We start from the raw sequence: 83,722 nt of genomic DNA, 5'->3' as shown, positions 1-83,722 counted from the left end.
AAGTACGCATGGCTGCCACTGAGTGCATACCTCTCGTTTGACCGCCTCTGTGATGAGGTACACCGGCTGCTCAGTGACTATGGCACTGAGTGCGCGATTAATTTTGAATAAGCACTTAGCTGATAGCAGACAATCAGTCTTCGACACGCACGAGCCAGGATTCCACTGTCTCGGCACCGAACTCATCCTTCCATGCCTTGAGGGTTTTCTGGTTACCGCCGCGAGTCTCCACCACTTCACCGGTGTTGGGGTTCTTGTAGATCTTCAACTTGCGCTTGCGACGACCATTGCTGGAGGCACTGGCAGCCTTGGTAGTGGCAGGAGCCGCCGCCGGCTTGGGATCGAGCAGCTCGATGACATCGGCCGCGCTCTTGCCGAATTCGGCCATTAGTGACTGGAGCTTGTCCTTGAATTCCAGCTCGGCCTTGAGGCGTTCATCATTTTCGAGCTTTTCGAGTTCAGCCTGCAGTTGCTTAAGCTGCTCTTCCTTCTGCATGTAGTTGCTTAGCAGTGAGGACATGGGAGTATTCCTTGATTTGAGAAATGGGGACGCTACGAGACACACAATATTATCGTGATTACCACGCTGGAAGCAACTCCATTATTAAACCAGGAAACTAGAGCCGAGATTAAAAAGCCGACAAGTTATATGACAATTTTATATCAACATAAACTTATATAAGAACCATGCCATTAACTAGATATCTAAGCTGAGACCCTGGTGAGTTTCTGGGTAACTGTCGGCAAATGACTACAGGCGAACCACTTCAATAAAAAACACCGCCCCATGAGGGGCGGTGTCGAGATCAAGCTTGGCGCTGACCAGTGTAACGGATCAGTCCTGACCCATCTGCTGCTTGATGAGGTCACCGATGGTGGTGGGACCGTCGCCCTCAGCGGCACCGTCCTGCTCACGCAGCTTGCTCATGTTGCGGCGCGTATCATCCTGATCCTTGGCTTTGACGGACAGGTTGATCTGACGGTTCTTGCGATCGACACCGACGATGCGCGCTTCCACGCTGTCGCCTTCGTTCAGGGCGTTGCGTGCGTCCTCGACACGATCCGCACTGATCTCGGAAGCCTTGAGAACGGCCACAACGTCAGTTGCCAGCTCGACATGAGCTTCTTTGGCGTCAACCTCGACGACACGACCGGTCACGATGGAGCCCTTGTCATTGACGGCCAAGAACTCGGCAACCGGGTCGGTATCGAGCTGCTTGATGCCCAGCGAGATACGCTCACGCTCGGGATCGATGGACAGGATGACGGCTTCGGCTTCGTCGCCCTTCTTGAAGTTGCGCACGGCTTCTTCGCCGGTGTCTGTCCAGGAAATGTCGGACAGGTGCACCAGGCCATCGATGCCGCCTTCGAGACCGATGAAGATACCGAAATCGGTGATCGATTTGATGGTGCCGGAAACACGATCGCCCTTGTTGTACTGGGCGTTGAAGGTTTCCCAGGGATTCGCAGTGCACTGCTTGATACCCAGAGAAATACGACGACGCTCTTCGTCGATATCCAGCACCATGACATCCACGTCGTCGCCGACCTGAACGACCTTGGACGGATGGATATTCTTGTTGGTCCAGTCCATCTCGGAAACGTGGACCAGGCCTTCGACACCCTCTTCCAGCTCGGCAAAGCAACCATAGTCGGTGAGGTTGGTGACCGTGGCATGCACCTTGGTGCCTTCCGGATAACGTTCCTTGATACGCACCCAGGGATCCTCGCCCAGCTGCTTCAGACCGAGGGAGACGCGATTGCGCTCGCGATCGAACTTCAGCACCTTGACATTGACTTCGTCACCGACGGAGACGATCTCGCTCGGATGCTTGATGCGCTTCCAGGCCATGTCGGTGATGTGCAACAGACCATCAACGCCACCCAGATCGACGAATGCGCCGTAATCGGTCAGGTTCTTGACGATACCGATAATCTGCTGACCTTCCTGCAGGGTTGCCAGCAGTGCTTCACGCTCGGCGCTGTTTTCCGCCTCGAGCACGGCACGGCGGGAGACCACCACGTTGTTGCGCTTCGGGTCGAGCTTGATGACCTTGAAGTCCAGCTCTTTGTGCTCGAGATGCGTGGTGTCGCGCACCGGACGCACATCTACGAGAGAGCCCGGCAGGAAGGCGCGGATGGAATCCACGTCGACGGTGAAGCCGCCCTTGACCTTGCCGTTGATCACGCCCTTGACGATCTCTTCCTTTTCGAAGGCTGCTTCCAGAACCTTCCACGCCTCGGCGCGTTTCGCTTTCTCGCGAGACAGGCGGGTCTCGCCGAAACCGTCTTCGACGGCTTCCAGAGCGACGTGGACTTCGTCGCCAACGGCGATGGTCAGCTCGCCATTATCGTCGCGGAACTGTGCCGCGGGAATCTGACCTTCGGATTTCAGGCCAGCATTGACGGTGACCCAGTCACCTTCGATGTCGACAACAGCAGCCGGGACGATGGCGCCCGGTTCCATGTTGATGTCCTGGAGAGACTGTTCAAACAGTTCAGCAAAGCTTTCGCTCATGATGTTCCTACGTGATCAACGTGAATGCGACCGTAGTCGCTTCCTCCGCACCACCAGCGAGTGCGGGCCATTTCAGACTACCTTCGGGGATGTTGGCGCTGGTTCGACCTGGACAGGCTCACGGGAATCAATGCCCATCCACGTCATCACATCTTGCCGAAGGCGCCGCAAGGGAGCTCAGGCATCCGACGTCAGGCCCTCGCGGGCCAGCAGTGCCATCAGCCTATCCACCACTTCCGGTATCGTCAGGCTCGTGGTGTCCAGAGTGACGGCATCATCGGCCGGCACAAGGGGCGCCACGCTGCGCTGCATATCTCGCGCATCGCGTGCCTGAATCTCCTTTAGAAGACTAGATAGATTAGCATCCACCCCCGCCTCTCGCAACTGTCGATAGCGCCGCTGGGCGCGCTCCTCGGCCGACGCCGTGAGAAATATCTTCAGCGGAGCATCCGGAAAGACCACGGTCCCCATGTCTCGTCCATCGGCCACCAGACCCGGGGCATGGCGAAAGGCCTGCTGGCGTTGCGACAGGGCGGTGCGGACCGCGGGGAAGGCGGCCACCCGCGAGGCGGCATTCCCGACCTGTTCGGTGCGAATATCGGCACTGACATCCTGGCCCTCGAGCAGAATACGACCTTCTCCGCCCGCTGCCAGAAAGACCACATCCAGCTCGCCGGCCACCCTAGCCAGCCCCGCTTCATCGTCCTGGGCCACGCCCTGACGGATTGCCGCCAGCGCCGTCAGTCGATACAGGGCACCGCTATCCAGCAGATGCCAGCCGAGGCGCTCGGCGACCAACCGGCTGATGGTGCCTTTGCCGGCTCCGCCCGGTCCGTCAATGGTCAACACTGCCGTATTGTCGATCATGTGCCCTCCTGCTTCTCCTGGATGATCAGACCGATTCGCCGAGCCAGCTCGATAAAGCCGGGAAAGGAGGTAGCTACGTTGGCGCAGTCGTCGATCAGGATAGAGTCATTCGCGCGCAAGGCGGCAATGGCGAAGGCCATGGCGATGCGATGATCGCCCAGGCTATCGACCACTCCGCCCTGGTAGTTGGGTCCTTCGCTGTTATGGCCCATGATATCGATGCCCTTATCATACAGAGTGTGCTCGATACCCAGCCGCGCAAAGCCATCCGCCATGGCCTGCAGGCGGTCGGACTCCTTGACGCGAAGTTCGCCGGCATCGCGCAGTCGCGTCACGCCCTCGGCATTGGCCGCCGCCACGAACAGCGCCGGGAATTCGTCGATCGCCAGGGGCACCTGATCCGCGGGAATATCGATTCCCTTGAGCGGTGCATAGCGGATGCGCAGGTCGGCGACGGGCTCACCCCCGACTTCATGCTCGTTCTCGAGTCGCAGATCGGCGCCCATCAGACGCAGGATGTTGATCACCCCGATGCGGGTTGGGTTGACGCCGACGTGCTCCAGCACCAGATCTGCGCCCGGGGTGATGGCCGCCGCCACCAGGAAAAAGGTAGCCGAGGAAATATCCGAGGGCACATCGATGGGGGCAGCGACAAGCTCACCACCGCCCTGCAGCCAGCAGGTATCGCCCTCACGCTTCACATCATAGCCAAAGCCACCCAGCATCCGCTCGGTGTGATCACGCGTCGGCGCCGGCTCGCGAACCCGCGTCTCGCCCTTGGCATACAAGCCGGCCAGCAACAGGCAGGACTTGACCTGAGCACTGGCCATCGGCATATCGTAATGAATACCCTGCAGCACCTGACCGCCGCGAATCCACAGCGGCGGACGACCGCCTTCGGCGGTCTCGATCACGGCGCCCATGGTGCGCAGCGGATCCGCCACCCGCCCCATGGGACGCCGGGTAAGAGAGCTGTCACCCGTCAGCTCGGTGTCGAAGTTCTGTCCCGCCAGCAAGCCGGCAAACAGGCGCATGGCCGTGCCGGCGTTGCCGACATAGAGCGGGCCCGCCGGCGCCTGAAGACCATGCAGGCCAACGCCGTGAACCGTCACACGCCCCTTGTGCGGTCCCTCGATCGCCACCCCCATCTCGCGAAACGCCTGCAGGGTTGCCAGGCTGTCCTCTCCCTCGAGAAATCCCGAAATCTCGGTGACACCCTGTGCCAGGGCGCCCATCATGATGGCGCGATGCGAGACTGACTTGTCGCCGGGCACTCGAATGCGCCCCTTGACGCGGCCACCAGGTTCCGCCTGGTAGCGCACTCTGTTGTCTTCCTGCATGTGATACTCCGCCTGGTAACTGCGCTGGTTCAGTAAAGAGTCAAAGTAGCGTCGCGCGTGGCTGGCCCGGTCAAGCGTTGACAGCATTGCATCAACATCCCCGGTTTCGACCGCCTGACGGAGCCGCGCCAGGCCGGTCTCGAACTCATCCAGGGCATCAAGTACCGCGGCTTGATTGGCCGCAAAGATGTCGCGCCACATGACCGGATCGCTGCCGGCGATACGGGTAAAGTCACGAAAGCCCCCGGCGGCATAGCGAAATATCTCCAGACGCTCATCCTGCCGCGCCAGAGTGTCCACCAGAGAGAAAGCCAGAAGATGTGGAAGATGGCTGGTTCTAGCCAGTACAGAGTCGTGGCGCTCAACTTTCATTTCCAGCACTTCGGCACCGACGGCCTGCCACATGCCACGCACTCTGTTCAGGGCATCGCGACAGGTTTCGGGCTCCGGGGTGAGAATGACCTTGTGATCCTGATACAGAGCCGCATTGACCGCTGACAGACCGCTCTTTTCCGAACCGGCGATGGGATGCCCGAGCACCATCCTGGCCGGCAGCTCACCGAAAGCGGCGACGGCCGACTCGCGAATGGCGGTCTTGGTACTGCCCACATCGGTGATCACCAGATCGCGGGCTGCGCGCTCCTGCGCCTGAGCCAGCTCGCTCATCACCTCACGCATGGCCAATACCGGCACCGCCAGCACAACCATGCTGACCTCCTCGAGCATGGCCGAAAGCCGGGTGTCACCCCAGTCGATCAGCCCCATCTCCCGGGCACGCGCCAGTTCATCGGCATGCGGGTCACAGGCCAGGATCTCGCCACATATCCCCGCCTGACGAAGCCCGGCCGCCAGAGAGCTGCCGATCAGGCCAAGGCCCACAATGAGGATGCGAGGCTCATGCAAGGGAACTGGCATTGTCAGAGAACGCCCATCGGGTAGGAACCCAGCACCTTGACCTCGGCGGCCCGCAGGCTGACCTCCTCAAGCATGGCCGCCACTCGCGGTTCTGCGTGATGGCCCTTGAAATCGATGAAGAACACATAATTCCACACCCCGGTGCGCGAAGGGCGTGTCTCGAGGCGGGTCAGGTCGATGTGATGACGATGAAAAGGTTCCAGCAGGTCATGCAACGCCCCCGGCTGGTTGCGCATGGCGACCACAATGGAGGTCTTGTCGTCGCCCGACATGGGCACATCCTGATTGCCGATGATCAGAAAACGCGTCGAATTATCCGGACGGTCCTCGATCTTCTCGGCCTGACGCATCAGGTCATACAGCTTGGCGGCCATGTCGCCGGCGATGGCGGCACTGTGCCATTCGGTCCTGACCAGCTTGGCCGCTTCCGCATTGGACGACACCGGCACACGTTCGGCATGGGGATAGTGGGCATCCAGCCACTTGCGGCACTGAGCGAAGGATTGAGGATGCGAGTAGATCCTCGACACCTTGTCGCGCCGGGTGTTTTCCGAGACCAGAAGATGATGATGAATGCGTAGCACGACCTCGCCACAGATTCGCATCCCGGAATCCATGAAGGAATCCAGGGTGTGATTGATCACCCCTTCGGTGGAGTTCTCGACCGGCACGACGCCATAATTGACGGCACCGGCCTCCACCTCACGGAACACCTCGTCGATGGCCGCCATCGGCAGACTGACGGCACTCTCGCCGAAGTGCTTGAGGGCCGCCTGTTGCGTGAAGGTGCCTTCGGGTCCCAGGTAGGCGACCTTGACCGGCTGTTCCAGAGCGAGGCACGCCGACATAATTTCACGAAACAGACGCGCCATTTCCTCGCTGTCCAGCGGGCCATCGTTGAGCTCCATGATACGGCGCAGCACCTGAGCTTCACGCTCGGGTCGATAGAACACCGCCTTGGAATCCTCCTGGGTCTTGATGGCAGCCACATGGCGCGCGCAGTCTGCACGCTGACTGATCAAGCGCATGATGTCGGTATCGAGCTGGTCGATACGCTGACGCAGCTCGTCGAGATGATGGGGCGTATCAGTCATGGGGTTCCCCTGATTATCAAATTATCAAGCCGCGAGCATCGAGCCACGAGATTCAAAGGGCACCCCCAAGGCAGCGTCGCTCATATCTCGTACCTCGAAGCTCGTATCTCGTACCTCGAAGCTCGAAGCTCGAAGCTCGAAGCTCGAAGCTCAGCTTACAGCTCCCGGCGTAGCCGAGCCGCTCAGCCATTACGCCGCTCGAAATCGGCCATGAAATCGACCAGCGCATCCACGGCCGCTTCCGGCACCGCGTTGTAAAGGCTGGCCCGCATGCCGCCGACACTGCGATGCCCCTTGAGATTGAGCAGTCCAGCCTCTGCGCTTTCCGCCAGGAAGCGCTCGTCGAGCCGGGCATCGGCGAGGACAAAGGGAACATTCATGCGCGACCGGTTGAGCTCGGCAATCGGATTGGAAAAGAAGTCACTATTATCGATGGCCGCATAGAGCTTGCGGGCCTTGCTATCATTGATCTGCTGCATGGCATCGAGCCCGCCGATATCGTGGCGAAGCCACTGGAAGACCAGCCCCGCCAGATACCAGCTATAGGTCGCTGGCGTATTGACCATCGACCCCGCCTCGGCCAGGGCGCGGTAGCTGAACAGACTGGGCATGTCGGCCCGCGCTCGATCCAGCAGGTCTTCACGAACTATCACCACGACCAGGCCAGCGGGACCGATATTCTTCTGCGCACCGGCATAGATGATCCCGAACCGAGATACATCCACTGGCCGCGACAGGATCGAGGACGACATGTCACAGACCACGGGCACTTCCTCCCCATCCGCCCGTGAAAGGTTGCCGCGCCCATTGCCGGGAAGGTAGTCGAACTCGAGGCCTCCGATGGTCTCGTTGGCCGTATAGTGCAGATAGGCCGCATCCGTGGACAACCGGATATCATCGACACGAGGTACCGAAGTGTGACCATTGGCCTGGCTGCTGGCTGCCACTGCGGCGCGGCCGAAGAGATGCTCGGCCTCCTTGATGGCCTTGCTGCCCCAGATACCGGTGTGCACGAAGTTGGCCGTGCCGCCCTGCCCCAGCAGGTTATACGGCAAGGCGGCGAACTGCTGGGTTGCACCGCCCTGGGTGAAGAGCACGCGATAATTGTCGGGAATGGACAACAGGTCGCGCAGGTCGTGCTCGGCCTGCTCGGCAATCGCCATGTAGTCACTGGAGCGATGGCTCATCTCCATGACCGAGAGGCCCCGTCCCTGGTAGTCCAGCATCTCCTGCCGGGCCCGCTCCAATACCGGCGCCGGCATGGCAGCCGGGCCAGCGCAGAAATTGTGATGGCGTGTCATCGACTCAAGGTATCCTTGCCGCGTTACAGGTCATCCGGGGTCTCGGGCTGGTCGCCATCCGACGCTGGCGAGCCGCCACCGTCTGCTTTGTCGCCAACACCGGCCTCACCGACCGGTGAATCACCCGCAAGCGACGACTCCTCTTCCGCCACCAGGGGCTCTTCGGGCTCATCCACTCGCACCGTCTTGACCAGTGACTCACTCTCGCCAAGGCGAATGAGCATCACTCCCTGAGTATTCCGAGAGGAAATCGACACCTCGCCGACCCGTGTGCGCACCAAGGTGCCGCGATCGGTGATCAGCATCATTTCATCCGATGCGTATACCTGCATTGCTGCCACCAGAGGACCATTTCGCGAGCTGGTCTGCATGGCGATGACCCCCTGTCCACCCCGGCCGCGCAGCGGAAACTCTTCCAGGCGCGTGCGCTTGCCATAGCCATTCTCGGACGCCGTCAGAATATAGATCTGACCATCATCCTGTGGCTCCGCAGTCGTCGCCTCACCGACTTCTTCCTCGGCATCGATGAGCTGGCTGCGCGGAATGATCAGGCTGATCACTTCGGCCCCATCCAGCAGCCGCATGCCGCGCACGCCTCGGGCCGTGCGCCCCATGGCCCGCACGTCCGTTTCGTTGAAACGAATCGCCTTGCCATTGGATGACAACAGCATGGCATGGTCGTTACCACTGGTAATGGCCGCGCCAACCAGTCGGTCGCCTTCTTCCAGATCAATGGCAATCAGCCCGACGCTGCGCGGACGCGAAAACTGTTCCAGACTGGTACGCTTGACGGTGCCCTTGGCCGTGGCAAACAGGATGTAGCACTCCGGGTCATACTCATGCACCGGCAGGATTGCATTGATGGCCTCATCCTCCGCCAGCGGCAGGAGGTTGACCAACGGCTTGCCGCGCGACCCGCGACTCGCCACCGGCATCTCGTAGACCTTGAGCCAGTAGACCTTGCCGCGGTTGGAGAACAGCAGAATGGTATCGTGAGTCGAGGCCACCAGCAGGTGCTCGATGACATCCTCATCCTTCATGGAGGTCGCCGACTTGCCGCGACCGCCTCGGCGCTGGGACTGATAGTCGGAGAGCGGCTGGGTCTTGGCGTATCCCGAGCGGGACACCGTCACCACCATGTCTTCCTCGGCGATTAGGTCTTCCATCGAGAGGTCGAGGTGGCTAGCCTGAATCTCGGTACGACGCTGCTCACCGAACTGATCGCGAACGGCCAACAGCTCCTCGCGAATCACCTCCAGCAGGCGGTCCGCGGAGGCCAGAATCTCGGTCAACTCGGCAATCTTCTGAAGGATGTTCAGGTATTCGTCGAGCAGCTTCTCGGTTTCCAGGCCGGTCAGGCGGTGCAGTCGCAGCTCGAGAATGGCCTGCGCCTGACCCGGCGACAAGCGATAGCGGCTGCTCGCCTCATCGAGGCCGAAACCGTCCTCGAGGTCCTCCGGCTTGCAGGAGTGGGCACCGGCACGTTCCAGCATGTCGGTCACCTGGCCCGGCGCCCAGTCGCGCTCAAGCAGCTTTTCCTTGGCTTCGTTCGCCGAAGGCGAGGCCTTGATCAATTCGATGACTTCATCGATGTTGGAAATGGCCACCGTCAGGCCTTCCAGAATGTGGCCACGCTCCCGCGCCTTGCGCAGCTCGTAGAGGGTACGACGGGTCACGACCTCCCGACGGTGCCTGATAAAGGCTTCCAGCGCCTCCTTCAAGTTGAGGGTGCGTGGCTCTCCCCCTTCCAGCGCCACCATGTTGATGCCGAACACATTCTGCAACTGGGTCTGGGCAAAGAGGTTGTTGACCACGACCTCGCCGGATTCGCCCCGCTTGACCTCGATGACAACGCGCAGACCTTCTTTGTCGGACTCATCGCGCAGCTCGGCAATGCCCTCGACACGCTTGTCCTTGACCAGTTCGGCGATCTTCTCGATCAGCCGCGCCTTGTTCACCTGGTAGGGCAGCTCGGTGATGATGATATGATCGCGGCCGGTCTTGTCGTCGTGCTCGATAGTGTGGCGAGCCCGCACATAGATGCGCCCGCGGCCGGTGCGGTAGGCATCCAAAATGCCGGCACGGCCATTGATGATGCCTCCGGTGGGGAAATCCGGCCCGGGGATGTAATCAATGAGATCGTCAACGCTCAGGGTGTAGTCATCGATCAGGGCGAGACAGCCGTTTACCACCTCCACCATGTTATGCGGCGGAATATTGGTCGCCATGCCCACCGCAATACCCGAGGAACCATTGATCAACAGGTTGGGAAGCCGGGTCGGCAGGACTTCCGGAATGCGCTCAGTGCCATCGTAGTTGTCGACCCAGTCGACCGTGTCCTTTTCCAGGTCGGCCAGCAGCTCGTGGGCCAGGCGCGCCATGCGCACTTCGGTGTAACGCATGGCCGCGGCATTATCGCCATCGATGGAACCAAAGTTGCCCTGGCCGTCGACCAGCACATGGCGCATGGAAAAGTCCTGTGCCATGCGGACGATGGTGTCGTAAACCGCACTGTCGCCATGGGGGTGATATTTACCAATCACGTCACCGACGACACGTGCCGATTTCTTGTAAGCCTTGTTCCAGTCATTGCCCAGCTCGTGCATGGCATAGAGCACACGCCGATGCACGGGCTTGAGGCCATCGCGCACGTCGGGCAATGCACGGCCGATGATCACGCTCATCGCGTAATCGAGGTACGACTGCTTGAGCTCGTCCTCGATATTGACTGGCAGAATCTCTCTGGCGATGTCACCCATGGGTCGTCGAATCCTTTGCACTACAACAGGTAAGCGCGTCACGAGACCGTGAAATCAGGGCCACCACCATCGACGACAACAGACTCAAGAGCAAAACGACGGAGCCGACCTGAGTGATCCAGGCCGCCCAGATTCGCCTTGTTCGCCCGTCGAGCCCATGGCAACTCCCTGGCGCGTCAAATCAGCGGAGGATTATACCATCCCGAGCGAAGCAAAGCAGCGACCTGCGATCAAAGCCGGACTATTCAACGACCAGCCGCTCCATGACATCGCGCAACTCGCCTTCGATGGGCACGGCCTTGTCATGTCGGGTGTCCAGCAGCACGAAGGTAAGGTCGGCGCTGGACACCAGCTTGTCATCCCGGACGCGACGCACTTCCTGATGCATCCGCGCACTGCGTGTACCGACATCGGCCAGAGCGGTGATCACCCTGAGGTCCTCTCCCGCGACTGCGGCACGCCGATAGTCGATGTTCAGGTTGACGGCCACAAAGGCCACGCTACCGCCGTGCAGTATCCCCGCCAGCTCGGCATGCTCGTCGAAATAGGCCCACCGCCCCTCTTCGAGGAACTCCAGGTAGCGAGCGTTATTGACGTGGCCATAACCATCGAGATGATATCCGCGCACGCGTAACGTAATGATCGACTGCTGCGAAGCCATGTGAACACCTTCTAGTGGATGAGCGGGTGGCAACGGGACCAGGCATTGCCACAGCCGCCATGTGTGCAAGGGTCGGGCCGCCAGCCCAGTGCCATCGGCATTCTATCCATGCGGCACGGACATGATCAAACAGTTGTTTGACAGCCGGCAAGGCATGTCGCTGGTGGCACCCGCGCTCAGCTTTCGACATAATAACCGCCCTTTACATGCAGGAAAGCTTCCATGTGGTTCAAGCACTTGCACCTCTATCGACTCCATGACGCACCGGAGATCCCGGCTACAGATCTGGAAGCGGCCCTGGAAGCGCAGGCCTTCCGCCCGCTTGATGGCGCCGAAGCCCGGCGCCTGGGCTGGACGACGCCTGCCGGCCGCTCGGGCCCTCAGTATCTGCACGAACTGCAGGGGCACAGACTGATGACAGCGCTCAGCCAGGAACGCATTCTACCCGCGGCGGTGGTCAAGGAAGAGCTGGAAGAGCGCGTCGAGCACCAGGAGGCCGCCGAGGGCCGCAAGCTCAGACGCCAGGAGAAACTGGCCCTGAAGGAACAGATCTATGAAGAGCTGCTGCCGCGGGCCTTCGTGCGTAGCCAGAAGGTCGACCTCTGGTGGGACAGTCGCAACCGCTTGATCGGCATCAACACCAGCAGCCGCAAGCGCGCCGAAGAGGTTCTTGACCTGCTTAGGGAGACCCTGGGCAGCCTAAAGGTCACGCCCCTGGCGACCCAGACACTCCCCATGCGCGCCATGACCACCTGGCTGGGCGATGCCGCCTCCCGTCCAGCCGACATGCAGCTCGGCGACCAGGTGGAACTCAAGGCCAAGGGCGACGATGGTGTACTGCGCGCTCGCCAGGTCGACCTCGAAAGCGCAGAGATCCAGCAACTGCTGGAGGGAGACCGCCAGGCCAGCAAGTTGGCGCTGGGCATCGAGGGCCAGTTGACCTTCGTGCTGCATGACGACCTGGCGATCAAGAGCCTGAGTTTTGATGATGCCCTGATCGACGAAGCGGCCCAGACCGAGGATGGAGACGACAGCCTGGTTCGTCTGGAAACCGATTTTCTGTTGATGACCAAAGCCCTCGCCGAGGGCATCGAGCGCCTGATAGCTTGGCTGGGTGGTGAATCCACGACGACCAGCGACACCTCTACTGCATGATCGACAACGACCACGGCCGCCACGAATGAACAACAGCGAAGCGACAAGTGCACAGGACCCATGGGCCGAGATTCGTCCCTATCAGGATGAGGAAGTGGCCGATGTACTGGCCCGCCTGGCCAAGGACCCCGAACTGCTGGATGCCCTGACTCGTTTCCGGCTGCCCCGCCTCGCCCTCTACATGCCTCGACTGTCACGCGCCATCGCCAGTTTCGCGGTTCGCCGGGAAGTGCGCGGTGTCAGCGACGTCAAGACGTTCCAGGACCGCATCGCTGGCTACATGCTGCGCATGATTCGCAACTCGACCACAGACTTCCGAGCCGATGGCCTCGACAAGCTGCAGCCGAACACGGCCTACCTGTTCATCGGCAATCACCGCGACATCTCGCTGGATCCGGCCTTCGTAAATTACGCGCTTTACCTGGCAAAACGCGACACCGTGCGCATCGCCATCGGCGACAACCTGCTGCAAAAGCCCTACGTTAATGACCTGATGCGCCTCAACAAGAGCTTCATCGTGCCGCGCAGTGCTCGCGGCAAGCGCGCCATGCTGGCCGCCTATCAGAAGCTGTCGGCCTACATCCGGCATTCGATCACCCAGGACAATCATTCAATCTGGATGGCCCAGCGCGAAGGTCGTGCCAAGAATGGTATCGATCGCACCGACCCGGCCATCATCAAGATGCTGACCATGGCCAGGCGCGGCGCCGAACGCCGGGCCGGCACCGGCGAAGCCATTGCCGAACTCCGCCTGGTGCCCGTGTCGATCAGTTACGAATATGACCCCTGCGATGTGCAGAAGGCACGTGAGCTGCATGCCGTCAATGAAAGTGGAAATTATGCCAAGAGTGAGTTCGAGGATATTCACTCCATCGTGTCCGGCATCACCGGACAGAAGGGACGGGTTCATCTGCGCTTCGGCACCCCGCTCGGGGCAGAATTTGAGACTCCCGAGGCCGTGGCAGAGGAAATCGACCGCCAGGTCATCGCCGGCTATCACCTCTTTCCCAGCCACCATCTGGCACTCGAGGCCCTCGGGGAGTCTCCCGAGCTGGTCGATCTCAGCGAGGTGACGGACGCTGATCGAGCGCGCTTCCAGAGTCGACTCGCCGAGGTGCCCGAGGAGCTACAGGACTGGTGGCTGAGACAATACGCCAATCCGGTGAAAAATCGCGCCGCCAGGGGGTAATGCCCGGATGAGCCAGAGCCAGACTCGATCCGCACAGGCCAGTCAGGCCAACCGAGTCACCCTGATCGGGGCCATCATCGACCTAATCGTGGGCCTGGCCAAGGTGGTGGCCGGTTGGCTGGTGGGCTCGGCCGCCCTGATCGCCGACGGTATCCATTCCTTCTCGGATATTGTCACCGATATTTTCGTGATGGCCGCCACACACTTTGGTCGCCAGGCGCCTGACAGCGACCACCCCTATGGGCATGGCCGTATCGAGACCCTGGCGACCCTGTGGCTAGGGAGCATGCTGATCTTCATTGCCGGCGGCATTGCCTGGTCGAGCCTGTCGCGCTTGCTGGATGGCGAGATCGCCAGCGCCCCCGGCCTTTGGGCGATCTGCGTGGCAACCGTCGCCCTACTCGCCAAGGAGTGGATCTTCCGTTACACCCTGACGGTGGCGAGACGCGTCAACTCGCGACTCCTTGAAGCCAACGCCTGGCACTCACGATCCGATGCCCTGTCCACCCTCGTTGTCCTGATCGGGCTGCTGGCGTCTCAGTTCGGATATGGCTGGGTGGATGCCGCGGCGGCGATCGTCGTGGGTATCATGGTGGGCCAGGTCGGTGGGCGCTTGCTTTGGGAGTCCGGCCAAGAACTGGTCGATACGGCATTGCCCAGGGCACAGCAGATGACCCTCTACCAAACGGCCATGACGGTGCCCGGCGTCCAGGGAATACATGACCTGCGCACTCGCCGCATTGGCGGCGAAGTACTCCTCGACCTGCATATTGTCGTGGCACCCCGGGTCACCGTCTCCGAAGCCCATGAAATAGGCAATGCCGTGAGTCGCCAGCTGCGCGATGCGCACCCTGACCTTTTCGACGTGACCTTTCATATCGACCCCCATGACGATGCCGGTGAGACCGAGCACAGCCTCAGGCCAGCCCTCCCCCTGCGCGAGGATGTCGAGCAGCTGCTCGATGACGTCTGGCATGACCTGCCACTCTGGAAGGAACGGCTTGCCCTGAACCTGCATTACATCGATGAACACATCGATGTATCCATCTATATAGATGGCCTGCCCGACGACAGGAATCTGGACGACGCCGCCCACGAGTTGCGCGATGCGGCCAGCGCCCTCACCTGGCTGGGGCGTTTGAGGATCTGGCAAGGCCCCGGCAAGGCATGAGCGTGATCCAGCCGCACGTCGACGTAAGGCACGCTTCTTCCTCCTCGTGATGGGCCGAGGTCATTGTCTGCTTTTCAGATTCAGTAGAAAGCAACGAGGCGTCGCCCTGCCACGGGGGGCATCCGTGTCAATGATCTAAACAGCAATACAGCGATACGACACGAAAACTTGAGATCAGTCACTCAGCGTTTCCAACCGGCCCGGGAGGCCCACCACACCCTTTGTCGAACGGGCAATCATGGTATGGTGGAAGACCTCTGCAACCATCCGTACAAGGAGAATCATCATGTCCTCATCGGAGATTCAGAAAACCCGCATTATCAATGAGTTGCGCGAGTTCATTAAAAAGCTGTTGCAGGACCCCCATATACTGGGACAATCCCTGGAGGTCGCCAGGCAAGAGCTTTCCCGGGGAGACTCGAACGACGCCATGGTGCGAATCGCCAACCAGATATCGGATACCACCAGCGTTCACATACCGGAAGACCCCGAAGAACACTCGGAAGCCGACAAGCTCTTTCTGGAACTCCTCAAGGAGGTCGTGAACGAGGATCAGGCGATGTACTGAGCACCTCCCCGACCCCATTCAGCGCAGGGCGATTGAGGGCTGGAGCCGGCCATGTAAAGCCCCCGACCACACAACGTTTGGGGGCTGGCGGCTGCGGGGGCCTGTGCTTCAGAGCCCTCACTGATAGAATGGCGGATTAACTTCGTATTCGCCGTGCCGTATGACCTACCTGATCAAGATCTACCCCGAGATCACCATCAAATCACGCTCGGTGCGACAGCAAATGACGCGCTGCCTGAGCTCCAATATACGCAACACACTGCGCCCGCTTGATGGCAAGGTTCGGGTACGTCGGCGCTGGGACGCCATTCAAGTCAAGCTTTCCGGCAACCTCAGCGACGAACGAGTGAAAGAGATCGAAGGCGCCCTGAGCCGAATCACCGGCATCGACCAGGTACTGCTGGCCGATGAGGTCACGGCCAGCGACATGACCACCATCGCCGACCGGGTGGTGCCAATCTGGGCGCCGCTCATCGAGGGGCGAACATTTCGTATCAAGGCCAAGCGACGTGGTCGACATGACTTCACTTCCATGGATCTCGAACGATACGTCGGTGGACGCCTGCTTCAATCTGCCGAGGATGCCCGGGTCGACCTCAAGCATCCGGAGGTCAGCGTACCGGTCGAGATCACCGACGATCGCCTGCTGCTGATTCGTGCCAAGTGGGATGGCATGGGCGGTTTCCCGATGGGCATTCCGGGCCAGGTCTTGACCTTGATGTCCGGTGGTTTCGACTCTCCGGTCGCAGCCTGGCGAATGATGCGCCGTGGTATCAAATCGCACTATATCTTCTTCAACCTAGGAGGGCCGGCCCATGAAGCCGGGGTGCGAGACGTCACCGGGCAACTATGGCAGCAATACAGTGCCTCCCATCGCGTCAACTTCATGTCGGTACCCTTTGATGCGGTGATGGGTGAAATCCTGCGCACCATCCCCGATGGCCTGATGGGTGTCGTGCTCAAGCGCATGATGGTTCGCGCCGCCAGTCGCATTGCCGAGCGCCATGCCATTCCGGCATTGGTGACCGGAGATGCCATCGCCCAGGTCGCCAGCCAGACGCTCAACAACCTCGGCCTCATGGATGCGGCAAGCTCGCTGCCGATACTGCGCCCCCTGCTGACCGACGACAAGCAAACCATCGTCGATCAGGCCAGGCAGATCGGCACGGCCCATCACGCCGAGTCCATGCCCGAATATTGCGGTGTCATTTCCCGTCGTCCGGACGTCAAGGCCCAGGCGAGCAAGATCGAACAGGCCGAACAGGCGTTCGACTTCCGAGTGCTGGATGCGGCCATCGAGGACGCCTCCATCACGCGCAGTGACGAGCTGGCCACAGAACGGGGTCAGCTCAGCGACGCAGCACTGATGATCATCGACTCCGAGTCGGCGCTCGACGAGGTCGAGAACGCCTGTGTCATCGATATCCGCGCCCCCCACGAGCGAGAGGATGCCCCCTTGACGCTGCAACAGGCACCACTCCTGCCGATTCCTTTCTACGAGCTGCAGGAGCGCGCCGCCTCGCTCAGCAATGACCGTCACTATCTATTGTTCTGCGACCAGGGGGTCATGAGTCGCATGCAGGCATTGCACCTTCACGACCAGGGGCTGACCCACTTTGGCGTCTACCGCGGCCATTGAATGCGGGCCAGTGCAGCCAGCAGCGAAAATGATACAATCGGCAACTGATTTCACGGACATTAATGGTGGCGATCAGCACTCCTTGATTGGCGAGTCGTCACCTCACGCTTCACGGGAAACCCTACGTCGCCATGCCGAACACAGATCCGCGCCAGATACTGGTCACCAGCGCCCTCCCCTATGCCAACGGCGCCATTCACCTCGGCCACCTGCTGGAATACATTCAGACCGACATCTGGGTGCGCTTCCAGAAAAGCCGGGGGCATGAGTGTCACTATGTATGCGCCGATGATGCTCACGGTACCGCCATCATGCTGCGCGCCGAGCAGGAGGGCATCAGCCCGGAAGCGCTGATCGACCGGGTTTCTCAGGACCACCAGGCCGACTTTGCTCGCTTCGGTGTCGGCTTCGACAATTACCACTCCACGCATTCCGAGGAAAACCGGTATTTCAGCGAGCTGATCTATACCCGGTTGCGCGACAAGGGCCATATTGCCACCCGTGACATCGAGCAGATGTACGATCCGCAAAAGGGGCTCTTCCTGGCGGACCGCTTCATCAAGGGAACCTGCCCCAAGTGCCATACCGCCGACCAGTATGGCGACAACTGCGAGGCCTGTGGTGCGACCTACACCCCGGCCGAACTGATTGATCCGGTATCTGCCATCTCCGGCGCCACTCCGGAAGTCCGCAGCTCGACGCACTATTTCTTCAAGCTGCCGGATTTCGCCGACTTCATGCATGAGTGGATTCACGACGGTCATGTGCAGCCGCAGATTCGCAACAAACTGCAGGAATGGTTTGACTCGGGTTTCAACGAGTGGGACATATCCCGGGATGCGCCCTATTTCGGTTTCGAGATTCCCGATGCGCCGGGCAAGTACTTCTACGTCTGGCTTGACGCTCCGATCGGCTACCTGGCCAGCTTCAAGAACCTCTGCGAGCGTCAGGGGCTTGACTTCGATGCCTACTGGCGACGCGACTCCAGCGCCGAGGTCTACCACTTCATCGGCAAGGACATCGTCTACTTTCACGCCCTGTTCTGGCCGGCCATGCTGCATGGGGCAGAATTCCGGACGCCCACGGCCGTCAACTGCCATGGCTTCGTGACCGTCAACGGCGCCAAGATGTCCAAGTCGCGTGGCACCTTCATCAAGGCCGCGACCTTCGCCGAGCACCTGAATCCCGAATACCTGCGCTACTACTTCGCCGCCAAGCTGACCCCCGGCGTCGACGACCTGGACCTCAACCTCGAGGACTTCGCCCAGCGCGTCAACAGCGATCTGGTGGGCAAGGTCGTCAACATTGCCAGTCGCTGCGCCGGCTTCATCCGTAAACTCGGCAATGGTCAGCTCGCCACACAGTGTGTGGAGCCGGCACTGCTCCAGCGCTTTATCGATGCCGGCGAGGAAATCGCCGCGCATTACGAGACTCGCGAGTTCGGTCGCGCCATGCGCCGGATCATGGAGCTGGCCGACGACGCCAACACCTACATTGCCGAGGCGGAGCCCTGGGTAGTGGCCAAGCAGGAAGGCCGCGAACAGGACGTTCTGGACATCTGTACGGTCGGCATCCAGTTATTCCATCAGTTGATGGTCTATCTGGCGCCGGTCGTGCCCAGCATGGCCCAGGATGCACAACGCTTCCTGCAGCTCGACAGCCTCGACTGGCAGAGCCGAACGCACGGACTCGAGGGCCACACCATCGCCAAATTCAAGCCCCTGATGACCCGCGTCGAAACCGATCGCATCGATGCCATGATCGAATCATCAAAGGAGGATCTGGTGGAAGAACAGAAGCTCAAGGACAGCGCCAAGGGCCCGCTGGCCAATAACCCGATTGCCGACGAAATCAGCTTCGATGACTTCGCCGGAGTCGACCTGCGCATCGCCCGCATCGCCAAGGCCGAATACGTTGAAGGCGCCGACAAGCTGCTCAAGCTGACACTGGATCTGGGTGGCGAGACGCGCAATGTCTTCGCCGGCATCCGCAAGGCCTATGCCCCCGAAGCACTGGAGGGTCACCTGACGGTCATGGTCGCCAACCTGGCGCCCCGCAAGATGCGCTTCGGCGTCTCGGAAGGCATGGTACTGGCCGCCGGTGATGACGAGGGCATCTACCTGCTGGAACCGCATTCCGGGGCCAAGCCCGGCCAGCGGGTAAGCTGAAGGCCTCATGGAAACCGCCGAGCTAATCGAGGCAATCGATGCCACCCTACCGCAGACGCAATGCGGCAAGTGTGGCCATGATGGCTGTCGCCCCTATGCCGAAGCCATTGCCGGGGGCGAAGCCATCAACCGCTGTCCGCCCGGCGGCGACGAGACCCTCAATCAATTGGCCGAGCTCACCGGGCAACCGGCCACTCCCCTGGAGCAACCGGCCCAGTCTCCGCTGGTCGCGCGTATTCGCGAAGACGAGTGCATCGGTTGCACCAAGTGCATTCAGGCCTGTCCGGTGGACGCCATCCTGGGTGCCGCCAAGCAGATGCACAGCGTGATCGAGAGCGAATGCACCGGCTGCGAGCTATGTGTCGCGCCCTGCCCGGTGGATTGCATCGACCTCTTGCCCCACCCCGAATGGCAGGCCGCCGAGAATGAGCAGGAACAGCAGGCATATCTGGCAAAACGCGCTCGCCTCGGCCGCCAGCGCCACCAGGCGCGCTTGCAGCGCCTGGCCCGCGAGGCAGAAGAGAAGCGTCAGCGCCGGCTGGCAAGGCAGGCCCGGCGCACCCCACCGAACCAGCAGGACGGTTCCCCAACCTCATCAGCGAGCCATCTGCGCACTACCCGTGTCAGCCTGGTCGCAAGCCTCAAGAAAATCGACCGACAGCGCCATGATGAGAGCCTCAGCGCGGACGCCCGCCAGGAGCTTGATCAACGTGCCACCGAGCTACGCTCACGTATCGACGACATCGACGAGCGACTCAAGACCTCGGCCAGCGCATCGAACTCGGATACCCACGAGCGCCAGCAACGGTTTGCCGTCAATGCGGCGGAACAGTCCTGCCGTCGGGCCAGGCAGCAGATTGCCCATGCGAAACGCCACGGCAACGCTGCCGATGTCCAGGCAGCCAGGGAGCAGCTCCAGCGCGCCGAACAGGTGCTTGAGGAAGCCCGACACGCCATCTCATCCTCGTCTCATTGACGCCTAACCCACTCTAGAGCCTCCCGGAGCCAATCTGTCATGAACGCTCAGAAACGCCACGAGATCTTTGTCAGATTGCGCGAGCACAACCCCGAGCCGACCACCGAGCTGGTCTGGCAGACGCCGTTCGAGTTGCTGGCCGCGGTGCTGCTCTCGGCTCAGGCAACCGACGTGGGCGTCAACAAGGCCACTGCACGGCTGTTTCCGGTTGCCAACACCCCGGGCACCATTATCGAGCTGGGTCTGGAGGGGCTCAAGGAACATATCAAGACCATCGGCCTCTACAACACCAAGGCCGAGAACCTGATGAAAACCTGTCGCATCCTGGAATACCGGCATGGCGGCGAAGTTCCACGTTCACGCACCGCTCTTGAAGCCCTGCCCGGCGTCGGTCGCAAGACCGCCAACGTGATTCTCAATACGGCCTACGGCGAACCCACCATTGCGGTGGATACCCATATCTTTCGCGTTTCCAACCGCACCGGCCTGGCCAGGGGCAAGAATGTCAACGACGTCGAGCAGAAGCTGCTGCGCCATGTACCGCGGGAATTTCGCAAGGACGCCCACCACTGGCTGATCCTCCACGGTCGCTATACCTGCCTGGCCCGCAAGCCGCGTTGTGGCAGTTGCGTCATCGAGGATCTCTGCGAGTTCCCCGACAAAGTCGAGCCTTGACGAGCCTTGAACCGGGCGTCAATCGGCATTCAGCACTTGCCGATACGCCGGCTGCAATGATGGCCAGGTCCAGCCATCGGTAACGGGGGGATGCGGCCGGCTTCCCGGCGAGGTCAGCCAGGACTCGAGACGCTCGATCATCGCTTGGTCATCGGCATAACGGAATGACGCCTCATACAGCTCCGGGTAACACAGACGATCGGGCACAAGAGGCACACAGCCACGCTGCACCGCCTCCATGACCGCCAGGCCCTGGAACTCATGATCCGCCGTGGATACCACCATCGCGCCCTGATCCAGCCAGTCATGATAGGCCTCGGCTGATTGCGGCCCCCAGCACACCAGCTGCTGGCTCAGGCGCTGCCTGGCCTCATCGAAGATCCTCGGCCAGTCAGCGAAACGTTGCCCCATGACGGCCAGGCGAAAGGCCACGCCTCGCTCGGCCAGCTCGAAGAGTCCCGTGAAGAAGGATTCAGGGTTCTTGTCATATTCCCAGCGGTGATTCCAGACGATGAGGTCCGGCATCGCCGGACGCCGGCGGTTTGCCTTCGCAATGGGCACCGGCAGAACCCGAGCGCGCTGTCTCAGGGCCTCCAGGGGTGCATGAGCGGGCAGATTCTCGGGCATGCGCTTGAGCATGGCGCGCGCGCCATCGATGAAGGTGTCCCGATTGTAAGCCGTGTTGAAGATCACCTCATCGGCCGCCAGAGCCGTATAAAGGTTCACCATCTGCGGCCCGACCCGAGAGCCCTGCGCGGGCGAGGCTGGATAGGCGAACTGGTTTTCGTGGAAATAGACCACCTTGCGGGCGCTAGCCAGATGCGGATGCAGCCCCAGCAGCGTCGCCAGATCCACCATGGAGGTCGCCAGAATGACATCATAATGGCGTGACAGTGCCTCGCCCTCCCGCAGCATCCAGGAGAGTGGATTACCACGAATCCGCCAGGCAAAGTGCCGGGCCGGCAACGACAAGACCTGCCAGTCGATATCATCCAGCCACTCGCGAATCCCCTCGGCCCAATGCTTGTGGCTGGTCGCGGCGTAAGCGGAAAGCAGGAGTCCACGCATCAGGCCCGCCTCATATGGCCGAGAACTCGCCACCCTTGGCGATGGCTCGCTGGTAGGCCTCACGCGCTCGGCAGCGCGTCAGGAAGCTCTGCAGATGGGGAAGCTGATCCAGGCCATCCCGACCTTCAATGGCCAGTATCGGGAAGCTCATCTGAATATCCGCGGCGGAGAATTCATCTCCGGCGAACCAGGGCGAATCGGCCAACGCCGCGTTCCAGAAGGTCGTCAACTCCTGTATACGGGGCCCCAGAAAGCTGCGCTCGACGCCCATGGCGAATTGCCGCCCCAATGGCCGCACCAGCCAGGGAACGGGCGGCTTGTCGAGTCGCGAGAATACCAGACGCATCACCTGGGGCGGCATGGCCGACCCTTCAGCATGGTGCAGCCAGAAGCGATAGCGTTGACGCGCCGGCGTTCCCGGCTCGGGCAGCAGTTGCCCGCGCGCTTCAGGATGCTCGACCAGATATTCGAGAATCGCGCCGGACTCGGCAATGGCCTCGTCGAGTCGCTCTTCCTCGGTGATGACCGGCGACTTGCCCAGAGGGTGGACCTGTTTGAGCGATGCCGGTGCCAGCATGGTCTGCGGGTCACGCTGGTAGGTCACCAGTTCATAGTCCATGCCGAGCTCTTCGAGACACCAGATCACCCGCTGCGAACGCGAGTTCTCGAGGTGGTGCAACTGAATCATGGCAATCTCCTTGGTGGATGCGGCACCCAGTCTACCGAACGAGCGGGACAACCACGAACTATCCTGGCGCATCATCTTGCTCCAGGGTCGTCCCGATCCGCTAAAATGAGTCCATGCCGATAGCGCCTCGACCCGACACGACAAGCCACCTGCCCGCCCCGGATGCACACCGCACCCGTCCGCAGGTGCCAAGGCTCGAGGCGCCGATCATCCACACTGGCAAGGCATTGCTCTGACCGGTATGGGCATGAGTCGCTTCACTTCTGAGGTAGCCAATGAACACAAGGTCGGCAGGAATGCCACATCGACAACGTCTGACCGGACACTGGCTGCTGCTGAGTGCGGTGGCCCTGCTCGGCGGCATCAGCTTTGCTGCCTGGCTGAACCATCGCTACCAGCCCGATGGCCTCACCCAGTGGATGCTCTGGCTGGGCTGTCTGTCCGGCGGCACGACACTGATGCTGGCGGGCCTGATACTGGAGCTCAAGGTATTCAGGCCCCTGCGCCAACTCCATGCACAACTGGCCAGGCTGGTGGCCAATCCGGATGCCGATGCCGCCGAAGCCCCCGGTGGCTGGCTGGACAGTCTGACGCCGGACCTGGCCCGAATACACGCTGCCTGGCGCCATGACCGCCGCCAACTCGCCGACGCACATGCAGCCGGCGCAAGTGAGAGTGCGAGGATCCTCGGGCGCTTCGAGACACTGCTGCAGACGCTCAATGCGCCCGTATTGCTGTGCGACCGCCATCAACGTCTGCTGTTGTTCAACCGAGCAGCGGAGCGACTCTTGTCACCCGAACCGGCACTCGCCCTGGGCAAGCCGTTGCACAAACTGCTGCCCGACCGAATGCTCAACGATGGTCTGGCCCAGCTTCCCGAGGATGGAACCACCCTCGAACTCCTGATACCCCACGGAGACCTCTGGCTGCGCGTGGATATCTGCCGTATCGACCAGCAACAGATTCTGGTCACACTTAGTGATGCCGGGCCTCAGCGTTCGCAAGGCGCGGGCAGCATGGCACTGCGACCCACCCCGGAAGACGCGATTCCGCCTCGCCCCGAGTTCCACGATTTTGCCATCGCCGATCTCCCGCCACCGGATGCGGAACTGGGGCACTGCCCTCTGCACGCACTCGAGATTGTCGCCTTCGATACCGAAACCACCGGGCTGGCCTTGCGCGAAGGGGACGGCGTGATCAGCCTGGGGGCCTGTCGTATCGTCAATGGGCGAATCCGCGAAGATGGCACCTTCGACCAGTTGATCGACCCGGAGCGGCCGATACCCGCTTCCAGCACCGCGATTCATGGCCTGACCCAAACGGACCTGGCCGGCCAGCCCAGGGCAAGTGAGGTGCTCCCCCGTTTTCACGCCTATGTGGGTGATGCCGTCCTGATCGCCCACAACGCCTCCTTCGACATGCTGGCGATTCAGCCTCATCGAGAGGGGCCTGCCTTCGACATGCCGGTTCTCGACACCCTGCTGCTGTCTCGGGCTCTGGACCCTGGCCTGGAGGGGCATGGTCTTGACCGGCTTGCCAAGCGCTATGGGCTCTTCGTTCCCCAGGGAGCACGCCATACGGCCCTGGGCGATGCACGGGTGACGGCGCAGCTATGGCTCGCTCTGCTGCCGAGGCTCGAGGCCCGGGGGATTGGCAGCCTGGAAGAAGCATTGAGCTTTCAGCGCCGGGGACAAAGCCGCGATGACGCTTATGCCTCATGAATGGCCGGACCTGAAAACGGCGCCACGATGGCGCCGTTTTCAGGTCCGGAGTGCCCTTTCCTGCAGCGTCGCAGGGCTAACGCGATGGCTCGAACATGGCATCGCCCAGCTCATCGATGAAACGCTGTGCCTTACTGACCATCAGCGCATCACAGGCATCTCGGCCCGGTACCACATCGGAGCGCTCAAAGCGGTGCTCCAGCGGCTCGCCACCTTCGGGATCCGGCTTGCGAATCCAGCCGCTCACCCGGAATTGGCCTCCCATGTCTTCCGACTGCGGCACGATGATGTAACCATGATACTCGACCATATCACCCTCGCGTGCCGTTGAACCCGCATCACCTTGTCCCTGGCCGAGCAGGCCGGATAGCAACTTTTTCAGCATGATGCTTCCTCCATCAAGTGTTCATCCCATGCCACCACAAGGGGTGGCAAAGAACCTGCCACCAGCCTGCGCGGCAGAACCTCAGTCCTGCTGACGCCCCTTGCCGGCGGCTGTGCGCAAACGCAGCGCATTGAGCTTGATAAAGCCCTCGGCATCCTTCTGGTCATAGGCGCCGGCATCGTCCTCGAAGGTCGCGATGGATTCATCGAACAGCGAGGCATCGGACTTGCGACCCGCCACCGTGGCGCTGCCCTTGTAGAGCTTGACACGCACCACGCCAGACACATTGGTCTGCGTCTCGTCGATGGCCGCCTGCAGGGCTCGGCGCTCGGGGCTCCACCAATAGCCGTTGTAGATCACTTCAGCGTACTTGGGCATCAGCTCATCCTTGAGATGCGCCTCTTCGCGATCCAGGGTCAGCGACTCGATGGCGCGATGCGCCTTGAGCATGATGGTCCCGCCGGGCGTTTCGTAGCAGCCGCGTGACTTCATGCCGACATAGCGGTTCTCGACGATATCGAGGCGGCCGATGCCATTATCACCGCCCATCTGGTTGAGCTTGGAGAGGACATCATGCGGTCGCATGGGGACCCCGTCGATGGCCACGATATCGCCCTTGTCGAACGTCAGCTCGACATAGGTCGGCTTGTCCGGCGCCTCTTCCGGCGAGACACTCCAGCGCCACATGTCTTCCTCGGCCTCGACCCACGGATCCTCGAGGTTGCCGCCTTCATAGGAAATATGCAGCAGGTTGGCATCCATGGAGTAAGGCGATTTTTTCTTCTGGGTCGAGAAGTCCACCGGGATAGCGTGCTGCTCGCAATACGCCATCAGCTTCTCGCGGGAGTTGAGATCCCACTCACGCCACGGCGCAATCACCTTGACGCCGGGCTTGAGAGCATAGGCCCCGAGCTCGAAACGCACCTGGTCATTGCCCTTGCCGGTGGCACCGTGCGAAATGGCATCGGCACCGGTCTGGTTGGCAATCTCGATGAGACGCTTGGCAATCAGCGGACGCGCGATCGACGTACCCAGCAGGTACTCGCCTTCGTAGATGGTATTCGCGCGGAACATCGGATAGACATAGTCGCGCACGAACTCCTCACGCAGGTCCTCGATATAGATTTCCTTGACCCCCAGAGCCTCCGCCTTGGCACGCGCGGGCTCGACTTCCTCGCCCTGCCCGATGTCGGCGGTGAACGTCACCACCTCGCAGTCGTATTCTTCCTGTAACCACTTGACGATCACAGATGTATCCAGGCCGCCGGAATAGGCGAGCACGACCTTCTTGACATCGGACATGCGGGGCTCCTTGAAATTGATGATGGCTATCCTGAGATGACGGACTTCGACAATTCCCGTCGAAACCTTGATTATAGCGCGGCACTGCAGTCGCGAATACCAGCAGGGGACGATGCCTGTCTGAAATGCTAAACTGGGCCGCTTCGGGACAACCCCTGCCCCAGCTATTTCATGCCACATTAAGGAGAGGCGCATGACCGAGGCGGTCACCCGCGAACTCATGGCACAACGGTTTCGCAGCTATCTGCCGGTTGTCGTGGATCTCGAGACCGGCGGCTTCAACGCCCAGGGCGACGCCATCCTGGAAATTGCCGCCGTCACGCTGACCATGGACCCGGAGGGCAACCTGATGCCTGACACCACCAGCGCCTACCACGTCACCCCCTTCGAAGGGGCCAATGTCGAACAGTCGGCGCTGGATTTCACCGGCATCCGCCTGGACGACCCACTGCGCCAGCAGGTGGCAGTCAGCGAGGCCGAAGCGCTGGGAGAGCTCTTTCGCCCTATCCGCAAATCCATCAAGGCACATGGTTGCACCCGCGCCATCCTGGTCGGACACAACGCGGCCTTCGATCACGGCTTTCTGAACGCCGCCGTGGAACGTTGCGGGATCAAACGCAGCCCCTTCCACCCCTTTTCCAGTTTTGACACCGCCTCACTGGCCGGCCTGGTCTACGGCCAGACCGTTCTGGCCCGAGCCTGCCGTGCCGCCGGCATCGAGTTCGACAACAACGCCGCCCACTCGGCCCGTTACGATACCGAACGCACCGCCGAACTGTTCTGCGCCATGGTCAATCGCTATAAGGACCTCGGCGGCTGGCAACTCGCCCAACGCGAGCAAGGGGTCGAGGAGCTGTAAGCGGGGAGAGAAAAGAATGAAGAGCGCCGCTTCGCGGCTGGAAGAAGGAAGAAAGCCGTAAGCCGTAAGCCGTAAGCCGTAAGCCGTAAGCCGTAAGCCGTAAGCCGTAAAACAGGATATCGCTGCGAGCTAACGAAACACCCCCACAGCCAGGCTGCGGGGGTGTTCTTATAGCTTAGCGCTTATGGCTTACAGCTCCGGACGAAGTCCGGTCAGCCTTCCGCTTGCTCGTCGTCCTGATGCTTGGCAGCGGTTTCCTTGACCAGGGTTTCCAGCTCACCGTTTTCATACATCTCGACCACGATGTCGCAGCCGCCAACCAGCTCGCCTTCGACCCACAGCTGCGGGAAGGTCGGCCAGTTGGCGACCTTGGGCAGCTCGGCGCGGATGTCCGGGTTATCCAGCACATTAACAAAGGCGAAACGCTCGCCACAGGACATCAAGGCCTGCACGGTCTGGGCGGAGAAGCCGCATTGCGGCAGCTGGGGCGTGCCCTTCATATAGATCAGTATGGGGTTTTCGCTGATCTGCCGCTGAATGTTCTCGACAGTAGTACTCATGTTCGTTACCTCTGGATCGCGGTGTGGACCCGTCGCCACGGAAATACCGAGCATACGGGTCGGCCTTGTCATACAGCCATTCTACTGATGCAAGTCGCATTGCGCATCCCCCGAGGGCTGGCTAGGATGGGCGTCTTTGCGTGGAGCGACACCATGGCCACTCGCCATTTCCTGACCCTGCTCGACCTGAATCCGGAGGAGTCCCGCTATCTGATTCAGCGGGCCATCTCGATCAAGAACAGCCTGAGAGCCCAGGGGCCGACCTATACGCCCTTTGCCAACCGCACCCTGGCCATGATCTTCGAGAAATCCTCGACGCGCACCCGTGTCTCCCTCGAGACGGCCATGGCGCAGTTCGGCGGACACGCCCTGTTTCTCTCGCCGCGTGATACCCAGCTCGGCCGTGGCGAACCCATCGGCGATACCGCCCGGGTACTCTCCGAGATGGTCGATATCGTGATGATTCGCACCTTCTCCCACCAGGGACTCGAGGAATACGCTGCCGCCAGTCAGGTGCCGGTCATCAATGCCCTGACCGATGACTATCACCCCTGCCAGTTGCTGGCCGATGTCATGACCTGGACCGAACAGCGCGGCAGCGTTCGCGGCCGCACGGCGGTGTGGATCGGCGACGGCAACAACATGTGCCACTCCTGGATCAATGCCGCACGGCAATTCGATTTCCAGTTGCGCGTGGTCTGCCCCGAGGGGTACGAACCGCGGGCGAACATTCTCGAGGCCGCCGGAGATCGTGTGACCATTCACCGCGATCCGATGAGCGCCGTGGAAGGTGCCGACCTGGTGACCACCGATGTCTGGGCGTCCATGGGTCAGGAAGAAGAGCAGGTCAGGCGCGAGGCGGACTTCGCCGGCTTCCAGGTCAGCGAGAGCATGCTCGACAGGGCCGCCGAGGATGTGCTCTTCCTCCACTGCCTGCCCGCCCACCGTGGCGAGGAAATCAGCGAAACCCTGCTCGATGACCCGCGTGCCGTGGTCTGGCAGGAAGCCGGCAACCGACTCCACGCCCAGAAGGCCCTGATCGAATTCCTGTTGCTGGGGCGTGTCGCCGAGTAGCTCGGCGCTGTCGTCCGCCCCGGCCCTGCCGGGGCGCGCCAGCACGCAGACCTGCCCTTGCATTACAGCCGCGACGGTCAATCTCGACACCGCGGCGCTTAACGTCAAGTTTTGGTCGTTTTGTGTCGACAAGCCAACGCCACCCTCCCGGACACTCCTTATAGATTCACACAGGAGGTCCAGCCATGAACCGCAACGTCATCCTGACCTGCGCCGTCACCGGCGCCGGCGACACCACCGCCAAGAACCCCAATGTCCCGGTCACCCCCAGGCAGATCGCCGACAGCTGCATCGAAGCCGCACGCGCCGGTGCCAGCATCGCCCATATCCATGTGCGCGATCCGCAGACCGGCGGCATCAGCCATTCCCTGGATCACTTCCGTGAAGTGATGGAACGCGTGCGCGAGTCCGACACCGATATCGTCATGAACATCACCGCCGGTGGCGGTGGCGACTGGATTCCCGACACCGAGGACCCCACCCGCGGCGGCCCGGGCACCGACATCCAGACACCGACGCAGCGTCATGAGCCGGTCGGCGAGCTGCTGCCGGAGCTGTGCACTCTGGACTGCGGTAGCCTCAACTTCAGTGACATGGTCTACATCAACACCGCTGACTGGCTGCGCGAACATGCCCGTCTGGTACAGGCCGCCGGGGTCAAGCCCGAGCTCGAGTGCTTCGATCTCGGCCATATCTGGTTCGCCCGCCAGCTCCAGCAGGAAGGACTGATCGATGGCGACCCGCTCTACCAGCTGTGCCTGGGCATTCCCTGGGGCGCCGAGGCCGATACCGAAACCATGCTGGCCATGCGCAACAAGTTGCCGGCAGACGCCAACTGGGCCGCCTTCGGCATCGGCCGCCAGCAGATGCCGATGGTCGCGCAGGCCGCGCTGCTCGGCGGCCATGCCCGCGTCGGCCTGGAAGACAATTTGATGCTGAAGAAAGGCGTCCTGGCCACCAACGGCGAACTCGTCGACAAAGCCTCCGGTATCATCGATGGCCTGGGAGGACGCATCATGACGCCGGCCGAGACCCGCGCCCAACTCGGGTTGCGCGACCCCGACACCGGTCGGATCGCCGGAGGTGACACATGAGCCAGCAACTCACCGTGATCGGTACCGGCGTCATCGGCAACGGCTGGATCGCCCGCGCTCTGGCCAATGGCTGGGATGTCGTCGCCTTCGATCCCGCCGAGGGCGCGGAGGAACGTACCCGCGCCTTCGTCAACAACGCCTGGCACTCCCTCGAGAAGGATGGCCTGGCCGAAGGCGCCTCGGCGGACCGCCTGCGCTTCATGCCGAGTCTGGAAGAAGCCGTTGCCGGTGCCGATCTGATCCAGGAAAACGTTCCGGAGCGCCTGCCGCTCAAGCAGGAGATCCTGGCCGCCATTGATGCTGCTGCCGACGCACAAGTTGTTATCGGCTCTTCCACTTCGGGCTTCAAGCCAACCGATTTGCAGCAGAAATGCCAAAAAGCGCCAGGCCGTGTCATCGTCGCCCATCCCTTCAACCCGGTCTACCTGCTGCCGCTGGTGGAACTGGTAGGTGGCGAAGCGACCGAAGCCGACCACACTGCCAAGGGCCAGGCACTCTACCAGGCGCTGAACATGCGCCCGCTGGTCGTGCACCGCGAGATTGAAGGCCACATCGCCGACCGCTTGATGGAAGCGCTGTGGCGTGAGGCCCTGCACCTGGTCAATGATGGCGTGGCCACCACCGAGGAAATCGACGCCGCCGTGGTCTATGGCTGCGGCCTGCGCTGGTCGTTGATGGGTACCTTCTTGACCTTCCACCTGGCCGGCGGCGAACAGGGCATGCGCCACATGCTCGAGCAGTTCGGCCCAGCACTGAAGCTGCCCTGGACAAAGCTGGAAGCACCGGAGCTGACAAATGAACTGATCGACAGGGTCGTCGAGGGCTGCGAACATCAAGCGGCAGGCCGTCCGGTGGCCGAACTCGACCGGCGGCGCGACGACTTCCTGGTGGAGCTGCTGGCCCTGACCCGCAAGTACTGGCCGGAGGCCGAAGGCCTCGAAGGACGCATATGATGAAACTGCTGGACCTCCAGGTCCCCCACGACTGGGTCGACTACAACGGCCACATGAACGACGCCGAATACGCCCGGGTATTCTCCCTGGGCGTGGAGACACTAATGGACGCCATCGGCCTTGACGAGGCCGGCCGGCGTCAGCATGGCTATACGGTTTACACCCTGGAGACGCACCTCTGCTATCGTCGCGAAGCTCACGAAGGTCAGCCGCTGTCCGTTGAGGTAACGGTGCTGGAGCGTGATGCCAAGCGCCTGCATGTGTTCTTCAAAATGTGCGACGCCGAAGGCACGCTGCTGGCCACCAGCGAGCAGATGCTAATGGGTATCGACGTCGAAGCCGGTCGACCAGTGCCCTTTCCGTCCCCCATCGACGCCGCCATCGGGGCACTGCCGAGTGCCGAGCCCGAGGCCTGGCCGGAACAGGCAGGGCGTCGCATCGGCTTGCCAACGGCCAAGCGTTGAGCCCGGACATCACGGCCCCAACTGCCAGAACGGCCGACCCCATGATGCAGTGTGACAGCTTTCGCCGCCGCTTCGAGCTCGGCCTCGACGCCCTTGCCGGGCTGCCGATGGAGGCGGCCCGGAAGCGCTACGATGCACTCTGCGTGAGCTTTGCGCCCGTCGACCCCAACGGCATGACGTTTCGCGACGAGCACATCGCCGCTGTCGGCCTACGACGCTTCCACCCTGCCCGCGTTGCCGAGGCTTCCCCCATCCTCTATGCCCACGGCGGCGGCTGAAACCTCGGTTCACCGCGCAGTCATCACGGCATCGCCGCCGACCTGGCCGAACGGCTGGGCCGCGAAGTGATCAGCGTCGACTACCGATTGGCACCGGAAGCCGGCTACGCCGAAGCACTCGACGACTGTCGTCGCGTCGCCGAGGCCTGCTCGCCCACAGCCCTGGTCGGCGACAGTGCCGGCGGGCGACTGGTCATGGATGTCTCACGGCAGTCCCACTTCCACGGCGTACTGGGGCTGATCTACCCTCCAGTGGGTCGCCCGACAGCGGCCAGCCTGGGGCCGGACGCCCCGCTGCTGACGCGGGACGATATCCTGGCGCTGTGGGAGAGCATCGCCGACGAGGTACCGATGCCGGACGCCACCTCGGCTCCCGGCGAGTTCATCGAAGTGCTGGCCGCGGAACATGATCCCCTCACCGCCCCCCTGGAGCGCGCCGTGGCGGACTGGCGTCGCGACGGCGCCGACATCGGCTACCGCTGTGCGCCAGGCATGCTGCATGGTGCCCTGCATGCTTATGCACGTCTCGACGCAATGCAGGCCGCCTGGCAGGACTTCTGCCGCGCCCTGTCGCAACGACTGGGTTGAACAAAACCTGACGGTTCAGGCCTTGGGAAGCGCTGAATAAATCGCCGAGCATAGTGAACCGCAAGGCGCACGGAACGCAGAAAGCGAGACATAACAATTAGTTAGACGAGCTTTCGATTACCGCGCAACGCCGCGATTTGCATGCGCAGGCATTTAAGCAGTGTTTCCCTTGCGCAGCTGCCGCGGCGATTGACCATACCGAGCACGAAACGCCCGCGAGAAACTCGAACTCGACCCGAAGCCACACGCCAGCGCTACCGCCAACACATCGAGGTCGGTCTCCTCGAGCAGGTAGCGAGCGCGCTCCAGCCGCAATCCCAGGTACCAGTCTCGCGGCGACTGCCCCAGCTCGCGTTCGAAGAGTCGCTGCAGCTGTCGCAGCGAGACGCCACTGAGTCGCGCCACTTCTGTCAGGCTCAATGGAAATTCGAGGTGCTGCTCCATCGCATCGACCGCCTCGACGAGATGGCGACGATGCGTGCCGAGCCGACGGGCTAACGTCATGCGCTGCTGGTCATGGCGGGTACGGATGCGCTCATGCACAAGCTGTTCCGAGACATCGATGGCCAGCTGGTTGCCATGGCGCCGGGCGATCACGTCCAGCGCCATGTCCATGGCTGCCGCGCCCCCGGCACAGGAGAAGCGCCGACGCCCGAGCTCGAACAACTCGTCCGAGGTTTGGATGGCCGGAAAGCGTTCCTGAAAGGCCGGCAGACTCTCCCAATGGAGGGTGACGCACTCGCTCTCCAGCAAGCCGGCCGCAGCGAGCACAAAGCAACCGGTGTCGAGACCGCCCAGCACGCAGCCCGACTCGTTGAGCCGATGCAACCAGCGCATCAGGGCTCGACTCAGACAGGACTCGGGGTCGAAACCGCTGCACACTGCGAGTGAAGGGAGGTGATGGACCGCCTCGATGGACTGGTCAGCCAGCAGCGTCATGCCGTTGGAGGCCGTCACCGGCTCGCCATCCTGACTGAGCAGTGTCCAGTCAAAGAGTGGCTGGCCACTGATGCGATTGGCAATCCGCAGTGGTTCGACCGCGGAAAAGAAGGCCATCATCGAAAAACGTGGCAGCAACAGAAAGCCGACAAGCTCCGGCGCGGGTCCGTTGTAATCGAGGCGCATGACGGCAAGCCAAGGATGCGAAGAGGCCGATCATGATGACCGGCCGGCCACTGTCGGGCAAGCTTGCCTCAGTCGAACTGCGCCTCAACCGCCTCGATGGCGGGACGCCCGTCACGCGCCTCGACACCCTCGAGCCAGGCCGCCACGGTATCCTGGTTGGCCGCGATCCACTCGCTGGCCACCTCATCGGCGGGCCGCTCCTCGTGACTGTAGGCATGCACCCAGTCGTTCTGATCGACAGTGTCCACCACGTATTGGGTCATGAAACGATGCACATCGGCATCCCGGTCCTTCAGGTCGTCCGGCACCACGGTCCAGACCGTGCTCTCGATCTCCGCCACACCGGCGTCATCGGCATCCTCGAGATAGACGAGATCGAAGCTGACGTTCATCCAGTGCGGTTCCCAGCCAACGAAGGTCACCCACTCGTCGTTGCGCATCTTCTGCTCGGCCTGGGCCAGCATCGCCGCCGTGGAGCTCTCGCGCAGGTTCCAGTCGCCGAGACCGGCGAGATCCTCATCGATGGCCTCACCGATGGCGGTATTGATTCCCGTGCCGGCCTCGATACCCAGAATGGTGCCGTCGAAACGCTCGCGGTGCTCATTCAGGTCCGCCACCGTCTCGATGCCCGCCTCGTGCACATAGCGCGGCACCACCAGGCCCGAGATGGCGCCCTGGATGTTGGCGACGGCTTTTTCCACCTTGCCGTCGGCCACCAGTGGCTCGACCATCTCGGTCTGCACCGGGTACCAGCCGCCCAGGTAGGCTTCCAGATCGCCCTCGGCCACGCCATTGAGGATCACGCTTACCGCCAGGTCATTCTGCCGGGTCTCGTAGCCCATGGCCTCCAGCAACTGGGCGGCGATTTCGGATTTGACGGTAACCCCCGGCCAGGGCGGTACACCGAAGCGGACTTCATCGAGATCGGCCTGGGCCATGGGCGCGGCCAGGGAAGTCAGCGCCAGGGTGGCGCCCAGCAGGTGGCAGCGGTAATGCGACATCGGCATAGTGATCTCCTTTAGCCTGAGAAACCATGCCAGTGTGACGCAATTGGCCGGCCAAACTTTTCATAAGTCGACAGCTGGTCAACACAAGACGACAACCCACCGTACTTGCCCGGTTGCCCCGTCACTTCACTGCAGCCTTCGGCCAGCCGCTACCACGCGTGCGCGCCGCCGAAGAATCCTTCGGCAATATCGTCACCGGCCTGGTCATGTCGTCATACTTCATCGGCTTCCTGGCGGGCTCGACCCTGACGCCCCGCAAACTTCGGGGAGCTCGGCCATATCCGGGTATTCGCAGTGCTTGCCTCGATCACCTCGGTGGCCATCCTGGTGCACCTGCTGTTTATCGACCCCTGGGTGTAGGCGGCCATGCGCCTGATTACCGGTTTAGCCTATGCCGGGCTTTATGTGGTCACCGAAAGCTGGTTGAACGGCCACGCCGCCAATCAGCTGAGGGATCGGCTCCTGGCGTTCTACATGGTCATCAGCTATCGGTGCATGGGAGGCGGTCAGTTGCTGCTTAATGTCGCCGACCCGGGCGGCATGGTGCTGTTCCTGATTGTCTCGATCCTGATGTCGGTCGCGCTGATTCCGATCCTACTGAGCTACACGCCTCAGCCTGAATCACGCCAAACAGGCAGGCAATAAGTGACGGGAATGGCAGCTGCCATTCCCGTCAGGGGTTCCGCCCCTCAAGGTTTCCAGAAGCGGACTCCCCATGCCGAACCGGGCATGGGGGTAGGCGATCAGTACTCGCCCAGCTCGGCTTCGAGCTTGAACATGCTGGCCGAGAGTTCGCCCGGTGTCATGGCCGGTGTCTCCGGCGCCACGGCGGAGGGCCAGGCCTTGAGGGTATCCTCATAGGCAGCAAGCAGGGTGCCGTAGGTCTCATTGTCGTACAGCCCCTTGTGCTGCTCGAGAACCGACTTGGCTACCTGAACGAAGCCACGGCTGTCCTGATACTCGACGACGTTGACGAATTCGCCATCCTCGATGGCCGCCTGATATTCATTCATGGCCTTCTTCAGCAGGGCCAGCTGAACGCGGCTCTGGAAGATCACATCGTCGCGGATTTCGCTATCCACGTCCTGCATGGCCGCCTTGATGGCCTCCTGGGCCCCCTGGTAGGCGTCAGCATGCTGATCCCAGTCGCCACCCTCGCGGGTGCTGTCCACCAGGCCTTGCAGGGCGTCATCCAGGCTATCGATCCCCCGGGTTTCCAGAGCGGAAGCCAGCGGCTCATAGTGTTCATTCAGCGGGTGGCCGAAGTGCGGCTGGGCGGCGGTCTGCTCATCGGCCTGGTAAAGGTCGCGCGCCACGGCAAGATACCCCTGCATCATGGCCAGGCTGGCCGTGAAGACACCCGGATTGCTGGCGTTGACGGTATGGCCGCCTTCACCGCCTTCACCACCTTCTCCGCCTTCGGATTGGTGACCGGCTTCGCCGCCTTCGCCACTTTCTCCACCTTCGGATTGATGACCGGCTTCGCCGCCTTCGCCACCTTCACCGCCTTCGGATTGATGACCGGCTTCGCCGCCTTCGCCACCTTCACCGCCTTCGGATTGATGGCCGGCTTCGCCGCCTTCACCACCTTCTCCGCCTTCACCACCCTCTCCGCCGGAGCTGGCATTCAAGTAGGCAAAGACCGCATAGGGGTCAGTGGCGCTGGCTGAACCACCTTCACCACCTTCACTACCTTCGCCACCTTCTCCGCCTTCGGATTGGTGACCGGCTTCACCGCCTTCGCCACCTTCTACCTGCACGGCTTCCTGGCCCTGGGCGGATTCACTGGAGGCATCGGCATCCTGACTTTCTGCCCACACTGAAGTGCTGGCGCCCAGCAGTACCGAGGCACCAACGCCCATCCAGAGTCGAGTTCGGGTGCTGTGTGTCATGACGCTTCCCTTTAATTGATCAACAAGTCTGTCAATACAACACTCACCGGGTGGCGAGACTGTCGATTGCTGGTATAGTCTGCCGCGACTTGTCTCATCAACGCAAATCATTCACATTATACTTTGTAAACATTGGCCTGGAGGTTCAGCACCATGATTCTCTGTATCGAGCAAGCCATATCCGCTGACTTGCTCAAGGACGTACACGCCACGCTGAGTGACACCTCCTTTCAGGATGGCCGCAAAACGGCGGGCTGGCATGCCCAGACGGTCAAGAACAATCAGCAGGCCGACGGCAAGGATGGCCGAATCGCCAGGCTGCGTGAGTCCATCACCGGTGAGCTGAACCGCCACCCCCTGTTCCAGATGGCCGCCCGTCCGCGACGCCTGAAGCCGCTGATGTTCAGTCGCTATCAGTCCGGCATGAACTACGGCAACCATGTGGATGATGCCATCATGCCCACGCCTGACGGCCCCATGCGCACCGACCTGTCCTTCACGCTGTTTCTCGAAAGCCCCGACGCCTATGAGGGTGGCGAGCTGCTCATCGACACGACCGCCGGCGAGCAGACCTACAAGCTGCCAGCCGGTGCCTTGATTCTCTACCCGTCATCCACCCTGCATCGCGTCGAACCGGTCACCCGGGGGCAGCGACTGGCGGCGGTCGGCTGGGTACAGAGTCAGGTGCGAGACCCACAGCAACGCGAGATACTGTTTGACCTGGATCGGACACGCCGCCAGATGTTCGAACAAAATGGCAAGTCACAGGACTTCGATATCATTTCCAAAAACCTGACCAACCTGCTGCGCATGTGGGCCGAGGTATAAGGTCGGCCGCCCTCACGATCACGCAGCGGCGGTTTTTCTTCGCTGGCTTACTGGCCCGCCCAGCATACCACTGCCGATCAGGGCACCGCCGCAGATCAGCAACGCGGCGACCAGCAGACTGGGGCTGGGCGTCGCCAGGTCAAAGGCGATCAACACCAGGATCGAGCACAACGGCGTGGCATAGAACAGCAGTCCCAGCAGGCGCACCCGGCCACGCTTCATGCCGATGTCCCAGGTAAACACGCTTCATGCCGATGTCCCAGGTAAAGAAGGCACTGCCCACTGGCCCCAGCCCCAGCCCCAGGGCCAGAATGGCCCACAGATTTGCCCCTTGCGGCCAGCCCATCGGCTCCCAGATCAGATGGCAGATCAGGGCGAGGATGGCCGCTCCCAGACAGTTCCAGGCCACCGCAGTGGTCGGAATGCGCGCCAGCAGGCGTGACGCCACCGAATAACCGCTCCAGATGAAGGCCGCCAGCAGCGCCACCAGAATGCCGGCGCGCCGATCAGACTGGCCAGCAGGGCCTGACCGCTCCGGCTCTGGAGATCCGACAACGGCAGACGCAGAAAATGAATGTGCTCGAAGCAGGCGTCCAGCGCCGCATCCCCGGTGGCCAGGTCGAGCACTCGGCAACGGTTGGCAGCTTCGATGCCCAGATAATGATGGGTCGCCCCGGCCGGGATCACGCAGGCCCCACCGGGAACCACGGCCGACCCACGCCCCTCGACCTCGACATCGACGCGCCCGGCAAGCCCCACCAGCAACTGATGAAACCCGTGGGTATCGCTCAGGCATTCCAGGGGATAAGAACGTTCTTCACCCCTTGCTTTCAGCATGTTTCGCCCCCATTGAAAACGTCGTACGGCGCGACAAACGGCAAACCCCAGCCGGCACGTAGACGGCGGATCATTGTGCCTGGGGCCAAGCGCAATCCGATTCCACTTGCCGAATTATTTTGCCGTACGCCGCCAACCACCACCAATCCTCAGGAGCGCAGGATGTTCGATAAACTCATGGCCGCCGTCGGCATCGGCAACGCCCGCATCGACACCATGCTGGATACTGATACCGCCGAAGCCGGCAGCGTCCTCAAGGGCGAGATTCACATCGTCGGCGGGGAAGTCAGCCAGGAACTCGATGCTCTGGTACTGGATCTGGCCAGCGAGGCCATTCAGGAAGTCGACGACGAGAAGGTCAAGGTTCCCCACGCCTGGGCGACGCTGCGTATTGCGGAACCCATGACCATTCAGCCGGGCGAGGAACGCACCCTGCCCTTCGAGATGACGCTGCCCCTGCTGTCTCCGCTGTCCGTCGGACGCGAACACCCCAAGACCTGGGTAGCGACTCGCGCCGATATCGCCATGGCTATCGACCCGCGCGACAAGGATCCGCTGCGCATCCTGCCCGGCGAGCTGCAGCGCAATGTCTTCGAGGCCATGGATCAGCTCGGTTTCACCATGACCTCGGCACCACTGGAGCTGTCGCGCAAGAACCCGGCGACCGGCTGCCTCCAGGAATTCGAGTTCAAGCCCACCACAGGAAGCCGCTTCCGCCATCTAGACGAAGCCGAGATCGCCTTTCTACCCTCTAACCAGACCGGTGAGGGACTGGACCTGCTGGTTCAGCGCGATACGCGCGCCACCGGTCTGGGCTCGCTGCTCTCCGAAATGGCGGGGACCGACGAGCAGTTCACGCGGATTTCGCTGGCGGGCAACGAGACCACCGAGACACTGCGTAAGCAGCTGGAAAGCGTGCTGACCTGATAGCGCCAGCGGGCCGCCAGATCGATCAACGCCGGGTCACACTGGGTTCTTCCAGTCCCGGCGTGGATACCCGCAGCGAGAGCAGACTGCCCGCCAGCGGATAACGCTGCAATGCCGCCTGGTCCATTTCCTGGCGGGCGGTGGTAATGAATAACGTCTTCAGATCGACGCCACCGAAGGCCACCATGGTCGGGTTCGAGCATGGCACCGGATACTCGGCCAACAGCTGTCCATCGGGGTCGAAGCGTGCGATCCGGGCACCGCCGTATAGCGCGCTCCAATAGTGACCTTCCTTATCGACCGCGGCGCCATCCGGCACGCCGGGCAGGTCATGCGCATCCAGGTCGATCCAGACCTTGCCCTCCCCCAGCTCGCCACTCTCGGGATCGAAGGCATGGCGCAGCACCCGGCGTGACGGCGAATCGGTGTGATACAGCCACCGCGCATCCGGGCTGAACGCCAGGCCATTGGCGATCCGCAGCTCGCGCTTGGCCGCCACCAGGTGTCCTTCACGCCAGGAGTACAGCGAGGCACCGCCGTCCTCGGGGTTCAAGGTACCGACCCAGAAGCGCCCCGCCGGGTCGCAGCGGCCATCATTGAAGCGATTGCCTCCATCAACCTCCCATTCGGGATTGACCGCGTTCGTCGGCCAGCGCTCTCCGGATCGTGGATCCAGCCAGACTAAAGCCGGCGCCTCGGCAACCAGGAGTCCCTGTTCACTCAGCGCCAGGCACCCCACGCTATGCGCGAAGTCATGCTCATTTGGAGCGGCGTCACCGGATGCCCAGGCGAAGACCCGCCCTCGATTGATATCCACCCAGTAAAGCGTCTGATCCGCCACCGACCAGACCGGACTTTCCCCGAGATCCATATCGAGCGGCAGGGCCACTTCAACGGCATTCGCACGTGCTGTCATGTTCTTTCCCTGGTTGCGGCATCGTCATGGGTGTGGGGTGCCAGGGTGGCCCTTTCATCATGAAAGGGCGCGGTTGAGTGGCGGTGCCCCAGCATCATCGCATCCGCCACGTGGCGCAGCGGCACGACATCCACATCACGCCGGCCACTGGCCAGCAGTGACTGGAAATGAGCATACAGCCCCGGATACTCCCGCTCCGCCTGGTCGATCACCACGTCCCCGTCCACTGACATGCGACATCCGCCACCGCTCAGTTCGAGGCGTCCCCGGTCGGTGGTCAGTGTCATCTTCCAGCAAGGCGGGTCCTCGTGACGGAAATCGAAGTCCGCCTCCAGTGGCACACCTGCGGCATCACGCATTTTCAGCTGAGCGGCAATCGGTGTCTGACAGTTCTCGGGCACCTCGAGCCTGGCCTGCTTGAGGAAAAACGACTGATCCACCAGCCGGGTCACGATCGACAAGGCATTGATCCCTGGATCGAACACACCCATGCCACCGGCTTCCCAGAGCCAGGCCTGCCCCGGATGCCAGACCCTGACATCCTCGTGCCAGGTGATCTCGATGGCACGGAGGCGACGCCCGCGCAACCATTCACGCGCGGGTTCGATAGCCGGAGCAAAACGCGAATGCCAGGCCGCGAACAGCACGAGGTCGCGCTGCTCGGCCAACGTCTTGAGGTCCTCGACCTCGGCCAGGGTGGCACCGGGTGGTTTTTCCAGTAGCACCGCCTTTCCGGCCTCGAGCGCCTGGCGGGCCAGTGCATGGCGCAGATGCGACGGCGTACAGATCGCCACAGCATTTAGCTCAGGCTCGGCGGCCAGCATGGCTTCCAGTGATGGATAGCAGGGAATGCCTTCCAGCCCGGCATGGGGGTCAGCCACGGCGACGAGCTCCAGCCCCGCTGTAGCCTGAATGGCGGCGAGATGCTGGTCACGAACGATCTTGCCGGCCCCGACCAGCCCCAGACGAAATGACGACATGGAAGCTCCTGTGGAGATAGGTCACGTCAGGGTACGCGAACGGCCTGATGACTCAACACTCCCGGGTACTGACCAGCATTGGCTACCCGGCAATCAAGGGGAACTGCACCGTAGTCGCATTGCGCGATCAGGGTGCGTTCACGCCACGGACAGAAGCATGGCCGCCAAACCCGGCTCATTATTGTTCACACGGCACGGCACAAAAAAGCCGCCAAACGCATTGCGTTTGACGGCTTAATTTCCAAAACTCTGGTGGAGCCTAGCGGGATCGAACCGCTGACCTCAACACTGCCAGTGTTGCGCTCTCCCAGCTGAGCTAAGGCCCCAAGACTCTCGCCTTGCGAGAACGAGGCATAGTCTAGACACAAACTCAGGCCTTGTCAACAGAAAAAACCAATGCACCCAATCAGCACCATGGTGCGGCCATCGTAATATTGCTTAACTTCATGAAAAGCTTGATGATGAGCAATTTTACAAGAAGTATAACAACCGCCAACAACCCACTGCGACGCCGCCCCGTTTCGCGAACCAGCCCCCTCGCAGTAGGAGCTTGACCTTGATAAGAGTTCTAATCGCCGATGACCATCACCTGGTGAGGACCAGCATCGCCCATCTATTGAATGAAGAGCCGGACATGGGCGTCGTGGGTGAAGCCGCAGATGGCGAAGAGGCGGTTCAACAGACACGCCAACTGAAACCCGACGTCATCCTGATGGATATTCGCATGCCGGGCATCAGTGGTCTTGAGGCTACACGCAAGATTCATCGCCTGACCACGGACGTGCGCATCCTCGTGCTGACCGCCTTTGTCGAGGAGACATTCGCCCAGCGTCTGCTGGAAGCCGGCGCGCATGGATTCATCAGCAAGGGCTCGCAACACGATGAAATGGTTCAGGCCATTCGCAGCATCTTCAATGGCAAGCGCTACATCAGCCCCGAGATTGCCCAACGCCTGGTGCTGTTTCGCATCGACGACAATGAGAACCCGTTCGACCAGCTTTCCCAGCGCGAGCTTCAGGTTGCCATGATGATCGTCAATTGTCGCAAGGTCGCCGATATCGCTGACCACATGTTCCTCAGCCCCAAGACGGTCAATACCTACCGCTATCGCATCTTCGAGAAGCTGGGCGTCAACTCAGATGTGGAACTGACCCACATGGGACTGCGCTACGGCTTGGTGGACGGATTCAGCGAAAGCGAATGACCCGGCTGGTGACGGGTCTGATAGAGTAGGCAGTGTTTAATCCGTTATCGGCACTTCGATGAGCTTCGATTCACGCCAGTTTCTCACTACCGTCACCGAATCCCCCGGGGTCTATCGCATGCTCGACGAGCATGGCGAGACGCTCTACGTTGGCAAGGCCCGCCGGCTCAAGCCGCGCCTGGCCAGTTATTTTCGCGGCGCCCTGAATGCCAAGACCCAGGCCCTAGTCGCGCGAATCGCCGATGTGCAGATCACAGTCACCAATAGCGAGACGGAAGCCCTGCTTCTTGAGCAGACGCTAATCAAAGAGAAGCGCCCGCCGTACAACATCCTGCTGCGTGATGACAAATCCTACCCCTTTGTTTTCGTCAGCGACCGGCACCCCTTTCCGGCCCTGGAATACAAGCGGGTGCGTACCCGGCACAATGATGGCCGCTACCTGGGCCCCTACCCGAGCAGCCATGCCGTACGCGAAACACTCTCGCTGATGCAGAAGATTTTTCGCATTCGCAACTGCGAGGATACAGTGTTCGCCCATCGCAGCCGCCCTTGCCTGCAATATCAGATCGGTCGTTGCACCGCGCCTTGCGTGGGCTACATCAGTGAAGCGGATTACCGGCGCGACGTCGATCATGCCGTGCAGTGCCTGGAAGGCAAGAGCGAAGCGGTCACCCAAGAGTTGACCCGGGACATGGAGGCGGCCAGCGAAGCACTGGCGTTCGAGGAGGCCGCCCGCCTGCGCGACCAGATCCAGCAACTGCGACAGCTCCAGCAGCGCCAGTTCGTCGATACCGGCAATGGCGATGCGGATGCCTTTGCCCTGGCCAGCCGGCCGGGGGCATTGTGCATTTCCGTTCTCTCGGTGCGCGGCGGCCGGCTGCTTGGCGCGCAGCACCATACCCCAGCCAATGGCCTGGACCTCACACCCGACACCCTGCTCGGCGATTTCATCAGCCAGTATTATCTGGGCCAGGCCAGGGAGATTCCTGCCGAGGTGCTTTCCAGCCATGAGCTCACCGACACGGACATCATCGCTGGTGCATTGGAAAACCAGGCCGGCAAGCGGGTCAGGCTGACGGCAAGCGTCCGTGGACACCGCGCGCAATGGCTCGAGCTGGCCCGCACCAATGCGGAACAACAGCTGGAAAGCCAGCTGGCCAGTCAGACGCAATTGGCCAAGCGATTCGAATCCCTGCGCGATGCGCTCGATCTCGAGGAGGTGCCTGCCCGCCTTGAATGTTTCGACATCAGCCACAGCCAGGGTGAGGCCACCGTGGCCTCCTGTGTGGTGTTCGATGCCAATGGCCCGCGCAAATCGGACTACCGACGCTTCAATATCCAGAACATCGAGCCCGGCGACGACTATGCCGCCATGCGCCAGGCACTCACTCGGCGCTTCAAGCGCCTGGAGAAGGGAGAGGGTGAGCCACCAGACCTGCTGATCGTGGACGGCGGCAAGGGGCAGCTGAACATGGCCAGGGAGGTATTCAATGAACTCGGTGTACAGGGTGTCGGCCTGATCGGCGTAGCCAAGGGCACGACCCGCAAGGCGGGACTCGAGACCCTGTTTATCGAGACCCCGCAGCGAAGCATGGATCTCGATACCTCGTGCCCTGCACTGCATCTGCTGCAGCACATCCGCGACGAATCACACCGTTTCGCTATCACCGGCCATCGAACCCGACGCGACAAGGCCAGACGCACTTCGACCCTGCAGGAAATCCCCGGCGTCGGCCCACGCCGACGTCGTGAACTGTTACGCTTTTTTGGCGGCCTTCAGGGCGTCAAGAACGCCAATCGCGAGGAGCTCGCGCGGGTGCCCGGCATCAGTGTTTCGCTTGCCGAGTCGATTTACCGCGCCCTTCATGGATGAAGGCCGGCAAGGCAGATAGAATGTAGCGACCCGACCGGTCTCACCCTTCACAGCAAGGACCTCAGTTTCGATGAACATACCCAATATCCTGACATTGGCCAGAATCATCTTCATCCCGCTGTTGGTCATTTTCTTCTATCTACCCTATGGGTGGAGCCTTCCGCTGGCCGCCGGGCTCTTTGCTCTGGCATCGGTAACCGACTGGCTGGACGGGTATCTAGCACGACGCTGGGATCAATCCACTCCCTTTGGCGCCTTTCTCGACCCGGTGGCCGATAAACTCATGGTGGCAGTGGCGCTGGCCCTGCTGATCGAGCGTTATGATGCGGTCTGGCTGACGCTGCCGGCGCTGGTGATCATCGGCCGCGAGATCGTGATCTCGGCACTGCGCGAGTGGATGGCGGAAATGGGCAAGCGAGGCACCGTGGCCGTATCGTGGATCGGTAAACTCAAGACGACACTGCAGATGATTGCGCTGCTGCTTCTGCTGGCCTTTACGCCCGGTGCTTTAATGGCCCAGATAGGCGTCGTGACACTCTACGTATCGGCACTACTGACCCTCTGGTCGATGATTCAGTATCTGCGAGCAGCTTGGCCACACCTGAGTCGCGCCATGTGATATCGACATAAAAAGCGTTTGACAGACACCGACTTATCCGTATAATACATCCTCGAGTCGAGCGGGAATAGCTCAGTGGTAGAGCATCGCCTTGCCAAGGCGAGGGTCGCGAGTTCGAATCTCGTTTCCCGCTCCATTCCCTATGAATGGCACGACTCAATGAGGCTGGATGGCAGAGTGGTTATGCAGCGGACTGCAACTCCGTCGACGCCGGTTCGATTCCGACTCCAGCCTCCACTTTCCCCCGCATGGTGATGCCCGAGCCAACCCGCCCGGATGGCGAAATTGGTAGACGCAAGGGACTTAAAATCCCTCGGAGCTGACGCTCCGTGTCGGTTCGAGTCCGACTCCGGGCACCAGCATGAACGCAACCGCTTCTCACCCCCCTCGAGAACGACCACTGGTTGAGACCACGGCATGATTCTGGCGCGACTGCGCGACCCTTACTTCACGCATCGCCACCGCCGGCCCCTTCATGTTCTGCGCGTCATCCTGGCGCTTTGCATCACCTTCGGTGTCATTCAGATCTTCCCGATACCGCATGGCGGCTGGGCCCTGGTGAGCACCGTCATGGTCATGGGTAACCTGCCGCATATCGGTGGCGTGCTCGACAAGGGGCGCCAACGCCTTTTCGGCACCGTCCTCGGCGCTATCTGGGGCCTGCTGCTGATTCTGACGCCTAAGACCATCCCGCTGCTCCTCCCGCTCGGCAGTCTGCTGGGCATTGCATGGGTGACCTGGCTCAGTTTTGGCAAGCGCTATGGCTACGGTGGGCTGATGTTTGCCATCACCCTGCTGCTAGTTGTCGGCGACGGCTCCCGGGACTTCGAGCTCGCCCTTTGGCGAAGCTTCGACGTAGTGCTTGGCACGCTCATCGGTATCGCCGTCACCATCCTGGTACTGCCCCACAAGGCCACCGACATGCTGCGCTTCATGCTGGCCGACAACGTTGATCGCATGGCACAACTCTTCCATGCTCACACCTCGGCCACTTCGGCGCCTGATATGGATACCCGAGAGCTACTGAAGCGCTGTACCGGCCTACTCATCAAGCAGCGCAACCTGGTCGACGCCATTCATCGCGAACGCCGCCTGCATCGTACCGAGCTCGACGACCTGATCTCTCTGCAGCGGCGCATGCTGTCCACCATTGAACTTCTGCTTGAAACCCATTGGAATACTCGCGAGGGGCACGAACAGATCGAAGCCATGCTGGGCCTGCGTGAGCAACAGCACAACCTGGCCCACAATCTTGCTGCCGTGGCGTATCAAGTGAGGACCGGACAGCCGATCGACGTCGAGATTCCGCCGTTTGCGCTGGAGCGTCACGCTGATCTGGCAACAGGAGCCCAAGCCCAGGATGGTCGCCAACTGTTCAGTCCCAGCGGCTACCTGTGGCTCAATCGTGAGCTGGCCCGCTTGAGCCGCGATCTGATCCACCATCTGGGCAGGCTCGAACGTCTGCCCAGCCACCGACTGCGCAAGCGTGCGCTGCGTCATGGTCTGAGAGCACCCGCCCGGACCCACACAGGCCAGCCCCCAGAAGGAGAGCCGGATGTCCAGAAGCCATCATGACGTGCTAATCATCGGCGGCGGTGTCGCCGGACTGGCCATGGCGCTGGAAGTCGCCTCGAGCCGCTCGGTGACACTCTTGCAACCAAGGCCGGATGACCGTGGCGCCAGCCGCTGGGCGCAGGGGGGCATCGCCGCCGTCCTTTCACCACAGGACGACGCCGACACCCACGTGACTGACACTCTGGTGGCCGGAGACGGACTCTGCGATGAGGCCGCCGTGCGCTTCACCGTCGAGCAAGGGCCCGCCGCCATCGAGTGGCTGCTGTCATTGGGCGTCCCCTTTACCGCCGACACGGCTCCCGAGGCCGACTTCCCCTACCATCTGACCCGTGAGGGTGGACACAGTGCACGTCGCATCATCCACGCGGACGATGCCACCGGGCGCGCGCTTATTGAAACCCTCGAACAGCATGTCGCCCAGCACCCGGCGATTCGGGTGGAGCACGAGCTCACGGCGCTCGACCTGCTCCGCGACCGGGCCGGACACTGCCGGGGAGCGTACTGCATCGACGAGTCGGGACGCGCACATGAACTCCTGGCAACCGACACGGTGCTTGCCACCGGCGGTGCAAGCGGCCTCTACCGTCATACCACCAGCCCGTGCCCCGCCAGTGGAGAAGGCATGATGATGGCCGCCGAGCTCGGCGCCGAGCTCATGAACCTCGAGTTTCAGCAATTCCACCCGACCTGCCTGTATGACCCGAAGGGCAGCCCCTTCCTGATCAGCGAGGCGGTACGCGGCGAAGGGGGGCACCTGCTGGGAGCCGAGGGCCAGCGCTTCATGCTGGAGCTGGATCACAGAGCCGAACTGGCGCCTCGTGACATCGTCGCGCGGGCCATCGACAGTGAAATGCAACGCAGCGGGCTTGACCATGTATGGCTGGATATATGCCACCTGGGCGAAGCGCGGATTCGTCAGCACTTCCCTACCATCCACGCCCATTGCGCCTCGCGAGGCCTGGATATCGCCCGGTCTCCGATCCCGGTAGTACCGGCCGCCCACTACAGCTGCGGCGGCATACGCACCGACCTGAAGGGCGCGTCGAGGGTGCCGCACCTTTATGCCATCGGCGAGGTCGCCTGTACCGGCCTGCATGGCGCCAACCGCATGGCCAGCAACTCACTTCTGGAGTGTCTGGCATTTGCCCATGGCTGCGCCTACCACCTGGCCACTCGCCCGCCCCCCAGCCAGGCCCCACTGGTCGAGCCTGTCACCGGCCGTCAGGACGTCGATGTGACAAAACTGCGCGAACTGCGGGACAACGTGCGCGACATCATGAGCTCGCGTGTGGCCATCGTTCGTCATGACCAGGGGCTCGGCGAGGCCGCGAGCGCTCTATCGGAGCTTGAGACCCGCTGCATGGCACATTGCCATGACACCCGCGCCCACCCCGAAGCAAGTAGCCTGCGTCATGCCATTCGACTGGCGCGATTGACAGTCGCCTGTGCGCGTCAGCGTCGCGAATCACGCGGGCTGCATCACAACCAGGACTACGCTGTGCACGCCGAAAGCCAAGCGGCGCCCAGCCTTATCGATACCAGTGCCATCACAAAGACCGGCAGCTGACCAGGGCCAGGACGTGCGCTGACAGCCGGGCACCCCAATGGGACAGGCTGGCCGCGCTGCCAACCGCGCGGATACAGGAGCTCGCCCTCATCCTCGCCCGGCCTCCCGGAGCAGCACTCGGCGAAGCGATCTGAGGCGAGCCGGGTCGGTACAGTCCGGCCATAGCCAGAGGCGGTGACCCTCACCCTTCAAACCGATCAGCCAAGGGCCCAGATGATCACAGTACAAGCGCCGGGACTGCCACTCATGCCCAGCCTGGGCTCGCCAGCGCCAGTTTGCCCCGTTCGTTTCGTTGGCGCTTTCACCCACAACCAACTGCCATTCCCCGCTCGGCGCCTGGCGCACCAGATGGACCAGCCAGGCTGACAGTACCACCAGCGCCGCCAGGGCCAGCCAGCCACTGGTGATCCATGCCAGCCAGGCCACTGTGGCGATGGCAAGACCGCCATGCAGCAGAGTCGACAGCCTAGAGACCTTGATAGGCAGAGTTATCGGTGTTTTCGGCATGATCGACAATCATCTTGACGATACGGCGACGTTCAGGCTCTTGCGGAAAATCGCGGCGCATCAGCCAGAAGAACAGATCCTGATCCTCCTCCTGAATCAAGGCCTGGAAAGCCTGCTGATCGGCTGTCTCCAGCTTGTCGTAGCACTGGTCGAGAAAGGGGACCAGCATCAGATCCAGTTCCCACATGCCCCGGCGGGAGTGCCAATAAAGACGCTTGCGCAGGGCGCTTGCAGCGGACGCATCATCGTTCACGATCGACCTCGTCACTTTGAAGGAATGTACCAGCAGTATACCCGACACGCCTTGCGGCCAGCAGTCTTGTCGAAACGGGAATCTTCGGGCCCCCAGCGGGAGGGTCGGTAGCGACCCGACTGGTGAACGGAGCCGCTTCTGACTAAGCTTGTAGTGCGTTGTTTTCTCGACACTTGCGCAGTATGCTGATGAGCACAATTCACTCGGCCAGGACGACCCCGCCGGGCATCACGGAGAGAGCCGATGACCAAGTCCGAATTGATCGAGCAGATTGCCATGCGTCAACCTGACATCTCCGTCAAGGATGTCGAAGCCTCGGTGCGCCTGATACTAGATGACATCACCGACACCCTGTCGGCCGGTGGTCGCGTCGAGATCCGCGGCTTCGGCAGTTTTTCGCTGCATTATCGTGAGCCCCGCACCGGCCGCAACCCCAAGACGGGCGATCCGGTCGCACTGGATGGTAAATTCGTGCCACACTTCAAGCCCGGCAAGGAACTGCGCGAACAGGTCGATGCAAGTCGCGCCCTGGGCTATTGAGTGCCGGTCATGACCGGTTGAACACCTATCAATCACATCACACGGGAACAAGCACATGCGTTGGCTCAAAGGCCTCATCCTGGCCATTATTCTGCTGGCGGTGTTGCTGGTCGGCATCCTATTTGCCGTCAACAACCAGCAGGCCCTACCTCTCAACCTGATCTGGATGGAACTTCCGGCAGCATCCCTCTCCGTCTGGTTGCTCGCCTCGCTAGCCTGCGGTGTCCTTCTGGGAATGCTCGCCATGAGCGGCGTCTATCTGCGCCTGCGCACTCTACTGACTCGTGCACAACGTCATAACCAGCAGCAACGCAAGGAACTCGACCGACTCCGCATCCAGGAGATGAAGGAACTCCCCTGACATGCCCGACCTCCTGCTGCTGGCCCTGTTGTTGGCAGCGGTCGCCATAGGATGGTGGCTCGGCCGTCGCGAGAAGTGGGTCGCCCGCGAGCCGCCAGCGACCACGCCACTGGCCCGCGAATATTTCGTGGGATTGAACTACCTGCTCAATGATCAGCAGGATCGGGCCATCGAAACCTTCATCGGGGCACTGGAGGTCAATAGCGACACCATTGAAACCCACCTTGCACTCGGCAACCTGTTTCGCCAGCGCGGCGAAGCCGATCGCGCCGTCAAGGTGCACCAGAACCTGCTCGCACGCCCGGCCATGACCCAAGACCAGAGCGAAAGAGTGCAGCTCGAACTCGCTCGGGACTTTCTCCACCTGGGCCTGCTGGACAGGGCCGAGCGCCTCCTCCAGGGCTTGATCAAGGAGGCTCACAATGGCGAGCTGCGAATAACCGCCAAACGCTCACTGGTCGACCTACTGGAACGCGAGGGTGAATGGCAGGCAGCCGTGAACATTGCCCTGCCGGGACTGGTTCGCGAACACGAGGACATTCGGCGGGCCGCCTCCCACTGGCTCTGTGAACTGGCCGAACACGAACGGCATTCAGCCAGCCCGGTGCTGGCCAGGCGCCACCTGAAACAAGCCCTTGCCACGGATCCACGCTGTGTCCGCGCCAACCTGATGCTGGCCGACATGTCGATGCACACAGGGCATTACCGGCAAGCCATCAAGCTGCTCGACCGCATTCCCGAGCAGGACCCAGCCTTCATCCCCACCCTGCTGGCCCCCCTCGCCCGCGCCTATCGGCTGCTCGACGATGAGGCCGGCCTGATCCGCCACCTGCAAGGGCTACTCGACAAGGGCACTTTCACCAGCGTGGTCGTCATGCTGGCCGACAGCCTGTGTCGTCATCACGGCAACACACAGGCCGCCTTGTCATTGATCGTCCATCAACTGGACCAGACCCCGAGTCTGGGAGGCCTGGATTACCTGTTGCGCCTCTACCAGCAAGACGAGGGGCCCGAAGACCAGCGCATGAACCAGCTGCAGCAACTTACCGGCAAACTGCTGCAGGCACTCCCGCGTCACCGCTGTCGTCGCTGTGGCTTCAGCGGCGAGCTACTGCACTGGCAATGCCCCAGGTGCCGCAAATGGGGCACGACCAAGCCCCTCAGCGGTGTCGAGAGCGAATAGCCCCTCGACTCCACACACCGCTTATCCCGTCAGTTCCTGCTCGATACTAGCCAGTGCCTGCATGGGGTCACTGGCCTGGGTCACGGGCCGGCCCACTACCAGGTGAGTACTGCCTGCTGCCATAGCCGCAGAGGGCGTCATGATGCGCCGCTGATCACCGGCTTCAGCGAATGCGGGCCGGATGCCCGGAGTGACCTTGAGAAAGCCCCCACCAAGGTGCTCCTTCAAGCGCCGGGCTTCATGGGAAGAGCACACCACACCGTCCAGACCGCAGTCACGGGTCAACTCGGCCAGGCGCATGACCTGTTCATCCATGCTGGCAGCAACTCCGACCTCGGCGAGGTCCTGCTCCTGCATGCTGGTCAGCACGGTGACCGCGATCAACCGGGTCGAGAGACCATGCTGGTCGAGACGTTCTCGGGCCGCCTCCATCATGCGCCGCCCCCCGGAGGCATGGAGGTTGACCATCCACACTCCCTGTTCTGCCGCCGCCTGAACGGCACCCGCCACGGTGTTAGGAATATCGTGAAACTTGAGGTCCAGGAAAACCTCGAAGCCACGCCCATGGAGCGCCTCGAGCACTGCCGGACCACTGCGCGTAAACAGCTCCTTGCCGACCTTGAGGCGACAGCGGGCGGGATCCAGGCGATCCGCCATGCACAAGGCGGCGTCGCGAGAGGTGTAGTCGAGGGCAACGATCAGGGGTGAGGCAATGGACACGAACAGACTCCTGACAACGAAAAGGGACGACACAGTATATCAGTCATGACTTTCAGCCCGAGTGGCTAAAATCCTGCAACCTGTGTGCCCGATCTCAGCGCCGCCACTCAGTCCTCGCCTACGCCGTGGCTCGCCGGTGATCACTAGCTTGACACATGTGGGCACGCATTCCCGGCCACGCTGATATCGCGGCACAGCGAGCGGGGCCCACCCAGCGCAGGCCAGATCAGGAATTGGCCAACACAGGCACCCAATGAGGACACTCGCATGCTGACACCCATCAAAGGACTGACCGTAAGCCTTGGACTCGCACTGCTGCTCGGCGTCAGCCTGCCCGGTCAGGCGCAGGAGCAAAGCGAAACCTCCAGCAGCTCCGACAACAGTGCGCAACTCGCACCGATCAATATCAACAGCGCGGATGCGGCGATGCTCACCGAGCTGCCGGGCATCGGCGAGGTCAAGGCCGCCTCAATCGTCGACAACCGCGAGGCCAACGGCCCCTTCACCAGCGCCTCCGAGCTGACACGGGTATCGGGCATTGGCGAAGCCACTGTGGAAGGGCTCGAGGACCAGGTGAGTTTTTGAGGCAAGGCCACGGAGACGTCACAATCCGTAAAGAATGCCACCGCCGCGAGCGGTGGCATTGTTCATTCCGCCCGGGTGCTCGCGCAGCCGATCAGAGCCTCAAGCCACCGTCACATTCAATCAGACGCCCGGTGAAGTAATCGTTCTCGATGATGAAGGCCACGCTGGCAGCAATATCCTCGGGCTGGCCGAGTCGCTTCAACGGCACCCCGGCGGTAATCCGCGCCAGCATGTCCTCGCGCATTGATGTCGTCATTTCCGTCTCGATGAACCCGGGTGCCACGCCACCGACCCGAATGCCGTGCCGAGCCAGCTCCCCGGCCCAGGTCACTGTCAGGGCGGCCACACCGGCCTTGGCAGCCGAGTAGTTGCTCTGTCCCAGATTGCCGGCGCGGGAAATGCTCGAGATATTGACGATGACACCCTCGCGCCCGGCACGGATCATGCGCGAGGCGGCCTCCCGCCCGCACAGGAAGACCCCGGTGAGATTGACGTCCATGACCCTCTGCCAGTCCTCCAGCGACATCATCGACTCGACCTGGCCGTCGCGGGCCTTGACCAGCAGGCCATCGCGCAGAATACCAGCATTGTTGATCAACCCATCCAGGCCTCCGAAGGCTTCTTCAACGCCCGCGAAGCCCGCCTGAACCGAGGTCTCATCGGCCACATCAACCTCGAAACCGCGCGCCCGAATACCCGCTTGCGAAAGCGCATGACAGGCCTGGTCGAGGGATTCGACATCACGATCGAGCAGCGCCAGAACGGCACCCTGCTGGCCGAGATGCTGAGCCATGGCAAGCCCCAGGCCCTGAGCGCCACCGGTAATGGCAATGATCTTGTTATCCAGCTGCATACCTGTCTCCTCGAGACAACGATTGAATACCATGCTGGAGTTTACGTGGACGCCAGCGTCAAGACACCCCCGTTAGGGCCGAATCCTTGATTTCCGCGACCCTACCCCCCATGTTCCCAACATCCTCAAGAATGGAGTCATCATGCCGTTTCTGCTTCTTTTCACCGTCTTTGCGCTGCTCGACTTCGTCGTCCTGTTTTCAGTGGGCAGCCATATCGGCCTGGTCACCACGCTTCTTCTCGTCCTCGGCACCGGTTTCGTGGGCCTGCACCTCATTCGTCGCGAAGGCATGGCGACCTTCGCCCGCGCCCAGGAGCGGCTGCGCCAGGGCGAAATGCCATCCAGTGAATTGCTCACCGGAGCCGCACTGATCTTTGGTGGCGCTCTGCTGATGGCGCCCGGCTTTATCTCCGACACGCTGGGCTTCATGTGCCTGATCCCCGATGCCCGGCGCTTGATGGGCAAGCTGCTGGGCCGCCTGGGAGGCCGTATGGGCAATATCCATGTTCAGGGAGGCATCTTCGGCGCCGGTCCGAGCGCCGATCACGACTGGCACCAGACCAGGGACCGACAACAGGCCAACGATTTCCGGGACACCGGCCGCGCATCACACCAGCAGGATGACGGCCCTCTGGAGGGCGACTTCATCGGTCGCGACGAAAGCCACCGTCATTGAATTTTTTTTATCAGCGGGGCTTGAAAGGCGCGCAGATAGCCCCACTTACCCAGCAGCATTCAATTTCGACCTCGTTTTCGGGGTCCAGCCAACAGAAGGCGGCCTCGCCTTCAGCCCGCCACGCAATGGCGGAATATTGATGTCCATCGCCGCGGCGGCCACGCCCGGCACAGCAACCATCAGGAGAACGTGAGCAATGAACATCCGTCCCTTGCACGATCGCGTCGTCATCCGTCGCGTCGAAGAAGAGCAGAAAACCGCAGGCGGCATCGTGCTCCCGGGCAGCGCCCAGGAAAAGCCGACTCGGGGCGAAGTGCTCGCCATCGGTAACGGCCGGATTCTGGATAGCGGCGAAACCCGCCCGCTCGACGTCAAGGTCGGCGATACCGTGATTTTCAAGGATGGCTTTGGCGTCGAAAAACAGAAGGTCGACGGCGAAGAAGTCCTGATCATGAGCGAATCCGACGTACTGGCTGTCGTCGAGGGTTAACACTCAGCGATAGCCCCCCGAATTCTGACGTTCACGAACTCACAGGAAGCATACGAAAATGACAGCGAAACAAGTCAAGTTCTCCAGTGATGCACGCACTCGCATGGCGAAAGGCGTCGACACCCTGGCCAATGCCGTCAAGGCAACCCTCGGCCCGAAAGGCCGCAACGTGGTGCTCGAAAAATCCTTTGGCGCGCCGACCGTCACCAAGGACGGCGTCTCAGTGGCCAAGGAAATCGAACTGAAGGACAAGTTCGAGAACATGGGCGCCCAGATGGTCAAGGAAGTCGCGTCCAAGACTTCCGATGTGGCCGGTGACGGTACCACCACCGCCACCGTGTTAGCACAGTCCATCGTCACCGAGGGCCTCAAGGGCGTCATCGCCGGCATGAACCCGATGGACCTCAAGCGCGGCATCGACCAGGCCGTCGACGCTGCCGTCAAGGAAGTCGGTGAACTGTCCGTGCCCTGCACCGACTCCAACGCCATCGCCCAGGTCGGCACCATTTCCGCCAACGGCGACAAGCGCATCGGCAAGATCATCGCCGACGCCATGCAGAAAGTCGGCAAGGAAGGCGTCATCACCGTCGATGAAGGCCGTGGCTTCGAAGACGAGCTGGATGTCGTCGAAGGCATGCAGTTCGATCGCGGCTACCTCTCGCCGTACTTCGTGACCAATCAGGAATCGATGTCCGTCGAGCATGAAGATCCGTTCATCCTGCTGGTGGACAAGAAGATCTCCAACATCCGCGAGCTGCTGCCGACACTGGAAGCCGTCGCCAAGGCCGGCAAGCCGCTGATCATCATCGCCGAAGACATCGAGGGCGAAGCCCTGGCGACCCTGGTGGTCAACAACATGCGTGGCATCGTCAAGGTCGCGGCCGCCAAGGCGCCCGGCTTCGGCGACCGTCGCAAGGCCATGCTGCAGGACATCGCCATCCTCACCGGTGGCACCGTGATCTCCGAAGAAGTCGGCCTCGACCTCGAGCAGGTCACCCTGGACCATCTGGGCACCGCCAAGCGCGTGACCATGTCCAAGGAAAACACCACCATCATCGATGGTTCCGGCAAGGACGCGGACATTGAAGGTCGCGTCAACCAGATCCGAGCCCAGATCGAGGAGACCTCTTCCGATTACGATCGTGAGAAGCTCCAAGAGCGCGTTGCCAAGCTGGCCGGCGGCGTGGCCGTGATCCGCGTCGGTGCCGCGACCGAAGTCGAGATGAAGGAGAAGAAGGCTCGCGTCGAAGACGCCCTGCACTCCACTCGCGCCGCGGTCGAGGAAGGCGTGGTGCCCGGTGGCGGCACTGCCCTGGTCCGCGTACTGACACGCATCGCCGGCCTCAAGGGCGAGAACGAAGACCAGACCCACGGCATCGCCATCGCCGTGCGTGCCATGGAAGCCCCGCTGCGTCAGATCGTTGCCAACGCCGGCCAGGAGCCCTCGGTCATCCTGAACCGCGTCAAGGACGGTGAAGGCAACTTCGGCTACAACGCCCAGACCGGTGAATTCGGCGACATGTTCGAGATGGGCGTGCTGGACCCGGCCAAGGTCACACGCAGCGCCGTGCAGTCCGCTGGCTCCATCGCCGGCCTGATGATCACCACCGAGTGCATGATCGCCGACGACCCGGACGAGGAAGATGCCTCCGGTGGCGGCGACATGGGTGGCATGGGCGGAATGGGAGGCATGGGCGGCATGATGTAAGCCGACCCGTCCTCTCGGTTCACCCTGAGACAGACCCCCGCCGGGTAACCGGTGGGGGTTTTTTCGTTCAAGACGGAAGAAGGAAGAAGTAAGGCGATAGACCATGTAGAATCGCGGATCATCTGAACCTTCGTACCCGTGTTTTTCTTCCCTCTTCTTTCTTACCTCATCTATCTATGCTGTCGAACATCCGCATCGTTCTGGTCCAGACGTATCACCCCGGCAACATCGGCGCCTCGGCGCGGGCGATGAAGACCATGGGGCTAACCGATCTGGTTCTGGTCAATCCGCGCTGTTACCCGGATCCAGAGGCTTCGCGACTCGCGGCGGGTGCCGAGGATGTCGTGGATCAGGCCCGCGTATTCGCTTCGCTGACCGAGGCCGTCAGTGACTGCACCCAGGTGGTGGGTGCCAGTGCACGCCTGCGCAGCTACCCCTTGCCCCACTATGACGAACCCGCCGAGATGGCGGCCGACCTTGTCGCCAATGCCCGCCAGGGGCCAGTGGCACTGGTCTTCGGCCGCGAGCGCTTCGGTCTGGTCAACGAAGAGATCCGCGACTGCAGCCACCAGGTCAGCATTCCCGCCAACCCGGATTATGGTGTCCTCAACCTGTCCCAGGCCGTACAGGTGCTGGCCTACGAAACCTTCAGCGCCTGGCGCCGACAGCCCGACAGTGACTACCAGGCGCCCGCACATGCCTCAGTGCCACTGCCCACGCGCCAGCAGCTGCATCACTTCCACGACCACCTGTCGCGTATCATGCACGCCAGCGGCTTCATCACCCAGCCCCATGCGCGTACCGAGGAACAACTGCGCGCCCTCTTCGATCGCGCTCAACCCACGCGACGGGATATCTCCCTGCTGCGCGGTCTGCTGAGTTCGCTCGAGGAGAGTATGCAGGGCGACGACCGCTGAATCTCACCGTCATGACACTGTCATCTCCCGCCGCCATCATGACGTTTCCCGGGTTGTCGGGATGCAAGGGACACTGACACTTCCACGACACGGATGCCAGGGTGCAGGGAGCCCCTGAAGGAGATCGGCATCAGGACGCTGCCCAGGGAGGGCGACTCGATGCGCCACGGTGCTCAACACCGTGGCGTGTTTTGTTCGTGGTGCTGATCCACGGCGTGACCTGCTGGCTGGTCTCCCGCAAGCAGTAATTACCGGGCCGACGTCAGCCAGTTGGCGTAGGCGGTCAGATCGTCCTGCAGATCGCCACGGGTCACCCTGTGGTAAAGAGCTTGAATATGCGCCGTGAAGGAATCACCGGCCACGGGCTGATCAGGGGCCAGGGCTCCCTTGAGGGCGCCAATGTGGCGGCCGTCGAGTTCGCGCAACGGCAGGATCTCGGCCGCCGTACCGGTGACGAAGGCTTCATCGGCGGTATACAGCTCATCGCGGGTGATGCGGCGCTCCACCACTTCGGTATCCAGTACCTCCCGTGCCAGGTGCATCACGCTATCCCGGGTAATGCCCTGCAGGCAGGAAGTAGTCGGCGGTGTGTGCAGCACCCCATCGCGCAACATGAAGACGTTGGCCGCCGAAGCCTCGGCCACGTAACCCTCGGTATCCAGCATCAAGGTTTCGTCGAAACCGGCCTTGACCGCGCTGTTGAGCGCCATGATCGAGTTCACGTAATTGCCATTGGTCTTGGCGCGACAGGCCGTGACATTGACATGGTGGCGCGACCAGGAGGCGGTGATGGCGCGCAGCCCCACCGAGGCCGCTTCCGGTGTGATGTAGGCGCCGAGATCCCAGGCCGCCACCATCACATGTGTGGTCAGCCCCTTGGCTCGCAAGCCCAGGCCCTCGGCGCCCAGAAAGATGGTCGGCTTCAGGTAGGCATCCTTGAGCTCATTGCGCACCAGGCACTGGCGCTGGGCCTCGATCAGCGCTTCGCTGTTAAAGGACAATGGAATATCGAGGATGTGAGCACTTTCCACCAGGCGGCGCGTATGAGCCTCGGCGCGAAACAATTGGGTACCCGAAGCCCCCGAATAAGCCCGCACGCCCTCGAAGCACCCCATCCCATAATGCAGGCTGTGCGTCAGCAGGTGGGTCATAGCATCTCGCCACGGCAGCCATTCACCGTCCAGCCAGATCCAGCCATCACGATCATACAGGGGTGTCATGTGTCTCTCCCGAGCTCTTGAATAGTCCAAACCAGCGATGCCGCCAGTCATCCACCAGGTCACGCTGATGGGCCTGCAGGCTCTGATACCCCCAGGCAGCGATCTCGTCGTTCTGTGGATCCGGCACCTCGATGTCACTCTCGCTCAAGGCCTGAATCACGGCATGGCCGCAGAACGGCACATAGCCTTCCGAATAGCCCCCCTCATGGATGAATACCAGCCGCCCCGCGCACAGTGACGTTGTCAGCTCGCGCAGCGCCCGGGTCATCTCGCCGAATGCACGGCTGTTGAGCATCATCTTGCCCAGCGGATCCTTGGCACAGGCATCATAGCCGGCCGCCACGATCACCATGTCCGGCGCAAAGGCCTCGATCGCCGGCAGGATCAGCCGCTGCATGGCATAATCATAGGCGCCGATACCGCAGCCCGGCGGCAGGGGCAGGTTGAGATTGGCTCCCCGACCCGGCCCACGTCCGACTTCCTCGAAAGCGCCCGTGTCCAGCGGATAATTGCCGTCCTGATGGATTGAGATGGTCAGCACGCCCGGCTCGTCATAGAACGCGCTCTGATGACCATTGCCATGATGCACATCCCAGTCGAGGACCACCACGCGGCCGACCAGCCCCTCGGCCCGCGCCTTCATTACCGCCACAGGGATATTGCCCAGCAGGCAAAAGCCGCGCCCCTGGTCCGCTTCGGCGTGATGACCGGGAGGCCGGCACAGGGCATAGGCATTTTGCAGCTCGCCCCGCGCCACCGCCGTCACGGCCCCAATGGCCAGGCCGACCGACTGACGGGCGGCGTCCAGGCTACCGGGCTGATAGGGCGCACAATCGCCCGCGTCCCCTCCCCGGTCGCTGTCACCCGTCTGCAGGCGAGACAGGTAATCGGCAGCATGAAAGCGACGCAGATCCGCATCCTCGGCCGGTGCAGGCTTGATGACCTGCAGCTCATCGATCAGCCCGGAGACCTCCAGCAGGTTCTTGAGGCGCCGCTTGCTTTCGGGGCTTTCCGACGCCGGCTGGGGCTGACGATACGCCCCGGCGGACGCAAAGACCCCGATGGCCCCGGGGTCATGCCAGAAACAGCGTTCATGCCAGAAAAAACCAGTACTCACTCGGCGTCGCTCCGGGCTTCCCAGACCTCGATGGCCGCCGCCAGATCCTCCAGGGAGGCCCCCACCGACTTGAACACCGTGATCGCCTCGGAGCCACTGCGTCCCGGTCGGGTGCCGGATACCAGCTCACCCAGTTCCGCTTTCATGTCCTCGAAGCGGAAGGCCCCCTCGTCGATGGCCTGGTGGATATCACCGGCTTCGCCACGCGCACCGGCGTAGGTATCCACGAACACCTCCCCCCGTTTCAGGCACTCGCCATTCGTCTCGCGCATGCTCGGCCGAAAGGCACCGATCAGGTCCAGATGGGTGCCGGGCGACAGCCACTCGCCTCGCACCAGCGGTTCGGTGGAGAGCGTCACGCAACTGATCAGATCCGCTTCGCCGCAGGCAGCCTGCAGATCGGTCGCCGCCTGTGTCTCGAATCGGTCGGCATAGGCCGCGGCGATCCTTTCGGCTTTTTCCGGCTGGCGCCCCCAGACCATCACCCGCTTGATCGAGCGCACCGAGGCATGCGCCTCGATGACCATCGGCGCCAGCTTGCCGGTACCCACCACCAGCAGGGTCTCGGCATCGTCTCGCGCCAGCTCGCGGCTCGCCAGTGCCGACGCCGCCGCGGTGCGCCGGCGTGTCAACTCACTGCCATCGATGCATGCCAGGGGGCGACCATGCGCCCCCTCGCTGAGGAAGTAGACTCCCGAAATGGCGGGAAGCCCGTGCTGCGCATTCTGCGGGAAGACATTGACCATCTTGACGCCGATGTAGCCGTCCTTCTCCCAGGCCGGCATCAGCAGCATGGTGGCTTCACCATCAGGACGGTGCATGGCGTGATGGTGGCGCGGTGGCGACTCCACGCCCTGACGAAAGGTATCGTCCAGACGCTGCACCAGCGCCGGCCAGGCCAGGCTGGAAGCGACTTGTTCGGCGTCGATGATGCGCATATCAGCCCTCCGGCAGTGCTGCCACAACCATGATTTCGACCTTCCACTCGGGCTTGGCGAGCTGGGCCTCGACGGCGGCACGCACCGGCGGGCGACCCGGTGTCACCCAGGCATCCCAGGCTTCGTTCATCTCGGCAAACTCGGCCATGCTGTTGACCCAGATCTGCGCGGAAATCAGTTGATCCTTGGATGTTCCCGCCTGCTCGAGCAGATGGTCGATGCGCGCCAGGACCTGTTCGGTCTGGGTTTTCATGCCGGCACTGCCATCGCTGGGCACCTGGCCGGCCAGATAGACCGTGCCGTTGTGAATGGCGATCTGGCTCATGCGGGCATTGCTGTCGTGAAGGGTAAGGCTCATGTCTCGTCTCTCGGGTTGATGTTGCCAGGGTGCCATCAGGCACTGGTGAAGCCGTCCATGAAGGCGGCAAGATTGTGACTCAGTTGATCGGTGGGATACCCGCCTTCCTGCACCAGCACGGTGGGCAGGCCAAGCCGGGCGAGCCGGCGCCCCACGGCGACGAAGTCCTCGCGCTCGAGGGCCAGACCGGCCAGCGGGTCATCCTTGTGGGCATCCAGGCCAAGCGCCACGATAACGGCCTCGGGCTCGAACTCAGCCATCCTGCCCAGCAGGGTGTCGAGTGTCTCATTAAAGGCCGCACCATCGCTGCCGAGGGCAAGCGGCAGATTGACATTGCAGCCCTCGCCCGGCCCGCCTCCGGTTTCATCGGCGCCACCCCAGAAGAACGGATAGAACTCCGCGGTATCGGCATGCAGCGAGCCGGTCCAGACATCACCACGGTCGTAGAAGATGTCCTGAGTGCCATTGCCGTGATGCAGGTCCACATCGACGATGGCCACACGTGCAAAGCGCTCGCGCAGCACCGTGGCCGCCAGAGCCGAATTGTTGAGGAAGCAGAAGCCACCCGCGCGCTCGGGCCCGGCATGATGCCCCGGCGGACGACACAACGCATAGGCCTGGCGCTCCCCTCCGGTGACCGCCTCGGCCGCTGCCTGGGCCGTCGCCGCACTGGCCAGAATGCCGGCAAAGCTGTCCGCCGTCATCGGACAGGCCATGTCATGCAGATGCCAGCCCGCCTGCCCGACCGGATGGCGCGGATAATGATAACCGCCACCACAGGGATGCACATTGGGCGCGACGATATCGGCGGCATCCGGCATGGCCTGCCAGCGGCCGTGGATGGTCTCGAGAAACTCCAGGTAGCGCGGCGTGTGGATCCGTGTCAGACGTTCCCGCAACAGAGGACTGTCGACCGCGCCCGGAGGAGTCAGCGACAGGCCGACCCGGGCCAGGCCCTGGGCCAGCAGTTCGGCGCGCACCGGCCCCTCGGGGGATGGCGCCGGCCGGCCACGCAACAGAAAGTTTTCCGGTGCGTGGCGCTCCTGATCTGGATGATAGAAAAGCCTCATGTATATGTTCCTTGCGTCACCCCTGCCTCAGCCCAGCAAGGAGGGAATCCAGGTAGAGAAGAACGGAAAGGCCGCCAGCAGCATGACCACCGCGATGAAGGCACAATAGAACGGCAGAGACGCCATGATCGCCCGCTCGTAAGGCACCTCCGCGATTCGCGCCGCCGTCATCAACGTCATGCCCACCGGTGGCGTGACATTGGCAATGTTGAGCGTCACGATCATCACGATCGCGAAGTGCAGCGGATCAAAGCCCAGCGACACCATCGCCGGCACAACGACCGGACCGATCACCACCAGCGCCGGCAGCACGTCCATGACAGTCCCCAGTATGATCAGCAGCAGACACACCAGCATGATCTGAATGAAGGGCACATCGCTGAGGGTGGTAATGATCTCGGCGGCCTCACGGGCAATACCGGAACGCGTCACGAACCAGCCGAGCACCGCCGAGGTGGCCAGCAGGAAGAACACCACGCCGGAGAACTTCACCGTGGTGACCAGAGCCTTCCAGATCTTCTTGAGCGTCAGGTTGCGATAGAAGGCCACGCCGATGAAGATCGCGTAGACCGCGGCAAAGCCCGATGCCTCGGTGATGGTGGTCATGCCAGAGAGAATGCCGCCCAGAATGATCAAGGGTACCAGCATCGCCGGTAACGCCGTGAGAAAGGCCATGAAGGCCATGCGCATGGGCGTGGCGGCCTGCTTGGGGTAACCGCGCATCCACGCCAGCGCAATGCTGGTAATCAGCAGCGCCCCGGTCATCATGACACCCGGCAGAATGCCCCCGGCGAACAGATCGATGACCGAGGTGTCGCGCAGCAGGGTGGCATACACCACCATGACCACACTCGGCGGAATAATCGGCCCGATGATCGAGGAGCAGGCCGTGATCGCCGCGGCGTACTCGGCGTCATAACCCTGCTTTTTCATCTCGGGGATCATGATCTTGCCGATCGCCACGGTGTCGGTAATGGCCGCCCCGGTCAGGCCGGCAAAGAACAACGACACCGTGACGTTGACGTGGGACAGCGACCCGCGAACCCGGCCGAAGAGCGCATTGTTGAAGGCGATCAGCTTCTGGGTCAGCCCGCCCTGGTTCATCAGTTCGGCAGTGAAGATAAAATACGGCACGGCGATCAGCATGTACCCCGAGACACCGGAAAACATGCGATCGGCAATGATACCCACCAGGCGCTCACCACCCAGCGAGTAGACGCCGGCAACACCCGAGATAGCCATGACGACGGCTACGGGCGCGCCGATCAACAACACAACGACAAAAGCAATGATGGCAGGCGTCATGAGCGCGATTCCTTGTCCTGAGCCGTGGAGCCCGGCTCCACGTTATCGTCACTGTGCAGTGCTTCCTCGATCACTTCCGTCTCATCGGTGAAGTGTTCCAGCAGACTGAAGCCGTGCACCAGGTGCAGCAGGAAGATCACGCCGGCAACCGGTACCGCGATGGCGGTCCACTTGCGTGAAATCTGAATGGTGTCCGACACCATGTAGATCTGCGAGGCATTCTGGAAAAAGCCCCAGCCATACCAGATCACCAGCACGGCGAAGAAGCCGATGACCAGCAGGGTCAACGCCGCCGCCACCTTGACCAGGGATTCGGGCAAGAGCCGCATCAACAGGGTCATGGCCACGTGCTCACCGGCATGCAGCGCGATGGTCGAGGAGAGCATGCCGATCCACGGCAGGAAGAGTCGGGCCAGCGAATAGGTCCAGCTGAGCGCGCCCCCCGTGAACAGGGTATACAGAAAGCCTGTAAAGGAAATCGCCAGCATGCCGAGAATACAGGTCACGCAAATGACGATCGCGACCTGGTTGACGGCATCGCTGAGGCGACGGGCCTGAGTCAATAAAGCCATGGACGATACCCGAAGCTAGGTGCGAGAAAAGCGGCAACGGCAAGCCGGAGACTCGCCGTTACCGCCCCGGTGAGGGTCAGCCAATCAGGGAGTTATTGGCCGTAACGCTGGAAGGTCTCTTCCGGCTGCGACTGACGCAGTTCGTCGACCTTGCCGAGCATGTCCTCGACCAGTTGTTCATCGGCGCCGAAGTCATTGACGATCCAGTCCTTCCAGGCCGGACGAGCGATTTCGGCCATGCGCTGACGCTCATCGGTCGGCATGATGTAGCACTCTTCAAAGAGCTCGCAGGATTCCTGCCAGCTGGCCGTGGCCAGCATCGCCGACGCACCATGGCTGAGCTGCACGGCTTCACGCGCGGCGCTGGTGACAATGCGCTGATAGTCCTCGGGAAGCTCCTGATACCAGGTCTCGCTGACCATCCAGGAGGCACTGTTGTAGACGTGGCCGGTCAGGGTGGTGTAATCGGTGACTTCGTCCAGACCATAGGTGGTGTTGATCACCGGTGCATTGAACTGGCCGTCGGCCAGGCCGGTTTCCAGCGCGGTAATCAGCTCGCCCCAGGGCAGGGGGGTGGCGGAAGCGCCCAGGGCCTTCATGGTCGCCACGTGCGCTGGGTTTTCCTCGGTGCGAATGTTCAGACCCTCGAGATCCTCGACGGTCTTGATCAGACGCTCGTTGTTGGTGAAGGCAACAAAACCGCCGCCATCATCGAAGGTGCCCAGGTAACGCATGTCGGCGGCTTCAATGGTGCCGGACATGAAGTCGGCGAACCACTCGCTGTCGAAGAAGGCCCAGGCCTGACGCCAGTTGTCGAACAGGAAGGGAGCGGTCACGATCTGGTAGTCATCAAAGAAGGATGACATGGCACCGGACGTCAGCACCGTGGACTGCAGGGCACGGCCACCGGCCTGGACCTGCGAGCCGGTCTCGACCTCGGAGCCCATCTGGCCGCCGCCGAAGATGCTGACCTTCAGATCGCCGTCGGTGCGGGTCTCGACCTGTTCCTTGAAGTGCACCAGGGCCGGATAGATGCTGTTGTTCTTGAGGTTCTCGGGGATCAGCGTCGAGATAGCCATCTCGTAGGACTGAGCCTGTGCCTGGGTGCTGGCGATCGCCAGGGGCAAGGCCGCCAGCGCTGCCCAACGAGCCATGGAAGTCTTTTGCATGATGATATCCTCGCGTCTTCACTGTTGTTGTTGTTCGCCGGAAAGTCCCGAAGCGAACCGCTACCTAGCAATGTAGAAAGCGAGGCGACATCCTGCCTGCCTGTAAATAAGAAGTTCTTGCCCCAGACTCGCGCAGCTCACCCTCGGGCAAGTGCCTCATGCAACCGGCGCTCGCTGGAAGGCGACACCTCAAAGGCGCGCCGATAGGCCCGCGAGAAGCTGCCCTGATCGCGAAAACCGACCAGTGCGGCGATCTGACCGAGACTCAAGCCACTGTGATTGACCAGGGTCCGCGCATGATTGAGGCGGCGCTGCTGCACATAGGCCAGCGGCGTCATGCCCATGCGATCGCGAAAGCAGGCATGAAAGTGGCCGACACTCAGGGCGCACTGGGTCGCGAGACTCTCGACCCGGATTTCCTCGGCCAGATGCCGGTCGATCCAGGCATCCAGGCTTGGCATGTCGAGCCGCCCATCACGCCCGGCAGCATAGGCAGCTCCCTGCTCCGAGAGCGGCTGGGACTCGAGGTGCAGGTACAGAGCCCGCAGCAGCAGCGCTGCAATTTCGCTGTGCAGCGCCGGACACTGCTCGAGCTGCTGCATCAGGCTGTCCGCCAGGCGGTTCAGCTCCGGCGGTACACCAAAGAAGCGGGGCTTGTCGAAGAGCCGTTCCATCTCGCTGGCATCGCGCAGGGAAGGCAGGCTGGCCACCGGAATATCCAGCACGAAGGTCCGATTGTTGCCATCGCCCAGGTACTCATGGTGATGGGAACAGGGAATCAGACAGCCGCGACTGCCGGTCACCCGTTCACCGCTTCCCTCGATGGAGAGCTCGGTCGCCCCTCGCGTCGCCAGAATCAATTGATGGTGGCCATGAGCGTGGGCCACGTATTCGCGCGCCAGGTTGGTGGCGCGTAGATCAATCAGGGACATGGCGCAGACCCCAGCAATGAGAATTAGTTCTTTTCACCATGCGCTCGATTGGCCTGCCACTTCAAGCGAGTTCGACAACCCCGTGTCAACGCTGTGCATCGGGCAAAAAAATCTCGCCACCAGGACACGAAATCGGAAAAAAACAGCACTGGTCACAGACCAAGGGTTTGCTATTGTCAGCGGTTTGCCGACCGAATCGCGCATCGGTCAGGCTCTGCCAACCCCGATCTGCCGATTACAAGGAGTACGCCGATGGGTTCACGCCCCCAGCCCGATACGGTTCCCGCCCAGATGGCCGCCATGCTGCTCACCGGCCATGGCGACATCGACACCCTGGTCTACCGCCAGGATGTCAGCACGCCACAGCCCGCGGCTGGCGAGGTACTGGTCAAGGTGACGGCCACCGCCAAGAACAACACCGACCGCAAGGCACGCGAAGGGCTCTACCCGACCAAGGACAAGGGCGAGGTGGCTTCCTTTGCCATGGGCGACTCGCCGACCCTGACCTTCCCGCGCATCCAGGGCGCCGACATCGTCGGCCGGGTCGTGGCCGTGGGCGACGGCGTTGACTCAGGGCGCGTGGGACAGCGGGGGCTGCTGGATTTCAACCTGTATGCCGATGCCCGGCGGGATATCAACCTGACGCCCGACTATTATGGCCATGGCGCGGATGGCGGTTACGCGGAGTACGTCGCCGTGCCCGCCGACCAGTTTCACCACATTGCCAACCCCGAACTCAGCGACGCCCAACTGGCCTCGCTGGGCATGTGCTCCTATCAGACCGCCTATCACATGCTGACGTCTGCCGGCATCAAGGCCGGGGAGCGGGTGCTGGTCACAGGCGCCAGCGGTGGCGTGGGGACCGCCCTGATTCAGCTGTGCCGTATTCTCGGCGCTCGGCCCTATGCCCTGAGCCAGCCGGACAAGGCCTCGGCCCTGCGCGAACTGGGGGCCGAAGCGGTATTCGACCGCAGCGACATGAGCCACTTCACTGAACAGGTCAAGGCGGTGACCGGCGGGGCGCCCATCGACGCCGTCATGGACCTGGTGGGCGGCGAGATGACCGACCGCTTCATCGACACCATGATCTTCGACATGCAGGCCCGTGCCAGCTATCCACGCCTTTCGATCGCCGGCGCCAGTGGCGGTAACATCAGCGAGATCATGTGGACGCGTATCTACCTCTACCAGGTGCAAATCTTCGGTGTGTCCCACGGCACCCGCGAGGAAGCCGAGCAGCTCATCGACTGGATCCGTGGCGGCCAGCTCAAGCCGGTGCTGCACGCCGCCTTCAGGCTCTCCGCGCTGCACAAGGCAGAGCGCTACTTCGTCAAGCGCGGCAGCCAGTATCTGGGCAAGATCGTCATCGTGCCCGACAGCGAATGGGCGACCCATGGCGCCCCCCATGCCCTGGAGGAAATCGCATGAGCTACCGCCCGCCTTCCCAGGCCAGAAGCCTGCGGCTACTCGACACCCATGCCGGCGGCGATGTCAGTCGTATTGTGCTCGGTGGTATCGCGCCCCTGCCGGGTGACAGCGTGCGTGCCCAGATGGAATACCTGCGCGACGACGCCGACGGCCTGCGTCGCCTGCTCCTGGAGGAGCCCTACGGAATTCCGGAGATGTCGGTGGACCTCATCGTCCCGGCCACCGACCCTCAGGCCGTGGCCGGCTATATCATCATGGAGGTCATGGGCTACCCCATCTACTCCGGCTCGAACACCATCTGCACCGCCACCGCCGTGCTCGAAGCCGGGCTGGTCGAGAAGCGAGAGGGCCACCAGCGCTTCATGCTCGAAGCACCGGCCGGCCTGGTGCAGATCGATGCCCGGGTCAAGGACGGTGTGGTGGAGTCCATCACCTGCGAGGGGCTGCCCAGCTACATCGACACCTACCGCGCCAGCATCCATGTACCGGAAGTTGGCGATGTCACCTATAGCGTGGCCTACAGCGGCGGTTTCTATGCCCTGGTCGATGCCACCGAGCTCGGCTTCAAGCTGATCAAGGAAGAGGAACGCCAGCTCGCCGAGTGCGCCCACCGCATTGTCGAGGCCATTCAGGCCGAGCGCGGCTTCTCGCATTATACCCTGGGCGATGTCGGCCCCCTGCCCTTCCTGCACTTCATGGGGCCGGTCCAGCAGGTGGCCGATGACTTCTACCGCTCACGCTCGGCCACCTATGTACACCCTGGCGTGATCTGTCGCAGCACGACCGGCACCGGCACCTCAGCGCGCCTGGCCCTGATGAATCATGAAGGTCGCATCCAGCCCGGCGACAAGCTGGAAACGGTATCGCTGCGCGAGACCGGCTTCATCGGCGAATTCACCGGCACCCACCAGGCCGGCCCTCATCAGGTCGTCGACAACACCATCACCGGCAAGAGCTACGTGCTGGCCGACTCGGCCATCATCGTCAATCCGGAGGATCAGATGGTGAAGGACTGGAGCTTTTATCATATCCTCGCATCCGACGACGCCGCCAACTGAACCCGGCGGGAGAAGCCGGCGCATCCCGGCCGGACGGTCTGCGGGCCGCTCGGCATCCAACGAGTACCCTCTATGCAGCGCGCCCTGATCCTTCTCGATGTCCAGAACCTCTACTACACCAGCCGTCACGCTTACCAGCGCAATGTCGACTACAACGCCTTCTGGGCCCAGGCCACCCAGGGGCGTCATGTCTCGCGCGCCATTGCCTATGCGATTGACCGCGGCGACAGCAAGCAGCGCCAGTTTCAGAACATTCTGCGGGCCATCGGCTTCGAGGTGCGACTCAAGCCGTTTATCCAGCGTGCCGATGGTTCCGCCAAGGGCGACTGGGATGTGGGCATCACCCTGGATGCCATCAAGCATGCGGGCGAGGTGGAAGTCGTAATACTGGCCTCGGGAGACGGAGATTTCGCCCTGCTGGCTGACACCCTGCGCCAGGAGCACGACGTCGAGGTCGAGGTCTATGGCGTGCCGAGCCTGACCGCAGAGGCGCTTGTACGATCGGCATCGCGCTTCATTCCCATCGAGGGGCGCTTGTTGCTCGGCCCAACCCGCTGACAGCCACGATTCTTGACAATAAAAAACACTGTTTTCTCTGCCCGTATGAGGCCAATGGCATACCATGCGCAGCCTGACGGCAAGGGATCCTGTCACCCCCCTCCCTTCCCCATGAATTCGCACGTTACAAGCAACAAGCAGGATGCTTTTCAGCAAAGCCTCGGGCTATCTGGCAGGCATCTTCATCACCACCGCGCTGCTTCGCGGTGTGCTGCAGTTTCTGGCCCAGCACGTCATTGTCGGACAGAGCACACTCAACAACCCACAGCCGCTGGTCCCCCTTGGCTGGCTGTCGATCGCTCTGGCCCTGTTGCTGAACATGCTTAGCCTGGTTGGCTGGAGCCTGGTTGGCTGGAGCATCGAGCGCCTGCGCGCGGATCGCCTGGCCGGCGATTGAGGCATCTCACCATCCCTTAAGGCCGAGTCGTCCTGCCAGCCGATGCAGATTGCCGGCATCCATGCCAAGCGCCCGGGCCGTGGCAGCCCAGTTGTGCGCATGCTCGGCCAGGCGCTGCTCTATGAGCTGCCGCTGGAACGCGTCGGTCGCCTCGCGTAGCGAGGCCTCCGGCATGGGCGCGGCCGGCGTGCCGAGCCGGCCCTCGGACATGGCCTCGCCCGAAGGCCGGTCAGGCAGGTCGAGATGCGCCGCCGAGACCCTCAGAGTGGTGCGTCGCCTGTCGGGCTGCGCCCCATGAGCGCTGTCGCCCAGGGCACGCAGGGCCGCTCGGGCCAGCGTATGCTCCAGCTCGCGCACATTGCCGGGCCAGTGCCACGCCATCAGGGCAGTCTGGGCCTCATCCTCCAGGCGCAGGTTGCCAAGTCCCAGGCGAATACGGTTGGCTTCCAGAAAGTGTCCGGCCAGCAGGGCAATATCCTCGACGCGCTCGCGCAGGGGCGGCACTCTCACCGGGAAGACGCTCAGCCGATGATAGAGGTCGGCCCTAAAGCGGCCTGCCGCCACCTCGACCTCCAGATCCCGATTGGTGACGGCCACCACCCGCGCATCGACCCTGCGTGACGACTCCGCACCCAGGGGCTGAATCTCGCCCTCCTGCAACGCCCGCAGCAGCTTGGGTTGCAGGGCCAGTGGCAGCTCGCCGATCTCATCCAGCATCAGGGTACCGCCATCGGCCATCTCGAAATGACCGCGGCGATGCTCGGTGGCCCCCGAAAAGGCCCCGCGACGATGGCCGAACAGCTCACTTTCGACCAGGCCCTCCGACATGGCCGCACAGTTGACCTGCACCAGCGGCCCGTCGTGACGCCGCGAGTGACGATGCAGAGCCTGCACCACCCGCTCCTTGCCGACACCGGTCTCACCGTGCAGCAGCACACTCATTTCGGTGGGCGCGACCATCTCGATGGCATCATCCAGGCGACGCATGGCCGGGCTGTTCCATTGCCAATCCTCGCCTGCCGGTGGCGGGTGTGACAGCACCTCGTTGAGCCGGGTGCGGGTCGCCCGTAGCCGCTCGGCCAGGCGCAGACAGGTACCCAGCAGACGAGCGGTACTGAGCAGCCGCTCATCATCCAGCGCCTGGAAGCTGCCCGGCTCAAGGGCATCCAGTGTCAGCACACCGATCAACCGCTGCTCGTCGCGCAGTGCCACGCCCAGGCAATCGTGCACATCATTGAGGTCGTCGTCGAGCAGGCCATCAAAGGGATCCGGCAACGGACAATCCTGAGGAAAACGACACACATCGGGATGATTGGCGATCGCCGCCAGACGGGGATGCGCGGCCAGGGTGAAGCGCCGCCCCCTCACCTCATCGCCCAAGCCCATGAGGGCCACCGGGCATAGCGCGTCACCATCCATCACCATCAGAGTGCTGGCATCCGCCGCCAGATCACCGACCATGGCTTCCAGCAGCCGACGCCAGTGGCTTTGTGCTGCCTCATGTTCGGCCAGTTGCGCCAGCAGGTCGCGCAGGGCCTGTAGAAAGGTCGTCATGTCCCGCTTGCTCCGGTAATGAAGGAGTACCATGGCGGCAGCTTCGCGCCACCCTGATAGTCATAATGACAGCCTATTGTCATTTAGACGACTGTCATTTTGACCATAGTAGGCCCGAATCAAGCATTGGCGGTCCCCAGCGCCATCCGGCCAGGCGGAGTCACCATCGCCCATCCAGCCCCACCAAGCGGCCTGGCGAGCGCCCATGCGGCAGGCTGTCGCAGCCCCGGCCGGATGGCATGCCAATTGCTTCTGACAGAGTGCCACATGAGCCCGAAGGCTCGCCGCTGATCTCGATCGGTCAGCGATCACATCGAGATATTCAGGAGACACCATGCTCACCCAGACCCAGGAAACCCTCATTGCCCAAACCGCGCCAGTGGTGGCGGAGCACCTCAACACCATCACGGCGCACTTTTACCCGCTGATGTTCGAGCGCTACCCCGAGGTGAAGCCCCTCTTCAATCAGGCTCACCAGGCCAACGGCGGGCAGCCCCGCGCGCTTGCCAGCTCGGTGCTGGCCTATGTGCAGTTGCGTCAGGACCCTGCGCGGGCACGTGAGGTGCTGGAAGGCGTGGTCAACAAGCACGTCTCCCTCAATATTCGCCCTGACCAGTACCCGATCGTCGGCGAGTGCCTGATGGCCGCCATCGGCGACGTCCTGGGAGATGCCGTGACGCCCGAGATCGCGGATGCCTGGGGCGCCCTCTATCAGGAACTGGCGGACCTGCTGATCGAGCTCGAGGGGCAGCGGTATCAAGCCTTCGCCGAGACGCCCGGTGGCTGGCGGGGCGAGCGGCGTTTTCGCATTGCCAGCACTCGCCAGGAGAGCGCCGTGATCCGCTCCTTCGTACTGGAACCGGAAGATGGTCAGCCGGTGGCCGATTTTCAGCCGGGCCAGTTCATCGGGGTACGGCTGATGATCGGCGACACCCCGGTGTACCGCCACTACAGCCTCTCGGGCTCGCCCAATGGCCACAGCTACCGGATTTCCATCAAGCGTGAAACGGATGGCCTGGCCAGCGGCCACTTTCATGAATGCCTCGGGGTCGGCGATGTTATCGAGCTGCTGCCACCCGCGGGGGACCTGACGCTGCCGGCGGCCCCTGACAGCCCCATCATGCTGCTGAGTGGCGGCGTCGGCCAGACACCGATGCTGTCGCTGCTCCGCCAGGCGCTGCAGGAGGGACGACGCGTGACCTATCTGCACGCCGCCCAGGACGAGGCGCACCATGCGTTCCGCGAGGAGGTGAATGCCTGCCTGAGCGAACATCCGGATCAACTGACGGTGGTCACCCTTCACGAGAACGCCGCATCGAACCCACCATCAGCTCCGGCCGGACGCGTCACCCAAGCACTGCTGGCCCAATACCTGCCGGATGACACCACCCACTGCTACTTCGTCGGGCCACAGGGCTTTATGGAAGCCGTGAATGGCTACCTTAAGGCCCTGGGCGTGCCAGAAGGCCAGCGCCACTTCGAGCACTTCGGCCCGGCTCGCGAGCTGGCCGCTGCCTGAGGCGTTACCCGGCAGCGGCCATTCGTCGGTCTGGTCAGGGCAACTGTAGGGCACGTTCTTCCTGGCGGTGCTTCAAGGGGGTGTTACCGAAACAGCGCTTATAGTCGCGACTGAACTGCGAGACGCTGCGGTAGCCCACGGCCTCGGCGGCCTGATTGACGTTGCAGGCCTCCTGCACAAGGAGCTGCTGGGCCTTGATCAGTCGTAGCCGTTTCAGATACTGCAGCGGCGAGGCCTGTGTCACCTGCTTGAAGTGCTGATGAAAGGTGGAAAGGCTCATGCTGGCCTGAGCGGCCAGAGCGTCGACGGAGACATCCGCGGCATAATGCTCGTGCAGCCAGGACAGCACCTCGACAATACGCGAGTAGTGTCCGTCATGATGAACCAGGGCGCGCATTGCGGCGCCCTGCTCGCCCTTGAGGGCCTCGAAGACCACATCGCGGACCCGCGCCTCACCCATGGCGGTCGTCTCGGCCGAGTCATGCAAGGTGCGAAGCAAGCGTTCCACGGCGGCCTGCATGCCGGGAGACATCGAAACCGAATCCATGGGCACCGGTGCCACTTCGGCAGTGGCGGGCTCGCCCATGGCCGCCACCAGCTCGCCGAGCAGTGCCGGGTCGAAGCGTACCGCCACGCCCAGCAATGGGGCCTCTTCGGAAGCCTGCGTCTCGCATTCGAACGGCAGCGGCAGGGTCTGCACCAGATACTGACCGGGGCCGTAATGGATCTCCCGATCCCCCAGATGACCGACCTTGTGCCCTTGGGCGACGATGATCAGGCTGGGGTCATAGATCAGTGGCGTACGCGGCACCGGACGCCGCGAAGCCATCAAGGTGACGGATGGCAGAGAGGTCGAAATATAGCCGTCACGCTCGACCAGCGGGGTGATCAGTTCGATCAGCGGACAGGTGGACGGGGCGGACACGGTCATGCAACTCCTTGACGGCTTCAGGCAAACGAATGAGACAATTTTACTCCCCTGAATAGCGCCGCGTCGCCGATGAATGGAGGAATTGACAAAAATCCCGGAGAAACCTCGGTCTTTTCCGGCGCCATTCGGCGCCATAATGCCGGGGTACATCAACCTGATGGTATCAACAGGAGAGTCCCCATGAGTGCCACTCGTGCCTATGCCGCTCAGTCAAGCGACCAGCCCCTGGCCCCCTTCAACTTCGAACGTCGCCAACCTCGCCCGGACGATGTCGCGATCGAGATCCTCTACTGCGGCGTCTGCCATTCCGACCTGCACTTCGCCCGCAACGACTGGGGCTTCAGCCAGTATCCGCTGGTGCCGGGCCACGAAATCGTCGGCCGGGTGACGGCCGTGGGCGATGACGTCAGCCAGTTCAAGGTCGGCGACATGGTCGGCGTGGGTTGCATGGTCGACTCCTGCCGTCACTGCCAGGCCTGTGCCGATGGCGTCGAGCAGTACTGCCTGGAAGGCATGACCATGACCTATGGCAGCCCGGACCGCCAGGACGGCACCATGACCCAGGGCGGCTACTCCGACAGCGTGGTGGTCAGCGAGCACTTCGTGCTGCGCATGCCCGAGGGCCTCGACCCGGCCGCCGCCGCGCCGATCCTGTGCGCCGGCATCACCACCTATTCGCCGCTGGTCCACCATGGCGTCAAGCCCGGCCACAAGGTCGGCGTCATCGGCATGGGCGGCCTGGGCCACATGGGTGTCAAGCTGGCCAAGGCGCTGGGCGCCGAGGTCACCGTATTCACACGCACCGAGGCAAAGGTCGAGGAAGCTCGTCGCCAGGGCGCGGATCACGTCGTGGTCTCCGGCGATGATGCCCAGATGGAAGCCGTGGCAGAAACCTACGACTTCATGCTCGACACCGTGCCGGTTCAGCACGACCTGAACCCCTACCTGGCCACGCTCAAGTACGACGGCATCCATATCATGGTCGGCCTGGTCGAGCCCATCGAACCGGCGATTCAGGGCGCCAACCTGGTCTTCAAGCGGCGCGTGCTGGCCGGCTCGCTGATCGGCGGCATTCCCGAGACCCAGGAGCTGCTCGACTTCTGCGCCGAGCACAACATCACCTGCGATATCGAGACCATCAACATCCAGGACATCAATACCGCCTACGAGCGCATGGAGAAGGGTGACGTGCGCTACCGCTTCGTCATCGACATGGCATCGCTCAAGGACTGAGCGGCCAAGCCGCACAGCTCGCTTCATGCCACCGGCCGCCTCCAGGGGCGGCCGGTCGTACTGCTTCATTCGTTGCCCCGCTCCCAGAGGAGAACCTGCATGCAGTCACGCTTTTTCACCCTCACCGATCACCCTCAGGGCACCCCGGCTCGCGAGCTTTTTGCGCTGCGCGAAGCCGAACTCGGCGAGCTCGCCGACGGCGAGGTCCGGGTGCGCAACACCTGGTTGTCCGTCGACCCCTATATGCGCGGCCGGATGACCGGTGTCACCACCTATATCGAGCCCTTCGAGCTGGGCGCACCGCTCGAGGGGGCGGCTATCGGTGACGTCATAGAATCCCGTTCACCCGACTTTCCGGTGGGCACCAAGGTCCGCCACATGCAGGGCTGGCGCGATATCGCCCAGCTGCCGGCCAGCCACCTTGAGCCCCTGCCGGGGCATGACGTCCCCGAGCAGGCCTATCTAGGCGTGCTGGGCATGCCGGGCATGACCGCCTGGGCCGGGCTCAACCGCATTGCCGAAATGAAGCAGGGTGACAACGTCCTGGTCAGCGGCGCGGCCGGTGCCGTGGGCTCGCTGGCGGTGCAACTGGCCAAGGCCAGGGGCGGCACCGTGGTCGGCATCGCCGGCTCCCAGGCCAAGCTCGACTGGCTCGAATCCCTGGGCGTCAAGGCGGTCAGCTACAAGGACCGCGACGCCGGCGAATTGACCGCCGCCCTGCTGGACGCCTGCCCCGAGGGCTTCGACGTCTATTACGAGAACGTCGGCGGCGTCTGCCTCGAAGCGGCACTCAACACCCTGCGCGTCGGGGCGCGCATCGCCGTGTGCGGCCTGATAGCCGGCTACAACGACACCGCCCCGGCCCCCGGGCCCAGCAACCTGGCCATGGTGCTGATCCGCCGCGCACGCATGGAAGGCTTCATCGTCTTCGACCACTGGGCGCACTACCCGACCTTCCTCGAGGAAATCGGCCCTCAGGTAGCCCGCGGCGACCTCGAACACGATGAAACTGTCATCGACGGCCTCGAACAAACCCCCGAAGCCTTCCTGAAACTCTTCGAAGGCGCCAATCGCGGCAAGATGCTGGTGAGACTCTGAACCCTTCCGGGCAGGCCGTGCCCCCACGGCCTGCCCAACCCCAAACCCCCAACACCCCGGCTCCTGTCTCCCAGCCCCCGCCTCTCGCCTTTCGCCTTTCGCTTTTCGCCTTTCGCTTTTCGCCTTTCGCCTTTCGCCTTTCGCCCCTCGCCTCTTGCCTCTCTACTCTCTCATCCCTCATCCCTCATCCCTCATCCCTCATCCCTCTTTTTATCTTCCCTCTGCCTTCAGCTTTTGCTACCCGCCCGCGGCTTGCTTCCAACCGCTCGTTTCTCGTCGCTCGCGACTCGCTTCCTGCACCACGCCACTTCCAGCTTCCGGCTTCCGGCTTCCAGCTCTTCCCTCTTTCCTCTTCCTTCTGGTTCCCCCATCAACCTTGGTCTAACTCTGAACTTGTTACCTTTACGTTAACGTAAAGCTGTCTTAGACTTTTTGCATCGCTGATAAACCCTTGTCGCGCCCCAGGCGCCAAACACGACCCGTGGAGTTCGCCATGTATTCGCCCTATCAGCCTCTCGACTTCGGGCTCCCCGATGAGCTGAACATGCTGCGCGACCAGGTCAACGCCTTTGCGCGTGACGAGATCGCCCCCCGCGCCGCGGAGATCGATGCGCAAAACGAATTTCCGGCCGATCTCTGGAAAAAGTTTGGCGACATGGGGTTGCTGGGTATTACCGTGGCCGAGGAAGACGGCGGTAGCGGCATGGGCTACCTGGCTCACTGCATCGCCATGGAAGAGATCTCGCGGGCCAGCGCCTCGGTGGCGCTCTCCTACGGCGCCCACTCCAACCTCTGCGTCAACCAGATCAAGCTCAACGCCAATGCCGAGCAGAAGGCCAGATTCCTGCCCGGCCTGATCAGCGGCGACCAGGTCGGCGCCCTGGCCATGTCCGAGCCGGGCGCCGGCTCCGATGTGGTCTCCATGAAGCTCAAGGCCGAGAAGCGCGGCGATCACTATGTGCTCAACGGCAACAAGATGTGGATCACCAACGGCCCCGACGCCGATGTACTGGTGGTCTACGCCAAGACCGATCCGGACGCCGACTCGAAGGGAATTACCGCCTTCATCATCGAGAAAGGCATGGAGGGCTTCTCCACCGCTCAGAAGCTCGACAAGCTCGGCATGCGCGGCTCCAACACCTGCGAGCTGGTCTTCACGGACTGCCAGGTGCCCGCCGAGAATGTCCTCGGCGAGGTTAACAAGGGCGCGCGGGTGCTGATGAGCGGCCTGGACTTCGAGCGTACCGTGCTGGCCGCCGGCCCCATCGGCATCATGCAGGCCGCCATGGACGTGGTGGTGCCCTACCTCCACGAGCGCGAGCAGTTCGGCCAGGCCATCGGTGAATTCCAGCTGGTACAGGGCAAGGTCGCCGACATGCTGACCACCCTGAACGCCTGCCGTGCCTACCTGTATGCCGTCGCCGGCGCCTGCGACCGCGGCCACACCTCGCGCAAGGACGCCGCCGGCGCCATCCTCTACTGCGCCGAAAAGGCCACCCAGGTCGCCCTCGACGCCATCCAGCTGCTCGGCGGCAACGGCTACATCAACGAATACCCCACCGGCCGACTGCTCCGCGACGCCAAACTCTACGAAATCGGCGCCGGCACCAGCGAAATCCGCCGCATGCTGATCGGGCGGGAAGTGTTTAATGAATCGGCGTAAACGCAGAAGGAAGAAGGAAGAAGGAAGTCTAGTGCCAGAGTGTGACTTCAAGGGTTTTCTTCCCTCTTCAAGGCACGAAGTGCCGCCTTCCCTCTTTCAACTTTGCCGACGCCGGAAGCTCGCGTACCAAACCACGCAAGCCAGTTCAGGAAACAAAACATGTCCATTCTGACTACCCAAATCAACCCTCGCAGCGAGGGGTTTCAGGCGAACGAGGCGGCGATGCGGGCGGAGGTGAGCCGCTTGCGGTCGTTGACGGCGGCGGTTCATCAGGGCGGCGGCGAGAAGGCGCGGGCGCGTCATGAGTCGCGGGGCAAGCTGTTCGTGCGTGACCGTATCGACCATCTGCTGGACGAGGGGTCGCCGTTTCTGGAGCTTTCCGCGCTGGCGGCGCACGAGGTCTACGACGACCCGGTGCCGAGCGCCGGGGTGGTGACCGGCATAGGCCGAGTGTCCGGGGTGGAGTGCGTGATCGTTGCCAACGATGCCACGGTCAAGGGCGGCACCTACTTCCCGCTGACCGTCAAGAAGCACCTGCGCGCCCAGGAAGTGGCGCGCAAGCATCGTCTGCCGTGCCTGTATCTGGTGGATTCCGGCGGCGCCTACCTGCCCTGCCAGGACGAGGTCTTCCCGGACCGCGACCACTTCGGCCGCATCTTCTACAACCAGGCCACCCTCTCCGCCGAGGGCATCCCGCAGATCGCCGTGGTCATGGGCTCATGCACCGCCGGCGGCGCCTATGTGCCGGCCATGGCCGATGAGTCGATCATCGTGCGCGAACAGGGCACCATCTTTCTCGGTGGGCCGCCGCTGGTGAAGGCGGCCACCGGCGAGTCGATCAGTGCCGAGGACCTGGGCGGTGCCGATGTTCATGCCAAGGTGAGTGGCGTGGCCGATCATTACGCCGAGAACGACGCCCATGCCCTACAACTGGCGCGGCGCTGCGTGGCACACCTCAACTGGCAGAAACGCGGCCAGCTCGCCATGCAGGCGCCCAAGGCACCACGGCTCGACCCTCAGGAGCTGTACGGCATCGTCGGCACCGACCTGCGCAAGCCCTTCGAGGTGCGCGAAGTGATCGGGCGCATCGTCGACGACTCGGCCTTCGATGAATTCAAGCGCACCTACGGCGACACCCTGGTCACCGGCTTCGCGCATATTCATGGCCATCCGGTGGGCATTCTCGCCAATAACGGCGTGCTCTTCTCGGAGAGCGCGGTCAAGGGCGCCCACTTCATCGAGCTGTGCACCCAGCGCGGCATCCCGCTGGTCTTTCTGCAGAACATCACCGGCTTCATGGTCGGCTCGAAATACGAGCACGAAGGCATCGCCAAGCACGGCGCCAAGCTGGTCACCGCCGTGGCCTGCGCCCGGGTACCCAAGTTCACCGTGCTCATCGGCGGCAGCTTTGGCGCCGGCAACTACGGCATGTGCGGCCGCGCCTATGACCCCAACCTGCTGTTCATGTGGCCCAACGCGCGCATCTCGGTGATGGGCGGCGAACAGGCCGCCGGCGTACTCGCCCAGGTCAAGCGCGAACAGCTCGAGCGCGAAGGCCGCGAATGGAGCGACGCGGAGGAAGCCGCCTTCAAGCAGCCGACCCGCGAGCAGTACGAGCACCAGGGCCACCCCTACTACGCCAGCGCCCGCCTCTGGGACGACGGCGTCATTGACCCGGCGCAGACCCGCGACGTCCTCGGCCTCTCGCTCGCCGCCGCCATGAACGCCGAGATCGAAGATACGAAGTACGGGGTGTTCAGGATGTAAGGCGCTACGCGCCAGAAACGAGCTGCGAGAAACGAGATACGAGCGGCTGGAAGAAGGAAGAAGGAAGAAGGAAGAAGGAAGAAGGAAGAAGGAAGAAGGAAGAAGGAAGAAGGAAGAAGGAAGAAGGAAGAAGGAAGAAGGCAGGCTGATGCCAGGATATGTGGTGTCAAGGGATTTCTGCGAGCCGCGTTCTTCACTCTTCCAGGCGCGCAGCGCCGTTCTTCCCTCTTCACACTTGTCGAGGGGTTCCCCATGCCACACACAAACTACTCAAGACTCGAGACCGACGACCGCTGCGTCGCGTGGCTGACGCTGGATCGGCCGGAGGTGCTGAATGCCTTTGATGATGCCTTGATCGCGGAGTTGAATGCGCATCTGACGGCGGTGGCCGAGGCGGCGGAACGCGGGGAGGTTCGGCTGCTGGTGCTGGGTTCGGCGGGTCGGCATTTTTCTGCCGGGGCGGATCTGGGCTGGATGCAGCGCATGGTCGAGTATGACGTCGAGGACAACCTGGCCGACTCGCGGGAGCTGGCGAGCATGATGCAGCGGCTCGATAGCCTGCCCTGCCCGACCCTGTGCCGGGTGCAGGGGGCGGCCTACGGCGGAGCCGTGGGGCTGGCGGCCTGCTGCGATATCGTCATCGCTTCCGAGAAAGCCCGCTTCTGCCTCTCCGAAGTGAAGATCGGCCTCTCGCCGGCGGTCATCAGCCCCTACGTGCAGAACGCCATCGGACGACGCCAGATGCGTCGCTATGCACTCAGTGCGGAGGTCATGGACGCCACCACAGCCGAGGCGCTGGGGCTGGTGCACCGGGTCGTCGAGCCGGCGGCGCTCGACACGGCGCTGGAAACGATGATCGAGACCCTGCTGGCTACCTCGCCACAGGCCAGTCGCGCCACCAAGGCCTTGCTGGCCGAGGTGGCCCGGGAGCCGGACACTGCCGCCACGCGTGAGCACACCTGCCAGGTCATCGCCCGCCTGCGCGTCAGCGATGAAGGCCAGGAAGGCCTGAACAGCTTCTTCGAGAAACGCCGGCCCGTCTGGGCGCCGGCCCCCTCATCCACCACGGAGCGCTGAACATGAGCCCTGCCTTCGACACCCTGCTGGTGGCCAACCGCGGCGAGATCGCCTGCCGCGTGATGCGCACCGCCCGCCACATGGGCCTGCGCACCGTGGCCGTATATTCCGATGCGGATGCCGATGCCCGCCATGTGCGCGAGGCCGATGAGGCCGTGCGCATCGGACCGGCCGCCGCTCAATCCAGCTACTTGGATATCCACGCCGTGATCGCCGCCGCCCAGCGCACCGGTGCCGGGGCCGTGCATCCCGGCTACGGCTTCCTTTCCGAGAACGGCGACTTCGTCGCGGCACTGGCGGAGGCCGGCATAACCTTCGTCGGCCCGCCCGCCTCGGCGATTGCCGCCATGGGCAACAAGTCCGCCGCCAAGGCCCGCATGCATGACGCCGGCGTGCCCCTGGTGCCCGGCTATCACGACGCCGACCAGAACGACGCCCTACTCGAGCGCGAAGCCGAACGCATCGGCTACCCGGTGCTGCTCAAGGCCAGCGCCGGTGGCGGCGGCAAGGGCATGCGCGTGGTCGAGTCCGCCGAGGACTTCCAGGCAGCACTCGACGGCTGCCGCCGTGAATCCCGCGCCGCCTTCGGCGATGACCGCATGCTGATCGAGAAATACCTGACCCAGCCACGCCATGTGGAGGTTCAGGTGTTCTGCGACACCCAGGGTCAGGGCGTCTACCTCTTCGAACGCGACTGCAGTGTGCAGCGTCGCCACCAGAAGGTGCTCGAGGAAGCCCCCGCCCCCGGCATGACCGATTCGCTGCGCCGCGAGATGGGCGAAGCCGCAGTACGCGCCGCCCGTGAGATCGGCTATGTAGGCGCCGGCACGGTGGAGTTTCTGCTGGATGCCGACGGGTCCTTCTACTTCATGGAGATGAACACCCGCCTGCAGGTGGAGCATCCGGTCACCGAGATGATCACCGGGCAGGACCTGGTCGAATGGCAACTGCTCGTGGCCATGGGCGAGCCCCTGCCGTTGGCTCAGCAAGACCTGAATATCAGCGGACACAGTTTCGAAGCCCGCCTCTACGCCGAAGACCCGGCCCAAGACTTCCTGCCGGCCACCGGCACCCTGCATCGTTTCGCACTCGACCTGGACGGCGCCGGGCTCGCGACCACTCAGGTGCGTCTGGACAGCGGCGTGGCCAGCGGCGACCGCGTCTCCATGCACTATGACCCCATGCTCGCCAAGCTGATCGTGCACGGCGACGAACGCCAGCAGGCCCTGGCCACCCTGAATCGTGCCCTCGCGGCGCTGGATATCCAGGGCGTGACCACCAACCGCGACTTCCTGCAGCGGCTGGCCACCCATCCGGCCTTTGCCGCCGCCGAGCTGGATACCCGCTTCATCGAGCACCACCACGCCGACCTGTTCGCGCCGCGCCACTACACCGCCGAGGACTATGCCACCGCCGCCCTGGTGAGCCTGCATCAGCTCGGCCGCGAGCAGCAGAGCCACTCTCCCTGGGATCGCCATGACGGCTTTCGGCTCAACAGCGACAACACCATTCGCATCGCTTTGAGCGACCCGACACGCCGGGATGACGACGACGCCCTGGTCACGATGGAAGGCCGCCAGAGCGCCCCCGGCGAGGCCTGGCAACTGCACGTTGGCGACACCACTCTGGCAGGCAGCCTGCACCCCATCGAAGGCGACGCCGTGGCTGTCACCCTGGACGGCCACCGCCGACGCCTGCAGGCACGGCTGGTGGATGGCGGCGAGATCGTCATGGTCGACCCACGGCGCGAAACACGGCTATTCTGGCGACGCCTGGACGCCATCGACCACGGCCGCCAGGAAGCTGAATCCACCCTCACCGCCCCCATGCACGGCACCGTGGTGACCCTGCTGGTGGCGCCCGGCGAGCGGGTGGAAAAAGGCATGGCGCTAATGGTCATGGAAGCCATGAAGATGGAACATACCCTGACCGCCCCCGCCGACGGCCAGGTGGAGAGCTTCCACTTCCAGGCCGGCGACACCGTCGGCCAGGGCGACGTGCTGCTGGAATTCGCAGCCGTTGGGAACAGCGGTGAATAACACCGAGCAAGCGGCGCCGGGGACAGCTCACAGAGGGGGTCCGATGCCATGGATGGCATCGGTAGCGTACAGGGAAGTATTCACAGCGCCCCCTCTGAGAGCTGTCACCGGGCAAGCCGCGATCAAGAGCTCTAGCGCCAACTGGTCTTAGTACAAGGCAGGAGATTATCCGTGGGATTCCCCAAGCAAGTCCGCCTGGTCGACGTCGCCCCCCGCGATGGGCTACAGAACGAGCCCGACGCCATCGCCACCGACACCAAGCTCGAGTTGATCGACCGCCTCGCCAATGCCGGCCTGCGCCATATCGAAGCGGCCAGCTTCGTCTCGCCCAAGTGGGTACCGCAGATGGCCGACCACCGCGAAGTAATGACGCGATTGCAGCGTCGACCCGGCGTCACCTACTCTGCCCTCACCCCCAATCTCAAAGGGCTCGAAAACGCCCTGGAATGCGGCGTGGAGGAAGTCGCGGTTTTCGGCGCCGCCAGCGAAGCCTTCTCGCAGAAGAACATCAACTGCTCCATCAACGAATCACTGCAACGCTTCGCCCCGGTGCTGGAACGCGCCCGCCAGGCCAATGTACCCGTACGCGGCTACGTCTCCTGCGTGCTCGGCTGCCCCTATGAAGGCGAGATTGAACCGGATCAGGTGGCCCGGGTCGCCAGAGCTCTGTTTGATATGGGCTGCTTCGAAGTCTCGCTCGGCGACACCATCGGCACCGGCACCCCGCTCACCGCCAAACACATGCTGGAAGCCGTGACCCGCGACATCCCCATGGACAAGCTCGCCGCCCACTTCCACGACACCTACGGCCAGGCCATCGCCAATCTCTACGCCGTGCTCGAGGAAGGTATCAGCGTCATCGACAGCGCCGTCGCTGGCCTCGGCGGCTGCCCCTATGCCAAGGGCGCCGCCGGCAACGTCGCCAGCGAAGACGTGGTCTACCTGTTGAACGGCCTCGGCACCGAACACGGGATCGACCTCGACACCCTCGCCGCCACCGGTGACTGGATCACCCGCACCATCGGCCGGCCCAATCGGTCGAAAGTTGGGGTGTCAATCACTAGGAGTTAACGTTAAGCTAACGGGCGCCAACGGAGCAGCGCGTAGTTGGCGTCCCGTTGAGCGCCTGGTTAGATTTTTACTTCCCCAATGCCAACAAATTCACTAAGGATCGAAAGGCGCTCCTTGATATTCGATGCATCGTTTGTTCCTTGTTGTGTTAACCTGTCATATTCCAAAAGGTCAAAAGATGAATTTTCATAATCCTCAATTGCCGTAAGGCGATTGGCCTTTAGCTTTTCATTAAAGTCAATTAACTTGCGACGAGTGATCTCACTATCAAGACCACGTTCAACTGCATACCTAAAAATCAGGAAATATACTGTCATATTTCCTTGCGCCCTCAAAAGCTCATCGCTACTGGTGAAAACGTCATACATTTTATCAACTACGCGCTTGGCAGCTTCTAGCATTTCGTTTACACGATCTGACTGCCCCGAATAGTAATTCCTAGCCATTGCATCCAGATAGACTTTCTTTGTATCCATTAAAGTTTTTTCAAACCTTAAATTTTCTTCCAACAAAAGAAAACGAGCTGCTACTTCTCTATGCTGGTACCGTTTATTGCTAAACTTGACCTTCTCTTTGAAGAGGTCGTGCTCAGCTAAGTCTCTAATGGCATGAACCATTTCACCGCCAATTGCATTTCTTTTTTCAGCTGCGTTCAACGGTACAGCTTCATTTAGCCGATAAAACATATCCTCTATAAGATCTTCGTCATCCGTATCGACAGCGATGACTGGTAGAACAAAAGAGTCAAACTTTATCTTTATCCTAGGGTACTCTTTTGCGATGTCGTCATAACTCAAACCTGAAAGATCAATCCCCGGATCCCTCTGATATTCAAAGTCATCAGAAAGTGTGAAGTCTCCATCAATAAATCCCCATATAGTCTCCAGTCTTTGACGCCCATCAATCACCGCATAACTAATTCCGGTAAGAGAGGATTGCTCTCGGCTATATGTATGAAAATATATTTTAGGGAGGTCATAATCATTTAGTATAGAGTCAATTAGAAGTTGTTTCTTTTCCTTTGTCCAAACACCACCCATTCTTTGATAAGGAGGATCCAGCTTTATCTCAGAACGCTCAGAGTAAAGAAGCATTATGGTGCTATTTTTAATTGGAGATGTTTCTATATAGCTCACAGCAAACTCCCTTTAATTATATGACCAATACTCGCAAGCTCAGGAAAAAGCTGGAACCTTGTATAACCAAGCAATGACAATTGCTTAAGAATACTGTACTTACTATCATATGGAATGACGTACTTTATTACATGACTCCTGTCACCAACTTCTTCTATCGGTATTTTTTCGTGGTGATGTATTGTGAAAACGCCATGCTGAGCCTGAATTCTTGCATTATTTCTAGTTGCAATGGTAGCCAAAGGCCTTAACTGGGTTCTCTGATTTTGCGCAAGGCTTGGCCGCAAATTCTGAGTGCAACACCTGACCAAACCGGTAAGGTGTTGACCCCATGTCATA

The 83,722-nt window shown here is 62.2% G+C and carries 80 protein-coding genes, 4 tRNA genes and 3 pseudogenes; 48 read left to right on the top strand and 39 right to left on the bottom strand.

The window, feature by feature from the left end:
* A pseudogene (locus QWY74_RS10280) lies at positions 1-111 on the top strand (IS630-like element ISHsp2 family transposase); the annotation flags it as partial.
* Between the two features lie 22 nt (positions 112-133).
* On the opposite strand, the gene QWY74_RS10275 reads toward QWY74_RS10280, so the two are convergent.
* The 8 genes from QWY74_RS10275 to QWY74_RS10240 form a co-directional block, all read right to left on the bottom strand.
* A complete protein-coding gene (locus QWY74_RS10275) occupies positions 134-520 on the bottom strand; it encodes a histone-like nucleoid-structuring protein, MvaT/MvaU family (protein WP_264827384.1) in 387 nt (128 codons plus the stop codon).
* A 315-nt stretch (positions 521-835) separates the two neighbouring features.
* The gene (gene rpsA, locus QWY74_RS10270; RefSeq protein WP_264827382.1) at positions 836-2,518 is read right to left on the bottom strand and encodes a 30S ribosomal protein S1; all 1,683 of its coding nucleotides are present in this window, start codon (positions 2,516-2,518) and stop codon (positions 836-838) included.
* A 177-nt stretch (positions 2,519-2,695) separates the two neighbouring features.
* Complete coding sequence (gene cmk, locus QWY74_RS10265; protein WP_264827380.1) at positions 2,696-3,385, bottom strand: (d)CMP kinase; 690 nt, start codon at positions 3,383-3,385, stop codon at positions 2,696-2,698.
* Positions 3,382-5,640: a bifunctional prephenate dehydrogenase/3-phosphoshikimate 1-carboxyvinyltransferase gene (locus tag QWY74_RS10260; protein ID WP_290314259.1), complete on the bottom strand. Its 2,259-nt coding sequence runs from the start codon at positions 5,638-5,640 to the stop codon at positions 3,382-3,384. The genes cmk and QWY74_RS10260 overlap by 4 nt, the downstream gene beginning before the upstream one ends.
* 2 nt (positions 5,641-5,642) lie before the next feature.
* On the bottom strand, positions 5,643-6,734 hold the full coding sequence (gene pheA, locus QWY74_RS10255) for a prephenate dehydratase (protein ID WP_264827376.1): 1,092 nt from the start codon (positions 6,732-6,734) through the stop codon (positions 5,643-5,645).
* A gap of 182 nt (positions 6,735-6,916) precedes the next feature.
* On the bottom strand, positions 6,917-8,035 hold the full coding sequence (serC, locus tag QWY74_RS10250) for a 3-phosphoserine/phosphohydroxythreonine transaminase (protein ID WP_264827375.1): 1,119 nt from the start codon (positions 8,033-8,035) through the stop codon (positions 6,917-6,919).
* 23 nt (positions 8,036-8,058) lie between these two features.
* Complete coding sequence (gene gyrA / locus QWY74_RS10245; RefSeq protein ID WP_264827374.1) at positions 8,059-10,794, bottom strand: DNA gyrase subunit A; 2,736 nt, start codon at positions 10,792-10,794, stop codon at positions 8,059-8,061.
* A gap of 241 nt (positions 10,795-11,035) precedes the next feature.
* Complete coding sequence (locus tag QWY74_RS10240; RefSeq protein ID WP_264827372.1) at positions 11,036-11,455, bottom strand: acyl-CoA thioesterase; 420 nt, start codon at positions 11,453-11,455, stop codon at positions 11,036-11,038.
* Positions 11,456-11,677: 222 nt separating this feature from the next.
* On the opposite strand from QWY74_RS10240, the gene QWY74_RS10235 reads away from it, so the two are divergent.
* From QWY74_RS10235 to nth, 8 genes are all read left to right on the top strand, one after another.
* The gene (locus QWY74_RS10235; protein WP_264827371.1) at positions 11,678-12,610 is read left to right on the top strand and encodes a recombination-associated protein RdgC; all 933 of its coding nucleotides are present in this window, start codon (positions 11,678-11,680) and stop codon (positions 12,608-12,610) included.
* A 25-nt stretch (positions 12,611-12,635) separates the two neighbouring features.
* The gene (locus QWY74_RS10230) at positions 12,636-13,799 is read left to right on the top strand and encodes a 1-acyl-sn-glycerol-3-phosphate acyltransferase (RefSeq protein WP_290314258.1); all 1,164 of its coding nucleotides are present in this window, start codon (positions 12,636-12,638) and stop codon (positions 13,797-13,799) included.
* A gap of 7 nt (positions 13,800-13,806) precedes the next feature.
* Positions 13,807-14,970, top strand: a complete 1,164-nt coding sequence (locus QWY74_RS10225) for a cation diffusion facilitator family transporter (protein WP_290314257.1) — start codon at positions 13,807-13,809, stop codon at positions 14,968-14,970.
* 286 nt (positions 14,971-15,256) lie between these two features.
* The gene (locus QWY74_RS10220; RefSeq protein ID WP_264827367.1) at positions 15,257-15,538 is read left to right on the top strand and encodes a hypothetical protein; all 282 of its coding nucleotides are present in this window, start codon (positions 15,257-15,259) and stop codon (positions 15,536-15,538) included.
* A gap of 160 nt (positions 15,539-15,698) precedes the next feature.
* On the top strand, positions 15,699-17,177 hold the full coding sequence (gene thiI, locus QWY74_RS10215) for a tRNA uracil 4-sulfurtransferase ThiI (RefSeq protein ID WP_290314255.1): 1,479 nt from the start codon (positions 15,699-15,701) through the stop codon (positions 17,175-17,177).
* A gap of 131 nt (positions 17,178-17,308) precedes the next feature.
* On the top strand, positions 17,309-19,345 hold the full coding sequence (gene metG / locus QWY74_RS10210) for a methionine--tRNA ligase (RefSeq protein ID WP_264827365.1): 2,037 nt from the start codon (positions 17,309-17,311) through the stop codon (positions 19,343-19,345).
* Between the two features lie 7 nt (positions 19,346-19,352).
* Positions 19,353-20,321 carry an RnfABCDGE type electron transport complex subunit B gene (locus tag QWY74_RS10205; RefSeq protein WP_264827363.1) on the top strand — a complete coding sequence of 323 codons (969 nt, stop codon included), beginning with the start codon at positions 19,353-19,355 and terminating at the stop codon, positions 20,319-20,321.
* A gap of 39 nt (positions 20,322-20,360) precedes the next feature.
* Positions 20,361-20,996 (top strand): endonuclease III, encoded by a 636-nt coding sequence (gene nth / locus QWY74_RS10200; RefSeq protein WP_264827362.1) that lies wholly within the window; start codon positions 20,361-20,363, stop codon positions 20,994-20,996.
* Positions 20,997-21,014: 18 nt separating this feature from the next.
* Here nth and QWY74_RS10195 read toward each other — a convergent pair whose 3' ends face one another.
* Together QWY74_RS10195 and QWY74_RS10190 are read right to left on the bottom strand one after the other, a co-directional pair.
* On the bottom strand, positions 21,015-22,064 hold the full coding sequence (locus tag QWY74_RS10195) for a tRNA-queuosine alpha-mannosyltransferase domain-containing protein (protein WP_264827361.1): 1,050 nt from the start codon (positions 22,062-22,064) through the stop codon (positions 21,015-21,017).
* Positions 22,065-22,074: 10 nt separating this feature from the next.
* Positions 22,075-22,752 carry a glutathione S-transferase family protein gene (locus QWY74_RS10190; RefSeq protein ID WP_264827360.1) on the bottom strand — a complete coding sequence of 226 codons (678 nt, stop codon included), beginning with the start codon at positions 22,750-22,752 and terminating at the stop codon, positions 22,075-22,077.
* A gap of 296 nt (positions 22,753-23,048) precedes the next feature.
* Between QWY74_RS10190 and QWY74_RS10185 the strand changes: the two genes are divergently transcribed.
* Positions 23,049-24,473: a 3'-5' exonuclease gene (locus QWY74_RS10185; protein ID WP_264827359.1), complete on the top strand. Its 1,425-nt coding sequence runs from the start codon at positions 23,049-23,051 to the stop codon at positions 24,471-24,473.
* Positions 24,474-24,549: 76 nt separating this feature from the next.
* Here the strand turns inward: QWY74_RS10185 and QWY74_RS10180 are convergent, their stop codons facing one another.
* Positions 24,550-24,858 carry an HlyU family transcriptional regulator gene (locus QWY74_RS10180; protein ID WP_264827358.1) on the bottom strand — a complete coding sequence of 103 codons (309 nt, stop codon included), beginning with the start codon at positions 24,856-24,858 and terminating at the stop codon, positions 24,550-24,552.
* An 81-nt stretch (positions 24,859-24,939) separates the two neighbouring features.
* Positions 24,940-26,160 carry an argininosuccinate synthase gene (locus tag QWY74_RS10175; protein WP_264827357.1) on the bottom strand — a complete coding sequence of 407 codons (1,221 nt, stop codon included), beginning with the start codon at positions 26,158-26,160 and terminating at the stop codon, positions 24,940-24,942.
* A gap of 193 nt (positions 26,161-26,353) precedes the next feature.
* Between QWY74_RS10175 and rnt the strand changes: the two genes are divergently transcribed.
* Complete coding sequence (rnt, locus tag QWY74_RS10170; RefSeq protein WP_264827355.1) at positions 26,354-27,019, top strand: ribonuclease T; 666 nt, start codon at positions 26,354-26,356, stop codon at positions 27,017-27,019.
* 212 nt (positions 27,020-27,231) lie between these two features.
* Here rnt and QWY74_RS10165 read toward each other — a convergent pair whose 3' ends face one another.
* Complete coding sequence (locus tag QWY74_RS10165) at positions 27,232-27,579, bottom strand: Grx4 family monothiol glutaredoxin (protein ID WP_264827354.1); 348 nt, start codon at positions 27,577-27,579, stop codon at positions 27,232-27,234.
* Positions 27,580-27,732: 153 nt separating this feature from the next.
* Between QWY74_RS10165 and argF the strand changes: the two genes are divergently transcribed.
* From argF to QWY74_RS10135, 6 genes and pseudogenes are all read left to right on the top strand, one after another.
* Positions 27,733-28,653, top strand: coding sequence for an ornithine carbamoyltransferase (argF, locus tag QWY74_RS10160; RefSeq protein ID WP_264827353.1), 921 nt, complete (start codon positions 27,733-27,735; stop codon positions 28,651-28,653).
* Between the two features lie 185 nt (positions 28,654-28,838).
* Positions 28,839-29,747 (top strand): beta-keto acid cleavage family enzyme, encoded by a 909-nt coding sequence (locus QWY74_RS10155; protein WP_264827352.1) that lies wholly within the window; start codon positions 28,839-28,841, stop codon positions 29,745-29,747.
* Positions 29,744-30,700, top strand: coding sequence for an L-carnitine dehydrogenase (locus QWY74_RS10150; protein ID WP_264827350.1), 957 nt, complete (start codon positions 29,744-29,746; stop codon positions 30,698-30,700). Before QWY74_RS10155 ends, QWY74_RS10150 begins: the two co-directional genes overlap by 4 nt.
* Positions 30,700-31,164, top strand: a complete 465-nt coding sequence (locus QWY74_RS10145) for a thioesterase family protein (protein WP_264827348.1) — start codon at positions 30,700-30,702, stop codon at positions 31,162-31,164. Before QWY74_RS10150 ends, QWY74_RS10145 begins: the two co-directional genes overlap by 1 nt.
* A 41-nt stretch (positions 31,165-31,205) precedes the next feature.
* Positions 31,206-31,442 (top strand): hypothetical protein, encoded by a 237-nt coding sequence (locus QWY74_RS10140; protein WP_264827347.1) that lies wholly within the window; start codon positions 31,206-31,208, stop codon positions 31,440-31,442.
* A gap of 15 nt (positions 31,443-31,457) precedes the next feature.
* A pseudogene (locus QWY74_RS10135) lies at positions 31,458-32,030 on the top strand (alpha/beta hydrolase fold domain-containing protein); the annotation flags it as partial.
* A 153-nt stretch (positions 32,031-32,183) separates the two neighbouring features.
* Here QWY74_RS10135 and QWY74_RS10130 read toward each other — a convergent pair.
* Both QWY74_RS10130 and QWY74_RS10125 read right to left on the bottom strand, forming a co-directional pair.
* Complete coding sequence (locus tag QWY74_RS10130; RefSeq protein ID WP_264827346.1) at positions 32,184-33,155, bottom strand: GlxA family transcriptional regulator; 972 nt, start codon at positions 33,153-33,155, stop codon at positions 32,184-32,186.
* A gap of 68 nt (positions 33,156-33,223) precedes the next feature.
* Positions 33,224-34,162 (bottom strand): ABC transporter substrate-binding protein, encoded by a 939-nt coding sequence (locus QWY74_RS10125; RefSeq protein ID WP_264827345.1) that lies wholly within the window; start codon positions 34,160-34,162, stop codon positions 33,224-33,226.
* A gap of 366 nt (positions 34,163-34,528) precedes the next feature.
* Here QWY74_RS10125 and QWY74_RS10120 point away from each other — a divergent pair, with 366 nt between their 5' ends.
* Positions 34,529-34,807 carry an MFS transporter gene (locus QWY74_RS10120; protein ID WP_264827344.1) on the top strand — a complete coding sequence of 93 codons (279 nt, stop codon included), beginning with the start codon at positions 34,529-34,531 and terminating at the stop codon, positions 34,805-34,807.
* A 98-nt stretch (positions 34,808-34,905) separates the two neighbouring features.
* On the opposite strand, the gene QWY74_RS10115 is transcribed toward QWY74_RS10120, so the two are convergent.
* Positions 34,906-36,054, bottom strand: coding sequence for a 4-helix bundle domain-containing protein (locus tag QWY74_RS10115; RefSeq protein WP_264827343.1), 1,149 nt, complete (start codon positions 36,052-36,054; stop codon positions 34,906-34,908).
* A 153-nt stretch (positions 36,055-36,207) separates the two neighbouring features.
* On the opposite strand from QWY74_RS10115, the gene QWY74_RS10110 reads away from it, so the two are divergent.
* On the top strand, positions 36,208-36,882 hold the full coding sequence (locus QWY74_RS10110; RefSeq protein WP_264827342.1) for a Fe2+-dependent dioxygenase: 675 nt from the start codon (positions 36,208-36,210) through the stop codon (positions 36,880-36,882).
* Between the two features lie 18 nt (positions 36,883-36,900).
* Here QWY74_RS10110 and QWY74_RS10105 read toward each other — a convergent pair whose 3' ends face one another.
* Genes QWY74_RS10105 through QWY74_RS10095 form a run of 3 tightly spaced genes read right to left on the bottom strand, consistent with a single transcriptional unit; the run spans position 36,901 to position 37,719 of the window.
* Positions 36,901-37,125: a hypothetical protein gene (locus QWY74_RS10105; protein WP_264827385.1), complete on the bottom strand. Its 225-nt coding sequence runs from the start codon at positions 37,123-37,125 to the stop codon at positions 36,901-36,903.
* The gene (locus QWY74_RS10100) at positions 37,022-37,330 is read right to left on the bottom strand and encodes a hypothetical protein (RefSeq protein WP_264827340.1); all 309 of its coding nucleotides are present in this window, start codon (positions 37,328-37,330) and stop codon (positions 37,022-37,024) included. Before QWY74_RS10100 ends, QWY74_RS10105 begins: the two co-directional genes overlap by 104 nt.
* Complete coding sequence (locus tag QWY74_RS10095; protein WP_264827338.1) at positions 37,252-37,719, bottom strand: cupin domain-containing protein; 468 nt, start codon at positions 37,717-37,719, stop codon at positions 37,252-37,254. Before QWY74_RS10095 ends, QWY74_RS10100 begins: the two co-directional genes overlap by 79 nt.
* Before the next feature lie 162 nt (positions 37,720-37,881).
* Here QWY74_RS10095 and QWY74_RS10090 point away from each other — a divergent pair, with 162 nt between their 5' ends.
* Positions 37,882-38,646, top strand: a complete 765-nt coding sequence (locus tag QWY74_RS10090) for a sporulation protein (RefSeq protein ID WP_264827337.1) — start codon at positions 37,882-37,884, stop codon at positions 38,644-38,646.
* A gap of 25 nt (positions 38,647-38,671) precedes the next feature.
* On the opposite strand, the gene QWY74_RS10085 is transcribed toward QWY74_RS10090, so the two are convergent.
* The 3 genes from QWY74_RS10085 to QWY74_RS10075 all read right to left on the bottom strand — a co-directional run bounded on the left by QWY74_RS10085 (position 38,672) and on the right by QWY74_RS10075 (position 40,868).
* Positions 38,672-39,562, bottom strand: a complete 891-nt coding sequence (locus QWY74_RS10085) for an SMP-30/gluconolactonase/LRE family protein (RefSeq protein ID WP_264827336.1) — start codon at positions 39,560-39,562, stop codon at positions 38,672-38,674.
* Positions 39,559-40,542: a Gfo/Idh/MocA family protein gene (locus QWY74_RS10080; RefSeq protein ID WP_264827335.1), complete on the bottom strand. Its 984-nt coding sequence runs from the start codon at positions 40,540-40,542 to the stop codon at positions 39,559-39,561. The genes QWY74_RS10085 and QWY74_RS10080 overlap by 4 nt, the downstream gene beginning before the upstream one ends.
* 250 nt (positions 40,543-40,792) lie before the next feature.
* Positions 40,793-40,868: transfer RNA gene (locus QWY74_RS10075), tRNA-Ala, on the bottom strand.
* A gap of 230 nt (positions 40,869-41,098) precedes the next feature.
* Here QWY74_RS10075 and QWY74_RS10070 point away from each other — a divergent pair.
* The 8 genes from QWY74_RS10070 to nadB all read left to right on the top strand — a co-directional run bounded on the left by QWY74_RS10070 (position 41,099) and on the right by nadB (position 47,380).
* Positions 41,099-41,746 (top strand): response regulator, encoded by a 648-nt coding sequence (locus tag QWY74_RS10070; RefSeq protein ID WP_264827334.1) that lies wholly within the window; start codon positions 41,099-41,101, stop codon positions 41,744-41,746.
* Positions 41,747-41,804: 58 nt separating this feature from the next.
* A complete protein-coding gene (uvrC, locus tag QWY74_RS10065; protein WP_264827333.1) occupies positions 41,805-43,619 on the top strand; it encodes an excinuclease ABC subunit UvrC in 1,815 nt (604 codons plus the stop codon).
* A gap of 70 nt (positions 43,620-43,689) precedes the next feature.
* Entirely contained in the window at positions 43,690-44,238 is a 549-nt protein-coding gene (gene pgsA / locus QWY74_RS10060; RefSeq protein WP_264827332.1) for a CDP-diacylglycerol--glycerol-3-phosphate 3-phosphatidyltransferase, read from the top strand.
* 61 nt (positions 44,239-44,299) lie between these two features.
* Positions 44,300-44,374: transfer RNA gene (locus QWY74_RS10055), tRNA-Gly, on the top strand.
* A gap of 27 nt (positions 44,375-44,401) precedes the next feature.
* Positions 44,402-44,475: transfer RNA gene (locus QWY74_RS10050), tRNA-Cys, on the top strand.
* Positions 44,476-44,508: 33 nt separating this feature from the next.
* A tRNA-Leu gene (locus QWY74_RS10045) sits at positions 44,509-44,597 on the top strand.
* A 58-nt stretch (positions 44,598-44,655) separates the two neighbouring features.
* The gene (locus QWY74_RS10040) at positions 44,656-45,813 is read left to right on the top strand and encodes an FUSC family protein (RefSeq protein WP_290314250.1); all 1,158 of its coding nucleotides are present in this window, start codon (positions 44,656-44,658) and stop codon (positions 45,811-45,813) included.
* On the top strand, positions 45,794-47,380 hold the full coding sequence (nadB, locus tag QWY74_RS10035; RefSeq protein WP_264827329.1) for an L-aspartate oxidase: 1,587 nt from the start codon (positions 45,794-45,796) through the stop codon (positions 47,378-47,380). Before QWY74_RS10040 ends, nadB begins: the two co-directional genes overlap by 20 nt.
* Before the next feature lie 87 nt (positions 47,381-47,467).
* Here nadB and QWY74_RS10030 read toward each other — a convergent pair whose 3' ends face one another.
* Both QWY74_RS10030 and QWY74_RS10025 read right to left on the bottom strand, forming a co-directional pair.
* Positions 47,468-47,887, bottom strand: coding sequence for a protein YgfX (locus QWY74_RS10030; protein ID WP_290314249.1), 420 nt, complete (start codon positions 47,885-47,887; stop codon positions 47,468-47,470).
* On the bottom strand, positions 47,847-48,140 hold the full coding sequence (locus tag QWY74_RS10025) for an FAD assembly factor SdhE (protein ID WP_264827327.1): 294 nt from the start codon (positions 48,138-48,140) through the stop codon (positions 47,847-47,849). The genes QWY74_RS10030 and QWY74_RS10025 overlap by 41 nt, the downstream gene beginning before the upstream one ends.
* A gap of 240 nt (positions 48,141-48,380) precedes the next feature.
* Here QWY74_RS10025 and QWY74_RS10020 point away from each other — a divergent pair.
* The 3 genes and pseudogenes from QWY74_RS10020 to lapB all read left to right on the top strand — a co-directional run.
* Positions 48,381-48,680, top strand: a pseudogene (locus QWY74_RS10020) (integration host factor subunit beta); the annotation flags it as partial.
* A 55-nt stretch (positions 48,681-48,735) separates the two neighbouring features.
* A complete protein-coding gene (locus QWY74_RS10015; protein WP_264827326.1) occupies positions 48,736-49,041 on the top strand; it encodes a LapA family protein in 306 nt (101 codons plus the stop codon).
* Between the two features lies 1 nt (position 49,042).
* Positions 49,043-50,224, top strand: coding sequence for a lipopolysaccharide assembly protein LapB (gene lapB, locus QWY74_RS10010; RefSeq protein ID WP_264827325.1), 1,182 nt, complete (start codon positions 49,043-49,045; stop codon positions 50,222-50,224).
* Positions 50,225-50,245: 21 nt separating this feature from the next.
* Here lapB and pyrF read toward each other — a convergent pair whose 3' ends face one another.
* A complete protein-coding gene (gene pyrF / locus QWY74_RS10005; protein ID WP_264827324.1) occupies positions 50,246-50,944 on the bottom strand; it encodes an orotidine-5'-phosphate decarboxylase in 699 nt (232 codons plus the stop codon).
* A gap of 267 nt (positions 50,945-51,211) precedes the next feature.
* On the opposite strand from pyrF, the gene QWY74_RS10000 reads away from it, so the two are divergent.
* The gene (locus QWY74_RS10000) at positions 51,212-51,529 is read left to right on the top strand and encodes a ComEA family DNA-binding protein (protein ID WP_264827323.1); all 318 of its coding nucleotides are present in this window, start codon (positions 51,212-51,214) and stop codon (positions 51,527-51,529) included.
* Positions 51,530-51,620: 91 nt separating this feature from the next.
* Here QWY74_RS10000 and QWY74_RS09995 read toward each other — a convergent pair whose 3' ends face one another.
* Positions 51,621-52,382, bottom strand: a complete 762-nt coding sequence (locus QWY74_RS09995; RefSeq protein WP_264827321.1) for an SDR family oxidoreductase — start codon at positions 52,380-52,382, stop codon at positions 51,621-51,623.
* Between the two features lie 142 nt (positions 52,383-52,524).
* On the opposite strand from QWY74_RS09995, the gene QWY74_RS09990 reads away from it, so the two are divergent.
* The 4 genes from QWY74_RS09990 to QWY74_RS09975 all read left to right on the top strand — a co-directional run bounded on the left by QWY74_RS09990 (position 52,525) and on the right by QWY74_RS09975 (position 56,173).
* A complete protein-coding gene (locus QWY74_RS09990) occupies positions 52,525-53,058 on the top strand; it encodes an FxsA family protein (protein WP_290314247.1) in 534 nt (177 codons plus the stop codon).
* A gap of 196 nt (positions 53,059-53,254) precedes the next feature.
* Entirely contained in the window at positions 53,255-53,548 is a 294-nt protein-coding gene (locus QWY74_RS09985; protein ID WP_264827318.1) for a co-chaperone GroES, read from the top strand.
* Between the two features lie 58 nt (positions 53,549-53,606).
* Positions 53,607-55,256: a chaperonin GroEL gene (gene groL, locus QWY74_RS09980; RefSeq protein WP_264827316.1), complete on the top strand. Its 1,650-nt coding sequence runs from the start codon at positions 53,607-53,609 to the stop codon at positions 55,254-55,256.
* Positions 55,257-55,432: 176 nt separating this feature from the next.
* Complete coding sequence (locus QWY74_RS09975; protein ID WP_290314246.1) at positions 55,433-56,173, top strand: RNA methyltransferase; 741 nt, start codon at positions 55,433-55,435, stop codon at positions 56,171-56,173.
* Positions 56,174-56,421: 248 nt separating this feature from the next.
* On the opposite strand, the gene QWY74_RS09970 is transcribed toward QWY74_RS09975, so the two are convergent.
* From QWY74_RS09970 to QWY74_RS09930, 9 genes are all read right to left on the bottom strand, one after another.
* Complete coding sequence (locus QWY74_RS09970) at positions 56,422-57,393, bottom strand: branched-chain amino acid transaminase (protein ID WP_290314245.1); 972 nt, start codon at positions 57,391-57,393, stop codon at positions 56,422-56,424.
* Positions 57,377-58,510, bottom strand: coding sequence for a class II histone deacetylase (locus QWY74_RS09965; protein ID WP_264827312.1), 1,134 nt, complete (start codon positions 58,508-58,510; stop codon positions 57,377-57,379). Before QWY74_RS09965 ends, QWY74_RS09970 begins: the two co-directional genes overlap by 17 nt.
* On the bottom strand, positions 58,507-59,448 hold the full coding sequence (gene lhpI / locus QWY74_RS09960; protein ID WP_290314244.1) for a bifunctional Delta(1)-pyrroline-2-carboxylate/Delta(1)-piperideine-2-carboxylate reductase: 942 nt from the start codon (positions 59,446-59,448) through the stop codon (positions 58,507-58,509). Before lhpI ends, QWY74_RS09965 begins: the two co-directional genes overlap by 4 nt.
* Position 59,449: 1 nt before the next feature.
* A complete protein-coding gene (locus tag QWY74_RS09955; RefSeq protein ID WP_264827309.1) occupies positions 59,450-59,806 on the bottom strand; it encodes a RidA family protein in 357 nt (118 codons plus the stop codon).
* 35 nt (positions 59,807-59,841) lie between these two features.
* Positions 59,842-60,876, bottom strand: coding sequence for a histone deacetylase family protein (locus tag QWY74_RS09950; RefSeq protein ID WP_264827307.1), 1,035 nt, complete (start codon positions 60,874-60,876; stop codon positions 59,842-59,844).
* A 27-nt stretch (positions 60,877-60,903) separates the two neighbouring features.
* Positions 60,904-62,181 carry a TRAP transporter large permease gene (locus QWY74_RS09945; protein WP_264827306.1) on the bottom strand — a complete coding sequence of 426 codons (1,278 nt, stop codon included), beginning with the start codon at positions 62,179-62,181 and terminating at the stop codon, positions 60,904-60,906.
* Complete coding sequence (locus tag QWY74_RS09940; RefSeq protein ID WP_264827305.1) at positions 62,178-62,753, bottom strand: TRAP transporter small permease; 576 nt, start codon at positions 62,751-62,753, stop codon at positions 62,178-62,180. Before QWY74_RS09940 ends, QWY74_RS09945 begins: the two co-directional genes overlap by 4 nt.
* Positions 62,754-62,845: 92 nt before the next feature.
* Entirely contained in the window at positions 62,846-63,922 is a 1,077-nt protein-coding gene (locus QWY74_RS09935) for a TRAP transporter substrate-binding protein (protein ID WP_264827303.1), read from the bottom strand.
* 137 nt (positions 63,923-64,059) lie between these two features.
* Positions 64,060-64,854 carry an AraC family transcriptional regulator gene (locus QWY74_RS09930; RefSeq protein WP_264827301.1) on the bottom strand — a complete coding sequence of 265 codons (795 nt, stop codon included), beginning with the start codon at positions 64,852-64,854 and terminating at the stop codon, positions 64,060-64,062.
* A 252-nt stretch (positions 64,855-65,106) separates the two neighbouring features.
* Here QWY74_RS09930 and QWY74_RS09925 point away from each other — a divergent pair, with 252 nt between their 5' ends.
* From QWY74_RS09925 to QWY74_RS09910, 4 genes are all read left to right on the top strand, one after another.
* Positions 65,107-66,282, top strand: coding sequence for a zinc-binding dehydrogenase (locus QWY74_RS09925; RefSeq protein ID WP_264827299.1), 1,176 nt, complete (start codon positions 65,107-65,109; stop codon positions 66,280-66,282).
* Positions 66,279-67,340, top strand: a complete 1,062-nt coding sequence (locus QWY74_RS09920; RefSeq protein WP_264827297.1) for a proline racemase family protein — start codon at positions 66,279-66,281, stop codon at positions 67,338-67,340. Before QWY74_RS09925 ends, QWY74_RS09920 begins: the two co-directional genes overlap by 4 nt.
* A gap of 72 nt (positions 67,341-67,412) precedes the next feature.
* Positions 67,413-67,898 carry a LabA-like NYN domain-containing protein gene (locus tag QWY74_RS09915; RefSeq protein ID WP_264827296.1) on the top strand — a complete coding sequence of 162 codons (486 nt, stop codon included), beginning with the start codon at positions 67,413-67,415 and terminating at the stop codon, positions 67,896-67,898.
* A 142-nt stretch (positions 67,899-68,040) separates the two neighbouring features.
* Entirely contained in the window at positions 68,041-68,295 is a 255-nt protein-coding gene (locus QWY74_RS09910; protein ID WP_264827295.1) for a hypothetical protein, read from the top strand.
* Positions 68,296-68,301: 6 nt separating this feature from the next.
* Here the strand turns inward: QWY74_RS09910 and norR are convergent, their stop codons facing one another.
* On the bottom strand, positions 68,302-69,849 hold the full coding sequence (gene norR, locus QWY74_RS09905) for a nitric oxide reductase transcriptional regulator NorR (RefSeq protein WP_264827294.1): 1,548 nt from the start codon (positions 69,847-69,849) through the stop codon (positions 68,302-68,304).
* Between the two features lie 334 nt (positions 69,850-70,183).
* Between norR and hmpA the strand changes: the two genes are divergently transcribed.
* Positions 70,184-71,368 (top strand): NO-inducible flavohemoprotein, encoded by a 1,185-nt coding sequence (gene hmpA / locus QWY74_RS09900; RefSeq protein ID WP_264827293.1) that lies wholly within the window; start codon positions 70,184-70,186, stop codon positions 71,366-71,368.
* Positions 71,369-71,402: 34 nt separating this feature from the next.
* Here hmpA and QWY74_RS09895 read toward each other — a convergent pair whose 3' ends face one another.
* Positions 71,403-72,299 (bottom strand): AraC family transcriptional regulator, encoded by an 897-nt coding sequence (locus tag QWY74_RS09895; protein ID WP_264827292.1) that lies wholly within the window; start codon positions 72,297-72,299, stop codon positions 71,403-71,405.
* Between the two features lie 180 nt (positions 72,300-72,479).
* On the opposite strand from QWY74_RS09895, the gene QWY74_RS09890 reads away from it, so the two are divergent.
* The 7 genes from QWY74_RS09890 (at position 72,480) to QWY74_RS09860 (ending at position 82,247) form a co-directional block, all read left to right on the top strand.
* Positions 72,480-73,532 (top strand): NAD(P)-dependent alcohol dehydrogenase, encoded by a 1,053-nt coding sequence (locus QWY74_RS09890; RefSeq protein ID WP_264827291.1) that lies wholly within the window; start codon positions 72,480-72,482, stop codon positions 73,530-73,532.
* A 99-nt stretch (positions 73,533-73,631) separates the two neighbouring features.
* Positions 73,632-74,630, top strand: coding sequence for an NADP-dependent oxidoreductase (locus tag QWY74_RS09885; RefSeq protein ID WP_264827289.1), 999 nt, complete (start codon positions 73,632-73,634; stop codon positions 74,628-74,630).
* Positions 74,631-75,123: 493 nt separating this feature from the next.
* Positions 75,124-76,293 (top strand): isovaleryl-CoA dehydrogenase, encoded by a 1,170-nt coding sequence (locus tag QWY74_RS09880; RefSeq protein ID WP_264827287.1) that lies wholly within the window; start codon positions 75,124-75,126, stop codon positions 76,291-76,293.
* A gap of 159 nt (positions 76,294-76,452) precedes the next feature.
* The gene (locus tag QWY74_RS09875) at positions 76,453-78,060 is read left to right on the top strand and encodes a carboxyl transferase domain-containing protein (RefSeq protein WP_290314240.1); all 1,608 of its coding nucleotides are present in this window, start codon (positions 76,453-76,455) and stop codon (positions 78,058-78,060) included.
* A 252-nt stretch (positions 78,061-78,312) separates the two neighbouring features.
* The gene (locus QWY74_RS09870; protein ID WP_264827283.1) at positions 78,313-79,137 is read left to right on the top strand and encodes an enoyl-CoA hydratase-related protein; all 825 of its coding nucleotides are present in this window, start codon (positions 78,313-78,315) and stop codon (positions 79,135-79,137) included.
* A 2-nt stretch (positions 79,138-79,139) separates the two neighbouring features.
* Positions 79,140-81,176, top strand: a complete 2,037-nt coding sequence (locus QWY74_RS09865; protein WP_290314239.1) for an acetyl/propionyl/methylcrotonyl-CoA carboxylase subunit alpha — start codon at positions 79,140-79,142, stop codon at positions 81,174-81,176.
* A gap of 171 nt (positions 81,177-81,347) precedes the next feature.
* A complete protein-coding gene (locus QWY74_RS09860; protein ID WP_290314237.1) occupies positions 81,348-82,247 on the top strand; it encodes a hydroxymethylglutaryl-CoA lyase in 900 nt (299 codons plus the stop codon).
* 59 nt (positions 82,248-82,306) lie between these two features.
* Here the strand turns inward: QWY74_RS09860 and QWY74_RS09855 are convergent, their stop codons facing one another.
* Positions 82,307-83,383 carry a DUF262 domain-containing protein gene (locus QWY74_RS09855; protein WP_290314236.1) on the bottom strand — a complete coding sequence of 359 codons (1,077 nt, stop codon included), beginning with the start codon at positions 83,381-83,383 and terminating at the stop codon, positions 82,307-82,309.
* Positions 83,380-83,722: hypothetical protein (locus QWY74_RS09850; protein ID WP_290314235.1), on the bottom strand; the 343-nt coding region annotated here is incomplete at its 5' end. The genes QWY74_RS09850 and QWY74_RS09855, both read right to left, overlap by 4 nt.

It is taken from the genome of Halomonas almeriensis (assembly GCF_030409235.1).
Classification (GTDB): Bacteria; Pseudomonadota; Gammaproteobacteria; order Pseudomonadales; family Halomonadaceae; genus Halomonas; species Halomonas almeriensis.
This window is presented reverse-complemented; position numbering and strand designations above follow the sequence as displayed.

Bases quoted from the DNA above. Each gene is read 5' to 3' on its own strand.
- QWY74_RS10275 (WP_264827384.1), bottom strand. From the start codon at position 520: ATGTCCTCACTGCTAAGCAACTACATGCAGAAGGAAGAGCAGCTTAAG.
- rpsA (WP_264827382.1), bottom strand. From the start codon at position 2,518: ATGAGCGAAAGCTTTGCTGAACTGTTTGAACAGTCTCTCCAGGACATC.
- cmk (WP_264827380.1), bottom strand. From the start codon at position 3,385: ATGATCGACAATACGGCAGTGTTGACCATTGACGGACCGGGCGGAGCC.
- QWY74_RS10260 (WP_290314259.1), bottom strand. From the start codon at position 5,640: ATGCCAGTTCCCTTGCATGAGCCTCGCATCCTCATTGTGGGCCTTGGC.
- pheA (WP_264827376.1), bottom strand. From the start codon at position 6,734: ATGACTGATACGCCCCATCATCTCGACGAGCTGCGTCAGCGTATCGAC.
- serC (WP_264827375.1), bottom strand. From the start codon at position 8,035: ATGACACGCCATCACAATTTCTGCGCTGGCCCGGCTGCCATGCCGGCG.
- gyrA (WP_264827374.1), bottom strand. From the start codon at position 10,794: ATGGGTGACATCGCCAGAGAGATTCTGCCAGTCAATATCGAGGACGAG.
- QWY74_RS10240 (WP_264827372.1), bottom strand. From the start codon at position 11,455: ATGGCTTCGCAGCAGTCGATCATTACGTTACGCGTGCGCGGATATCAT.
- QWY74_RS10235 (WP_264827371.1), top strand. From the start codon at position 11,678: ATGTGGTTCAAGCACTTGCACCTCTATCGACTCCATGACGCACCGGAG.
- QWY74_RS10230 (WP_290314258.1), top strand. From the start codon at position 12,636: ATGAACAACAGCGAAGCGACAAGTGCACAGGACCCATGGGCCGAGATT.
- QWY74_RS10225 (WP_290314257.1), top strand. From the start codon at position 13,807: ATGAGCCAGAGCCAGACTCGATCCGCACAGGCCAGTCAGGCCAACCGA.
- QWY74_RS10220 (WP_264827367.1), top strand. From the start codon at position 15,257: ATGTCCTCATCGGAGATTCAGAAAACCCGCATTATCAATGAGTTGCGC.
- thiI (WP_290314255.1), top strand. From the start codon at position 15,699: ATGACCTACCTGATCAAGATCTACCCCGAGATCACCATCAAATCACGC.
- metG (WP_264827365.1), top strand. From the start codon at position 17,309: ATGCCGAACACAGATCCGCGCCAGATACTGGTCACCAGCGCCCTCCCC.
- QWY74_RS10205 (WP_264827363.1), top strand. From the start codon at position 19,353: ATGGAAACCGCCGAGCTAATCGAGGCAATCGATGCCACCCTACCGCAG.
- nth (WP_264827362.1), top strand. From the start codon at position 20,361: ATGAACGCTCAGAAACGCCACGAGATCTTTGTCAGATTGCGCGAGCAC.
- QWY74_RS10195 (WP_264827361.1), bottom strand. From the start codon at position 22,064: ATGCGTGGACTCCTGCTTTCCGCTTACGCCGCGACCAGCCACAAGCAT.
- QWY74_RS10190 (WP_264827360.1), bottom strand. From the start codon at position 22,752: ATGATTCAGTTGCACCACCTCGAGAACTCGCGTTCGCAGCGGGTGATC.
- QWY74_RS10185 (WP_264827359.1), top strand. From the start codon at position 23,049: ATGCCACATCGACAACGTCTGACCGGACACTGGCTGCTGCTGAGTGCG.
- QWY74_RS10180 (WP_264827358.1), bottom strand. From the start codon at position 24,858: ATGCTGAAAAAGTTGCTATCCGGCCTGCTCGGCCAGGGACAAGGTGAT.
- QWY74_RS10175 (WP_264827357.1), bottom strand. From the start codon at position 26,160: ATGTCCGATGTCAAGAAGGTCGTGCTCGCCTATTCCGGCGGCCTGGAT.
- rnt (WP_264827355.1), top strand. From the start codon at position 26,354: ATGACCGAGGCGGTCACCCGCGAACTCATGGCACAACGGTTTCGCAGC.
- QWY74_RS10165 (WP_264827354.1), bottom strand. From the start codon at position 27,579: ATGAGTACTACTGTCGAGAACATTCAGCGGCAGATCAGCGAAAACCCC.
- argF (WP_264827353.1), top strand. From the start codon at position 27,733: ATGGCCACTCGCCATTTCCTGACCCTGCTCGACCTGAATCCGGAGGAG.
- QWY74_RS10155 (WP_264827352.1), top strand. From the start codon at position 28,839: ATGAACCGCAACGTCATCCTGACCTGCGCCGTCACCGGCGCCGGCGAC.
- QWY74_RS10150 (WP_264827350.1), top strand. From the start codon at position 29,744: ATGAGCCAGCAACTCACCGTGATCGGTACCGGCGTCATCGGCAACGGC.
- QWY74_RS10145 (WP_264827348.1), top strand. From the start codon at position 30,700: ATGAAACTGCTGGACCTCCAGGTCCCCCACGACTGGGTCGACTACAAC.
- QWY74_RS10140 (WP_264827347.1), top strand. From the start codon at position 31,206: ATGATGCAGTGTGACAGCTTTCGCCGCCGCTTCGAGCTCGGCCTCGAC.
- QWY74_RS10130 (WP_264827346.1), bottom strand. From the start codon at position 33,155: ATGCGCCTCGATTACAACGGACCCGCGCCGGAGCTTGTCGGCTTTCTG.
- QWY74_RS10125 (WP_264827345.1), bottom strand. From the start codon at position 34,162: ATGCCGATGTCGCATTACCGCTGCCACCTGCTGGGCGCCACCCTGGCG.
- QWY74_RS10120 (WP_264827344.1), top strand. From the start codon at position 34,529: ATGCGCCTGATTACCGGTTTAGCCTATGCCGGGCTTTATGTGGTCACC.
- QWY74_RS10115 (WP_264827343.1), bottom strand. From the start codon at position 36,054: ATGACACACAGCACCCGAACTCGACTCTGGATGGGCGTTGGTGCCTCG.
- QWY74_RS10110 (WP_264827342.1), top strand. From the start codon at position 36,208: ATGATTCTCTGTATCGAGCAAGCCATATCCGCTGACTTGCTCAAGGAC.
- QWY74_RS10095 (WP_264827338.1), bottom strand. From the start codon at position 37,719: ATGCTGAAAGCAAGGGGTGAAGAACGTTCTTATCCCCTGGAATGCCTG.
- QWY74_RS10090 (WP_264827337.1), top strand. From the start codon at position 37,882: ATGTTCGATAAACTCATGGCCGCCGTCGGCATCGGCAACGCCCGCATC.
- QWY74_RS10085 (WP_264827336.1), bottom strand. From the start codon at position 39,562: ATGACAGCACGTGCGAATGCCGTTGAAGTGGCCCTGCCGCTCGATATG.
- QWY74_RS10080 (WP_264827335.1), bottom strand. From the start codon at position 40,542: ATGTCGTCATTTCGTCTGGGGCTGGTCGGGGCCGGCAAGATCGTTCGT.
- uvrC (WP_264827333.1), top strand. From the start codon at position 41,805: ATGAGCTTCGATTCACGCCAGTTTCTCACTACCGTCACCGAATCCCCC.
- pgsA (WP_264827332.1), top strand. From the start codon at position 43,690: ATGAACATACCCAATATCCTGACATTGGCCAGAATCATCTTCATCCCG.
- QWY74_RS10040 (WP_290314250.1), top strand. From the start codon at position 44,656: ATGATTCTGGCGCGACTGCGCGACCCTTACTTCACGCATCGCCACCGC.
- nadB (WP_264827329.1), top strand. From the start codon at position 45,794: ATGTCCAGAAGCCATCATGACGTGCTAATCATCGGCGGCGGTGTCGCC.
- QWY74_RS10030 (WP_290314249.1), bottom strand. From the start codon at position 47,887: ATGCCGAAAACACCGATAACTCTGCCTATCAAGGTCTCTAGGCTGTCG.
- QWY74_RS10015 (WP_264827326.1), top strand. From the start codon at position 48,736: ATGCGTTGGCTCAAAGGCCTCATCCTGGCCATTATTCTGCTGGCGGTG.
- lapB (WP_264827325.1), top strand. From the start codon at position 49,043: ATGCCCGACCTCCTGCTGCTGGCCCTGTTGTTGGCAGCGGTCGCCATA.
- QWY74_RS10000 (WP_264827323.1), top strand. From the start codon at position 51,212: ATGCTGACACCCATCAAAGGACTGACCGTAAGCCTTGGACTCGCACTG.
- QWY74_RS09995 (WP_264827321.1), bottom strand. From the start codon at position 52,382: ATGCAGCTGGATAACAAGATCATTGCCATTACCGGTGGCGCTCAGGGC.
- QWY74_RS09990 (WP_290314247.1), top strand. From the start codon at position 52,525: ATGCCGTTTCTGCTTCTTTTCACCGTCTTTGCGCTGCTCGACTTCGTC.
- QWY74_RS09985 (WP_264827318.1), top strand. From the start codon at position 53,255: ATGAACATCCGTCCCTTGCACGATCGCGTCGTCATCCGTCGCGTCGAA.
- groL (WP_264827316.1), top strand. From the start codon at position 53,607: ATGACAGCGAAACAAGTCAAGTTCTCCAGTGATGCACGCACTCGCATG.
- QWY74_RS09975 (WP_290314246.1), top strand. From the start codon at position 55,433: ATGCTGTCGAACATCCGCATCGTTCTGGTCCAGACGTATCACCCCGGC.
- QWY74_RS09970 (WP_290314245.1), bottom strand. From the start codon at position 57,393: ATGACACCCCTGTATGATCGTGATGGCTGGATCTGGCTGGACGGTGAA.
- lhpI (WP_290314244.1), bottom strand. From the start codon at position 59,448: ATGCGCATCATCGACGCCGAACAAGTCGCTTCCAGCCTGGCCTGGCCG.
- QWY74_RS09955 (WP_264827309.1), bottom strand. From the start codon at position 59,806: ATGAGCCTTACCCTTCACGACAGCAATGCCCGCATGAGCCAGATCGCC.
- QWY74_RS09950 (WP_264827307.1), bottom strand. From the start codon at position 60,876: ATGAGGCTTTTCTATCATCCAGATCAGGAGCGCCACGCACCGGAAAAC.
- QWY74_RS09945 (WP_264827306.1), bottom strand. From the start codon at position 62,181: ATGACGCCTGCCATCATTGCTTTTGTCGTTGTGTTGTTGATCGGCGCG.
- QWY74_RS09940 (WP_264827305.1), bottom strand. From the start codon at position 62,753: ATGGCTTTATTGACTCAGGCCCGTCGCCTCAGCGATGCCGTCAACCAG.
- QWY74_RS09935 (WP_264827303.1), bottom strand. From the start codon at position 63,922: ATGCAAAAGACTTCCATGGCTCGTTGGGCAGCGCTGGCGGCCTTGCCC.
- QWY74_RS09930 (WP_264827301.1), bottom strand. From the start codon at position 64,854: ATGTCCCTGATTGATCTACGCGCCACCAACCTGGCGCGCGAATACGTG.
- QWY74_RS09925 (WP_264827299.1), top strand. From the start codon at position 65,107: ATGGGTTCACGCCCCCAGCCCGATACGGTTCCCGCCCAGATGGCCGCC.
- QWY74_RS09920 (WP_264827297.1), top strand. From the start codon at position 66,279: ATGAGCTACCGCCCGCCTTCCCAGGCCAGAAGCCTGCGGCTACTCGAC.
- QWY74_RS09915 (WP_264827296.1), top strand. From the start codon at position 67,413: ATGCAGCGCGCCCTGATCCTTCTCGATGTCCAGAACCTCTACTACACC.
- QWY74_RS09910 (WP_264827295.1), top strand. From the start codon at position 68,041: ATGCTTTTCAGCAAAGCCTCGGGCTATCTGGCAGGCATCTTCATCACC.
- norR (WP_264827294.1), bottom strand. From the start codon at position 69,849: ATGACGACCTTTCTACAGGCCCTGCGCGACCTGCTGGCGCAACTGGCC.
- hmpA (WP_264827293.1), top strand. From the start codon at position 70,184: ATGCTCACCCAGACCCAGGAAACCCTCATTGCCCAAACCGCGCCAGTG.
- QWY74_RS09895 (WP_264827292.1), bottom strand. From the start codon at position 72,299: ATGACCGTGTCCGCCCCGTCCACCTGTCCGCTGATCGAACTGATCACC.
- QWY74_RS09890 (WP_264827291.1), top strand. From the start codon at position 72,480: ATGAGTGCCACTCGTGCCTATGCCGCTCAGTCAAGCGACCAGCCCCTG.
- QWY74_RS09885 (WP_264827289.1), top strand. From the start codon at position 73,632: ATGCAGTCACGCTTTTTCACCCTCACCGATCACCCTCAGGGCACCCCG.
- QWY74_RS09880 (WP_264827287.1), top strand. From the start codon at position 75,124: ATGTATTCGCCCTATCAGCCTCTCGACTTCGGGCTCCCCGATGAGCTG.
- QWY74_RS09875 (WP_290314240.1), top strand. From the start codon at position 76,453: ATGTCCATTCTGACTACCCAAATCAACCCTCGCAGCGAGGGGTTTCAG.
- QWY74_RS09870 (WP_264827283.1), top strand. From the start codon at position 78,313: ATGCCACACACAAACTACTCAAGACTCGAGACCGACGACCGCTGCGTC.
- QWY74_RS09865 (WP_290314239.1), top strand. From the start codon at position 79,140: ATGAGCCCTGCCTTCGACACCCTGCTGGTGGCCAACCGCGGCGAGATC.